We start from the raw sequence: 114,109 nt of genomic DNA, 5'->3' as shown, positions 1-114,109 counted from the left end.
ATCCCCGGCGGCGCGCGCATCCGGGCCCGGCTCCGGCCCGTTGGAGGGCGCACGCTGGCTGACTACCATTGGCCTTTTCTTGACGAGGGAACGCTCTTGGAAACCCTGTTCCGAAATGGTCGCCTGGCGCTCGCCGCCGTGCTCGTCCTGGCCCTGGCGCCCATGGCCCTGGCCGCCGCGGGCAGTCCGCAACTCCAGGCCTTCTTCCAGCAGGACCTGACCAGCGCTGACTACCAGCAGAAGGTCTACTCGCGCGTCGCGGGGAAGTGGCGGCAACCCGGGGCCAAGGGCACTCCCGGTCTGGGGAAGAAGACGGTGGTCCGGGCCGTGATTGGCCGGGACGGCAAGCTCCTCTCCGCCGACGTGTCCACGGAGTCTGGTTCGAAGACGTGGGATGCCGCCGCGCTGTCGGCCGTGAAGAAGGCGGCGCCCTTCCCGCCGCTGCCGGCGAACTTCCCCGGCGCCACGCTGGACGCCCACTTCCACGTGGCCTGGGCGGCCGGGCCCTGAGCGCGGTATATGGTGCGCCCATGGCGACTCCTCATATCTCCGCTGCCCCGGGTGACTTCGCTGACGTGGTCCTCATGCCCGGCGACCCGCTCCGCGCTCGTTACATCTCCGACCGCTTCCTGGAAGGTGCCCGCGAGGTCACCTCCGTGCGCAACATGCTCGGCTTCACCGGGACCTTCCGGGGCCGGCGCGTGTCGGTGATGGGGCACGGCATGGGTGTTCCCTCCATCTCCATCTACGCCACCGAGCTCATCAAGACGTATGGGGTGCGCGTGCTCATCCGCGTGGGCAGCTGCGGCGCGCTGAGCACCGACGTGAAGGTCCGGGAGGTCATCGTCGCGACGGGGGCCGGCACGGACTCCAACGTGAATCGGATGCGGCTGATGGGGCATGACTTCGCCGCGGTGGCGGACTTCACGCTCGCGCGCAGGGCCGTGGAGGCGGCGGAGCGGCGCAACAAGCCTGTGCGCGCCGGCCCCGTCTTCACCTCCGACCTCTTCTACCACCCGCAGGAGCAGCTCAACGCCACCCTGGCGCGGATGGGGGTCCTGGCCGTCGAGATGGAGGTCGCCGGCCTCTACGGCGTGGCCGCGGAGTCGGGCGCCCGCGCGCTGGGGTTGCTCACGGTGTCGGACCACATCATCACCGGGGAGAAGCTCACGCCGCAGGAGCGGCAGACGACGTTCGACGAGATGATTGAGCTCGCCCTGGACGTCGCACACGCCGAACCCACGCCGTAGCGCCTTGTTGGTGGGCAGGCGGGCAGGGGGCCTGTCCGCTCTGAAGGTACGAGAGGGCCGCTCTCGGAGCGCTTTCCAGCGCCGGGGGCGGCCAGAATTCCCGGACGGTGCTTTGTGCCCAGCGGGATTCCGGGCCATCCTCCGGCCCGGTGCGTTACCCAATCTGGCTCCTCCTCGTTTGCGCCGGCTGTGCCGCGCGTATCTCACCCCACGCTGGCACTGCGCCGGCCGCCGCCGTGCGTGCCCAGGACTCCGTCCCTGGGGCCGCCGCCGAGCCGCTACCCGAGGCTCCTCCGCTGGCGTCCGCTTCCGCCACCGAGCCGGTGGCCCCGGTGGCGGAGGCTGCTTCCGCGCCCACGTCCACCGCGGATGACTGTGCGTTGAGCGCGGAGGACCTGGAGTCCGAGGAGGAGGAGCTGGCCGAGGGCGAGGGCGACGACGGCGAGAAGGAGACGCCGGACGCCGTGGCCGCGGGCGCCGCTTCGACAGGGCCGCTCTACACGGCTGACATCTCCGATGAGGAGCTGGCGCGGCGGTGGAAGGACGAGATTGCCTCGCTGGGCTCCATGGCCGTGGGCTTCGCGCACAGCGGCCGGCTGGTGAACGCCAAGCAGTTCCCCCAGGGGGAGGACTGGATCGTCGTCACGCCCGCGGGCGCCTGGGCCACCGAGGAGACCGTCAACTACCTGGCCGACGCCATCCGCGACGTGCGCGCCCGCTTCCCGAACGCGCCTCCGCTGCGGGTCAATGGGATGAGCCACAAGGAGGGCGGCTACATGCGCCCTCACAAGAGCCACCAGAACGGCCGTGACGTGGACGTGGGCTTCTACTACCCGACGGTGGACCCCATCCGGACCCGCGCGCGCGAGCACGTCATCGACGTGCGCATGAACTGGGAGTTCATCCGCTCGGTGCTCGTGAAGACGGACGTGCAGATGATTCTCGTCGACCGTCGCGTGCGGAAGGTCATCTACGACCACGCCGTGCGCGCGGGCGAGGACAAGGCGTGGTTGGACTCGATTTTCAATGACGGCCCCACGGGCATCGTCCGGCATGCCCGCGGCCACCGCGACCACTTCCACATCCGCTTCCACAACCCGCGTGCCCAGGAGCTGGGCCGCCGGGTGCAGCCGTTCCTGGCGCTCCAGCCGGAGCACAACGTGACGACGCACCGCATCCGGAACGGTGACACGCTGGGCGGCATCGCGCTCAGGTACGGGTCGTCGGTGGCGATGATCAAGAAGGCCAACCGGATGAAGAACAACTTCCTGCGCGCGGGGAACCGGCTGTCCGTGCCCCTGCGCGGGCCCTGCACGCACTGCCCGGTGCCGCCGCCGCTCGTGCTGCCCACCCGGCGCCTGCCGCCGAACGTGGTGGCGCCGGCGATGGTTGCCGCCGCTCCCGTGGCGAAGGCGGAGAATGGGTGTGTTCGGACCGAGGGCGCCGTGGCGCGGGAGGCGGCCACCGTCGTTCCCGCGGTGGGCGCGGCCTCCGTCGAGGCGGCATCGACTGTGTTGTCCTCCGCTCCCGTGGCGGAGTCGGCTCCGGTGGTGACGTCGGCTGTGGGGAACTCCGTGGATGCGGCTGTGGTGAAGCCCGCGGCCGGTGGGGCTCTGGACGTGGCTGCGGTGAAGCCTGCTGGAGGGACATCCATCAATGTGGCTTCGACGGTGAATCCCGCGAACGCCGTCAACGTGGCGTCGACGGTGGTCCCCGCCGCGGCGGAAGGGGCCGCGGCGACGACGCCTGCCACCACGGAGACCGCGGTGGCGCAGCCCGCTTCCGCCAAGGTGGCTCCGGCGGAGCAGACCGCTGCGTCCAGCCCGGCTCCGGCCATGGAGCCCACCGTCGTACCGACGCGCGAGAAGGGCGAGGGCGCCGCGGGCATCACTCACGGCCGCTGACCTGTCCTCCACCGGCCATGCAGGCTTGGGCCCCGTGTCTCCCATGGGGTGACACGGGGCTCGTTCGTTCCGGAGTGTGGTAGGCACGGGCCGTCCATGGCGTTTTCACCGCACAAGGGCCGCTCGCTGGCCCACAAGGCCCGTCAGCGCTCCCCCGGCCACCACTACAACGCGAGCTTCATGTCCGCCGCCGACCGCGCGGAGACCCTGAGCTGGCTCGCGACGCTCCACCCGCTGTGGGAAGAGCGCTACTCCAAGCACTTCCCCCCGCCACCGGGGCAGTCCCAGCGGCGGCTGCTGCGGCCGGTGTACTGGCTCGGCAACTGGCAGTTCGCGTGTCTCGACTACTACCACCCGCCCAAGGGCATCCTGAACCGGTGCGTCCAGGCCGAGCCCTTTCCGGCGGTGCTCCAGCGCCAGGTGACGAAAATCGAGGAGCTGGCGCGGCGGATGTACCGCGGACCGGACATGCCTCCCCGCTGGCACCTCAACACCTGCCTGGTGAACTTCTACGGGAGCCGGTTGGAGGACGGGCGCTGGGTGGACACCGCCCGAGTGGGCGAGCACAAGGACTTCGAGCCGGGCCCCGTGGCCTCGCTGTCCTTCGGTGAGCGTGCCCTCATCCAGTTCGTCACGTCCTCCCGCCCAGGCGAACGTGACGCGGTGGTGCTGGAGCAGTGGCTGGATGACGGCTCGCTCCAGCTCTTCGGCGGCGCGCGCTGGAAGGACCAGACGTTCCACCGCGTGCAGCGGGTGGACACGCGCACGGGCAAGACGCTGGCCCCGGAGCTGCCGGACTTCCGCACCCGCCGCATCAACCTGACGTTCCGCTACGTGCCGGACGAGCACGTCATCCCGTTCGCCGCGCTCTCCCGCGAGGCGCGCGAGGACGTGCGGCCCTATATGGCGAAGCTCGCGCAGGGCAGCGCCTTCTTCCGCGAGGCCCTCGCGCGCGAGGCGCCGGGCACGCCGGCCTGACGCAGGGCCGCTCCGCGCCTACGAGCGGCGCTTGCCGTGCGAGCGCGCGTGCCGCCCCGGTGTCTGGTCTGGCGCGCGCTTCGACTGCCCGTGGTCCTTCTGCGGAGGGCCCGGGTCCTTCTGCGCGGCGAGGAAGGCCTCCCAGGCCTCCTTGAAGACGGGGTCCTCGCGCGGCACCTGGACGCGGGGAATCTCCGAGCGCATCAGGTGCTCGATGCGCGTGATGACCTGCCCCTCGCGCGTGGTGGCGAAGGTCGAGGCGACACCGCTGGCGGCGGCCCGAGCCGTGCGGCCGATGCGGTGCACGTAGTCCTCGGGTGCATGGGGCAGGTCGTAGTTGATGACGTGGCCCACGTCCTCCACGTCGAGCCCGCGCGCCGCGATGTCGGTGGCCACGAGGCAGCGGTAGGTGCCGTTCCGGAAGCCCTCCATGGCCTGCTTGCGCTGGTTCTGCGTGCGGTCCGCGTGCAGCACCGCGGTCCGGTGTCCCGCGCGCTGGAGCGCCCGCTGGACCTTGTCCACGCGCTCCTTCGCTCGGGTGAACACCAGCGCCGTCGCCGAGTCCTGGGCCAGCAGGGTGAGCAGCAGCGGCGTCTTCTCCTCGGGCCGGAGGAAGTACAGCCGTTGCTCGGCGCGCTCGGCGGGCGTGCCGCTGCGGGTGACCTCCAGGCGCACGGGCTTGTACAGCCGGCTCTTGGCGAAGCGGGTGACGTCGGGCCCGAGCGTCGCGGAGAACAGCAGCGTCTGCCGGCGGCGAGGCAGGTGGGCGACGATGCGTTCGAGCTGCGGCAGGAAGCCCATGTCGAGCATCCGGTCCGCTTCATCCAGCACGAGCGCTTCCAGGTGCGGGAAGCGGATGGCGGTGTTCTCCATCAGGTCCACCAGCCGTCCGGGCGTGGCGATGACGAAGGAAGGCAGCGTCTTCAGGGTATTGACCTGCGCGCCCATGTCCTCACCGCCAATGACGGTGGCGTGCGTGAGGCGGCGGGGCTCCGCGAAGAAGCGCACCGGCTCCGCGATTTGCTGGACCAGCTCACGCGTGGGGGCCAGCACCAGCGCGAGCGTGCCCTTCTTCCCCGCGAGCCGTTCCACCAGGGGGAGGACATACGCGGCCGTCTTGCCCGTTCCGGTGGCCGCGCAGCCGATGACATCCCTCCCGGCGAGCGCTGGAGGGATGGCCTGCTGCTGGATGGGCGTGGGCTGCGTGAAACGCGCGCGGCGCAGGGCGCCCAGCGTCTCCCGCGAGAGGCCCAGATTGTCGAAGGTGTCGCTCACGGCTTGGGGGTACCACGTCGCGAGGCCTCGTGGGAAAGGGCCTCACGGGGCAGGCACCGTGATTCCCGCCCGCCAGGAGGGCATGATGGCCGGATTGGAACACCTGATGCCCTTCACACCGCTGCCGGTGGTCCTGGATACCAACGTGGTCCTGGACCTTTTCGTGTTCGATGACCCCTACACACGCCCGCTGGCCGAGGCCCTGGCGGCGGGGACGCTGACGGCCTGGACGGACGCGGACACGCTGGCGGAGCTGGGCTACGTGCTGGCCTCGCGCAACTTTCAACCCGGCCTGGGGGCGCCCCATCGGACCGCTGCGTTCGAGCGCTACCGGGCCCAGGTCCACATGGCGCCGTCCGCCGAGTCCGTGCCCACGCCGTCATTGCCCCGCTGCCGGGACCGGGACGACCAGAAGTTCTTGAGCCTGGCCGCGCGAGCCGGAGCGGCGTGGCTGGTGAGCAAGGACAAGCGGGTGTTGTCCATGGCGGACCGTACGGGCCTGTCTTTCGCCATCCTCACGCCCCGGCAGGCCGTGGCTCGCCTACCACCCAGGGGGTAGATACACGCCGCCCGCTCCGGAACATCTTTCGCGTCGAGCTGCACATTCACTCGATTTCCAAGCGAGAGAACATGTTCCGGATTGCGATGGTCGCGGCGCTGGCCCTGTCCACCTTCGTTGGCTGTGGTGGCGATGACAACAATCCTGATGGCACGCCGCAGAAGGTGCAGTGTGATGCCTCGAACTGCGCGGGCTGCTGCTTCAACAATGTCTGTCAGACGGGGACGTCGACCTCCGCGTGCGGCAAGGCAGGGGCCACGTGTCGGGCGTGTGGCACCGCGCAGGTGTGCAAGGCGGACCAGACCTGCGGCGTGGACCCGGAGGGTGTCTGGCGCGTCCAGCCCGTCTCCGCCCAGATTGCCACCACCAACAATGGCTCGGCGTGGGACGCCGACAGCTCACCGCCGGACGTGTTCGTCGAGATGGCCTGCCCGGGAGGCACGTCCGTGTTCATCTCGGACGTGGTGCAGAGCTACACGCCAGCGTGGACCACGGGCGGGTGTACGGCGCGAGCGAGCCAGTTGATGGCGGAGCAGTGGGCCTTCCGCCTCTGGGACGAGGACCTGGCGTCCGACGACACCATCACCGAAGTCCTGGGCACGCGCTTCACCGAGCAGCACTTCGCCGCGGGCACCGTCACGTTCGGAGCCTCCGGCGGCATGACGTCGCTGACGGTGCAGCTCCAGAAGCAGCCCTGAGCACGGGGGCTGAAGCGCACACGGCGGAGCCGGACAGGGTTGCCGGGTCCGCCGTGTACGTTGATACGCTGAGGCGGCTCAGGCCCGAGGCGCCGGGCGGTAGCGCAGCACCTGGACCCGGGTCTCGGAGACGAGGAAGCTGGTGATGGCGGTCGGGCTCGCCTTGCCGTTCGTCTCGCCCCAGTCGATGACATGGATGCGCAGGGAGACGGTGCCCTCCATCATCATGTCTGTCTGGTCGTTCGTAAGAACGACATCGGCTTTCTCGCCCGCGTAGGTGACGAGCGTCTGACGGAAGGCGTACCAGGACTCACGGCTCCCGGAGAGCTCGGACTTGCCACGCAGGAACGCCGTGGGGCGGGCAAGTGAGCCCAGGAGGAAGTCGCCGCCGGTGAGCTGGTGTTTGAGCTTCTCTGCCGCGGGGAGGCTGGGGTCGCCGCAGCCCATGCACTCGCCCACGCAGGAGCAGTCGTAGCTGTCCTCGCGGGTCCCCGCGCGGCGCTTCTCACACTTGCTGATGCAGGCCTTGGTCTGTTGGGCCTCCTTCTTGTCCAGCTTCTCGATGCTCGCCAGCATCTGCGCCTGGCTGGCATCCGCCTCGAAGAAGGACGCGTCTCCCAGGTGGAGCAGCCCCGCGACGCGCACGATGCCGTCGCTCTCCATGGCGGACAGGGCCGTGCGCGCCGAGGCCGTCTGGGCCTTGAGCTGCGCCGGCTTGACGCGTGTCCACTTCGCGCGCGCCTCGGAGTCCTGGCCCTCGTAGTCGAGGCTCGCGCGGTCGAAGAGCTCGGCCACCTTCTTCGCGCGGTCCAGCGCCGACTTGTAGCTGTCCTTCACCGGAACCGTGGAGAGCAGTCCGACGGCGTAGGTATTTCCCCGCGGAGGCTCACCCTCCTCGTATGAGCGCTCCAGCGTGAGCAGCGTCTCCACCTCGTAGCGGGGCGCCCACTCCATCTTGGCGGCGCTTCCGCCGCGGGCAGCGGCCTGCTTCCGCTCGAGCGCGAAGGCGCGGACCTGCTCGAAGGCCGCGGCCTCGGCCTCCGGCTTGTAGGGGTCTTCCCCCTCCACGTACACGCGGAAGTCACTGAGGCAGGTGTCGTCGTAGGACGTCCCGGGATAGGTGGAGACGAGCGTGAGCCGCACGCCGTGGACCTTGTTCGGAACGGGCAGGCGGACTTCCTGCCAGCCGAGGACGTCCTTCAGCTCCATCTCCAGCGCGGTGCCCGTCGCCTGGGGGCCCGTCTCTCCCTGGACCAGCGGCTCCAGCTTCACCTTGCGAGGCCGGGCGTTGGCGCGGAAGAGCTTTTCGGACTTCTGGAAGCCATTGCGAAGGAACAGGCGGTAGGTCTTCGCGCGCGACAGCTCCGGTCCCCACCATTCAATGGCCTCGCCCTCGCCGCGGCCCTTGGCGCCTTCCACCCAGGCGGTGGCCGGGTCGTCATCCGCGATGTAGAGCGGCAGATAGTTCTGGGCGTGCTTGTTCCAGCCGTTCTCCAGGAAGGAGGAGGCCGTCACACGGCGGGGATGCAGCCGGTTCGCCGAGCCCGCATTGGGTTCGAGCATGACGGGCGGTGTCGCGGCGAGGAGGAGCGACAGGAGAATCATGGCGTGCGTTCCTTCGGGCTGTGTGACAGCGGAAAAGGTTGAAGGGGCTCGGCCCAGAGCACGAGCTGGGACAGGCCCGGCGGGTAGAGCCCCGAGTCTTCCTGCTCGCGGGACACGAGGTGGTAGACGACGCGCGCGTACCGGGCCCCCTTGGGGAGCGGCACCTGGCGTGTCTCTCCAGGCAGCAAGCGCGTGTCCTCCACCGCGCCCAGGTGGGGCAGGGGCTCGTGGGGCCATTCCCGGACCTCCAGGCTGCGGCCGAACGTGGCCACGGTGCGGGAGGTTTCGAAGAGGGGGCCCTCGGAGACTTCCACGCTCACCCAGCGCATGACGTCACCCGAGGGAAAGGCATGGCCCACCTCGTGTGTGGAGACGCGGAGTGACGCGCCCGCCTGTTCCACCCGGAGCGCGGCCTTGAGGGACTCGGTGCGCCGCGTGCCTCCGAAGCCGTGGTCTCCCTGGGGCATGTGGCAGGTCGTGCAATGGCGCGTGTCACCGCTCTGGGTCTGCCAGCGGCGCCACTCTCCCACTGTGTCCTGTTGAAGCTGCGTGGAGGAAAGCCGCACCCGCTGGCCCGCGCTCGTCAGCACGGGGAAGCCGAACTGATGACAGCCCGCGCAGGGCATTCCGGGCGTCTGGCCTTCGTTGCCCGTGGGGGCATGGCAGCCGGCGCAGGTGACACCGCGCTCCTCGGGAGGGCTGTCCTTGGGGAGCGGGCCCCGCTCCAGGTTCCGGGCGAGCGGCGCGTGACATTGCACACACCAGCCGGGCCGGTCCTCGGTCAACGCGACCTGGAAGACGTCATCCGTGCGGGCCGTGGCGTGCCCGCTGTGTCGCCAGGCGTCCACCTGGACGGCGTGGCATTCCGCGCAGCGCTGGACATTCCAGTCCGGCAGGTCATGCGGCGCGGGTCCCACGTCCATGCGCGCGGTGCCTTTGGGAAAACGCGCCGTGGGGGCTGTGGCCAGCAGCGAACAGGCGAAGAGGACGAGCACGGACACGGTGGCCCCGCACTGTAGGCGTGATTGGGAGGGGCGCGATACAACGCCTCACTCATGAAAGCCTATGAAATCCAAGCAGGGTTCGGGTTGGACAAGCTGGTGCAGGTCGAGCGGCCGGACCCGACGCCCGGCCCCATGCAGGTGCGGGTGCGCGTGAAGGCCACGAGCCTCAACTCCCGTGACTTGATGATGGTGGAGGGGCGTTACAACCCCCGGCAGAAGCTGCCACTCATTCCCAACTCGGACGCGGCGGGCGTCGTGGATGCGGTAGGCCCGGGTGTGACGCGGGTGAAGCCCGGTGACCGGGTGATGAGCCTCTTTTCCCAGGCCTGGAGCGCCGGAGAGCCCACGCGGGCGGCGCAGGTGAGCACGCTGGGGGGACCGTTGGACGGTGCCCTCGCGGACACGATGCTGCTGCACGAGGACGGCGCGGTGCCCACGCCCGCCCATCTCACCGATGAAGAGGCTGCGACGCTGCCGTGCGCGGCCGTGACGGCGTGGAGCGCGCTGGTCACCCATGGGGCGCTCAAGGCGGGTGACACCGTCTTGCTTCAGGGCACCGGTGGCGTGTCCATCTTCGCGTTGCAGATTGCGAAGCTGCTGGGCGCGCGAATCATCATCACCTCCAGCAGTGACGCCAAGCTGGCGCGAGCCCGGACGCTCGGCGCGCATGAAGGCATCAACTACGGGACGACGCCGGACTGGGACAAGGCTGCGCGCGCGCTGACGGGCGGCGTGGGCGTGGACCACGTGGTGGAAGTGGGTGGAGCGGGAACCTTCGAGAAGTCGCTGCGCGCGGTCCGGCCCGGCGGCACGGTGTCTGTGATTGGCGTGCTCAGCGGTGGCGCGGGGACGGTGCCGCTGACGCCCATCCTCATGCAGAACCTGCGGGTGCAGGGCATCTTCGTGGGCCACCGGCAGAGCTTCGACGCGCTCAACCGGGCCTTCGCGCTGCACGCCGTTCGCCCGGTGGTGGACCGCGTCTTCGAGTTCTCCGAGGCGCGCGCTGCTTTCGAGCACCTCAAGAGTGGGGCGCACTTCGGGAAGGTGGTCGTCCGGGTGGGGTGAGGCAGTCCCCATCGCCAGACGTGCGCAGCCGTGACGCCGCTTCGTCCGGGCACCGGCATGGTCCCGCCGGTGTCGTGCACGAGGTCATCGAAGTCGGGCCCCGGAGTTCGCTCCGGGAGCCCCGAATGACGGCTCAGGAACCCGCTTCGTGCGAGCCTGGGTCGGACGATGAGGCCGGGCGGGCCACGTAGGAGACCTGGGGCCCGCCAGTCCGCGGTGAACGCGGTCCTCCGCGGCCCTGGGACTGGCGCGGCTGTCGAGGGCCACCCTCGTTGCCGCCATTGCCCGGACGGGATTCCCGGACGGTGTTCTGTGCGGGAGCGCCTGGCATGGACCGAGTCTCGACGACGGGCTCCGGCCTGCCATTGCCGCGCCGCTCGTTCCGGTCGGCGCGAGGCCCTCCACCGCGAGGACCCCTCGGGTTCGTCGGTGAGGCGAAGGCGTCGCCGCGAGGCTCGGTCCGAGATGGACGGCCGTTGTCGAACGCACGCTGCTCATTGCCGGGCACGTTTGGATTGCCACCGCGCGAGTTGGCGCGGGGAGGCCGGCCATTGCGTTGTTCGTTCTGGCGGGGGCCACTCGAGGGCGCGCTGTTCGCGAGCGGCTCATTCGGCTGGGAGCCGCCCATGCCTCTGCCGTTCGCACGCGCGTCATTCTGGCGGGGGCCGTTCTGGAACCTGCCGTTCGCACGAGGCTCGTTCGTGCGCGGACCGCCATTCGAGCCACGAGGCTCATTCACGCGCGGGCCGCCCTGGGGGCCACCACTCGCACGCGGCTCGCTTGGGCGCCCAGGCGCACCGCTGCCCGTCCGCTGCCCAGTCTGCGGCGGCCGTGCGCCGTTGCCTCCGCCCCTCGGCGGGGGCCGGCCTCCTCCAAAACCCCGGTTGCGCCCGCCCCGAGGCGGAGGTGCCGCCACCGCGGGCTTGCCACGCTCACCGCCACCCTGCCTGAGCACCAGCGCCTCCAACTCCCGAAGCTCGGCCTCGGCGGCCTCTTCGGGCGTCATGTCGCGCTGGGGGGCGGCGACTTGCTCGACCGGCGTGGGCGGCGGCGGACGGAACCCGCCCCTGCGCTCGTCACCCTGGGGATGGAACCCCTGGTTCCGAGACCCTCCGCGACCGTGATGGCGAGGCCCGTCCCGGAAATTGCCCGACGGCACGAAGTCCGGGGTGAGCTCCCGGCGCACGTAGGCATTCCAGATTTCGCTCGTGTCGCCCGCGGCGCCATGCAGCCAGGGCGCGGTGCTCGCGAGGAAGTTGCGGACGTTGTCCAGGTCGCGCCGGAAATAGAACTCCGCGCGGTTGTTGCGAGCAGCCGCCACCGTCTGCGGGAAGTCGATGATGACCGGCCCCGCATAGCTCATGAGGATGTTGTACGGGGACAGGTCGCCGTGGATGAGGTCGGCGCACAGCATGTTGATGACCTGCCCTCGCAGGTCCACGTAGAGGGCGTGCGCATCCTCGGGGGTGGTGGGCGGGGCTTCCACCATGCGCGGGGCGGGGTGTCCCTCTGGGTCCAGCACCACCTCCATGAGGAGGATGCCCTCGTAGAACAGCACCGGCGTGGGCACGCGCACACCTTGGGCGTGCAGCTTGTAGAGCGAGTCAGACTCCGCGCTCTTCCAGGCGTCCTCGGCGGCGTTCTGGCCGAAGCGGCTGCCCTTCTCCATGGCGCGGCGCGTGCGCGAGTTGCGCACCTCGCGGCCTTCCCGGTAGCCCACGTTGTTGCGGAAGTTGCGCTCGTGGCGCTCCTTGTACAGCTTGGCCGCGACCACCTGGCCGGCATGCTGGACCAGCCATACCTCGGCCTCCTTGCCCGTCTTCAGCTGGCCGATGATGGCTTCGATGATGCCATCGGCCAGGAGGGTCTCTAGCGAGTCATTCATTCCGACGCGGGGTTCCAGTGGGGGCCGGGCAGGATTGGCGGCGCAGTAGCGAGCGTGCGGGCGGCCCTGTTCGCGGCGCACGGCGGCATGTGAACATCTCGCGGGCCCTTCTTGCTACCAACACGGTGCGGCAAGCAGTCAAGAAGGCTGGCGGACGGCCTGCTAGCAGTTTGCCTCCCGGGGTTCCAGGGTAGCCTGGGCTTTGAATGCGCTGGGTGGGTCATCTTGGACCATGTTTTGGGCTTGATTCCAGGCCCTCCCCGCGGTCCGCGTTCGCCAGGGGACGGAGGCCGCACCCCCTCATGGGTGGGTGGGGGCGCGTGCCGATGCTTGGACCCGAACGAGGGAGCGCTACGATGCGCGCCGTCCAGGGAGGGGTTCATCATGGCGACGAAGTCACGCAAGACGGCTGTTGCGAAGAAGTCATCCCGGCGTACCGCGACGGCGAAGAAGGCCACGCCGAAGAAGGCGGCTGGCAAGGCGCGCGGCGCGAAGAAGACCACCGCGAAGAAGACGACGACCACGAAGAAGACGACGGCGAAAAAGACCACGGCGAAGAAGGCGGCGGCGAAGAAGGCCCCCGCGAAGAAGACGACGGGGAAGAAGGCAGCGGCCAAGAAGACCCCCGCGAAGAAGGCCACCACGCGCAAGGCGGCGACGCGGCGGACCTCCAAGTCTCGGCGTGAGCGGCCCGTGACAGGGGCGCCCTTCGTCGAGCAGGTGGAGACGACGTCCGCGGGGCTCCAGCCCCTGGCGCCCGTCCACGCCGCGGTGGACGAGTTCACCAGCTCCGGCGACGAGGTGCTCGACATCTTCCAGCGGTACGACCGCGACCGGACCGGCACCATCGACCGTGCGGAGTTCGCGCGCCTGCTGGAGGCGCTGGGGCAGAACATCTCCGACGAGGAGCTGGAAATCGCCGTCGACATCGTCGACACGGACCGCACCGGGAAGATTTCCTGGAACGAGTTCAAGGCCTGGTGGAACAGCCGCTGACGGCTCGTTGCAACACCGACCTGGTCCGCGCGCGCGTCTGGCATGATGCGGTCCGAGCGGGCCTTCATTCTCGCGGCAGGGGGAAGGGTGGCTGACCTGGCGTCAAGCGCACATGCAGCGATTTTCGAGCACTCGCGGGATGGGGTGCTCGTGCTGGATGCTGGGCAGCGCATCGTGGAGGTCAACCGCGCCGCGGAACGCATCTTCGGGCCGCGTGCCAGACTCGTGGGGCAGCCGGTGGGGCTGCTCCTGCCCGGCTGGCGTCCTCCCGAGCCCCGCGCTCCCGCCGATGCCGCCCTGCGCGAGACGGAGCTGGCCGGGCATCGCCCAGGCGGCTCTGGCCCCGCGCACTACCTGCGGGTGGTGACGCTGCCCCTGTCCGGAGAAGGGGACGGGGGCTGGGTCTTGCAGCTCCATGACATGACGGCCCGCCTGGAGGTGGAGGCCTCGCTCCGGCAGCAGAAGGAGTTCTTCGAGGCGGTGGTCATCAACAGCCCGGTGGCCATCATCACCATCACCCGCCAGTTCCGCGTGCTGTCGTGGAACCCCGAGGCCACGCGCCTGTTCGGGTATTCGCCGGCGGAAGCGCTCGGCAAGCACATCTTCGAACTGGTCGCCACCGAGCCCACCGTCCTCCCGGAAGCGGAGCAGGCGTCGCGCGAGGTCGTGCAGCGCGGGCGGCTGCGCTCCGTCACCCGGCGGGTTCGCAAGGATGGCAGCGTGGTGGATGTGGAGCTGCGGGCGCTGCCGGTGTCGGTGGGCGGGCGGCAGCTCGGCTTCATCGCCATCTACCACGACATCACCGACCTCGAACGGGCACGCAAGGCGGCGGAGGCGGCCAATCAGGCCAAGAGCCTGTTCCTGGCCACCATGAGCCACGAAATCCGCACGCCGATGAACGCCATCATCGGCATGACGGGCCTGCTCCTGGACCGGGCGCTGACGGAAGAGCAGCGCGACTTCGTCGCCACCATCCGGCAGAGCAGCGAGGCGCTGCTGACGTTGCTCAACGACGTGCTGGACTTCTCCAAGATCGAGGCCGGTCGCTTCGAGGCGGAGCTGCGGCCCTTCGACCTGCGCCTGTGCGTGGAGTCCGTCCTGGACCTGATGGCCGTGCGCGCCAGCGAGAAGGGGCTGGACCTGGGGTGTGACCTCGCGCCGCAGCTGCCGCAGATGCTGGTGGGCGATGCGTCGCGCCTCCGCCAGGTGCTGCTCAACCTGGTGGGCAACGCGCTCAAGTTTACCGAGCACGGCGGCGCGGTGGTGAGCGTGGAGGGATTGGCCCTGGGCGGCGCGGAGGGCGCGGCGGACTGGGAGCTGACCTTCAGCGTGCAGGACACCGGCCCGGGGATTCCCGACGACCGGCGCACCGGGCTGTTCCAGCCGTTCAACCAGTTGGATGCCTCCGTGTCGCGGCGCTTTGGCGGCACGGGGCTGGGGTTGGCCATCTCCAAGCGGCTGGTGGAGGCCATGGGCGGCACCATCTGGGTGGAGAGTGAGGGCGTGCCCGGACAAGGCACCACCTTCCGCTTCACCCTGCGCGCCCAGGCCGCGCCACAGGCCTACGCGGTGCAGCCGCGCCAGGAGCAGGGGCTGTTGCAGGGCCGGCGCGTGCTCGTCGTGGATGACAACGCCCTGTTTCGAAGGTTGCTGGGCCGGCAGCTCCAGGCGTGGGGCCTGGTGCCCGTGGAGTCCGCGTCGGGGATGGAGGCGCTCGCCCAACTCGAGGCGGGGGCTTCATTCGACGCGGTGCTCATCGACCACCACATGCCGGGGCTGGATGGCACCGCGCTGGCCGAGCGCATCCGGCAGCGCGAGGAGACGCGGGCCCTTCCCCTGGTGCTGGTGTCGACGCCGGGCCGGCGGGGCAATCCCCCCGAGGGCCTGTTCGCGGCCGTTTTGTCGCGTCCGCTGAAGGACTCGCAGCTCTACGACGCGCTGGTGTCGTGCTTCTCGCAGCACCTTCCCCAGCTCCCGGAGCCCCGGCAGACGCGGCCCTCGCAAGCGGGGCCCTTTCCGGGAGAGCGGCCGGGGGACACGGTGCCGCTGGACATCCTCCTGGTGGAGGACAACGCCACCAATCAGAAGCTGGCGCTGCTCGTGCTGGAGCGGCTCGGCTACCGCGCTGACGTGGCGCTGAACGGCCGCCAGGCTCTACAGGCGTTGTCCCAGAAGCGCTACGACGCGGTCCTCATGGACCTGCAGATGCCGGAGATGGATGGCCTGGAAGCCACGCGCCGCATCCGCCAGGAACTGCCGCCCAAGGCGCAGCCCTGGGTCATCGCGATGACGGCCAACGCCATGGACTCCGACCGGGAGCAGTGCTTCGCGGCGGGCATGGATGACTTCCTGGGCAAGCCCATCCGCGTGGAGGCGCTGACGGCGGCGCTGCTGCGCTGCCAGCCCCGGCGTTCAGAGGTAGCACCGGAGCGGCGGGTCGCGAGCGGCGCGGTCGCGCTGACACCACTGCGAACGGTCATGGAAGGCCTGCCGGACGCGGCGCGCATCCCGGGCCTGGAGTCTGCCGCGCTCGCCCGGCTGTGGGCGGAGCTGGGGGCGCAGGCGGCGCAGATTCTCCCCGAGCTCATCGACACCGCGCTGCACAGCATGCCGGCGCTCCTGGAGGACGCGTACTCGGCCCTGGTGCGTGGGCACGCGGATGACCTGGGCCGGGCGGCGCATACGCTCAAGTCGAACGCGGCCTGGTTCGGTGCCAGCGCGCTGGAGTCGCAGGCCCGCGACATCGAATTGCAGGCGGACTCCGGGCTGCTGGAGGACATGCCCGAGCGGCTCGAGCGATGCCGGACGGAGCTGGAAGTGACGCGCCTATTGCTGGGCCGCCTGCGGGACAGCGTCCTGGCCCTGTCCGGCGCCTGACACGCGGAGAGCGGGGCGGCCCGGATTCCGCGGCGAAGGCGCACGTCGACGGTGCGCGACGCCCCATCCGAGCGCTATCTCTTCTGGCTCATTCGCGAATGCCACCGAGGAGATTCAAAGCGCATGGCCCGATACGACTTCGACCTGTTCACCATTGGCGGCGGCTCTGGCGGTGTGGCGGCCAGCCGCAGGGCCGGGGCACACGGGGCCCGGGTGGCGGTGTGTGAGGACCGCGACGTGGGCGGCACGTGTGTCCACCGCGGCTGCGTGCCCAAGAAGCTCCTGGTGTACGGCGCGCACTTCCGGGAGGAGTTCCAGGACGCGGAGGGCTACGGCTGGACGGTCCAGGAGCCGCGGTTCACCTGGAGCAAGCTGCTGGCCGCCAAGGACAAGGAGTTGGACCGGCTGCGTGGCGTGTATGCGCGCCTGTTGCGCGACTCGGGCGTGACGCTGATGGAAGGGCGCGGGCGCGTGGTGGACCCGCACACGGTGGAGGTGGCCGGAAAGCTGTACACGGCCGAGCGCATCCTGATTGCCACCGGCTCGCGGCCCTACCTTCCGCCCGACATCACCGGCATCGAGCACGCCATCACCTCCGATGAGGCGCTGTCCTTCCCCGAGCTGCCTCGGCGGCTGGTCGTCGTCGGGGCCGGGTACATCGGCGTGGAGCTGGCGGGCGTCTTCCACGGGCTGGGCTCCAAGGTGACGATGTTGATTCGCGGCGCCAGCGTGCTGGGCGGGTTCGATGACGACGTCCGCTCCTTCCTCACGGAGGAGATGCGCAAGAAGGGCATCGAGCTGATGACGGACACCTTCATCCGGGACATCGAAAAGCGCGCCGAGGGTGGGGTGAGCCTGCTGACGAGGGGGGGCGAGACGGTGGAGGCGGACGCGGTGCTGTTCGCCACCGGGCGCGTTCCCAACTCGGGGGGACTGGGGCTGGAGGAAGTGGGTGTGGTGCTGGACGCGCGCGGCGCGGTGGTGGTGGACGCGTGGTCCCGCACCTCGGTGGAGAGCATCTATGCGGTGGGCGACATCACCGACCGCATCAACCTCACGCCGGTGGCCATCTCGGAAGGGCGTGCCCTGGCGGAGACGCTCTTCAACGACAACCCGACGCAGATGGACCACACCAACGTACCGTCGGCTGTCTTCAGCCAGCCGCCCGTGGCCTCCGTGGGGATGACGGAGCAGGAGGCGCGGGAGCGCCATGGGAAGCTGGACATCTACGTCACCAGCTTCCGCCCCATGAAGCACACCCTGAGCGGGCGCAACGAGCGCACCATGATGAAGGTGGTCGTGGAGCGCGAGTCCAACCGCGTGCTCGGCTGTCACATGGTGGGGGCGGACGCGCCGGAAATCATCCAGGGTCTGGCGGTGGCGGTGAAGTGTGGCGTCACCAAGAAGCAGCTCGATGCCACCGTGGGCATCCACCCCACCGCGGCCGAGGAGTTCGTCACCCTGCGCGACAAGCGGCCGGACCCCGACGAGCGGCTGGCGGCGGAGCTGGGCCATGATGCGGCGGTGTCTACCCGGCGCTGAGGCCCGCCTCGGGGCGGGTCAGGGGGGCGCTCGTCCCGCCGTCCCTGGGCGGCTTTCGCACTGATTCGAGAGGTGACGACCCCATGAGTGATTCCTCGACGGAGGCTCCCTCCCCAGGCGGCGCGCGCATCCGGGGCATGGAGCAGGTGGACCGGTTGTCGGTGCCGCTGCCCCACGGCACCGAGGTGACGACGCGCGTGGAGCGCCTGGCCTCGGGAGGCCGCCGCATTCCGCAGGGCGTGGTGGGCCGTGTGGTCCGCGCGCATGACGGCGGCTTCGACGTGCAGATTGTCGGCGTGGGGGAGGTGTGGTTCGCGCGGGACGAGCTGGTGCCCCGGCGCCCGGGACAGGTGCAGTTCGCCCAGCGCCGCGAGGCGGCCTGGAGCGCGCTGACGCCGTGTGTGGTGCTGGAGACGCGCGTGGGCAGCCATGCATGGGGGCTCGCCGACGAGCGCTCGGACGTGGATGTGCGGGGCGTGTTCGCCTTGCCGCTCCCCTGGCGGTTCGGACTGGTCGACCCGCCCAGGGATTTGGTGAGCGCGGATGGCAGCACCACGTACTGGGAGGTCCACAAGGCGGTGGAGCAGGCGCTCCGCGCGGACCCGAACACGCTGGAGACGCTCTTCGTGCCGGGCGTGAAGGCGTTGGATCCGGTGGGCGAGTGGCTCCTGGCGGAGCGTGACGCCTTCGTGTCCAAGGCCCTGTTCGGCAGCTTCGGGCGTTACGCCATGAGCCAGCTCGACAAGCTCACGCGCAGCCAGCGACTGGCGGAGCATCGGGACCTGCTGCTCGAATGGCTGTGCGAGGAGCCCGCGCCGGATCTGGACGAGGTGGCGCGCCGGCTGTCGGCCGTGTCGCCCCGCGAGGCGCCGTCGGCGCAGGACGCGCTGCTGGCGGCGAAGACGTACGTGAAGCAGCTCTACCGCTCGCTCTGGGACCAGGGGCTGTTGGCGGCCAACGACTTCAAGGCGCTCACCACTTATGCGCGAAGCGGCGGTCAGCGTCCTCCTTCCGCGCGCGAGCTGCGCCCGAAGAACGCCTACAACCTGCTGCGGCTGGTGGCCACGGCGACAGGGTGGTTGCGCGAGGGCACGCCCGTCTTCGAGGCCACTGGCGCGCTGAAGGCGCGGCTGCTGGACATCAAGGCGGGCCGCGTGCCGCTGGAGGACGTGCTGCGGGACGCGGAGGCCCTTGCGCCGGACCTGGAGGCCGCGCACCGGGAGAGCCGTCTGCCGGAGCATCCGGACTACGAACGCGCGGACCGGTTGCTGCGGCGCGTGGGCGAGGAGCTGGCGCGGCGCTGGGTGCTGAAGGAGCCCGGGCCGCTGGGACGTGACGCGCCGGAGGCCCCGGCCATGGGGTGGAGGGATTCGGAATGAAGGGCACCTTGACGGAACATCAACGCGCGATGGCGGACCGGGTGCTGGACGAAGAGTCCCGGCACCGCGCGCATCTGGTCGTCTCCCTGTCCGGAGCGCACGCCTATGGCTTCCCCTCGCCGGACAGCGACCTGGACCTGAAGTCCATCCACGTCGCGCATACCGCGGCGTTGTTGACGCTCCAGCCCGTGCACGTCCCTACGGAGCGACTGGAGGTGCTGGAGGGCGTGGAGGTGGACTACTCGTCCAACGAACTGCTGCCGGTGCTCCAGGGCATCCTGCAAGGCAATGGGAACTACCTGGAGCGGGTGCTGGGGGCCATCCCCCTGCGCGTGTCTCCGGACCTGGAGTCGCTGCGTCCGCTGGTGCGCGCGGTGCTGTCGCGCAAGATGTACCGGCACTACAACGGCTTTGCCCAGGGACAGCTGCGCGAGTGGGAGAAGAGCGGCTTCCGTTCGGCGAAGCGGCTGCTCTACGTGCTGCGCACCACGTTGACGGGCACCCATGCGCTGCGGACCGGCGTGGTGGAGACGGACGTCACGGAGCTGCTGTCGCGGTACGGTTTCGCGGAGGCCCATGCCCTGGTGGAGCAGAAGCTGCGCGGGGAGAAGAGCGAGCTTCCGGAGGCCCTGAGCGAGCGGTGGCGCGGCGAGGTGTCGCGCGCGTTCGAGGTGCTCGAAGCCGCGCGGGCGGACTCGGTGCTGCCCGAGTCGCCGTCCGACGACGCCGTGGCCGCGCTGGAGGCGTGGATGCTGGACCTGCGGCGGAGGCGCTTCGACGGATAGCCGCTGGTTCAGGGGGCCAGCGCCGCCCGGATGAGGGGCTTCACCTCCGTGGAGAGGCGCATCGCGAAGCTGACGACGCCCGCGCCCGGGTCATCCCGCTGGAGGTGCATCCCGAGGACGGCGTAGTAGCCCGCCTCCCGGTCCACCCAGGGCGTCCATCCGAACGCCCCTGGCGAGCTGATGACGGCGCAGCCCTGCGCGGGCGTGGGGCACTCCAGCCACGCTGTCAGGCCGTAGCGGAGGTCCAGGCCCATGTCCGCCGCTGGCGAGTTGCCGACGACGACGTCAGGGAAGGGCTCGACGGCCTGTGCATCGAAGAGCTCCGGCGTGCCCACGACGCCGCCGGCATGCGTGCCCCGGTGGAAGACGAGCGCCAGCAGGGGCGCGTACTCATTCATGGACGCGCGCAGCCCGCCCGCCACCAGGGGATTGGTGGTGCCCAGCGGGTGATTGGGCGCGGTGAAGTAGGTGACGCCTGAAGGCAAGCCCAGCGGCTGGGCCAGCGTCTCGGTGAAGAGGGCGTTCCACGTCTTGCCCGTGCTCACCTCCGCCATGCGCGCGGCGACATGCAAGTGCGTGCTGCCGTAGTCGAAGCGCGCCCCGGGAGCCGCGACCTGTGAGGTCTGGGCGATGCTGGCGACACAGTCCGCCAGGGTGATGCCGGATTGGAACGCGCAGAGGTGCGAGGGCTGCAGTCCCGACGTGAAGGAGAGCAGGTGACGCAGGGTGATTCCCGCCTTGTTCCCCGTCCAGCCGAGCACCTGGCCCGTGGTGGAGTCCAACGAGAGACGGCCCTGGCGGATGAGCTCGAAGAGGAGGGTGCCGGACACCATCTTCGACGCGGAGGCCACGGCCACCCGCCGGTCCGGCGCGAAGTCCCCGACGATGTGTTCGTACACCTTGCGGTCCTGCGCGTCGTACACCGCGAGGCCCAGTCCCGGGACGGAGGCACCCGCCTCGGCGACGCGTGCCTCCAGCACGGCGGTCACCGTGGACCACGGCGAGCCGGCGTCCGGCTCCGGGGTTCCGGCATCGTCCAGAGGGCTCCCCGCGTCGGGCTGGGGAACTCCCGCGTCGGGGGCGGATGGAGACGCGCCTCCATCCGGGGTGGGCGCGTCTGATTCACCACAGGCAGCCAGGACGACTCCAAGGACGACCAGCAGCGTTCTCCGCATGCCCGTCATCTTCGCATCCGCTCTCTTCAACCCGCTACCCGGGCGGAGGTTGCGGCGAATTCAGCAGGTCCAAGCGCTGCTCGCGGTCCCAGACCACCTGGTGGCCCCGCTTGAAGTACCAGACGCGGTGCCAGGGAATCTCGCCGTCCGGAACGAAGGCCGCGAACGGCATCTCCTCGCGCGTCTCACCATGGGCGTCGTAGCCGATGGTGAACTCGCGGGGGTCGAACCGCGGGTCCCACTGGATGCGGTGGTAGACCTCGCGGCTGGTCGTGAAGCGTTCGTCGGACATGGCGGACTCGCGGGAAGCGGGGAGAGGAGACGCGCATGCCCTCATGACATGGGGGCATGTCGCGCCGCACCCGACGCCCCACCGCGGGGCTGCCTGACGTGTCGTCCCTAGGACGGATTCACCCCCGCCACCAGATAGAAGCGGAACTCGCCCGAGTTGACGCTGTAGGCCGCGTCCACGCCCACCAGGGGCAGCACGATGTTGCGCAGGTACAGCCGCAGGCCGGCGCCCACGCCCTGGGCCACCGTGGCGTTGCCCAGCCCGTCTTCCGCGTCGGGCAGGTAGCTGCGCACCACGCGCCCATTGACGTCCCGCAGCTCCCGGTCCCCGGGCAGCTTGCGCCACATCATCATCCCCGTGTCGGAGAAGGCGACGCCGCGGAAGGACAGCGGGTTCACCGTGAAGAGGGGGAAGTGGTACTCGGCGGTGAAGGACAGGCGCGTGTCGCCCCGGAACTGGCGGTAGACGAAGCCGCGCAGTGAATTGCCGCCCATCACGAACTCCTGATGGAAGGGCAGGTCCACCCCCGCCACGGCCTCGCCGCGCAGCACCAGGTTGTGTTCACCCACCAGCCGCAGGCCATGGCGGTACAGCAGGCCGAAGCGCTCGTAGCGGAAGTCACTGCCGACGCCGGGATTGGAGCGCTCGTAGGAAGCCTCCAGGTTGAGGCCCTCCATCACCGCGTGCAGGTTCTGCCGCGTGTCGATGCCCACCATCAGCCGCAGGGATGCATCCTGCTGCGACGGGCCCAGGGAGAACGCGGGCGTCGTCACCTCCTCGGAGGTGTCGGGGGACTTCGCGTCGATGGACATCAGCCGGTACTTGGCCGCCGCGCGGACGCGCTCGAACAGCAGGAAGCCCAGCTCTCCGGCGATGGACGCGGAGTTCATTCGCGTCCGTCGCACCACCTCTGGGCGCCGCTGGCCGGAGCCGGCCTGGTACTCGTCTACCCGGTCGCTGCGAAGCTGGCCTTCCAGGCTGAAGCGGAGCTGGGGCAGCCCGAAGAGGTTCGGGTCCAGGAAGCCCGCGAAGATGCCGCTCTCCGCCGTGCTCACCTGGGCCGCGGTCGCGAACTTCTTGCTGCGGCCCCAGAGGTTGTTCTCCGCGTACAGCACGCCGCCGCCGACGTTGTCGGATTGCAGCACGAAGGTGGGCGCCACCACCCAGGAGGCCTTGTCCTCCACCTCCAGAATCAGCCGCACCCGGCCCGGCCCGGAAGGCTCGTAGCTGACCTTCACCTCCTGGAAGAGGCCCGTGGCGACCAGCCGCCGCTCGACCTTGGCCAGGTCCTCGAGCGTGAGCGGGTCTCCTTCCCCCACGCGCGCATAGGCGCGCACCGTGTCCGGCTGGGTCTTCTCCGGGCCGCGGACCACCACTTCCTCGACGACCGGGTCTGACTCCGTGATTTGCGCCGGTGCCTGGGACGCCAGGAGGCTCAGCCCCAGCGCCGCGCATCGAACCCACACGCGTCTGCTCATCACTCGTTGCACGTCCGTGAAAGGGGCTGCCGGCCGCGCCCGCCAGGCGCAATCTACCTCCAGTTTCGTCCCGGGAGGTGCTCCTCGCGCCGTGCACGTCTGCTATGCCAGGGCGCATGTTCTCCTTCATCCGCCAGTTCCGGCGTCGGCGACTGCTTCGCCGCCCCTTTCCGGAGGCCTGGCTGGGCTACCTCGACGCGCGCGTGCCCTTCTTCCGCACCCTCTCCCCGGAGCTGCGGCAGTCCTTCCTGGACAAGCTCAAGGTGTTCGCGTGGGAGAAGGAGTTCATCGGCGCCGGCGGCCTGGAGGTCACCGACGAGATTCGCGTGGTGATATCCGCCACCGCGGTGCAGCTCGTGGTGCACCTGAGCCTGTCGTATTACGACCGGCTGCGGGAGGTCATCGTCTATCCCAGCGCCTTCCGAATCCCGGACCGCACGGGCGGGGTGCTGGGCGAGGCGAAGAACTGGGGCTCCGTCATCCTCTCGTGGGAGTCGGTGCTCGCGGGGCTGCGCAACCCGGGCGATGGTCACGACACCGCCACGCATGAGTTCGCCCACGTGTTGGACCGGGCCGACGGCGCCTTCGATGGCACGCCCAACCTGCGCGCGTATTCGCATTACCGGGCCTGGAGCGCGGTGATGAGCGAGCACTTCCACAAGCTTCAGCAGGGCCAGCGCCGGGAACGGCAGGTGCTGGATGACTACGGTGGGCTCAACGAGGCCGAGTTCTTCGCGGTGGCCACCGAATCGTTTTTCGAGAAACCCCGGCAAATGCAGGAGAAGACGCCGGAGCTCTATGAGGAGCTGAAGCGCTTCTACGGGTGGGATCCCGCGGCTGGCACCTGAACGTCCGAGCGTGAACGTCTCGGCTGTGCTACGCGGCGGCTAGGATGTTCATCTCCTGGAGTGGAATCCATGGCCTTAGCCACCGGTCTGTCCCCATCCATGTTCATCGACCTGGAACGGGAGGCCTGGCGGGCGCTGCGTGCCGCTACGCCTCTGCCGCTGAAGTCCGAGGACATTGATGGACTGCGGGGCCTGGGAGAGCACCTCGACCTGGACGAGGTGGTGGACGTCTACCTGCCCTTGTCCCGGTTGCTGAACCTGCAGGTGGCCGCGGCGCAGCGGCTGTGGGCGGAGCAGCAAGCCTTCCTGGGAGGTTCGGCGCAGAAGGTGCCGTACATCATCGCCATCGCCGGGAGCGTGGCGGTGGGCAAGAGCACGACGGCGCGCATCCTCCAGGCGCTGCTGAAGCGGTGGCCGGACCATCCGCGCGTGGAATTGGTGACGACGGACGGGTTCCTCTTCCCCAACGATGTCCTCACCGCGCGCGACTTGATGAAGCGCAAGGGCTTCCCGGAGAGCTACGACCGGCGCGCCCTGGTGCGCTTCCTGGCGGAGCTGAAGGCCGGACGGGCGGAGGTGGCGGCGCCGGTGTACTCGCACCTCGTCTACGACGTGGTGCCTGGCGAGGCGCAGGTGGTCCGCCAGCCCGACATCCTCATCCTGGAAGGGCTCAACGTCCTCCAGGCCGGGGCACAGGAGGGGAAGCAGATGCCGGCGACGTTCCTCTCCGACTTCTTCGACTTCTCCATCTACGTGGACGCGCACGAGCACGACATCCGCCGCTGGTACGTCAACCGTTTCCTCAAGCTCCAGCAGACGGCGTTCCGCGACGAGCGCAGCTACTTCCGCCGCTTCTCCGAGCTGAACCACGAGCAGGCGATTCAGCTCGCGGAGTCGGTGTGGGGCGAAATCAACGGGCCCAACCTGGCCCAGAACATCGCGCCCACCCGTTCTCGCGCGCGCCTCATCCTCCTCAAGGGCCCCGACCACAAGGTGAAGCGGGTGAGGCTGCGCAAGCTGTAGCCGCGCGTCAGAAGCGCAGGCGGTAGTGGAGCGCCTTGGGCCGCGTCAGGGCGTCGAAGCCCAGCGCGCTCAGCGTCACGCCGCGTCCGGAGTCCTTCACGCCGCTCCATGGCAGCGCGGGGTCCAGCGCGTCACAGCGGTTCATGTAGACGGTGCCCGCTTCCAGTTGCCGCGCCAGCCGGTCCGCGCGCTCCCGGTCGGACGTCCACACGCTCGCGGTGAGGCCCAGCCGCGAGGCATTCATCAGCGCCAGGGCCTCCTCATCCGAGTCCACCGGCGCGATGGGCAGCAGCGGCCCGAAGGACTCTTCGCGCATCAGCCGCGCCTGGGGGCTCACGTCGCGGAGCAGGGTGGGCTCGAAGAACCGGCCCCGTCCTTCCACTTGTACCGCGCGGCCACCCGTGACGAGCCGGGCGCCCAGGCTCGTGGCGTCCTGGACGAAGGACTGCAACTCGGCGGGGTGCCAGGGCTGGGCGATGGGGCCCATCGTCGTCTGCTCGGACTCCGGGTCGCCCAGCACGTAGGCGCGCACGAGTGGCTCAGCGGCGGCGATGAAGCGCTCGTACAGCGAGCGGTGCACGTACACCCGCTCCACGGCGCAGCAGCTCTGCCCCGCGTTGTACATGGCACCGTCGACGATGTTTTCCACCGCCTTGTCGAAGTCACAGTCCGGCGCGACGTAGGCCGGGTCGTTGCCTCCCAGCTCCAGGCCGATGTGGAGGAAGCGCTCGCGCGCGGCTGCCTGCATTCTGTGGCCGCCGAGCACCGAGCCCGTGAAGAGGACGTGGTCCACACGCGCGTCACCGACGAGCTGCTCCGTGCCTGGGTAGTCCAGGAAGATGGCCTGCACCGCGCCGTCGGGCGCGCCTGCTTCGGCGAAGGCGCGCGCGAAGTGGCCACCGCACAGGGGCGTGCGCGGCGAGTGCTTCACGATGACCGCGTTGCCTGCGAGCACGGCGGGCGCAATGGCATTCACCGCGGTGAGGAGTGGGTAGTTCCAGGCGGGCAGGTCCAGCACCACGCCCAGCGGCTCCTTCGCGATTCTCCGCTCGAAGCCGTCCTTGGGCGGCAGGACGATGTCCGCGAGGGATTCCTCGGCGATGGCGGCCATGTGGCGCAGGCGTCCCGCCATGCCGCCCACCTCACCCCGGGCCTGGGACAGCGGCTTGCCCATCTGCCGGGTGATGTCCCGTGCGATGGCGTCGGCGTTCTTCTCCATCGCCTCGCACGCGCGCAGCACCCGCTTCACGCGCTCCGCCACGCTCAGGGCGCGCAGCGCGCGCGACGCGGCGCGGGCTCGCTCCAGCACGGTGTCCAGCTTCGCGGGCGACGTGGGCTCGACCGAAGCGGCGACGTCACCGGTGAAGGGATTGTCGACGATGTGAGTGCACTGGCTCATGGCCTCACAGGAAAGCCATGGACGCGCATTGCGTCATGGGTCCACGAAGTCGCCGGCCGCCCCAGCCACCCCGGCGCGTGAGGTACGCGACAGATGGCGTCCGGGAAGTGTTGTCGGCCCATCGCCAGCCTCCGTGCTTCAGGCGTCGGGGTGACGGGGGCGTGCCGCAGCGCCATGCCCAGCGGCAGTCAAGGCTCGCTCTCGTTCCCCATCGCGAGGCCGTGACCCGGCGTCAGCGCGTCCCGCCCGCTGGCCGCACCATGTCGATGTGGGGAATGCCGTCCTCGTCATAGACGTCGCCCTGCGTCTGGAAGCCGAAGCCTTCGTAGAAGCGCTGGAGGTAGTGCTGGGCCCCGATGTGGACGGCGGCCTGTGGGTACAGGTTGTCCAGCCGGGCAAGGCCACGCGTCACCAGCTCGCGCCCCAGCCCCTGGCCCCGTGCGCGGGGCGACGTCACCACGCGGCCCAGGCTGCTCGCCTGGGGATACTTCGCACCGGGAGGCAGCACCCTCAAATACCCGGCGAGCAGCCGGGTACCCTGCGACTCCGTGTGGAGCAGCAGGTGTTCCGCGCTCCGGTCGAAACCGTCCACGTCCTGGTAGATGGAGCGCTGCTCCACCACGAAGACTTCCTGTCGCAGGGCGAGCACGTCGTACAGCTCATCGAGGGACAGCGCCTGGAAGGACTTCCATTGCCAGCATCGCATGAGGAGGGCGTCTAGCATGGGTTAGCGTGCGGGGCTTTCCTCGGCGGATGCCCGGCGCATGTCTCCCCCTTCATTGGTACGTTCGGCGCCGTGATGACGAACGACTCCGCGCCTGGACGCCGCTCACGCCGCGTGGTGGCCGTCACCGTGGCGACGCTGCTCGCCGCTGGACTCGCGGAGCTTGCCCACCTGCCTGCCGGGGCGTTGCTGGGGGCGATGGTGGTGTCCATCGCCGCGTCGCTGACGCTGTCCGTGCACGTCCCGGTGCCGCGCCGGGGGCTGCTGGTGGCGCATTCGGTGCTGGGGGGCGCGCTGTGTTCGTCCTTCTCTCCGGAGGCCTGGAGCGCGCTCGCGGACAGCTGGGCCGTGTCACTGGGCGCCGTGGTGGGCGTGGTGGCCGTGGCGCAGGGCGTGGCGTGGGTGTGCGCGAAGCTGGGCTACCTGGACTCGCGCACCGCCACCTTGGGGCTGATGCCGGGCGGCGCGTCCGCGATGGTGGCGCTGAGCGATGAGCTGGGCGCGGACGCCCGGCTGGTGACGCTCTTCCAGTTCATGCGCCTGTGCATCGTGATTCTCGTGGCCGTGGTGGTGGGGCGGTGGGTGGGGGATACGCCGGATGTGGCAGTGGCCCGCGCGGCGGACCTGCCGGGCTCGCCGCCACCGCTGTGGGCATGGCTGACGACGGCGGGAGTGTCCGCGGTGGGCAGTTTCCTGGGGCTGCGCTTGAAGCTGCCGGCTGGTGCCTTCCTGGGGCCTGTGTTGCTGGGCATCCCCCTCACGGCGCTGGGCCTGCCGGTGGGCGCGTGGCCCCCGGGCCTCCTCCCGTTGGGCCTGTGGGTGCTGGGCGTGCGCGTGGGCAGCCAGTTCGATGCCTCGGCGGTGCAGGATCTGAAGCGCGTCGCTCACGTCGCACTGGCGGCCTCGGTGGGGATGGTGGTGGGGTGTCTGCTGCTGGCGTGGGGCTGGTCCGCCGCCACGGGCGTGGACCTGCTCACCACCTACTTCGCGACGTCTCCAGGCGGCGCTGACTCCGTGCTGGCCATCGCGCTGGGCACGCGTGCCACTTTGTCCGTCGTGCTGGCGGTCCAGGTGGGACGGCTGCTCTTGATCTTCCTCGTCGCACCGACGTTCCTGCGCAGGCTGTCTTCCGCCCGGAGCGCGTGAGCACCCCGCTGGCCAGGCTGGCAGGCGTGCCTGCCCGAGCGGGCGGGGGCAGGTGTGCGCCCGGGAGGTCCGAGGGGAGGGCGGACGTCCGGCGCGGTCAGGGATGCGCGGTTAATATGTAGGCCGCGATGACTGCCCCGCACGATGCCCTGCCTGTTCCCAGCCTTGCTCCGAGCATGGAGGCGCTGGTCTCATTGCTCTCGCGCCGCAGCACGGTGGTGCTCACCGGGGCGGGGTGCAGCACCGAGTCAGGCATCCCCGACTATCGGGGGCCCGGGACGCGGGCGCGGGCGCGCAATCCCATTCAGCATCGCGAGTTCCTCACGCGCCCCGAGGCCCGGGCGCGCTACTGGGCGCGAAGCCTGAGGGGCTGGCCGCGCTTCTCCTCGGCCCGGCCCAACGCGGCGCACGCGGCGCTGGCGGAGCTGGAGCAGGCGGGCCATGTCCGAGGCCTCATCACCCAGAACGTGGACGGGCTGCACCATGCCGCTGGCAGCTCGCGGGTGATTGAGCTGCATGGCGCACTGGCCAAGGTCCGGTGCCTCGCGTGCGGCGCGCAGGAGGCGCGCGAGGCGTTGCAGGCGCGGCTGCTGTCGCTCAACCCTGGCTTCTCCCTCGAGGTGCTGGAGCTGCGTCCGGACGGTGACGCGGACCTGACCTCCGAGCAGCTGTCGTCCTTCCAGGTCCCTGCGTGCCTGGTGTGTGGTGGAACGCTCAAGCCAGACGTCGTCTTCTTCGGCGACAACGTGCCGGTTCCCACCGTGGCGTCGGCGTTCGCCCTGTTGGAGGAGGGCGACGCGCTGCTGGTGGTGGGCTCCTCGCTGGCCATCTTCTCCGGCTACCGCTTCCTGGTGCGCGCGTCCGAGCGCCGCATGCCCATCGCCATCCTCAACCTGGGGGAGTGCCGGGGCGTGGAGCTCGCGGACGTGCACCTGGAGGCGCGGGCAGGGGATGCGCTTCCCCGGCTCGCGGCGGCACTGGTCCGGAGCTGAAGGGCCGTACGGCAATCACCTCACGTCGTACACCTTGCGGACCGGGCTCCCTCCGCGCTCGATGTCGAGCTCGAGGTGCGAAGCGCCCCGTAGCAGCATGAAGGCCTCCAGGGCTCTGTCGGGCGCGTCGAGCGAGACGCCATTGATGCGCCGGAGCACGTCACCAGACTGGATGCCGAGCTGCTCGTAGAGGGAGCCTTTCTTGATGGAGAAGACCTTGAAGCCCTGGGGCTTGCCGTCTCGGAAGGACGGCACCACCCGGGCCTGGGCGAGCAGGCCGTCCATATTGGAAAGCGCGTCTTCGACAGCGCGGCGGGACACCTCATAGGTGTGCTCACCCACCGCGCGGACGCCCGTCTGCGCGGGCGCGGCGTTCGTCAGGAAGGGCGCGGGTGAGACGCCGCCGTGGCGGTCGGCGCGGATGAACTCCTCCCGGCCGTCCACCAGGAAGGTGATGCGCTCGCGCTCGATGGAGACGACGCGAGCGCCCTGCAGGTCGTCACCGGTCATCACGCTGCGGATGCGCTTCGCGTCGAGGTCCTCGACCGAGGCGAGCGACCACTGCGAGTCATGCGCCACCAGGGTGCCGAGCAGCTTCAGCCGCAGGGACGTGTTCATGGCCGTGCCGCCACCCGAGGGCGGCGCCGGCTCCGGCGATTGGTCGAGGGAAAGTCCTGTGAGTCTTGCCAGACGACTGCCTTCCAATGCCGCGCGAGGGCGTGAGGCAGCCTCTGTCGGCAAGGCTTTCTCATCCCGCATGTTTGAAATGCGTGGCGTGAATGCGAACTCCACGAGCAGGTTGGTCGTGCTCGCCAGGAGCAGCATGGCGAGTGCGATGACTGTCGTGGTGAGGAGCCAGAAGTGCTTCCGGAGTGGATGGGCCATGGCCGAGTGCCTTTGGGTTCAGGAGTGACACGCGGCCCTTGAGCAAGCACGAGGCCAGGGCCTGAGTGGGGCTGCGCTCACTCTGATGGCGTTGCCCGCACGGGATTCACCCAGCCCTCCCTGTCACGGAGGTGCGAGGTGTGGGTGACAGGCTGTCACGGCGCTCTTTGACAGAAGGGTCACGCGTTGCGCGGTGCGTCGACTCTTGTTTGGTGTTTGTGGAATTGAACAGAAATGACGGACCAATGTGTCCTGCCAGATTTGACAATTTCGATACCAGTGTTTGTCTGGGGATGAGGCAACTTCGTTTCATCACGGGCGAGAATCGTGAATATCCCCCGGCCCCAACGCAGCATCGGGTGACGAAAGGTATTGGCCGTGAAGACCCATTCCGTTCGCAGTGGCGACACCCTGAACGCGCTGGCCCGCAAGTACAACACGTCCGTCTCAGCGTTGGCCCAGGCCAACAACATCACGGACCCGAACAAGATTCGTGCGGGCCAGAAGCTGACCATTCCGGACACGTTCGAGAGCGCGCCCACGCGGGGAGGGGACACCACGGGTTCCGGCACGGCCAACCGTTCGGCGGGCGGCGACAACTTCACCCCCGCGGCGACGACGACGCGCGCCGCCAACGGTCAGGTTCGCGACGACGACGGCCGGCAGTTCCCCACGTCCCGTGACGGCACGCCGCTCTACAAGCAGGGCGACGCGCAGTGGGGCTCGCGGCGGCTGGGCACCGGTTCGAGCCTGTCAGCGGCGGGTTGTGCCATGACGGCCACCGCCATGGCCGTGAGCAAGATCACCGGGAAGACCATCAACCCAGGGGAGATGGACGCGTACCTGGACCGCAACAACGGCTACTCGGGCAACGCGCTCAAGTGGGGCTCGGCGGCGGCCATGGGCGGCCTGGGCGCCGCGAAGCAGGCGTGGAACCTGGACACCATCAACCGGCAGGTCGACGCGGGCCGGCCGGTGGTCGTGGGCGTGGACTACAAGGCGGGCAGCGGTGGTGGCTCGAACGGCACCGACCACTGGATCACCATCACCGGCCGTGGCACGCAGAACGGCAAGCCCGTCTACTACGCGAACGACCCGGCCACGGGGAAGGAGATCACCCTCAACGTCCAGGGCAACCGTCTGTCGGGCGGCCCCCAGGGCTACAAGACGACGGGTGAGCTGGTGACCTTCTCGGGCGGCAACCCGCGTCCGGGCAACACGAATGGCGGTGGTGGCACGGGCGGCGTGGGCTCCCAGCCGCCGCCGACCTCGGGCGGCTCGGTGAAGGGCATGAAGTTGCCCGCGGGTGACCTGGAGAAGGGCGCGCGCGGCCCAGCGGTGGAGCAGCTCCAGCAGGCGCTGGTGAAGGGCGGCTACATGACCCAGGCCGAGATGAACACGGGCCCGGGCGTCTTCGGTCCTCGCACGGAATCGGCGCTCAAGGAGTTCCAGGCCGCCAACAACGTGAAGAACACGGGCTACTACGGTCCGCTGACGCGCGCGGCGTTCTCCAAGCTTGGCGCCACCGTGGCCAGCGGTGCCGGCGCCACCAACGGCACGGGTGGAACGGGCGGTACGCAGGGCACGGGCAACGCGGGCCCCGCGAAGGGCAACAACGATCTGAGCGGCTTCTCGTCGAACAAGTACGACAACCTCATCAACGAGATGTCGCAGAAGTACAACGTGCCCGCGCGCCTCATCAAGGCGGTCATCCAGCAGGAGTCCACCTTCAACCCGAACGCGAAGTCGGGCGCGGGCGCGGTGGGCCTGATGCAGCTCATGCCGGCCACCGCGCGCGAGCTGGGCGTCACCAACCGTACGGACCCGCGCCAGAGCATCGAGGGTGGCACCAAGTACCTCTCGCAGCAGCTCAAGCGCTTCAACGGTGACGTGCGGCTGGCGCTCGCCGCCTACAACGCGGGCGCGGGCAACGTGAACAAGTATGGCGGCGTGCCTCCGTTCAAGGAGACGCAGGACTACGTGCGGAAGATCACCGGCTGGTACAACGGCGCCGGCCCCGCGTAGCTCACCACGACGTGCCGCGACTTCGGCCCGGCTCCCTATGTGGGCGCCGGGCCGTCGTCTTTCCGGCGCTCAGGGCGTGGGCCAGAAGGCGGGTGCGTAGACGTCCGGCACGGACATCACGCGCTGCTGCGTCTTCGGGTCCCAGACGGTGGCCGCCGCATAGCCTCCGTAGGAGGTGACCAGCAGGAGTCCCCGGTCGAACTGGAAGCCCAGGTACGCGTCCGGCTCCGTGAGGTCCTTCAAGGACAGGCGCTGGTCTCCATGGGCCCAGAGCAGGGGCTGTCCGAGCACGAGCATGGGGCCCTCCTGGCGTGCCCGGTAGTAGAGCGTGCCGTCCGGGCCGGGCAGCTCCATCCACCAGCCCGTTCCCTCGCTCCCCGACTCCTGCGCATTCAGTTCCTTCGCGACCGTCGGCGCGGCCTTGCTGCCAGGAATCCGGGTGGGCAGTGAGGCCGTCCATGTCGGCGTGAGGGTCGCCTCCGCTTCGAGCAGGCCGTGCTCGGAAGGCGCGTCCCCCTGGAAGCGGGCCGCCTTGAGCTCGATGCGCTTCCAGCCGCCGTCCTCCAGGCGATAGGCCATGGCCAGTCCCGGCGCGCCCTTGCCCTTCGGCACGGGGATGCTCTCGCCGTCGAAGGTGATGGGCCCCTTCGATTCAGAGGCCAGGACGACGAGCGCCACGGGTCGGCTCTGCGCGTCGAAGCCGACGCGCATCACAGCGGGCTCGTTGGGGTTTCCAGCGCTGTTTCCTCCGGGCAGCGACTTCAGGTCCAGCGGCTGCCCGGACTTCGCGGCGACGTCCACGCGCCAGGCACGCGGGACTTCCCCTTCGCCCGAGGGCCACGTGAAGAGGAGCCCCTGCTTGCCATCCGGACTCCATGACACCGAGGACCTGTCGCAATAGGCGTCGAAGCGAAAGACTCGGGTGGCCGTGCCCTTCAAGGGCTGGCGCATCCATTCGCAGTGTTCGGCGTCCTCGGTGGGTTTGAGGTAGCCGAGCTCCGTCTGTGCCTCGGCGGGGGGCGGAGCGGGCTTGGGCGGAGATGCGGGCACGGCCTCCGCGCGGGGCGCTGCCGCGGGGGCAGGGGGCGCGGCTGGCTTGTCCTCCTTGTTGGACTGACAGCCCAGGAGGGCGACGGCGGCGAGAAGGGCGGAAGGGGTGCGGAACCGATGCAAGGAATACCTCGGCGGTGCGGGCCTTCGATTGGGGGAGATTGTGCACCGCGCGGAAGCCACGGAACAGGACAGATGCCACGATAGGCTCCGCGCCATCATGCCGAGCCCCACCGAGTCCTCCTCGCATCCTCGCCGCTTCCATGCCGAGTCCCTGATCCACATCCATCGGCACTTGCTGGCGTCGCTCGGTGCGGGGCCCGTCACCATCGAGGTGCCAGACCCGGACCTGGGCAGGGGGTGTTACCCCGGCGAGCGTGTGGGCCCGTCTGGCGCGCTGCTCCATCGGCCCCTGCGCAGTTGGTGCGACCTGGCGGAGGGGCTCGCGTGCCGGCTGCTGACGCCCCGCGCGGTGGATGCGACGCACATCTCGCTGACCTTCGAGCGACTGGGGCCCGAGGCGCCCTGGCACGCGGGGGGCAAGGCGGACGAAGTGGTGTCACCGCAAGAACGCTACGGCGCGGCCTCCGCGTTCGCGCGCCTGCGCAAGCTGGAGGACGCGGGCTTCCTGTTGCCCTGGCTCGAAGCGCTTGGGCGCATCCGGTTGCCGGAGTCAGGCCGCGTGCTCGACCTGGGCGTCAATCGCGGGGATGAACTGGCGGCGTTCTCGTGGCTCGAGGAAAGCCCGGACGCGCGCTTCGTGGGGGTGGACCACAGCGCCAGCGCCATCGAAGAGGCGCGCGCTCGCTTCCCCGATGCCCGGCATCGCTTTGTCGTCGCCGACCTCAATGCGCTGCCGGAGGACCTGGGACGCTTCCACCTGGTGGTGTCCGTAGGCACGCTGCAGAGCCCCGGTGTGGACGACCATGCGCTGCTGCGCAAGCTCGTGCAGGAGCACCTGGAGCCGAGCTCGGCGCTGCTGCTGGGCTTTCCCAACTCCCGCTTCCGGGATGGCGAGGTCGTCTATGGCGCGCGGGTGCGGAACCTGCGCGAGCCTGACCTGTCGCTGCTGGTGAAGGACCTGTCCTTCTACCGCCGCTATCTGCACCAGCACGGCTTCCGCACGTTCCTGGGCGGCAAGTACGACCTGCTCCTCACGGCGGTGCGGGCCGCGGGCGATTGAACACGCGCGCGGTCCGCGTTGGCTCAGGCCGGCCGAGGCTGAACGGCTGGGCTGGGGACGTGGCCCGCGCGCACCACGAAGTCGCCAAAGCCTTCACCGGGCTGACGTTCGCGTGCGTAGCCTTCGAACAATGGCTCCAGCGCGGCGAGGATGGCGTCCTCGTCGATGTTCTCCTTGTAGAGATGACTGAGGCGCTGGCCTCGCGCATCTCCGCCCAGGTGCAGGTTGTAGCGGCCCGGCGCCTTGCCCACGAGTCCCACCTCCGCCAGGTATGGTCTCGCGCAGCCGTTGGGGCACCCGGTGATGCGGAGCAGCAGGTTGGCGTCCTGCAGGCCATGCGCCCGCAGCCGGTCCTCCAGCCGTCCCACGAAGGTGGGCAGGTAGCGCTCCGCCTCCGCCATGGCGAGCCCGCACGTCGGCAGCGCCACGCACGCCAGCGCGTTGCGGCGCACCGGGCTGGCGGTGCGGAAGCTGTCCAGCGCGTGCGCCGTCACCAGCGCGCCGATGGCGTCGCGAGCCTCGGGCGTCACACCCGCGATGACGAGGTTCTGGTTCGCCGTGAGCCGGAAGTCCCCCGTGTGGATGCGCGCGATCTCCCGCAGGCCCGTCAAGTGCGTGGCGCCGGGCCGGTCCGCCACGCGGCCGCTGTCCAGATGCAGCGTCAGATGCCACCGGCCGTCATGGCCCTCCGTCCACCCGAAGCGGTCTCCGTTGTGCTCGAACGCGAAGGGGCGCGCCGGCTGGAGCGGGAAGCCGAGCCGCTTCTCCAGCTCCGCCGTGAACCAGGGAACGCCGCGCTCCTCCAGGACGTACTTCAGGCGCGCGTGCTTGCGGTTGGTGCGGTCCCCGAAGTCGCGGTGAATCTTCACCACCTCCTCGGCGACGGCGAGCGTCTGCTCCGGAGGGATGAAGCCGACGACGTCCGCCAGCCGGGGATAGGTGGCCGCGTCACCATGCGTGGCGCCCATGCCGCCGCCCACGGAGACGTTGAAGCCCACGAGCGCGCCGCCCTCGATGATGGCGATGAAGCCCAGGTCCTGCGCGAAGACATCCACGTCGTTGAGGGGCGGCACCGCCACGGCGGTCTTGAACTTCCGGGGCAGGTACGTGGCGCCGTAGATGGGCTCGTCCTCACCGCCGGCCACCTTCTCCTTCCCCAGCCAGACTTCGTAGTAGGCGCGCGTCTTCGGCAGCAGGTGCTCGGAGATGCGCACCGCCCACTGGTACACCGTCTCGTGGACGCGCGAGTCCACCGGATTGGGGTTGCACAGCACGTTGCGGTTCACGTCGCCGCAGGCGGCCAGCGTGTCCATCATCGCTTCGTTGATGCGGGCGATGGTGGGCCGGAGGTCTTCCTTGATGACGCCGTGCAGCTGAAAGGCCTGCCGCGTGGTGATGCGCAGCGTGTGGTTGGCGTGCTCGCGTGCCAGCGCGTCCATCACCAGCCACTGGGCCGGTGTGCACACGCCTCCAGGCAGGCGGGTGCGGAGCATGAAGCTGTAGTCGGGCTCCAGCTTCTGCTGACGCCGCTCCTCGCGCACGTCGCGGTCGTCCTGCTGATAGCTGCCGTGGAACTTGATGAGGTTGGTGTCCGGCGTGGCGAGGCCGCCCGTCACCGGGTCCTCCAGGCTCTCCGCCAGACTGCCCCGGAGCAGGCGGCTCTGGGTCTTGATGTGCTCCACTTCGGAGAGTGGCTTGGGCTGGTGGCTCATGTCGTTGCTCGCAATCGGAATGGGTCAGTAGACGTCGCGCAGGTAGCGCCGCTGCTCGCGCAGGGATTCGAGCCAGGCGTGCGCGTCCTCGCGGCTCTTGCCGCCATGGGTGGAGACGATGTCCACCAGTGCCTCGTGGACATCCGGGGCCATGCGCTGGGCGTCGCCGCACACGTAGAGGTGGGCGCCGCCTTCGAGCCATTCGTAGACGTCACGTCCGGACTCACGCAGCCGGTGCTGCACGTAGACCTTCTGTGCGCGGTCCCGCGAGAAGGCGAGTGACAGCCGGTGCAGCGTCTGCTTCTTCAGGGCCTCCTGCCACTCCGTCTGGTAGAGGAACTGGGTGCGGAAGTGCTGCTCACCGAAGAAGAGCCAGTTGCGGCCCTTCGCACCGGTCTCCGCGCGCTCCTGGACGAAGGCCCGGAAGGGCGCCACGCCGGTGCCAGGGCCAATCATCAGCACGTCCTTGTCGCCGTCCTCCGGCAGCCGGAAGCGTTCGTTCGGCTCGATGAAGACGCGGACCGTGTCGGTGCCGGCCGTGCGCGTGGCCAGGTGGTACGACGCCGCGCCGAAGTGCCGCAGGTCGAGCGCCGTGTAGTCCACCACCGCCACCGTGAGGTGCGCCTCTTCACCCACGCGCTTGGGGCTGGAGGCAATCGAGTACAACCGGGGCGTCAGCCGGCGCAGGGACTGGACCAGCTCCGTGGCGTCCCAGGTGGCCTTGTAGGCGCGGAGTACGTCGATGACTTGATGCCCCGCCAGCAGCGCGCGGAAGGCCTCGGCGCGGCCCGGTTCGAGCACTTCGCGCAGCGCCGCGCTGCCGGACAGCCTGGCGTGCCGCTCCAGGAAGGGGCGGTTGAGCCTGGTGATTTCCAGCTCGTCACTCAGCCAACGCGCCAGCGGGAGCGTGCGGCCCTCTCGGGTGACCGCCGCTTCTCCGTCGAGGCGCAGCTCGGACAGGAAGGACGCCACCAGCTCCGGCGGATTGTGGGGCCACACGCCCAGCGCGTCGCCGGGGGCGTATTCCAGCCCGGAGCCCGCGAGCGCCAGCTCCAGGTGTCGCACGTCCTTGAGCGCGCCGCGTGCGGTGATGCGCTGATTGAGCAGCACCTCCGCCGTGTAGGGCGCTTCCTTGGTGAATGTGGGCGTGGCGTGCGGCTCCCGCAGCGGCACGACAGGGGCCGTCACCGTCGCCTGCGGAGCCAGTGCTTCGCGCGCCAGGGTGTAGGCCTGGTCGAGCCAACCCTTGGCCACGGGCTCGAAGTCCACGTCGCAATCGGCACGCGCCAACAACTGGCTGGCGCCCAGCTCCGCGAAGCGGGCGTCGAGCCGCCGGCCCACCTCGCAGAAGCGCGGGTAGCTGGAGTCTCCCAGCCCCAGCACGGCGTAGCGCAGCCCCTCCATGCGAGGCGCGCGCTTGCCGAGGATGAACTCACAGAATCCGCGTGCGTCGTCCGGCGGGTCGCCATCTCCCTGGGTGCTGATGACCACGCAGAGCAGCTTCTCCTTGGCCAGCTCCCGCACCGGATAGTCGCTGGCCCGGAACAGCCGCGTGGCGAGCCCGGCGGACTCCACCTGGTGCTTGAGGCGCTCGGCCAGGAGGCGGCTGTTCCCCGTCTGCGTCCCGTAGATGATGGTGAAGTGACCGGCGGGGGCCGCCACGGGTACGGGCGCCACGGGGACGACGGTGGCCTGGGGGGCGCGGACGGCCAGTCCCGCCGTGTAGCCGCTCAGCCAGTGCAGGGCGGAGGCGTCCATCTCCTCCACGAGCTTGAGCAGCAGGGCACTCTTGTTCTCACCCAGCAGCGCGTTGATGAACGGGGGCGCGTGGGTGGCAGGGGATGCGCTCATCGTGCGGCCTCCCGGAGGGAGATGATCCGGTCGAGGTGTTGCTCCAGGTCTTCAGTGGCTTCCAACTCCAGCCACGCGGCGCCGGCATCGCGGGCCTCCGCGCGCAGGGCCCGGTGTGTCTGGGGCGCGTCGGTGTGGACCAGGGCCACCAATCCCGCCGCCGCGAGCGCCAGCGCGACCTCCACATCACCGGGGGTGGTGGTGACGTGCCAGCCCAGGTCGAACAGCCGGCGCTCCAACTGGAATGCGCGTGAGCCCGCGTCCGGCGTGGTGGGGAGCAGGACGATGGCGCCGGGCTGCCCCAGCCGTCCCCGCCGCTCGGGCTGCGTGACGAGCGAGGAGGCCACGTCGCCCTTCGTCGACTCCTCCACGGGCCCCAGGACCATGCCCGCGGCCACCGTGTCGTGCGTGAGCGCGTCGATGACGATGAAGGCGCCCGTGCGGCGGTTGTCACGGTACGGGTCGGTCAGCAGCGGCCGACGGCACACCACCCGCACCCGGCCGATGTCGTTGAGCGACAGGGACTCGGCGGGCTGCTCGGACAGGTCCGCCAGTTCCTTGCGCCACAGCACCCGCTCGATGTGCGCGGGCGCGGTCCGCGAGGCCTGCTTCACCAGGTAGCGGCGCGAGCAGTCCAGCGGCTGTTCTCCGAACCACACGAGCATCGCGTCGAGCTGGTGGAGCGACAGCGGCGGCTGGTCCACGTGGGCCAGCACGTCGCCTCGGCTGGCGTCCACTTCGTCCGCGAGTCGCAGCGTGACGGACGCGGGGGACGCGGCCTCCTCCAGCGGTCCGTCGAAGGTGTCGATGCTCGCCACGCGCGTGCGCCGCCCGGAGGGATGGACCTGGATTTCATCCCCGACGCGGACGGTGCCGGAGGCAATCTGTCCCGCCAGCCCTCGGTAGTCCTGGTGGGGCCGGAGCACGTACTGCACGGGGAAGCGGAAGGGCGCGTCGTCCTGCCGGCGCTGGTGGGGCAGGGACTCCAGCCACGCGAGCAGGGTGCCGCCTTCATGCCAGGGCGTGCGGGCGCTGGGCCGGGTGATGTTGTCCCCGCGACTGGCGCTGACGGGGAAGAGCCGCACGCCCTCGAAGCCGAGCGCGTGGGCGAAGTCCACCAGCTCGGCGCCGATGCGCTCGAAGGTGCCGCGGTCGAAGTCCGTGAGGTCCATCTTGTTCACCGCCACGGCCAGGTAGGGGATGCCCAGCAGCGAGGCGATGTACGCGTGGCGGCGCGTCTGCGGCAGCACGCCCAGTCGCGCGTCCACCAGGATGACCGCCGCGTCCGCGGTGGAGGCGCCGGTGGCCATGTTGCGCGTGTACTGGATGTGGCCCGGCGTGTCCGCGACGATGACCTTGCGCCGCGCGGTGCTGAGGTAGCGGTAGGCAACGTCGATGGTGATGCCCTGCTCACGCTCGGCGCGCAGGCCGTCGGTGAAGAGGGAGAAGTCCAGTTCCTCTTCGTCCGCGCCGGCCGCGGCCTTCAGGCCCTGGACCAGCACCTCGGAGGGCACGGACACGGCGGCGGCGGTCCGCTTCGCGCTGGCCTTCCGCACGGCGGAAATCTGGTCCTCGAAGAGCCCGTCGCACTCGTAGAGGAGCCTGCCGATGAGGGTGGACTTCCCGTCATCCACGGAGCCGACCACGACGAGCCGGAGCAGCTCCCGGGAGGCATGCTGGTCGAGCAGTTGCTGCAAGCCGGTGTCCATTAGAAGTAGCCCTCGCGCTTCTTGAGCTCCATGGAGCCCTCTTCGTCGTGGTCGATGAGTCGGCCCTGCCGCTCGGACTGGCGGGCGTTCACCATCTCGTGGATGACGGTCTCCACCGTGGTGGCGGAGGATTCGATGGCGCCACTGAGCGGGTAGCAGCCCAGGGTCCGGAAGCGCACGCGCCGGAGTTCGGGCTTCTCCCCGGGCCGCAGCCGCATGCGCTCGTCATCCACCATGAGCAGCGTTCCGCCCCGGTCAATGACAGGACGCTCCGCCGCGAAGTAGAGCGGCACCACGGGGATGCGCTCGCGCAGCACGTAGTGCCACACGTCCAGCTCCGTCCAGTTGGACAGCGGGAAGACGCGCATGCTCTCGCCCGCGTCGACGCGGCCGTTGAAGAGGTTCCACAGCTCCGGCCGCTGGCGGCGAGGGTCCCACTGTCCGTGCCGGTCCCGGAAGGAGAACACCCGCTCCTTGGCGCGGGACTTCTCCTCGTCGCGCCGCGCGCCACCGAAGGCCGCGTCGAAGCCATGCGCCGCCAGCGCCTCCAGCAGCGCCTGCGTCTTCATCGCATGGGTGTACTTCTGGCTGCCGTGGTCGAAGGGGTTGATGCCCTCGGCCAGCGCGCGCTGGTTCCGGTGGATGATGAGGCGCAGTCCGTGGCGCGCCACGAAGGCGTCCCGGAACGCATACATGTCCCGGAACTTCCAGGTGGTGTCCACGTGGAGCAGCGGGAAGGGCAGGGGCGCGGGGTGGAAGGCCTTGCGCGCCAGGTGCAGCAGGACCTGGGAGTCCTTGCCGATGCTGTAGAGCATCACCGGGTTGGCGAACTCGGCCACCGTCTCCCGGAGGATGTGGATGCTCTCCGCTTCCAGCTCCGACAGGTGGGACGCCCGCGCGAACGTGTGCTCACTCATGACCGCCCTCCGCCACGCGCGCTGGCGCGTGTCCATGCTCCGAGGTTCCCTGCGCCACCAGCGAAGGCAGGCGCTCGCGCAGCGAGACGACCTCGCCCACGATGAGCAGCGACGGCGAGCCGAGCGCGTCACGCGTCGCCGCCTGGGCGATGTGGCTCAGCGGAGCCTCCACCACCCGTTGATGCTCCCACGTGCCCGCCTCCACCACGGCGGCCGGGGTGGACGCGGAGCGCCCCGCGCCGACCAGCGCGCGCACCGTCTCCTCCAGCCGGCTGCCCGCCATGTAGAGGACCAGCGTCTGGGCCTTCGCCAGGAAGTCCCAGGCCGGCGCGCTGCCGCCTCGGTATGCGGTGGCGAACGTCACCGCCCCGGAGACACCCCGGTGCGTGACGGGAATGGCCGCCGCCGCGGGCACGGCTGTCCCCGCGGTGAGGCCGGGCACGACTTCATACGGGATGCCCGCCTCTTCCAGCGCGAGCGCTTCCTCGCCGCCGCGGCCGAAGACGAAAGGGTCACCGCCCTTGAGCCGCACCACGCGGCGCCCCAGCAGCGCCTGGGCGATGAGGATGACGTGAATCTCCTCCTGGCTCACGGAGTCTCCGCCGCCCTCCTTGCCCACGTAGATGAGCCGGGCGTGGGGACGCGCATGCTCGAGCACGCCAGGGTGGACCAACCGGTCATGAACGACGGTGTCCGCCTCCCGGAGCACGCGCGCGGCGCGCAAGGTCAACAGCTCCGGGTCTCCCGGACCCGCGCCGACCAGGAACACTCGGCCTCTCGTCTGCTCTCTCATCGTGTCTCTCCAAGAATCTTCGAGTGCTCCAATTCCGTGCGGAGCCGAGCCCAGGCGGCCTTGCGCTCGCCTCGCTCCAGCAGCGCGCCGATGTCTCCCACCGCCACCTGCTTCAGCAGTCGCTGGCGCGCTTCGCCTCGGGGCAGGTGTTCGCGGAGCCAGCCGCTGAGTCGCGCCAGCCAGATGTGGTGTCGCGTCACCTGGGCGGTGAGCGTCTTGCGCAGGTGGCTGGCGAGCGCGGGGGCCCGGCCCGCCGAGGACACGGCGATGGTGATGGGGCCGCGCCTGCCGACGGAGGGCAGGGTGAAGTCACACAGCGCCGGTTCGTCCGCGGTGTTGACCCACAGGCCCAGGTCCCGGGCTTCGGCGGCCACCCGCCGGCCCACGGCCTCGTCATCCGTGGCCGCGAGCACCAGGTGATGGCCGCGCACGTCGCCGGCCTCGTAGGAACGGGGCTGCCATTCCAGGCGTCCATCGGCTGCGAGCCGCCGCAGCGTGGCGGTGGTCTCCGGTGCGATGACGCGCAGTCGCGCGCCGGCGTCGAGCACCGCGAGGGCACGGCCCTCCGCGATGGCGCCGCCGCCCACCAGCAGGACGGAGCGTCCTTCGAGTCGAAGGCACACGGGATAATCCAAGGCGTGTGAAGGCATGGCGCGTTTCATCGGACCGGGTGGAGGCCGCACTCGCGGTTCTCCGCGGACTCCCACCACCAGCGGCCCGCGCGCTCGTCCTCGTAGGGTTTCACCGCGCGCGTGCAGGGCGCACAGCCGATGGACGGGTAGCCACGGTCATGGAGCGCGTTGTAGGGCACGCTGTTCGCCCGGACGTAGGCCCAGATGTCCCGGCTGCTCCACGTGGCCAGCGGGTTGAGCTTGAGCAGCCCATGCGCGCTGTCCACCTCCAGCGTCGCCACGTCGGTGCGGGTGACGGACTGCTCACGGCGCAAGCCCGTCACCCACGCTTGTTGGCCCGCGAGCGCGCGCGACAGGGGCTCCACCTTGCGGATGGCGCAGCACGCCTTGCGTGCCTCCAGGCTCTGGCGGAAGGAGAAGTAGCCGTTCGTGGACTCCAGCGCCTCCACGCGCGCGCGCTCGGGGAAGTACGTCTCCACGGTGACGCCGTAGCGCTTACGCACCACCTCCATGAGCTCGTACGTCTCCGGGGGCAGGCGTCCGGTGTCGAGCGTGAAGAGGCGCAGGCTGGGCGCATGCTGGCGCGCCAGGTCGATGAGGACCATGTCCTCCACGCCGAAGCTGGAGGCGATGGCCGCGCGCGCGCCGAAGCGGCGCTCGGCCCAGGCGAGGAGGTCCTGCGCGGGGGCGTCCTTCACTTCAGTGGCTTCGGCGAGCAGGGCCGAGGCCTGGGGCTGCGGGGGCGACATGGTGACTCCAGGAAAAGAAAAGGCCCGCCTCTTTCGAGGGCGGGCCGCACGAGCAAGAAGGTTCGAGAAGGACGCGCTACACGCTTCTCGATGCTCGGCACCCGCCTGCAGGCGGACACACGGGACACGCACGGCACAGACAGAACGCGCTACCCGTGACACAGGCGTCATCACCCCCGGCGGGGAGCACGGGAGAGCAGGGGACACGGGCGTCGGCGGTGAAGGTCATGGGGGAGGCGCGGTGCAGGGCTGGGGGCGGAAACGAAAACGGCCCGGTTCCTGGGAGAGGAGACCGGGCCGGGAAGAGCGCGAGGAGGGAGGCTTGGAAGGGCGTCCCGTGTGCGCGTCAACAACCCAGGTCCGGCTGACGACAACAGGCACACGACGGACAGCAGCGGCTGGCAAACGGCGCGGCGGTCGGTGTGTGGGAGTGCGTCATCGCGAAGACCTACGCTAGCGGCTGTTTCAGGCGCGCGTCAACCCGTCCTCCTCGATGCGGTATGCGGGGCGGGGCCTGCCCGAGGGACGCCCGCTCGCCCGCACGCATGGGGAGCGGGACACGGCGCCGTCGGGTGAACGTCCGCGCGGACCTTGGAAGGAGGCGGGGAGGCGAGCCCTCGTTGCCCATGCGGCAGCGGGCATCACCTTTTGCGGCAAGCCGGATTCACCCGTCACCCATGGAGGCCATCGATGGCGAGCACCAACAAGGACGTCGAGATGCTCAACTCGTTCCTGCGCGGCGAAATCTCCGCCGTGGAGACCTATCGCAAGGCGATCGGGCACGTCTCGGACGCACTGGCTCGTGACGCGCTGGAGTATTGCCAGCACGACCATGAGCACCGGGTCGAGGAGATTCGCGAGCGCATCCTGAGGATGGGCGGTGAGCCCGTAGAGAGCTCGGGCATGTGGGGCACCTTCGCCAAGCTGGTCCAAGGCGGCGCGGACATCCTGGGCGAGAAGGCCGCCATCCAGGCGCTGGAGGAGGGCGAGGACCATGGCCTCGCCGACTACCAGCGCGACGCGGACCAGGTGCATGGCGAGAATCGACGCTTCGTGCGGATGGAGTTGATTCCCGCGCAGAAGCGGACGCATGAGCGGCTCAGCCGTCTCAAGCGCACCCTTCACTAGCGCGTGCCGCGCGGATGCGCGCCGGCCGGGTGTCTCGTTCCGGGCGCCCGGCCGGATTTTCTCAACCCGTGCGACACGACACCGGCTTGAATCCCCGGGCATCCGGTCCGTCTCAGGTCACGCGCGGCGCCCTGAACCCTCCCCTGATGGGGTGTTGGAGCTTGTGCGCAGGGCATGCGATACCTGGGGTAGCTCGTCGCGTTGAGGGAGGCGGAGCATGTCGCCGGACCGCGGTTCATCGGAACGGGAGCCACGCCCGGAGCAGGTCTCCGGCGAGGAAGCCCGGACCGTGCCCGCGACCTCCACCTCGCTGATGGACGCCAGCCATGCGGGGACGCTGAGCGCGGGTTGTGAAGCCCTCTTCCGCTCCACCGAGACGACGCTCCAGTGGGCCTGGCGGGTGTTGAAGTGCGCGAAGGCGGGGCCGGGCGCGGGCCCCCTGGCCACGTCCGCCCGTCAGTGCGCGCTCGAGTTCCTGGATCGCGTCCCGCCTCATGTGCGCCGCGGTGTGGCGGAGCTCCTGGGGTACAGCAACCTGTGGCAGGCGGTGTGTACGCGGCTGGGACGCCCGGTGGCGCGCTCCACCGAGGAGCTGCAGCATGAGCTGGGCGAGGACCTCCAGGTCCTGCTCCACGGCGCCCAGGCGCGGCTGGGGACCGCCGCCGCGCTGGAGCAGGGGCTCCTGGTCCACCTGGGGCGGCTGCGCGATTCTCGCCGGGGGGAGCCGGGCGCGCCGCTGGAGCTGCGCGCGGCCCTGGACGCCTTCACCCACTCCCTGTCCGAGCTGATGACCGCGGCCAGCGCCTACCGCCGCGCGTGGGAAGCGGCGGAGACGGAGCTGTCCGAGTCCGCGGCGTGGCTGGGCGCCGGAGACCCGGGCTTCTGCTCGTGGATGGCGGACCACCTGTCAGAGACAGTCTTCGCGTGGCGCAACGCCCACGCCTCCGTCCGCACGCTGCGCGAGCTGGGAGAGCTGTCCCAGCAGTCGTAGCCGGACGCCTGCCTCACGCATCCACGAGGATGCGGTGCCGGTACAGCTCCAGCAGGACGTCCTCGGACAGGTCCGCCTGCTTGTGCTCGCGCAGGTGCTTGCGCACGGCGTCCACGGGCTCGCGTCCGGTGAAGTCGACGAGCAGTCCATAGGCTTCACCGGGCAGGGCCACGGCGTCGTATTCGCTGTACGCGCCCAGGGCCACGCTGCCGTCCTGCATCCACTGGACGGTGGCATCGGGGTTGAGCTTGAGCGTGCGCGGCAGCTGGGGCGCCACGGCGGTGTGATGGAGCTTCTCCAGCGTCTTCAGCTCGATGGTGCCATCCAGGCCCAGCAGCTTCTCCACGCCGTCCGGGGGCAGCGCCTTCACCAGGCGGTAGCACTCCCGGAAGTAGTCGAGCTCGAGTCCCTCGTAGCCCTGCCACAGCGCCGCGTAGGTCTTGGCGGGCGGCGCGGTGTCATCGAGGTCCTCCACGGTGAGCGGTCCGGGCTGCGTCTCCGCGCGGTCCCTGCCGGACAGCACGTAGTCGGGGAGGAGCTGGAGCGCCGTCCAGCGTGACAGCTGGATTTCGGCCAGCGTCAGGTACGTCTTGAGGGACATCCAGAACTTGCGGCCGTCCGCGCCCGCCACGTACTTGCAGAAGAAGGTGGAGCAGACGGCTTCTCGGTAGGGCCAGATGGTGCAGCCGCCGCTGTCCGCGGAGAAGTAGCCGCAGCGCAGGGACGCGGCCCGGCCGAAGAACTGGTGGCCGTTCTTGTAGAGGAACTGGAACTTGGCGGGAGGCTTCACCCACTGCGGCGTGACGCCCACGCGGCTGGCGATTTTCGCCTCCATGCGGCGCCGGCCCTCGGCCAGCTCGGGGCGGTCATCGGACAGCAGCGCGCCCACCAGGTAGTTGGGCAGGCGCGGTGAGTACGTGCAGCACTTGGTGTCCGGCCGGAACATGCGGCTGACGCCGTCCACGGAGTCGACGGCGCCCTGCGCGGAGCCCTGGCTCATGGCGCAGTTCGAACAGGTGGCCTTGCTCTCCTCGGGAACGTCCTGCCGGAAGAAGTCAGGAAGGAGGTCGCGGTAGAGAAGGGGAAGGCTGTCGAGCATGCGTGGCATGGCGGCTCCGGGAAGGTGTCCACCGACGCGCCGGACTCACTGGCGCGGGCTTTCTTCCCGGAGCCTGACGAGCGGAACGACGCGTCGAGCGGCCTAGAAGTAGCAGATGGAGTCGAAGCCGCAGTAGCCCTGACGGTCTCCGCACTGACAGTCGTAGTCATCCGCACAGAACATCGCCGAGCAGAAGGGGCCACCTGAGCCGCCGGTGCCGCCGCCCGTTCGATAGGTGTACTCGCACACGGAGTTCACGCAGGCGGCCGTCTGCGCGTTGGGACACGCGTTCGCACACTCCCAGTCCTCGTCACAGAAGGACTGGAAGCAGATGGCCAGCGAGGACTCGGCGCTCGCGCTGTTCTCACAGAGCGCCTCGGGCCCGGAGCTGATGGGGTCAGCCGCCGCGACGGTCGCGAACGTCAGCAGCAGGGCGGCACTCCAGGCGAAGGGACGGCGGATGAAAGACATGGATGCTCCTGAGCCGACACCCCGGGCGGGAGTGCATGGGAATGTCAGGCTGTCAAAGAATACCAGGATGTGTCTGGGGTGACGGCAGGCGTTTTGGCTCGCTTGCATTCAATGTCAGACATTCTTGCCGGCCGACGTGGCACGTCGCGCGAAGATTCCGTCCCGACTGATGCACTGCGTATCACGCCCGCTGCGTGAGTTGCCCATGCGCTCCGTGAGGGGGCGCCGTCGCGAGTCGTGTTTCACCCGCGCAGGCAGGTCAAAAAGCATGGCTGTAAGTGAAATCGCGCGATGACCTGACGGTACAGGTGGCGTGTCCAGTAGGCTACGCAGCCAATGCCGTGGGTCATCCCCCCGTTGACCACTCGGAGGTGTGCCATGGACGGATCCGGTCCCCTCCCGTTTCCGGTTGAAGCCCAGGACGTTGGCGTCATCGGACGCGTGCATGCTGCGCTGACGCATCAGTTTCCGCACCTGCATCCAGTGGCGCGTCATGCCATCAGTGGGCTCGTGCGTTTCTGCGACGGGTGGCGGCGGCTGTTTCCGGCGCGGAGGCCGACCCAGGTGGTGCCCGCGCTGACGACGTGGGAGCAGTTCCTGACGACCGAGCCCCGCTCGCGCCGCATCATGGTGACGGTGCAGCCGTTGGGCGTGGACACGGACGGCGGGATGTGGGCACCGGTGCTGCTGGCGCGTGTGGCGCGCTGGTACCGCGACAGCCGCGGCGTGCGCCGGCAGAACCAGCCCCTGGACGTCTGGGTGGCGCGCCTGGGCCGTGAAGGCTCCGATGCACGCCAACGCGTCCAGGACGCGGACGTCCTCACCGCCGCCATCACGTGCGAGGACGGTGGGCTCCAGGTGGTGCGTTTGTCCCTGGACGACGCGGCGCTGACGCCTGACGCGGTGGCGGCGTTGCTGGCGCGCACGCCCAGCCGCTCGCTGGCCGAGGCACGCCGGGAGGGCTTGTTCCCGCAGGTGCTGGTGGACCGCGCCTCGCGAGGCGACAGCGCCTGGACGTCCCACCTGCTGACGTCGAGCGCCTGGTTCGGCGCGCGAGTGGACGCGGCGACGGGCGCCCTGGAGCTGAGCTTCGACCACCTGGTGATGGATGGCACCGCGATGGCCGAGCTCTCGCTGGCGGCCTCGGAGGGCTTGCCGCGCAGGGAGGGCCGCGCGGCGCCGGGCGAATGGCTCACCGGTCCCGAGGAGCCGTCGCCGCTGCTGCGAGTGGAGCTGCCGGAGGGGCTCGACTTCCGGAACCTCACCTGCGCGATGCTCCAGGCGGTGCAGCGGGCCGGCGAGGGCGTGTTCCCCGTCGACAATCCCACGCTGCTGGTGCCGGTGCTGCCCGCATCGCCGCACACCGTGGCTCGGAAGTGGCGGCGCATTGGTATCGCGGTGGTGCCCTCGCGGACGCGCACAGGGCCGATGACGCCCGCGCACGTCGCGCACCTGCTGGAGCAGACGCGGCGGGGCGGCGGCGTGCTGAAGGACATCTTCTCCACGTTGTACTCGCCGGCGCTGCCGTGGTGGATGCCCTCGCTCACCACGCACGGCTTCGCCTTCACGCCCTTGCTGCGGCAGGTGCCCGCCGCCCTGGGAGGCAATGCCCTGCTGTCCAAAATCACCTTGGAGGTCGACGATGATGAAGCGCTGGCGCGGCATTCCCCGCTCTTCTTCAACACGATGCGGCCGCTGTGTGCCGTGGGGGGCGGCGTGGCCCTCTGCGTGACGGAGGTCCTCCACGCGACGCCCTCGGGCGTGCGCAAGCGCTTCTTCGCGGCGCTCGCGGGCAGTGGTGCCCTGGGCACGCGCGAGAAGCTGCTGGCCTTCCGGGATGTGCTCGTCGCGGAGGCGGTCAGCAGGGCCCGGTCGCGACGCCCGGCACTCCCTTGAATGAACCTTCCTGGTCTTCCGTCACGAGAGCTCTCCATGGTCTCCCCCCACGACCCCGGACGCATCCGGCCGCGACCGCACCTCCAGTTCCCCTTCGACTCGAGCTTCCCGCGCATCTGGCACCGCAACGGCCCTGGCACCACGCACCTGTGGAACGGGCTCAACATGCTCTTCCCCCAGGGCGAGCGGTTCTTCGTGCGCAGCGTCAACCACTACATGCCGCAGCTGGCGGACACGCCCGCGCTGCACGCGCAGGTGAAGGCCTTCTTCGCGCAGGAAGGCAAGCACGCGCGCGAACACCAGGACTACATCGAGCTACTGGAGTCCCAGGGCTACGACATCCGCCGCTTCATGCGGCGGTACGAGTCATTCCTCTGGGGCGTCATCGACGCGAAGCTTCCGCCGTCGCTGCGGCTGTCCATCACCGCCGCGTTGGAGCACTACACGGCGCTGATGGGCGAGAACACGCTGACGCTGGGCGTGTTCGCGGACGGCCACCCGGCGATGCGCAACCTCATCGAGTGGCACGCCGCCGAGGAGATTGAGCACAAGGCGGTGGCCTTCGACGTGCTGCGGAAGGTGGCACCGGGCTATGGGCTGCGCGTGCTGGGCATGATGTTGGGCGTGTTGTCGCTCTTCGCCCTGTGGTTCGCCGCCACGGTGACGTTGCTGCGCCAGGAGCGTGGGCTGGGGTGGACGGGGCTGCTGCGCGAGCTGTGGCGCGCTCACCGGAAGGACCCGGTGCTGTTCCAGGTGCTGGGACGGGGCTTGCGGCAGTACCTGCGCCCCTCCTTCCACCCGCTGGACCATGACAACCTGGAGTTGGCCAGGGCCCACCTGGCGACACTGGAGGCGCCGCCTCCGGGGGTCCCGGAGCGCGAGGCGGCATAGCGGTGCGAGCGCACGCCTGGTGAGGGGGCATCCCGCGCGGGGCCCTGGAGGAGCGTGAAGGGTGCTTGCTCCTGCGATGCCCCGTCCGGCGCCCTGGGGAACCGGTACGTCTGTTGGCGGTGCTTCCCGCTTTGTCACGTGCGCCGCGCAGGCTCTGACGTGCGGGTGACACCTACTGTGGCTCCTGCCCGCGTGTCCGGCAGGCGTCCCGGCGCGAACTCTTCACGCGCCGGGCCGACACACGGTGATAAGGACGGCCCCGCTGTTACCCAGAGCCACGATCTCGACCCATGTCCAGCATGCACACCCTGCGTGGGGCTCCGGCCCTTTCTGACTTCAGGCTCGCCAAGCTCCTGGCCCAGTGCCGTGAGCGGGTGCCCTCCGTCTCATCCATCTATGCGGAGTTCGTGCACCTCATCGACGCTCCGGCGCCCCTCTCCGAGGCGGACCTGGCCACCCTGGGCCGCCTGCTCGACTACGGGCCCCGCGTGGCCACGGGCGCGCGCACCGGCAGCCTGCTGCTCGTGCTGCCTCGGCCGGGCACCATCTCCCCCTGGTCCTCCAAGGCCACGGACATTGCCCACAACTGCGGCCTGGGCGAACGGGTGCGGCGCATGGAGCGCGGCACTGCCTTCTTCGTCGCGGGCCCCGACGGGCAGGCGTTGCAGGACGCGGAGCTGGAGCGCCTGAAGCCGGTGCTGCATGACCGGATGACGCAGGCGGTGGTGGGGCGTCTCGAAGACGCGGCCATCCTGTTCGCCGGGCACACGCCCCGGCCCTTCACGACGGTGGACGTGCTGGGCGGAGGCCGCGCGGCATTGGTGACCGCCAACCGCGAGCTGGGCCTGGCCCTGGCCGACGACGAGATGGACTACCTGGTGGCGCGCTTCACCGAGCTGAAGCGCAACCCCACCGACGTCGAGCTGATGATGTTCGCGCAGGCCAACAGCGAGCACTGCCGGCACAAGATTTTCAACGCGAGCTGGACCATCGACGGCAAGCCACAGGAGCGCTCGCTCTTCCAGGCCATCAAGAACACCTACGTCCAGCACAAGGAAGGCGTGCTCGGCGCGTACAAGGATAACGCGGCCGTCATCGAAGGCTTCGAGGTGGACCGCTTCTTCCCGTCCCCCGAATCTGGTGAGTGGGGCTCCGTGCGCGAGCCGGCCCACATCATGATCAAGGTGGAGACGCACAACCACCCGACGGCCATCTCCCCGTACCCGGGCGCCGCCACCGGCGCGGGCGGCGAGATTCGCGATGAGGGGGCCACCGGCCGTGGCGCCCGGCCCAAGGCGGGCCTCACCGGCTTCAGTGTGAGCCACCTGCGCATCCCCGGCTTCGAGCAGCCCTGGGAGCAGCCCTACGGCAAGCCGGACCGCATCGTCTCCGCGCTGGACATCATGGTGGACGGCCCCCTGGGCGGCGCGGCCTTCAACAACGAGTTCGGCCGGCCGAACCTCACGGGCTACTTCCGCAGCTACGAGGTGCAGGTCCCCACGCCCGGTGGCGTGGAGGTGCGCGGCTACCACAAGCCCATCATGATTGCCGGTGGCCTGGGCAACATCCGCGCGTCGCACGTGCAGAAGGGGCGTCTGCAGCCGGGTGACAAGCTCATCGTCCTGGGTGGGCCCGCGATGCTCATCGGCCTGGGCGGTGGCGCGGCGTCCTCCATGGCGCAGGGCGCGAGCGCGGCGGACCTCGACTTCGCCTCCGTGCAGCGGGACAACGCGGAGATGGAGCGGCGCTGTCAGGAGGTCATCGACAGTTGCTGGGCGCTGGGCGACAAGAACCCCATCCGCTCCATCCACGATGTGGGCGCCGGCGGTCTGTCCAACGCGGTGCCGGAGCTGGCCCACGACAACGACCTGGGTGGACGCCTGGAGCTGCGCGCGGTGCCCAACGCAGAGCCGGGCATGTCGCCGGTGGAGATCTGGTGCAACGAGGCGCAGGAGCGCTACGTGCTGGGCGTGGCGCCGGAGGACCTGGCCCGCTTCGCCGCCCTGTGTGAGCGGGAGCGCGCGCCCTTCTCCGTGCTGGGGGACGCCACCGCCGAGCAGACCCTGAAGCTGGGGGACACGCAGTTCGGCAACGCGCCCATTGACCTGCCCATGGACGTGCTGTTCGGCAAGCCGCCGCGCATGCACCGTGACGTGACGTCGCGCCCGGTGTCGTTCGCGCCGCTGAAGCTGGATGGCTCGCTGGCGGTGCTGGCGGAGCGCGTACTGAGCCACCCCACCGTGGCGGACAAGAGCTTCCTCATCACCATTGGCGACCGCACCGTGTCCGGGCTCAGCAGCCGGGACCAGATGGTGGGCCCCTGGCAGGTGCCGGTGGCGGACTGCGCGGTGACGCTGTCCACCGTAACGAGCACCACGGGCGAGGCCATGGCCATGGGCGAGCGCACGCCGCTGGCCCTCATCGACGCGGCGGCCTCGGCGCGCATGGCGGTGGGCGAGGCGCTCACCAACATCGCCGCGGCCCGCATCGGCAAGCTGTCCGACGTGAAGCTGTCCGCCAACTGGATGGCCGCGGCGGGCAGCCCGGGCGAGGACGCCAGCCTCTACGCCGCCGTCCATGCGGTGGGCATGGAGCTGTGCCCCGCGTTGGGCCTCACCATCCCCGTGGGCAAGGACTCCATGTCCATGCGCACCGTCTGGGAGGAGGGCGGCGCCCGCAAGGCCGTGACGTCGCCGGTGTCGCTCATTATCTCCGCGTTCGCGCCGGTGCTGGACGTGCGCAAGTCCCTGACGCCGCAGCTGGTGGACGTGGCGGACGACACGCGGCTGCTCTTCATTGACCTGGCGCGCGGGAAGCAGCGGCTGGGCGGCTCCGTGGTGGCGCACGTCAACGGGCAGGTGGGGCCGGAGAGCCCGGACGTGGAGGACCCGGCGCTGCTGCGTGGCTTCTTCGCCGCGGTGCAGGCGCTCAGCGAAAGCGGTTCGCTGTTGGCGTACCACGACCGTTCCGACGGCGGTCTGTGGGCCACATTGTGCGAGATGGCCTTCGCGGGTCGCTGCGGACTGGATGTGGACCTGGCGCCGCTGGGCGGTGACGTGGCGGCGGCCCTCTTCAACGAGGAGCTGGGCGCGGTGGTGCAGGTGCGCGCCTCGGATGTGGCGCGCGTGCGCGAGGTGCTGGCACAGCACGGCCTGTCACGGGATGTCCACGAGCTGGGCCGCCCGGTGACGGCGCTTCAGGTGCGGGTGCGCCACGGCGGCGACACGTTGCTGGCGGAGGATACGTTGGCCCTGCGCCGCACGTGGTCCCGCGTCAGCTACGAGATGCAGAAGCTGCGCGACAATCCCACCTGTGCGGACCAGGAGTCCGCCGCGAGGACTGACGCGACGGACCCGGGCCTGTCGCCGAAGCTGACGTTCGACCCGGCCCAGGACGTGGCCGCGCCCTTCATCGCGAAGGGGGCCCGTCCTCGCGTGGCCGTGCTGCGCGAGCAGGGCGTCAACAGCCAGCAGGAGATGGCCGCGGCCTTCACGCGGGCGGGCTTCGCCGCGGTGGATGTCCACATGAGTGACATCCTGTCGGGGCGGGTGTCGCTCGAAGGCTTCAAGGGCGTGTTGGCGTGCGGCGGCTTCTCCTACGGCGACGTGCTGGGCGCGGGCGGCGGGTGGGCGAAGTCCATCCTCTTCAACCCGCGTGCGCGAGACGCCTTCGCCGCCTTCTTCGCGCGGCCGGACAGCTTCGGCCTGGGCGTGTGCAACGGCTGCCAGATGATGTCGCAGCTCAAGGACATCATCCCGGGCGCGGAGCACTTCCCCCGCTTCGTGCGCAATGCCTCCGAGCAGTACGAGGCGCGGCTGTCCCTGGTGGAGGTGTCGAAAACGCCGTCGCTCTTCTACCAGGGCATGGAAGGCAGTCGGATGCTCATCGTCACCTCGCACGGCGAGGGCCGCGCGGAGTTCCCCAGCGCGGAGGACGCCGCCCGCGTCAACGGGCTGGGGCTGGTGACGACGCGCTGGGTGGACAACCACGGACGGGTGGCGGAGACGTATCCCGCCAACCCCAATGGTTCGCCCCACGGCATCGCCGGCCTGACGACGCGGGATGGGCGCTTCACCATCACCATGCCGCATCCGGAGCGGGTGCATCGCTCCGTGCAGCACTCGTGGCGGCCTCGAGAGTGGGGCGACGACGGCCCCTGGATGCGCATGTTCCGCAACGCCCGCGTCTGGCTGGGCTGAGCGGTACGGCGCGCACTTCGAAGTACAGGGCCTCTCGAGTCCAGGGAGGCCATCCTTCCTCGCGTCAGGAAGTCATTCCTCCACGCTTTGGATTGTTGATCCAATTGCCAACTTCTCTCATGAAGTCCCAAACGTCGCCGTCTTGAGGGGAAACGTACCTGGCTGAGTCAGACGAGCCAAGCGCTTCGAAGATCGCGCTAATCCAGTTCTTCTTGGCGCGAGGGTCGCCTGGAAGCAGCTCTTTGAGCCACCCCTCCAGTTCACCTACGGGGACAACGAAAATGCCCATTTGGGCGAGCGGTTTGAAGAAAAGCTGAACCATGGAGGCTTTTCTCCTTTCGTCCAATGCACTGACACCGTGGGCTTTCAAACGTTCTTTGCTGGTCTTGCCGGCTTCCTGATCTTGGGAGAAGTACTTGCGAAACTCTCCCTTGGCGTTTCCCAAGGTGTTGATGGTAGCTGGATCGGCGTTGGCAGCGGCGAGCAGGTCCTTTAGAACGTTGTCATCCCCGATGATGTCCAAGTCGACAATAGCAGCTGCGGGAACCCCCATCCGGCGAAGTGGTCCGATGATTCGGTGGATGGTCTGCTTGCTATGTGCGTTCATGAAGAGACACCCATCCGCGCCTTGCGTCTCCCGAAGCAGGCGTTCGTTGATCTCTTGGTAGAAGGCTCGGTCGCTGTCTCCTTCGCAAACAACTGCACCTTCATGAAATAGGGCGCTGAGAGTTCCTGTCGAACGCAGGAGCGGATCGTGCATCATTTGTGTGAGTTCGCTGACCGGAAGGAGCCGTGCTGTGGGAACTCTGTGTTGATAGGTAAGTCTGACGATGTTGACGTCAGGCGAAGTCTGGATGCATCCCATCAGGAAATCCGCACTGTGGGTGGCGGCCACGATATGGGCGCCTCGCTCACGTGCAAGTCGATGTAGCTTCTGCCCTAGACGTCGAGCCAGAGGCGGATGCAAGAAGGCTTCGGGTTCGTCGACCAGCATGACTACGTATTCGTTGCTCATCACGGTGGAGAGCAGGCCGATAAAGGACTTCACTCCATCGCTGTAACTATCAATGGAGCGAGCTCGCGAGAAGTACTCAATGGAACTGGGCAAGAGGGGCATGAGTTCGTTGTCGCCGGGCTCCTCCGATGCCAGCTTGAGTTCTGTGTGTACGAAGCTGGTAACATCGATGACCAAATACTGACCAAGCGTTTCGTAGACCAACTGCCGTAGCGAATGTCGGGCGGACGGGTTTCTGAGAAGCTTGGTGAATGGGCTATCGTCGTTCCGACTGGTGGCTGGTAGTGATTTAGGCCTTACATGCTCCAGGCGCTGCCTTCCATCTAGTCTCAGGGTCATGGCGCCCAGTAGGTGGATATATGGGCGAGGATGGATGCGCCCATTCTTGATGGCCTCGGCGATGGCTGCCGTTACGCCAAGGGTGTGTACTGACTTTCGCATGTCTTTTATGAAGTCCATGCCCGAAAGTAGTAGGTTGCGAACGTGGTTTTCTGGCTCGTTGTTCTTGGTTGTTTGTTCGTCTTTGGGTGCTGCGTCGGTAGGTTTGGCTGTGAGAAAGTCGAACGCCGTGAAGAAAGAGTCAATGATGTGTTGGGAGTCGCCTAATAGCTTTCTTGTGACTTGAGGCTGCGGAGTCAGGACGAGCTTCCCTGCAACGAGCAGGTCCTTGGTTCGTGAGATGCCGTTGATGCCGACCGCGCGTTTAGTCGCATCTGGAGTGAGGGTGACACCAGGGTTCTCAAAGATTGCAGAGGGGAGCTCTTCCTTGATCCGGTTGGCAAGTATCTCCAAGAGCGCCTCATTCCGAGGCAGTTCGCACTCGACATCCGTAAGCATTCCCCCCCTGCCACTCCGGGCCGGTTCTCCCTTGTTGAGGAAATACTCGAGTTCTTGGAGTAGCCGACTCTTGCCTGAGTTGTTGGGGCCGACCAGCACCACAGCGGAACCGACAGGAACGGTCAGCGAGGATTCATGAGGCGTCGGGCCAAATCCAAGGATCAAGCTCTTGAGCATGTCAGCAGTCTAAGCTGCCGATTGCGATTCTTGTGCAAGGTTGCGAATGCTCGCATGTCCCGTGAATGAATGGGGCGCTGGCCGAAGCCTTCAATCGGGTGTCAGTTCTGCCTCGCCCTGGCGCCTGATCGCAGGCGCCAGGGCCCAATTTCGCCAGACCTCCGGGCCAACACTCTTCCACGGGCGAGGCATGCGAAGCCCCGCTCCGGGCGCTTGTGGAATCTGACCGCCGAAAATCGTAAGTGGAGGCTATGCCTTGACCAGCTCCAGCGGCTGGCCTTCGGGGACGTGCTTCATGGACACCGAGTTCATGCAGTAGCGCAGGCCGGTAGGCGGGGGGCCGTCGGGGAAGACGTGGCCCAGGTGCCCGTCGCAGCGCGCACAGCGGACCTCGGTGCGAATCATGCCGTGCGAGACGTCCTGGATTTCCGCCACGGCGTCGGGCGCCACCGGCTGCGTGAAGGACGGCCAGCCCGTGCCGGACTCGAACTTCGTGCCCGCCTTGAACAGGGGATTGCCGCAGCCCGCGCACACGTAGGTGCCGGGTGTCTTCGTGCCCAGGAAGCACCCGGAGCCAGGCCGCTCGGTGCCCTGGCGGCGGAGGACTTCATACTCCTGGGGGCTCAATCGCTTGCGCCATTCGTCATCGCTGAGGGTGAGCTTGTCGACCATGCCTTCCTGCTCCTTGTCCGGGCCCGGACCGGGGCCCACGCGCACATCAGATGCGCATCCTGCCCCAGCGTCGCGCCTGGTGGGCAGCAAGGTGTGAGGGGGCTCGCCCGGCTCCTCGCTCCAGGGCCAGGCGCAATCCGGGAGGCGACGGCGGGGCGCCGGGGTTCAACGGGAGTGGGAGGGGCGTCATGCAAAGCGAGGAGCGTGCAATGCGGATTGGCGAGCTGATGACCAAGAACCTGGAGACCATCGAAGCGGGCGAGCCCATCCGGGCCGCGGCGCTGAGGATGCGCACGTGCAACATCGGCTCCCTGCCGGTGCTGGAGGGTGGGCAGCTGGTGGGCATGCTGACGGACCGGGACATCGCGGTGCGGTCCGCGGCGCTGGGGCAGGACCCGAACACCACGCCCGTGCGCGAGGTGATGACGGCCACGGTCATCACCTGCGACGTGGACGCGACGCTCGAGGTGGCGGAGCAGGTGATGGAGGAGAAGATGGTGCGCCGCCTCGTGGTGGTGGACGGTGAGCGGCGGCCGGTGGGGCTCTTGAGCCTGGACGACCTGGCCACGGTGCCAGAGGAAGTCCTGCACGCGGGCGAGGTGCTGGAGCGGCTCCAGCAGGTCTGAAGCGACGGGGCGCGAGCGGTGGGCTTCACCGCTCGCGCCCTGGTGTCACCCTCTGGCGTCCGGGGCCGGACGGCACGACGCGACGAGCTCCGCCGCGGCGTCCTCCCACGGGACGTCCCGCTGCGCGCCGTCCCGCTGTCGCAGGCGGACGTTGCCCGCGGCCACCTCGCGTGCGCCCGCCACCACCAGCCATGGGACGCCCGCCGCGTGGGCATCCAGGACCTTGCGGGACAGGGATTCACCCCGCCGGTCCACGCTGGCGCGGCAGCCCGCCTCCTGGAGCTTCGCGGCGAAGCGCTCGGCGTAGTCGCCCGCGCCTTCACCCACGGCGGCCACCACCACCTGCTGCGGCGCCAGCCAGGGCGGCAGCGCGCCGCCGTGGTGTTCCAGCATGACGCCGATGAAGCGCTCCAGGCTGCCGAGCAGCGCGCGGTGAAGCATCACCGGACGGACGCGGGCCCCGGAGGTGTCGACGTAGTGGAGGTCGAAGCGCTCCGGCAGCACGAGGTCCAGTTGGATGGTTCCGCACTGCCACGCACGCCCCAGCCGGTCCTTCAGGACGAACTCCAGCTTGGGCCCGTAGAAGGCCCCCTCGCCCGGCTGCATGTGGCACTCGAGCCCCGCTTCCTTCGCCGCGAGGAGGAGCCAGGACTCGGCCTTGTCCCAGAGCTCATCGCGCCCCGCGCGCGACGCGGGCCGGCCGGAGAAGGCCACCTGGACGTCGTCGAAGCCGAAGCCCGCGTAGAAGTCCTTCAGCGAGCGCGCGAAGCGGACGACCTCCGGCACCACCTGCGGCTCGGCGCAGAAGATGTGGCCGTCATCCTGGGTGAACTGCCGCAGGCGGAACAGGCCGTGGAGCGCGCCGCCGGGCTCCGCGCGGTGCACCACGCCGAACTCGCCCAGGCGCAGCGGCAGGTCGCGGTAGCTGGGCGCCATGCGCTGCACCAGTTCGATGTGGCCGGGGCAGCTCACCGGCTTCACGCCCAGGTGTCGCGCGCCGTCCTCCACCAGGAACATGTTCTCCCGGAAGTTGTCCCAGTGGCCGCTGCGCTCCCACAAGGGCTGCGCGTAGAGCTGTGGGGTGCGGACTTCCTGGTAGCCCTCGCGGCGCATGCGCTGGCGGACGTGCTCCTCCAGCAGCCGGTACAGCACCAGTCCGCGCGGGTGCCAGAACACCATGCCGGGTGCCTCTTCCTGCAGGTGGAAGAGGTCCAGGCGTTGGCCCAGCGCGCGGTGGTCGTGTTCGTCGAGCATTGCTTCGTCTCCGATTCGGAAGGGTGAAACGCCATCCGGTCGGAGCGCTGAGCGAGCGCACGGTTGCCCCGGCCGGAGAAGGCGGGGCAGGGGACCGTGCGTTCGTCAGCTCACCACGTGACGCGCACGGTTCCACGCCCGCCGAAGCGAGTCGTGGTGCCGGTGGTCGTGGTGGTGATGACGAAGCTCACGGCGAAGAAGATGCGAGGGGCGCGGAGAATTGTCAACTCGGCCCCCTGCACGGACCCTGCGCTACTGGGAGGGCCCGTGCAGATGTTGCTACGCCAACAGCGACGCGAGCCCGATGAGGCCGGCGATGAGGAAGAACAGCGACTCACCGGCGATGAGGCCACCGCCCATGAGGGACATGGTGCTCATGTCCTCCGGAAGGGCCTCGCCTTCACCCGGGCTGCCACTCACCGCGGGCTCTCCACGCTTGGAGAACGTGTTCCAGACGGACGTCACGATGCCGCCCGCGCCGAACCACAGCGACACCGGGAACGCCACGAAGCCGCCGAACGACGACGCGTAGGGACTGGGGAGCAGGATGGCGTCCACCGTCCAGCCGACGGCGAAGCCCTGGCGGGAGCCCTTCACGTACCGCTGGTAGCGCGCGTTGCCTCGCACCACCTTGCGCAGCAGTTCGTAGATGAAGCCGATGGCCAGTCCGAGGAGCAGGGCATTCACGACGGCCTGCGACAGCGAGCCGAGGTCGCGGATGGCGCCCACCAGCTTGTACGTCATCGCGGAGCCCCACTGGCCCACCTCGGCGTTGGGGTTGTCCAACTGGTTGATGGTGAGCGCCGGGTAGGCCGTCATGAACACGCGCGCCAGGCCCACGCACAGCAGCGCGCCCATGATGACGCCCAGCACCTGATAGCGGAACTGGGTGACGCGGTTGGTGCCCAGCCGCCAGCCGGTGGAGCGGTCCTGCTGCATGTCGCAGCCCACCGAGGTGGAGATGAGCAGGATGGTGGCTGCCATCATGCCCACCAGCGGAACGCGCAGGCCCATCATGGACATCATCAGCACGGAGATGACGAAGGCGCTGGAGATGGGATTCTGGTCGGTGATTCCAAACGAGATGCCGTTGATGAGCACGAACAGCAGGGCCAGCAGCATGCCGAAGAGGAGCCAGCCGATGGGCTGATTCAGCACCTGCGTGCCCACCACCAGCGTCGCGCCGCCCCAGACACCCACCCAGGCGAGCAGCCGGGGGATGTTGACCTTCTTCCAGGACTCCTCTTCCCCTTCGTCCTTCACCGAGGCCCGTTCGCGGATGCGCTTCGCCGCCTGGACCGCCAGCAGCGACAGGTCCACCACGGCCGCGCCGCAAATCATCCCCAGGCCGATGACGAAGCCGATTTTACGGAACGGGTCCTGAGGGCCGAGCCACCCTATCTCACGGAGGGTGGGCACCAGCACCGCGCCGATGACGGCCATCACGATGGCGGGGACGGTGATGCGGCTGCCGACAATCATGCCCGCGCCCAGCGTCGCCGCGCTGGTGCCGATGGAGGCGACGAAGGCCACCTTCTCCGTCATCCACGCCGCCAGGGCGCCCAGCAGGGTGCCGCCGCCCAGCTTGGAGATGGACGCCTTGAGCAGGCGCTTGTCCGTGAGGGCGCGCAGGATGTTGGCCACCGCCAGCCCGGACGGATAGTCGAGCTGGAGCTTGTCCACGAGCAGCGGCGTGTAGAGCATGCCCACGCCCACGGCGAACATGCCCACGCAGCCGACGAAGAGCATGAGCTGCCAGGCCGCGGGCATCTCCATGCCCAGCCACACCATGGACTGGATGAGCACGGACATGGCGCACAGCGAGGCCACTGACGCGGCCATCGTCTGCATGTAGTTGGCGCCGTGCTTGCCCTCCGCGCCGTACCCGTAGGTGACGGCGCTGCCGAGGATGCCGGCCAACACCTGGCCGCCGACGAAGAAGCCCACGCTGAAGTTCATGTACGAGGCGGCGATGCCGCCCAGGGGCCCCAGGATGAACAGGGCCACCGCGCTCAGCAGCAGGTGGTACTTCCACGTCCCCACGGGGGGCAGCCAGTGGAAGCGACGTTGGGAGGGCTCCGCGAGGGCGCCACCCGAGGACGGGGGAGGGGGCTCCGGGGGGAGCGAGGGGGCTGACAATGACATTCGAAGGCAAGGGTACCGGCCTTCCACGCTCCTGTCACAACCTGGGCCGTCGGGTGAGGGGGGCGGGCCGCCCGCTCGCCCGAACGTTGGAGAAACGCCGCACCGCGCGTGACGCGTGGCAACATCGGCCGTCATGCGATTCACCCTGAACCGGGGCGTCAGTCTGGCTGTGCTTGCCTCGGCCCGGACGGAGGACGACCACCACGCGGACCTGGGCTGTAGCATCCAGGGGCCCACCGCGCGTCCTGTCCGCCGGGCCTTTCTCCCACTGAAGCGGCACGTCGCCGCGCTGGGGCGCGAGGGCGCGCTGCACGATGCGGAGGCGCTGGTGCGTTGGCTGGAAGACACCCCACGCTATGCCGCGCTGTGCGTGGGCAAGCAGCGGCGCATGGGCCGACGCGTGTTGCGTCCTGACGTGCTGTTCCCAGTGGCCACGCGACACCGCCCGCGCGTGCTGCACCTTCGCCAGGAGGAGCTGGGCCTGGATGTACCCGTGCGTGCGTCCGAGTGGCCCGCCGTGGCGGACTTCTTCGCGGCGCTCGCGCGCGGCGCCACGCGCGCGGAGCTTCGGGCCTTCGCGGCGCTGCCCGTGCTGGCGGAGTTGGTGGCGGACCTGGGGCAGGCGGGCTGGCTCGTGCGCCATGAAGCGCCCGTGGAGGTGCCCTCGCCCGGCGCGCTCTTCGTGGGGCACAACACGGTGCTGGTCGCGGGCCGCGAGGGACGCGTGCTGGTGGACCCGTACTTCCGGCCCGAGGGCGCGGTGGACGCGCCGGGCTATCCGCCGATGCAGCCCCGCGACGTGGGACGCGTGGACGCGGTGGTCATCACCCATTCACATGGGGACCACTTCCACCTGGGCTCGTTGCTGCAGTTGCCTCGCGACACGCGCATCTTCGTGCCGGCGGTGGCGCGTGAGAGCCTCTTCTCCACGGACTGCGCCCTGCGGCTGGCGCAGCTGGGCTTCACGCGCGTGGAGCCCTTGCGCTGGGGCGAGTCCCGGCAGGTGGGCGACGTCACCGTGCGCGCGCTGCCGTTCTACGGCGAGCAGCCCACGGATGGAGAAGGCCCGTACCCGGACCTCTTCAATGAGGGCAACGCATGGTTGGTGCGGGCGCCCGGCTTCTCCGCGGCGTTCTTCGCGGACTCGGGGCACGACGTGCGCGGAGACATGGCGGCGGTGTGCCGGCGCGTGCGCCGCGAGGCGCCAGTGGACGTGCTCTTCTGCGGCGTCCGCGGCTTCCGGCTGGCGCCCATCTTCTTTGGCTTCACCACGCTGGAGGCGTTCCTGGTCAACGTCCCCCGCGCCATGCTGAAGGCGCCGCAGCGGCTCATGGCCGGGCCAGAGGAGGCGCTGCGCTATGGCGCCTTGCTGGGCGCGCGTTACGTGGTGCCTTGTGCGGACGGCGGGGCGCCCTGGTACTGGCGCGAGGGCATGGGGCCTCGCTACGCGGGCTATCCCGGCGAGCCCGTGAGCGGCGCCAGTCACCTGGATGAGAACCCGGACGCGGACCCCTATCCGGAGCGGCTCGCGGAGGTCCGGCGGACGATGAAGGACGTTCCCAGGCCCCTGGTGCTGCGGCCGGGAGAGTCGCTGCGCTGGAAGGGCGCGAGGACGCCGGAGGTGGTGCGCCACCCTGGCTTCGTGTGGCCCTTCGGCGACGCGGCGTGACGCGTCCGCCGCGCGGGGACTCAGCGCGCGGCGAGCCGGGCCCTGCCTCGCACGAACTGCACCACGTACACCCCGGCGACCACCGTGAAGCACACGGTGGCCACCGTCAGGTACCTGCCGATGAGCTGGTGCTCGCCCCAGTTGTGGGGCATCCCCACCAGCTTGCTGGCGTCGCTCAGGCCCACGCCTTCCATCCTGCCGAAGGGGATGGCGTTGAAGTCCTTCTTCGACTTCCACCACGTGAGGAGGCCGTCCACGAGCGACAGCGCGCCGAGCCCCAGGAAGCCCCAGCGCAGGGCCTGCTTGTGGAGGTAGCTGCCCGCCGGGGCGTAGATGGTCAGCATCATCACCGTGCCCAGCACCATCATCCCGCCATCGCCGTTGAAGGTGATGAGCATGTCCACCGTCTGAGGCGACAGCAGCAGCGTGCCCACGGCTTGAAGCGCCAGCAGGCTCGCGCCGCAGGCCACCCACAGCCACTGACGGCGCCTCCACCCCCACCACGCCCACGCGCCCAGCGCCGCGGCGAGCATCAGCGCGAGGAGATAGGAGCGGCCGAAGATGGCCGTCTTCCACAGCGTGGGGAACGCGGACCGGCCGCAGAACCAGGCCGTCATGGCGTGGCCCAGCTCATGGAAGGGCATGGTGATGAGCCGGGCCGCGAAGGCGCTGAAGTTGCCGTTCAGCGCTACGTAGGACACCAGGAGCGCCACGGGGATGGCCCAGGTGCGCAGGCGGTGCTCGAACGCGGCCTCCTCGGCGTCGCCGTCCCAGGCGGGCGTCTCCGGTGGCAGCACGTCCGGGCGCAGGTCGGGCGTCGCCATCCAGGCGGGGTCGACGAGCGGCGGTGGTTCCCCGGGCGCCACTGCGGGGGCTTCCTCGCGCTGCCGCGCCGCCCGGGCCTCCGCCTTGGCGTAGATGATGCCGCAGCGGGGGCACTCCGGCCCGGCGGCGCGAGGTGACTGGCAGCGGGGGCAGGCCTGGGGGGACGAGGCTTCCACGGTGGTTCCACTCTAGGAGGCCGCCGTGTCCGGCGAAAATCGGGGGGATGGAGCGGGGTGGGCTTGACGGCCACGCCAGACTCACCCAAGAGCGCACCATGCCACCGCTGGACGCGAAGACACGGGGACGGACGTCGCGCGGGCGCCTGCGCGCGCTGGACGCGTTCCTGTGCCGCTTCGAGCGCCCGTTGCTCGAACGCCGTGACGGGCCCTGGGCACACGCGGTCTTCGTCGACGTGGGGTTCGGCGAGCACCCATGGACGACGCTGGAGAGTGCCCAGGCCTTTCGCGCGCTCAACCCGGAGCTCGCCGTGGTGGGCGTGGAGCTGGACGCGGCGCGCGCGCGGGCGGCGCAGGCGGACGCGGATGCCCGCACGTCCTTCCGCGAGGGCGGCTTCGCGCTGCCCCTTCGCCCCGACGAGCCCGCCCGGCTGGTGCGGGCCATGAACCTGCTCCGCCAGGGCCCCCCCGAGCGTGTCCCCGAGGTGCACCGCACCCTGACCCGCTACCTGCTGCCGTCGGGCCTGCTGGTGGAGGGGAGCGCGGACGCGACGGGTGCGGTGATGGCCGCGCACCTGCTGCGCCGCGGCGTTGGGGAGGGCGCGGAGCTGCCGCTGCGCGAAGCGCTCCTGTTCCACACCGACTTCAGCCTGGGCTTCGCGCCCATGCTCTTCCGGGACTGGCTGCCCCGGGACTTGCGCCGCCGGGTACGCCCGGGTGAGCCCATCCATGACTTCTTCTCCGCATGGAGCGCCGCCTGGCAGCAGGCGCGGACCCTGGGCCATACGCACCCACCCGATGCGTTTCGCGAAGCCGCGCTGGGGCTCTCCGCACGCATGGAGGGAGTGGCGACCGACCCGTGGCTCTTGTCCCAGGGTTACATTGTTTGGAGGCCCAAGGGGGGCGTCTGTTCTTGACGACTGAAGGAGAGGGCGCAGCCGAGGGAAGCCAAGTGGGGTGGCGTGCGGTTATCCTCCGCGTGACCAGGACTTGAAACGGCACCTCCTCTCCTCCGCGTGAGGCGTGCCGGGAACGCAGCGGGAGAACGACACCGTCATGTTGGAGCAGGCACCCCAGGTTCGAATGGAGGGCCGTCCGTCCGTGCTGCTCTTCTCCGCGGGCTTCTACGGCACGCTCGCGGCCGCGCGTTGCTTCGGACGCAATGGCATTGACGTCACGGTGGCGGACCCCGGCAAGCTGGGGCCCGCGAGCTGGTCTCGCTTCGTGGGCCGCCGCGTGCAGTGTCCTCCGGAGTCCCAGGCCGAGGCCTTCATCGAGTGGCTGATGGACCTGGGCCGCCGCGAGCCGATGCGGCACGTGCTCTATCCGACGAGCGATGAGCTGGCGTGGCTGGTGTCCGTCCACCGCGAGGCGCTGTCGGAGTACTTCCACCTCTACGACCCGGGCGTCGACGCCGTCTACGGCCTGCTCAACAAGCGCAAGCTCTTCGAGGTGGGCCAGGCGGTGGGCCTGAAGCTGCCGCGCACCTGGTTCCCCGAATCGGAAGCGGACCTGAACGTGGTGTCCCGCGAGGCGCGCTTCCCGGTCCTCATCAAGCCCACCACGCAGATTCTCTACTCCACCCACCGCAAGGGGCAGCCGGTGCAGGCGCCCGAGCAGCTCGCGGAGGAGTACCGCGCCTTCTCGCGAGACGGGTACGCGCCCATGCTGGTGCGCTTCGACCCCGCGGTGTCGCGCCCCATGGTGCAGGAGTTCCACCCGGAGGCGGCGGAGGGCATCTACAGCCTCTCCGGCTTCGTGGACGAGACGGGCGAGCTGTTCGAGGTGCGCGGCGCCATGAAGGTGCTCCAGCGTCCGCGGCGCCTGGGCGTGGGCGTGTGCTTCGAATCCGCCCCGGTGCGCGAGGAGCTGGCCGCGGGGCTCCAGCGTTTGTGCAAGCGCCTGGGCTACCACGGCGTCTTCGAGGTGGAGTTCATCCAGACGAAGGACGACTTCCTCCTCATCGACTTCAACCCCCGCTACTACGGGCAGATGGGCTTCGACATCGCCCGGGGCCTGCCGCTGCCGCTCCTGGCCTACCACGCCGCGCTGGGGGACCGGGACGCCCTGCGCCGCGAGCTGCAGGCCGCGCGTGACTGGCGCGGCAACGGCGAGGTGTTCTGCAACCGCATTGCGCTGGAGATGCTGCTCAACCTCCAGCGGCTGTCCGGTGCGCTGCCGGAGGACGAGGCCCGCCAGTGGCGGAGCTGGCTGGCATCACACCGGGACAGGGCGGTGGACCCGCTCATCGACTCGGATGACCTGATGCCCACCGCGGTGGAGGTGGCGCAGATTCTCTACGGCTCCGCGCGCCACCCCCGGGCCTTCATCCGGATGATGGTGCTCAACCGGTGAGCGCGGCGCGGCTGTCCGGCGCGTCGAACGTCACCAGGTCATCGAACGTCTCCGCGCGCCGCAGCAGCCGCTCCTTCCCGTCCTCCAGCGCGATGATGGCCGGCTGGGGATAGGAGAAGGACGTGGCGAAGGGCACGAAGTAGGCGCCCGCGTCCATGATGGCCAGCGTGTCTCCCACGCGCAGGTCGGGCAGCCGCTTCGCGTGGTAGAGCGTGTCGCCCGGCGTGCAGATGGGGCCCACCACCGTGTAGACCTTGTCGGCCGGCGCGTCCGGCCGGTTCACGTGGAAGAGCTGGTGGTACTCGTTGCGCACGCACTCGGCATGGTTGATGCCGGCGTCCAGCACCGCCCACGTCCTGTCTTCCCCCGCCTTGAGCGCGTGCACGCGGCCCAGCAAGAGCTGCGTGTCGCCCGTCATGGCGCGGCCCGGCTCCAGGAAGATGCGGGGACGCTGACGGCCGCGCCGCGCGTAGTGCGTCTCCACCATCTCCACCGCCAGCGCCACGTAGCGGTCGATGGACAGCGACGCCGCCGGGTCGGGCGCGGGCACGTCGCGGAAGAAGGTGAGGTTGAGGCGCCAGTCGCGCTCGGCGATGTGCTGGACGGTGGGCGTGTTGAGGCTGCCGCCCAAGTCGAGCACCTCCAAGTCCAGTCCCAGCTCCTGGTGCAGCGTGTCCGTGAAGTCGAGCACCGACTCCACGAAGGCCGTGAAGTCGCCCTCCGTGCGGATGGTTTCTCCGCGGTGCGCGTGCAGGCCCACCACGTCCAGGTGCTTCGAGCCGCGCGCCTGCTGGTAGGCCCGCAGCGCGGCGCCTCCCGCGATGGGCGTGCCGAACTGCGCGGACCAGCCGCTGTTCGTCGTCACCCGCACGGCGACGCGCGGGCGGCGGTCCAGCTCCGCGGCCAGCCGGGCGAAGACGGCAATCTCCTCCGCGTGGTTGGCGGCCAGCAACTGGATGCCCCGGGAGATGGCCTCGCGCACGGAGGCCTCCGACTTCACCGGGCCGTTGTAGACGATGCGCTCCGGGGGCACGCCCAGCTTCAGCGCCAGCCACATCTCGTAGGCGGAGATGACCTCCGCGCCCACGCCCAGGCCGTGCAGGAAGGACAGCACGCCGGGCACCGGGTTCGTCTTGTACGAGTAATAGACTTCGCAGCCGCCCGTGCGCCCCGGCGGCACCGCGAGGAAGCGCTCCGCGTTGCGGCGCAGCGCCGCCATGTGCACCACGTGCAGCGGCGAGCCCCAGCGCTCCACCAGTTGCGCCAGCGGGACACCCTCCAGGCTCAGGCCCTGGCCGGGCACGTCCCGCAGGCCCCAGTGCGAGGCGGGGATGTGGTTGCGCGCGGGGGCCATGGCCCGCTGGAGCACCGGGCGCAGCGTCTGCTTCACCTGGCGCCTGGCCGTCCCGAGAAGCCGGCTCTTGAGGCTCATGACGCGCGGCCCTGGTTGCGCAGGCGCAGCGGCAGACGGCGGGCGACCTCGAAGGGCAGCACCCGCAGGGCGGCCTGCATGAGGCGGTACTCCAGCATGCCGTTCGTCTTGCGGTACTTGCCGTGAATCATCTCGTTGGACTGGACCACCAGCGTGCCGTCCTTGCCCAGGTTGTGCATCAGCGACGGCCGGCCAGTGCGGTAGTGCAGGATGGGCCGGTTGACGTAGACGTGGCCGAACGCGCGGATGCCGCGCAGGTAGAAGTCCACGTCCTCGTAGACGGGGATGGTGGCGTCGAAGCCGCCCAGCGGGGCGAAGTGCTCGCGGCGCACCATGCACGCGGAGTTCACATACAGCGTGCCGCGAAAGAGGATGTGAGCCACCGTCCACGCGCTGTTGGGCGTGCTGGCGCCCACCTGGGCGGCCCACTCGAAGTACTCGCTCTTGTCCTTGAGCCAGTCCGCGTCGTCGCCGAAGGGCACCACCCAGCCCACCGCCACGCCCGCGTCCGGCCGCGCGTCCAGCGCGCTCACCATGGCGTGCAGCGCGCCCTCGGCGAGCATGTCGTCGTCATCCAGGAAGTGCAGGTAGCGCCCGCGGGCCAGCGTGGCGCCGTGGTTGCGCACCACGGCCGGGCGGCCCTTCGACGGCGGGTCGTTCACCAGGTAGCGGACCCGCTCGTCCTTCAGCCCTTCCACCGCCTCGCGCGCCGTGCCCTCGGGCGTGTCGTCCAGGACGAGGACCTCGACGTTCACCCCTTCCTGGCGGAGGACCGAGCGGATGGCCTCCACCACTTCCTTCTCCCGCTTGTGGGTGGGCATCACCACCGAGACGTCAATGACGGACATGGCGGACTTATACGCGTTGGCGGCCACGCCTGAGAAGCCGCGCGCCCGCGCGCCATCCCGTCACATCAGTAGCTCGCGAACTCCAGGTCGAAATCCACTCCATTCACCGCTTCTGGGTCGCACTCGACCTGTGCCCGGACCGCCGCCAGTAGGACAGGAATGTCCGGATTCTGTCGGTTCCCACTCGGACGCGAGGGAGATGTGGCGCTCACGACCACCCAGTCATGGCTGCCAGTGGCCGCACGGACCTGCCTGTCCGCTCGACCGAAATCCCAATGCGACAGGCGGTTCAGCGAAGGCTGTGTGCGGTGGCGGGCCATGGTCATCCTCCTGCCTCGACTCCGCGAGGCTGGCCGTTGGTTGTGCAGACGTCATGCCAGCCTGCCGGCTGGGCAGACGGGCGTGCCGCGGACGACGCTTTTCCCTCTGAGAAGCGGGGGCTCGCCCGGAAGTGGTGGCTTCGGGGCACCGGGTCAGACTTGACGCGGGACGACGGTCGCGACAGGAACAGGCCACGCATGGCGTTCCTCCTGGCACACGAAGTCGAGCAGCCCCGGGCCTGCAGCTACCTGCCGGAGCGGGAGGCCTCGCTCGAAAACCTCGTGCTGGAGGACGTCACGCCGGAGGAGTACGAGCACCTGCTGGTGCGGGGCTGGCGCCGCTTCGGCCTAGTGTACTTCCGGCCGGCCTGCGTGGGCTGCAATGCCTGCGTGTCATTGCGCATCCCCGTGGAGGGCTTCCGGCCCAACCGCAGCCAGCGTCGCGCGCGTGCCGCGTGCTCGCACCTGCGCGTGGAGGTGGGGCCGCCGCGTGTGGATGACGCGCGGCTGGCGCTGTATCGCCAGTGGCATTCGGAGCGCGAGACCAAGCGCGAATGGGAGCCGTCACCCATCACCGCGCGCGAGTACTCGCTCCAGTTCTCCTATCCGCACCCGTCCGCGCGCGAGGTGGCGTGGTACGACGACGGCGCGGAGGGCGGGCCCAGGCTGGTGGGCGTGGGTATCTGCGACGAGACGCCGCGCGCCTGGAGCGCCGTGTATTTCTTCTACGACCCCGCCTATGCGCACCTGTCGCTGGGCACGGCCAACGTGCTGCACCAGGTGGAGCTGGCGAAGGCGCGGGGCATCCCCCACGTCTACCTGGGCTACCGCGTGCTGGCCTGCGCATCCCTGCGCTACAAGGGCGCCTTCCGCCCGCACGAACTGCTGGAGGAGCGGCCCGCGCTGGACGCGGCGCCTCACTGGGTGGCGCCGCCCGAGGAGGCCTGAGGCAGGGCCTGGAGCGCCGCGCCGAAGTGCTGGAGCAGCCGGCGCGCGTATTCCTCCGGCGCCACGCGCGCGTACTGGCCATGGCCCGCGCCCTCGACGACCCAGAGTGACTTGGGTTCGCACGCGGCCTGGAAGAGGCTGGCCTGGAGCTTCGCGGGCGCGTCCGGGTCCACATCGCCGTTGACCAGCAGCAGCGGCCGGCCGCCCAGCCGGCACATCCCGTCAATGGGGCGCACCGCGTCCACCGTGACGCCCGCGCGGCGCAGGGCCCACAGCACCGGCTCCGCGCTCATCGCACCCCAGCGGCCATAGCCCGCGTAGATGTCCGCCTCCAGCGCGGGATACGCCCCCGCGGCGGCCACCGCCTTCACCCGCGCGTCCTCGCTGGCGACCAGGAGCGACGTGGTGCCGCCCATGGAGAAGCCGAAGAGGCCCAACCGTCCCGGGTCCACGTCCGGGCGCCGTGAGATGAAATCCAGCGCCGCCGTCACGTCGCGCCGCTCCCGGTCTCCCCACGTCACCGTGTCGCCGCCGCTCTCGCCGTGCGCGCGCAAATCAAAGAGCAACACACCGTAGCCCGCGCCCGCGAGCGTCCGAGCCTCGAAGAGCAGCTGCGCGCGGTTGTCCGCGAAGCCGTGTACCAGCACCACCGCGGCGCGGTTGCGGGAAGGCACGTACCAACCCTTGAGCGGCACCCCGTCGGACGTGGTGAAGGCCACGTCCTCCAGTGGCGACAACGCCGGCTCCGCCGGGGGACGTGTCACCGGAATGGGCGGCGGATGCAGCAGGCCCTGGCCGATGCGGTGACCGTTCACCACGAGATATCCCGCCGCGGCGAGCGACACGCAGAGGGGCGCCAGCGCCATGAGACAGCGGACTTGAGTGCGTGTTTTCACGGATATCTAGGATTGGCTTGGAATAAAGCGAACCCTAGCTGAGCCGAGGGGGTGGCGGAGCGAATGCAAGTTGGCTACACCGCGGGTGGGTCAGGTTGGAGCCGGGGGGAGTCCTGTCACTCCGAAGGTCCTGGACCGCGGTGTCTCGAAGCACGTGAGAGTGCGGGTGATGCTCGTAACGACACAGGGCGAGGCGCCTCCAGTAGCCGCTCGGAAGCGGGTGCTGTTCACGCTGGTGTTCCTGGGCTCGGGCGGCATCGAACGGTCCGTGTGCAACGTGCTGACGGGGCTGGACCCCGGCCGGTTCGACACGAAGATGTTCTTCCACCACCGGCCCCATCCGAAGAGCCAGAGCGACCGGATTCCGCAGCGCACCGAGGTGGTGTGGGGCACCGACGCCTTCGAGTACCGGCGGGGCATGCTGCCGCGCTTCTTCTGGCGGCTGGTGCGCGAGGCGCGCGACGTGGACGTCATCGTGGCGGGGCAGGAGGGCCGGGCGGCGCTGCTGGCGTGCCTGGCGGGGCAGCTGCTGCGCAAGCCCGTGGTGGGCATGATTCACTTCGACTGGGGCGCCTTCCACCTGGAGCAGCCCCGGCGGCAGCTCTGGGGGCTGCGGTGGCTCTACCCTCGGATGAGCCGCATCGTCGCGTGCGGCCACGACTCCGCGAAGGCCTTCCGGGACCTGGTGCCGGTGGGGCCCGAGCAGCTCCACGTCATCCCCAACTTCGTGGACGGCGACCGGGTGCGCGCCGCCGGTGAGCACCCGCTGCCCGCCTGGGCGGAGCCCGTCTTCCGCAAGCCCGTGGTCATCGCCGTGGGGCGGCTGGAGCACCAGAAGGCCTTCGACGTGCTCATCCGGAGCCACGCGCTGATGCGCCAGGCCGGGGTGGACCAGCACCTGCTCATCCTGGGGGAAGGCTCGCTGGAGGCGGAGCTGAAGGCGCTGGTGAAGTCCCTGGGCGTGGAGGACTCCGTCTTCCTGCCGGGCTTCGCGCCCAACCCCCATGCGCTGATGCGGCGGGCGGCGGCCTTCGCCCTGTCCTCGCGCTTCGAGGGGCTTCCCATGGTGCTGCTGGAGGCGCTGGCCCTGGGCTGCCCCGTGGTCAGTACCGACTGCCCCTCCGGCCCCGCGGAGGTGCTGGAGCACGGCAAGCACGGCGTCCTGGTGCCCATGGAGCAGCCCCAGGCGCTGGCGGACGCCCTGGCGCGAATCGTCCAGGACGACGTGCACCGGACCGACCTGTCCGCCCGGGCCCGGCGCCGCTCCGAGGAGCTGTCCGCCGACCGCGCCCTCAAGGCCTGGGAGTCCCTGCTCTCGTCGCTCTGACAGCGGGAGAGGGGCCCGGTCCCCCGCCTTCCGGACGGGGGGGGATGAAATGAGCCCTCTCGGGGGTTCCCCTGCACGGCTTCGGGACGTCCACCTTCGTCCCGGAGGCCCGGCCGGGCGGCACCTGGAGCAGGAATCCCTTGCCGGCTCCCGGCTGCTTCACGAGGATTCGCCCCCATCATGACGACGACGAACGAAACGCAGGGCCTGAACTTCCTCCAGGAAATCATCGAGGAAGACCAGCGGACGGGAAAGTACGCGGGCCGCGTGCACACCCGCTTCCCGCCCGAGCCCAACGGCTACCTCCACATCGGCCACGCCAAGTCCATCTGCCTCAACTTCGGGCTGGCGCAGCAATACGGAGGCAAGTGCAACCTGCGCTTCGACGACACCAACCCCGTCACCGAGGACACCGACTACGTCGAGGCCATCCAGCGTGACGTGAAGTGGCTGGGATTCGAGTGGGAGGACCGGAAGTTCTTCGCGTCCGACTACTTCCCGAAGCTCTACGACTTCGCCGTGCAGCTCATCAAGCAGGGCAAGGCGTACGTGTGCAGCCTGTCCCCGGAGGAGATTCGCGAGTACCGCGGCGACTTCACCACGCCGGGGCGCAACAGCCCGTACCGCGAGCGCTCCGTGGAGGAGAACCTGGACCTGTTCCACCGCATGCGCGCGGGCGAGTTCTCCGACGGCCAGCACACCCTGCGGGCGAAGATCGACATGGCGTCGCCCAACCCCGTGCTGCGCGACCCGCCCATCTACCGCATCCGTCACGCGCACCATCACCGCACCGGCGACGCGTGGCCCATCTACCCGCTCTACGACTTCGCGCACTGCCTGTCGGACGCGATTGAGGGCATCACCCACTCCATCTGCACGCTGGAGTTCGAGAACCGGCGCGTGCTGTACGACTGGATTGTCGACAGCCTCGTCAGCGGGGACCGGCCGTACCAGTACGAGTTCAACCGGCTGAACCTCAACTACACGGTGATGAGCAAGCGCAAGCTGCTCAAGCTGGTGACGGAGGGCTTCGTGGCCGGGTGGGATGACCCCCGGATGATGACGATTACCGGCCTGCGCCGCCGTGGCTTCACGCCGGCGTCCATCCGGGACTTCGCCACGCGCGTGGGCGTGGGCAAGGCGCAGCAGCTCATCGACATGAGCCTGTTGGAGCTGTGCATCCGCGAGGACCTCAACGAGACGGCCCCGCGCGCCATGGCGGTGATGCGCCCGCTGAAGGTGGTGCTGGAGAACTACCCGGAGGGGCAGACGGAGCTGCTGGAGGTGCAGAACCATCCGCAGAAGCCGGAGATGGGGACGCGCCAGGTGCCCTTCATGCGCGAGCTGTACATCGAGGCGGACGACTTCATGGAGGACCCGCCGAAGGGGTTCTTCCGGCTGGCGCCCGGCAAGGAGGTGCGGCTGCGCTCGGCGTACTTCATCAAGTGCGAGCAGGTCATCAAGGACGCCGCGGGCAACGTGGTGGAGTTGCGCTGCTCGTATGACCCGGCCACGCGCGGCGGCAACGCGCCGGATGGCCGCAAGGTGAAGGGCACGCTGCACTGGGTGCCCGGCAACGCGCCCATCGCGGAGGTCCGCCTCTATGACCGGCTCTTCTCCGTGGAGGCGCCGGACGCGGACGAGTCCAAGGACTTCACCACGTTCCTCAACCCGGCCAGCCTCCAGACGCTGCGCGACGCCCGCGTCGAGCCGATGCTGGTGGATGCCGCCGTGGAGTCGCGCTACCAGTTCGAGCGCACCGGGTACTTCTACGTGGACCCGAAGGACTCGAAGCCGGGCAAGCCCGTCTTCAACCGCACGGTGACGCTGAAGGACTCATGGACGAAGGAGCAGGCCAAGGGGAAGTAGTCCCTGGCGTGCTTCCGGGTGCCGCCCACGCTGGCGGCACCCGGTCCGGTGCTTTCTTCGGAAGGCTCGCGGCCTACCGCGTCGCGGCGGGCTGCTCGAGCTCCTTGAGCATCTTCACCGCGTTCTCGTTCTTGGGGTCCAGCTCCAGGGACTTGCGGTAGTTCGCGATGGCCTGTTCCTTGTCGCCGTGGGCGGCGTAGGCCTCGCCGAGGCTGTCGTAGCAGTTGGCCCCCTTGGGGAACGTCTCCACGTTGAGCTTGAACACCTCGATGGCATCCGCCGCGCGCCCGTCGCGCAAGAGGTGGTAGCCCACCGTGTTCAACTGCGATTCGCTGAAGTCGTACTGGGCTTCCTTCGTCTTCTTCAGCGCGCGGTAGTGGGCGATGGCCTCGGCGGTGGAGCCCTTGCCGAGAGACTCCATCATCACGGTGCCAATGGGCATCCGGGCCTGCCGGGGGGCGATGCCATGGAGGATGCTCAGCACGCCGCTTGCGATCTCCTGGAGGTCGCCGTGGGTCGCGTTGTCGAGGAGGATGATGACCTCCTTGCGCTCGGGCACGCGGACCAGCAGGGATGAGAAGCCGTTGATGCCGCCGCTGTGGAAGATGCCTGGGAGCTGCGTCTTGCCGTCATGCAGCTGCACGGGGGCAATGGCCCAGCCGAAGCCGTAGTGCTGAAGGCCCGGGGTGAGCATCTTCTGCTTGAGCCCCGCGGGCATCAGCGCGTCGCCGTAGAAGGCCCGGTCCCAGCGGTAGAGGTCCTCCACCGTCGAGTACAGCGCGCCGGCGGCATAGGGCTGGCCCATGTCGATGTAGGGCGCGTTGACGTACCCGCCCGGCCTGGGCGTGTAGCCGCTGGCGCGCTTGGGCAGCACCGTGGCGGTGACGTCATAGCCGGAGTCCTTCATGCCCAGCGGCCCGAAGATGCGCGCCTGCACGGCCTGCGCATACGTCTGGCCGGTGAGCTTCTCGATGAGGGCGCCCAGCAGGTAGTAGCCGCAGTTGTTGTACGCGTACTTCGTGCCGGGCTCGAACTCCAGGTCGCCACTGCAGGACTTCTTCACGAACTCCGCGACGCCATAGGGGTTGACCGAGTCGGCCCGGAACTGGGGGGCGGACGTGTAGCTGGGGATGCCGGAGGTGTGGTTCAGCAGGTGGGTGAGGGTGACGCGCCCGCCGGTGTCGCCCCGGTAGTCCGGCAGGTGCTTCGTGATGGGGTCATCGAGCTGGAGCTTTCCCTCGGCGACGAGCTGCAGGATGACGGTTGCCGTGAAGGACTTGGTGATGGAGCCGATGCGGAACTTCGTATCCGGCGCGTTGGGCACCTTCCACTCGAGGTTCGCGGAGCCGTAGCCCTTCTTGAGAAGGATGCCTCCCTCCGTGGCCACGAGCGCCGTTCCGTTGAACATGCCCTTCTGGTGGAACCCATGGATGTACCGGTCTACCTCCTGCTTCCGGTTCGCCGCCTCCGCCAGTGGTGCCACCAGCACCCATGCCACCAGTACGACTGTGAGGCGCGTGCTCAGCCATCTCATTCAGACCTCCTCTTCATTTCGCGCAGTACGTGCGGGGATGCGGGTGATTGCAGCTGTTTTCACGGGCCGCCCCGGTTTTCCCTTAGTCCAGAAGTCGGGTTTTCTGTCGGACGCTTGTTCATGAGAAGTGAAGTGGCGTCTTGCATAGACAGTCATTCATGCACGACAAGGGTTGCCGTCAATGGCTGTCGAAAAAGGAGCCCATGATATGGCAAAGCCTTCCCCCGATGGCGTGCATCGCTTCCTGGCCCCGGCGAACCAGATTGATTTTCCCGAGGACCCGACAGCACAGAAGAAGCTCAACGAGGCATGGAACTTCAACCTCACGGGCTTCACCGACCAGGGCATCACGGGTAACCCGTGGAACATGTCCAACTCCGCCAACAATACCTGGTATTTCAACCCCGCGCAGACGGACACGGCACAGGGGAGCTACGCCGCCATCCAGTGGAATGCGTTCCCCGGCCGTCTGGGTTTCTACTTCGGCGGGCAGGGTGGGACGAATGCCAAGGGGCTGGTACTGCCGGAGGAGGACCTGCTGGCCCTGGCGGACACGGGCCGGACGAAGGATGGAACGCCATTCTCGGACCTGCCGCAAATCACCAATCCCTGTTCCGGGGACGTGAGCCACTACGGCCCCTTCGGCCCTCGGGGCTGGCAGGACGAATACTGCGAATGGAGCGTCGAGCGCGACAGCCAGGGCAACATCCTCCGCATCGACTTCACGTGTGAGAATCCGGAGTACTGGAACACGCTGTGGGCGGTGGACCCGAACAAGGTGCTGGAGCTGTATCGCTCCACCCTGGGCAAGCGGCAGATCGCGCTGGAGGACCTGTATCTGATGGACCCGTCCACGGGACGGCCGGTGGAGGACCCGTCCACGGGACGCCCCGCGTACAACCCGCTCAACAGGTGGAACAGCGGGCCGGAGTCCACGGCGAGCCAGGGTGGCGCCATGCACCTGACGAGCACGCCCAACACGCTCCAGACGGAAATCGGGCTCGCGTCGGCCGCGACGGTGCCGCGTCCCGTGGGCAACTCCAATGCACAGACGCTCATCTGCTGCGCGCAGTATGGCCAGCCCGCCCGCAACAGCGACCCGCACATCGGGCTGTCCGTGAATCAGCTCGTCGCGCCGCCCAATCCGCAGCGGCCGTCGAACAAGGCCACCCTGGCCAATCCGCCCGGGCTCTACATCCAGATGCCAGACTTCTCTGGCTACCAGACGCCGGACCAGACGAGCGCGGCGGAGTTCTGGACCATCGTCCGAGGCACCTCGTCGCTGACGGACCCGGATGGCAGGCCCATGCCGGGCAACTACATCCTGCACGCCACCTTCCGGGTGCCGCCGAACAAGCGCTACACCGTCTCCGACATCACCATCAACGGCCAGAAGATTCGCTGGGCCGGGCAGGTGGCGCAGACCTTCCTCATGCAAATCACCGGCATGGGGCTGGCGCAGCCCTCCCGCGCGCCGGTACAGGACTGCGTGGGCGTGCCGTCCACGGAGCTGGCGCAGCCGCTACAGCTCTTCCATTCCAGCGTGTTCAGCGCCCTGGCCGGTACCCACGTGCCCAACTTGATGGGCGTGCCCATGAACCTGGCCAGCAACAGTACCCTGATTGCCCCGACGGTGAGGGCCGGAGACACGAATGTCCCCATGGTGCTGACCGCGCTGCTGCCCGACATCTCCGCGCTGCCGACTGTGGCCTTCGACGGGGGCGGCATCACCGTCCAGGTGCAGGACATGAAGTCGGTGGACTACGCGGTGCCCGGGAACACCTATCCCGGGCCGGTGGCGGCCATCCGCATCCTGGTCTCCGTGCAGGCGGACGCGGCGCCGGGCCCCCGGGGTGTCTTCGTCACCGGTGCGGGGCAGGCGAAGACACCGACGCCGTTCCCCGCGGCGCTGCACGTCACCTCCCGGTAGGCCCGCGAGCGTGCCCATGCCCGTGCTCCAGAATCGCGTTGGCGTCGCGTTGGCGTCGCTGTTGCTCGCCGCTGGCTGTGCCAGGGACAGGGCCTCCCGGGAAGCGCCTCCGGGGGGGACTGTTGCCCAGGCGGAGACGGGGGCTCCGGCTCCCGCCCGTGCAGCCCCCTCCGGCGCTCCACCGCAGTTCAACTGCGGCAGCCAGCAGATTCTGGAGCTCGGCCCGGAGGTGCCTCCGGACTTCAGCCAGGTGGTGGGCCAGGAAGACGCGAACTGCTTCGCCTGGCAGCAGTTCATCGCGTTGAACTGGCCCGAGTCCGGCATGGACGGGGGGACGGCTGGCTTTGGCACCCCCGGGGACCTGGAGCCCGTGCAATGGCAGACGTACATGAGCACCGGCCAGCTCTTCCTGCCGGACGGGGGCGCGCCTCCCGCCTGGGGCACGCAGGCACGCATCACGGATGCGTGTCTGGCGGAAGCGGGGCTCTCCGTGGCGCAGGCCCGGGAACGCCTGCCGTTGATGGTCGCGTCGAAGTTCGCGGAGAACTTCTTCCCGGGGAGCGCGAACCAGGCGTTCCCCTTCGACGGCTCGCCCGCGTGGCTGGGGGCGCCCGGTGACACCAACGTCTGGTACGACGTGAAGGTCAACCAGCCCGAATACGACTACATCGTCGACGCGGGTCTCTACAACGCGGCGAACCAGCTGGCCCTGGTGGATTCAGGCGTGCCCGTGGTCCTGCCACAAGGCGCGTACCAGCCAGCGCCCGGCTCGGTGGGCGCCATCGAGCTGAAGTCGGCGTGGATGGAAGTGGCCAATCCCTCCGACGCGCGCTGGAACACATACAAGCTGTCGCCGGCCGTCGTGGTGGACCCGTCGACGCAGCGGTGCCGGACGGCGACCGTGGCGCTGGTGGGGCTGCACATCATCCATGCCACCCAGTCCCAACCGTCCATCATCTGGGCCACGTTCGAGCACGAGGCGAATGCGCCGGACCAGGGCGCCGACGCGGGGACGGGCGCGTGGAACTTCTTCGATGCCGCCTGCTCGCCGCGCACGCTGACGGTGCCCGCCAACTGCGCGGCGGATGGGACGTCCACGGAGGTGACGGTGGGGTGCGAGCCCAACGTGCCGCCGCCGTACCACATTGGCGACGGCTGCCCGGGGCCCGTGCCCATCCAGGTGACGCGGCTGACGCCCATCGACCCGATGGCGAAGCGGGTGAATCAACTGGTCCAGCAGAACATCGCGACGCACTTCCCGGACTCGGTGTGGAAGCACTACGTGCTGGTGAACGTGCTCTGGTCCACCAATCCCAGCCCCAGCCCGACGAAGCCCGCGAAGGCGCCGCTGCCCTTCGCCGCGCCCACGCCCTCTGGTTCAGTGGCCATCGCCAACACGACCATGGAGACCTATATCCAGCGGACCGCGGACTTCGGCCAGGGGCCCCAGGCGAGCAACTGCATCGTCTGTCACCGGAACGCGACGCTCGCTGGCAAGACGGGCATCGCGTCGGATTTCAGCTTCGTCTTCGGACTGGCGCAGGGCCTGCCACCGTCCCAGGCACCGTCGCTGAAGTCCATGCGTCTGACGCCGAGCGAGAAGGCCGCGGTGGCCCATCCCCCGACGATGCGGCGAATCATTCAATAGCATCACGAGGGGGCGCCTCGCGCGTCATCTCCACCATGGTGGGGCGCCACCCCAGCTTCGCGAACAGGCGCTGCGCGGTCGTGTTCTGCGCGGCAGTGTGGAGGACGACGCGCGGCACCCCCAGGGCCGTCAGGCGCTTCATCATCTCCTCCGCGAGCAGGACGCCCACGCCCGCGCCACGGGCCTTCTCGTCCACCCAGATGTCATGGAAGCCGCCGCTGCGGTCCAGCAGGGCATTCCAGTCCATGCCTTCCACGCGGCCGTAGGCGTAGCCCACGACCTCGCCGTCCAGCTCCGCCACCAGGACGACCGCGTCGGGCTTCTTGGCCTCGCGGCCCAGCCACCAGCGGTAGCCCGACTCCACGTCGTCTGGGAGCATGAAGCGCGCGGCGTCGAAGGCGTGGTGTTTCCGGGCGAGCGCCGCGCCCATGCGCCCCAGGGCGGGCTCATCCGAGGGCTTGGCGGGACGGAGGGTGACAGGCATGGTGGCTCCTGGCGAAGGCATGGCCCCTTCCTATAACGGGCTTCTTCACCGAGCGACGGCCTCGTTGGAATGCGCGGCTTGGCGGCGTGGCCACGAGACAACATTGTTGACGAGGAAGGGCGCCCAGGAGTCGTTGGTGGACGGGAGGCACGCCAACGGGGAGGGCGCCTCGTTGCCTCCTTGCGTTGGACGCGACCCTCCCATGGACCACCTGGATGACAGGACGTGGATGTCGGCTCCGCTCGCCCGCGACGATGGCACGCGTCCCGGCGGGCATGCCTTCGCGGACGGCGAGGGCGGCATCCCGCTCGGCATCCTGGAGGCCGTCTTTCTCAACATGGGAGATGGCGTGACGGTGGTCGACCGGCACGGCCGGTTCGTCCTTCTCAACCCCATGGCCCAGCAGATTTTCGGCGCGCTGCCTCCGCCGGAGATGCCGGTGTCCCAGTGGTCGAAGTACTTCGGGCTCTACCTCCCCGACACCGTGACGCCCTATCCCGTCGAGACGCTGCCGCTCAGCCGTGCCCTGCTGCATGGCGAGGCGGTGGACCAGGCGGAGGTCTACGTACGCAACGCCCGCCACCCCAAGGGCCTCTGGCTGCAGGTGGGCGCGCGCGTGCTCACCGACTCGACGGGAGACGTATACGGCGCGGCGTCCGTGTTCCGGGACATCACCGCCATCAAGCAGACGGAGGCGGCGCTTCGTGCGGAGGAAGAGAAGTTCCGGAGCCTCTACAGGTACACGCCCGCGATGATGCACTCCATCGACGCGGAGGGCCGGCTGGTCAGCGTCAGCGAGTTCTGGCTGCGCACCCTGGGCTATTCGCGCGAGGAGGTCCTGGGCCGTCGCTCCGTGGACTTCTTCACGCCGGAGTCTCGCCGGTATGCGACCGAGCACGTCCTGCCCGTGTTCTTCGAGACGGGCGTCTGCAAGGACGTGCCGTACCAGATTGTGAAGAAGAACGGCGAGGTGCTCGACGTCCTCCTCTCCGGCATCTCGGAGCGGGACGCGTCGGGCCGGATGGTTCGGTCGCTGGCGGTGCTGACCGACGTGACGGAGCGCAAGCGCGCCGAGGATGCGCTCGCCGAGAGCGAGAAGCGGCTGCGCGCCATCCTGGACAATGCCAACGCCGTGTTCTTCATCCTCGACCGGCAGGAGCGCTACATCTTCGTGAACCGCGAGTGGGAGCGGCTCTTCCACCGCACGCTGCAGGAGGTCGCCGGGAAGTCCACGGCGGACATCTTCCCCGAGCCGCAGGCGGCGCGCTTCCACGAGACGAGTCAGGCCGTCTTCACCTCCGGGGAGCTCGTCCAGCGGGAGGAGTGCATCCCCCTGGAAGACGGCGTCCACACCCACCTCACGCAGAAGTTCCCGCTCATCGATTCGTCGGGCACGCTCTATGCGCTGTGCGGTATCTCCACCGATGTCACCGAGCTCAAGCAGATGGAGCTGGGGCAGCGCTTCCTGTCGGAGGCCAGCCAGGCGCTGGTGACGTCCCTCGACTCGGAGACCACGCTCCAGCGCGTGGCGGAGCTGTCCGTCCCCACCCTGGGGGAGCTGTGCGTCGTCTCCCTGTTGGGCAAGGACGCGGCGCTGCGCCCCGTGGCCGTCGCCGCCAGTTCGCCCGAAGGAGGCCGCACCGTTCGCGAGTTCCTCCAGGCCCATCCCCCCGTCTCCGGTCCGCGGGATGGCCCCTATGGGGTGCTGGAGACGGGACATTCCGAGTCGTCCCCGGATGCCCTGGGCCTGCTGGACCCGGATGGACTCCGAGACGAACGGTGGAGCGCGGTGAGGGCACTGAGCGCTCGGGCATCACTGAATGTCCCGCTGCGGGCGCGGGGCCCCATCCTGGGCGTGCTGTCCGTTGTCGCGGCGCATCCGGGGCGTCCGTATGGCCCACGCGAGCGCTCACTGGCCGAGGAGCTGGGGCAGCGCGCGGCCTTCGCCATCGAGAACGCCGAGCTCTATCGCAAGGCCCAGGAGTCCATCCGCGCTCGCGACGAGTTCCTGTCGATTGCCTCGCATGAGCTGAAGACGCCCGTCACCTCCATGAAGCTGCGTGTGCAGCAACTGACGCGGACCCTGTCTCGGCAGGAGTCCGGCCAGCTTCCCGTGGAGAAGGTGGCCGCTCTGCTGGATGTCTTCGGGGATCAGCTCCGGCGTCTGTCGCACCTGGTGGAGCACCTGCTGGACGTGTCGCGCGTCAACGAGCGCCAGGTGGACCTGCGGCGCGAGGACATGGACCTGGTGGCGGTGGCCCGGGACGTCACGGGCCACCTGCGGGGACAGATGGGCCGGGCGGGCTGCGTGTTCGAGCTGGTGGCGCCCACGCCGGTCCTGGGGCGATGGGACCGGCTCCGGATGGAGCAGGTGATGATCAACCTGCTGACCAACGCGATGAAGTACGGCGCCGGCAAGCCCATCCGCATGGAGGTGTCACGCGTCGGGGAGGGGGCCCGCATCCGCATCCAGGACCATGGCGTGGGCATTCCCCTGGAGGCGCAGCCGCGCATCTTCGACCGCTTCGAGCGCGCGGCGTCCCGCAACTACGGAGGCCTGGGGCTGGGGCTCTTCATCACCCGGCGGCTCGTGGAAGCGCACGGCGGGACGATTCGCGTCGAAAGCCAGCCGGGGAAGGGCGCCACCTTCGTCGTCGACCTTCCCCCGGAGGCTCGCTGAGCCGTGACTGGAGGAGGACGGAGGGGCAGACTTCGGCCACTGCATGCATCCGCTCGAAACCGAACTCGACATCGCCCGCCGCGTAGCCCGCCAGGCGGGAGCCATCCTCCTGGAGGTCTACGCCACGCCCTTCGCCGTCCATGACAAGGCGGGCGGCATGGGGCCCGTCACCGAGGCCGACGAGCGCGCCAACGCCTTCATCGTGGAAGCGCTGCGCGACGCATTCCCTTCCGACGGGGTCGTGGCCGAGGAGTCCGACAACACCTCCGGCGCGAGCCGCTTCGAGCGCTGCTGGTTCGTGGACCCCATGGACGGCACGCAGGAGTTCGTCAACCGCAACGGCGAGTTCGCCATCCATATCGGGCTCGCCATCGCGGGGAAGGCCACGCTGGGCGTCGTGTACCGGCCCGTTGGAGACACGCTGTACTGGGGCGTGGTGGGGCAGGGCGGCTTCGTGGAGGACGCGAAGGGGCGCCGCGCCCTGCGGGTGTCGGACACGGCGGAGCCGTCCGCGCTGCGGCTGGTGGTGTCCCGCTCCCACCGCTCGCGCCTGACGGACGCGGTGGCCCAGCGGCTGGGCATCACGCACGAGCAGGCGTGTGGCTCCGTGGGCCTCAAGTGCGGTCTGCTGGCGGAGGCCGCCTGCGACCTCTACCTGCACGTCAGCGACAAGAGCTATCGCTGGGACAACTGCGCGCCCGAAGCGGTGCTGCGCGCGGCGGGCGGCATCCTCACGGACCTGGGCGGGACGCCCTACGCCTATGACGGTTCGGAGCTCCAGAACCGCCGCGGCCTGCTGGCCTGCAACGCCGCCGCCTTCGAGCGCGTGGCGCCCGTGGTGGCCGGGTTCGCCCGCGAGGCCGGCATTCTTCGCTGAGGCCTCGCGGACGCCGCTCGCGTCAGGACGCCGTCGTCTCGCAGCGCTGGATGATGGTGCGCAGCTGGGACTGCACGCCGGAGAGCATGCTGCGCAGCCGCGCATGGCGGAGCGAGCCCGCGAGCGCGTTGGACAGGGCCTGGAGCACGGAGACCTCCGTCGGCGGCCACTTGCGCTCCGTCCGGCAGTCGTCGAAGCCCACGAAGCCCCACCACTCGCCGCCCACGGTGATGGGGCAGACCAGCAGCGACCGGATGTCCTGGGCCTCCAGCAGCTCCCGAGCGGGCGATGGGAAGGCACGGGGCGGTCCCTGGACGGCCTTGCCCGACGACAGCGGCGCGACCCAGGAGGGCATGACCTCCGCGTAGGGGACGTTCTGGAGCTCGGGGTTGTCCAGCTGCGCGGAGGCCGCGGACGCGGTCCACTCGTAGCGCTGGTTGCACAGCAGCTCGCCCGTGGGGCTGGTGGCGTTCTCGAAGATGTAGACGCGGTCGACGTCGAGCGCGACGCCTACCTGGCCCAGGGCCTCCGAGACTGTCGCGGTCTCGAAGCCGCGCTCCAGGAGTAGCTGCGATACGTTCATGATTGCTGCGAATGCCTTCGAGGCCATGGGGTCTGCTCCAGGTGGGGGCGCCTGTTGCGATGCAGGTCCGGGGGAACCTGGCGGGCAGCGTTGCATGCGGGAGCACCCGTGGGTCAAGGCACGGTGCGCGAGGCACCGCGAACTCGCACCGGGAGTCGTCAGCCCTGCTCCACGGCGCGTCGCAGCTCGCCGAAAAGGCGGCCCAGCGCGTCGAGTTGGTAGTGCGCGTTGAGCCCGCTGGGATTGGGCAGCACCCACAAGCGCGTGTCGCCCAGGCGCTCCGGTTGCGCGCCCAGCGCGGCCTTGGGACGGCCAAAGGCGATGCGGTAGGCGCTCACGCCCAGCACCGCGAGGAAGCGGGGCTGGTAGCGCGCCACCTTGGCTTCTAGCGCCTTCGCGCCCCGGGCCAGCTCGGCGGGGTTCAGCAGGTCCGCGGTGGCGGTGGCGCGGTCCACCACGTTGGTGATGCCGTAGCCCAGCGCGAGCAAGGACGCCTGCTCCGTGGGTTGGAAGGTGTGCGGGGTGATGCCCGCGGCATGCAGCGTGGGCCAGAAGCGATTGCCGGGCCGCGCGAAGTGATAGCCCACCACCGCGGAGTAGAGGCTGGGGTTGATGCCGCAGAAGAGCACGCGCAGCCGGGGCGCGATGACGTCCGGCATGGTGCGACCGGTGGCTGCGTCCAGCTCATCTCGCGAGGGGCGACGGAGCGGTGTCATGGGGGCGCATCTTCGCGAGCCTACCTGGGAAGGCAACCCCCCAGGGCCCCATGCACGGGGTGGGGTGTTGCCCGTGGGACGGAGCGGCGTGGGTGCTCGGATGGCTGGCGAATGCGCGCGGGGTGGGGCAGGCTCGGCCCTTTCGCGCCGATGCAACCCAGGAGACCCTTCGCGATGCCGCACATCGTCACCCTGACGCTCAACCCGACCATCGACGTGGCCACGTCCGTGCCGGAAGTCACGCCGGAGCACAAGCTGCGCTGTGGCCCCGTGCGCAGGGACCCGGGTGGGGGCGGCATCAACGTGGCGCGCGTGGTGCGTGAGCTGGGCGGTGAGGCCATCGCTGTCTACACGCGGGGCGGGGCCACCGGGAGCCAACTGGAGGAGCTCCTGGAGGAGAAGGGCCTGCTGCGCCGCTCCGTGCCGTTGCAGGACGCCACCCGGGAGAGCTTCACGGTGGCGGAAGGCACGGGCGCGCGTGAGTACCGCTTCATCCTGCCGGGGCCCACGCTGTCCGAGCGCGAGTGGCAGCGCTGCCTCGACGCGCTGGAGGACGTGGCCGTGGGCGCGGCCTTCATCGTCGCCAGCGGCAGCCTGGCGCCCGGCGTACCGGAGGACTTCTATGCCCGCGTGGCCCGGCTGGGGAAGCGCCTGGCCGTGCGCGTGGTGGTGGACACCAACGGTCCGCCGCTGCGGGCCGCGCTGGAAGAGGGCGTGTTCATGGCCAAGCCCAACCGCCGCGAGCTGAGGGACTTGAGCGGCGCGTCGGTGGAAGACTTCGCCACCCAGGCCGCCGCGGCGCGCGAGCTGGTGGCCCAGGGCCGCGCCGAAGTGCTGGCGGTGTCCATGGGCGCGGACGGCGCGCTGGTGACGACGCGCACCGCCCAGTTCCGGGCGACGCCGCCCCCGGTGCGGACGTACAGCTCGGTGGGGGCGGGGGACAGCTTTGTCGCGGGGATGACACTTGCGCTCGCGCGGGGGCAGTCCACTGAGGACGCGCTGCGCTGGGGCATCGCCTCCGGGACGGCCGCGCTGCTCACCCAGGGGACGGACCTGTGTTACCGGGCGGACGTGGAGCGGCTCTTCACCCAGGTGAAGGCGGAGCCGGTGTCGCGTCCGTAGGCCCCCCGCCCTCCGTGGGAAGGAGGGATTGTCCCTTCCATTCCCAAGAGTGGAGGCGGCGAGGCCGAATTCGGGGTGCGAGGTGGTGGCGGCGCGAGCATGTTGCCGGTGTACGAGCGGGCTGTCGGGGTGAGGGCCCGCGCTCCACGCTTCCGAGGTGACACGCATGAAGCATCCACTCCGCCATGCCTGGGGCCGGCTCCTTCTGGCCGGTGCCCTGACGACGGGACTGCTGGCCTGCCAGGGCCGACAAGGGCTGCGCAGCGAGGATTCGGAGAAGGTGACGGTGCTGCGGGGCGTGCGGGTCATCGACGGGCGCGGCGGTGCGCCGCTGGAGAACGCCGCCGTCGTCATCCAGGGCGCGACGCTTCAGCGCGTGGGGCCGGTGGATGAAGTGGAAGTGCCCGCCTCGGCCATGGTCATCGAGCTGCCGGGACGGACGGTGCTTCCTGGTCTCATCTCCAACCACTCCCACCTGGGAATGACGCGAGGCACGGATTCGGGCGGGCAGAACTACCAGCGCGACAACATCGCGCGGCAGCTCACGCAGTGGGAGTCCTACGGCGTGACGACGGTGACGTCGCTGGGCCTCAACACGCCGCTCGTCTACGGACTCCAGAAGGAGGTCGAGCAAGGCACGCTGCCAGGCGCCTCCATCCTCAGCGGGGACCAGGGCATCGGCGTGCCGGAAGGGGCGCCGCCGATGAAGGTCGTCGAGCATCAGCTCTATCGCCCCGCGACGCCCGACGAGGCGCGCCAGGACGTGCGCGAGACGGCGTCCCGCCACCCGGCGTTCGTGAAGGTCTGGGTGGATGACTTCGGCGGAACGGTGAAGAACAAGATGACGCCGGAGGTCTACACGGCGGTGATTGACGAGGCGCACCGGCAGGGACTGCGGGTCGCCGCGCACATTCATGACCTGGAGGACGCCAAGCGCCTGGTCGCGGCGGGGGTGGATGTGCTCGCGCACGGCGTTCGCGACAGGGAGGTGGACGCGGAGCTCGTGGACGCGATGAAGGCGCGGGGCACCTGGTACATCCCCACGTTGGGCCTCAATGAGTCGTTCTACATCTACGCCGAGGGACCGGCGTGGATGGCCGACCCCTTCTTCCGCCGCGCGCTGTCACCCGACCTGGCGCGCCAGTTGGATGACCCGGCGTGGCGCGCCAGCGTGCTGGAGGACGGGAAGACCGCGCCGGTGAACAAGCAGGCGCTGACCATCAACCTGAAGAACGTGAAGACGCTCCACGACGCGGGCGTCCGGATTGGCTTCGGCACGGACTCCGGCGCCACGCCCGTGCGCATCCCGGGTTTCGCCGAGCACCGCGAGCTGAAGCTGCTCACGGAGGCGGGCCTCACGCCGTTGCAGGCCATCCAGATGGCCACGGCGAACGCGGCGGAGTTGCTGGGGTTGAAGGACCGGGGCGTCATCGAAGCGGGGCGGCGGGCGGACCTGGTGGTGGTGCAGGGGAACCCTTCGACGAACATCGACGACCTCTCCCGCATCGAGTCGGTGTGGCACCGAGGCAAGCAGGTGCCGGGGCCCACCGCGGCCCCCACCCAGGAGTGAGGCGATGACGCGACTTCAGCGCCGGTTGCTTCGCGGCGCCCTGGCCACCACCTTCCTGCTGGGAGCTCCGGGCATGACACAGACGACACTCCAACCGTCCACGTCGAAGGTGCAGCAGGCGGCATCACCTGAGCGGCTGCTGTTCAAGGATGACGGGATGACGCCGAACAGCCGCTTGCCCACGCTCGTCTATCGCGGCGTGACGCTGGAAGGGGACAAGGCGAGCGCGCTGGAGAAGCTGTTCACCGCGAATGGCTGGCCGGCGCGCTGGCGGTACACCGTCTATGACTTCCACCACTACCACTCCAATGCGCACGAGGTGCTGGGCGTAGCTTCTGGCACCTCGCGGCTGAAGCTGGGCGGCGAGTCCGGGCAGGAGGTCACCGTCCAAGCCGGCGATGTGCTGGTGCTCCCCGCGGGCACGGGCCACCGCCGGTTGGAGGCCAGCGGGGACTTCCTGGTGGTGGGCGGCTACCCGGAGGGGACGGGCGACTACGATTTGCAGCGCCCGGAGAAGGCGACGCACGACGCCTCCGTCCAGCGGATTGCCCAGGTGCCCCTGCCCGGGGCGGACCCGGTGACGGGCAAGCAGGGCGTGTGGTCCTCGGCCTGGAAGCCGTAGCGCCTCAGCGGTGCTCCACGGCGACCGTGCCGCCCTTCATCACCCAGCGCACCTTGCGCAGGGTGGTGATGTCCTTCGTCGGGTCGCCCTCCACCGCCACCAGGTCCGCGAGCAGCCCCGCCTTCACCTGGCCCAGCTGGTCCTCGCGGTGGAGCATCGCCGCGTTGCTGGAGGTGGCGGCCTGGAGCGCCTGCGCGGGCGTCATGCCGTAGGCCACCATCAGCTCCAACTCACGCGCATTCTCCCCGTGGGGGAAGACGCCGGAGTCTCCACCCGCGCACATGGGGACGCCGGCGCTGAGGGCCGCGCGGAAGGTGGCGCGCTTCTGTTGGAGGTGGGCGGGCTCCGGGTCCACGCCGCGCTTGTAGCCGCGGTGTTCAAACATCGCTGCGCTGGCGGCCAGGGTGGGGCAGAGGTAGACGCCCCGCTGGGCCATGAGGCGGAACACCTCGGCGGTGCCTTCGTCCCCGTGCTCGATGCTCTCCGCGCCGGCCAGCACCGCGCGGCGGATGCCCTCCGGCGTGCTCGCATGGACGGACACCGGGCGGCCACTGCTTCGGGCGGTGTCGACGATGCGCTTCAGCTCCTCCAGGGAGAAGGTGGGGCGGGCTTCCTGGTTGGGGCCCCAGCGGTAGTCGCCGTACACCTTCACCCAGTCCGCGCCCTGGCCGATTTGTGCGCGCACCACCCGGGTGAGGGTCTCCACGCCGTCCGCCTCTTCCGCGCCCTGGGGGACGTGCCACTCCGAGGCGAAGCCCTTGGGGCCATAGCTGCCAGTGGCGACGATGGCGCGCGTGGCCACCAGCAGGCGCGGGCCGGGGATGATGCCCTGGTGGATGGCCTGCTTGAGGCCGACGTCCGCGTCGGCCGCGCCCTCGGTGCCCAGGTCCCTGGCGGTGGTGAAGCCCGCCGCCAGCGTGGCGCGGGCGTGGTTGGTGGCGCGGGCCACCCGCAGCGCCAGCGACTCCTTCAGCACCTGGTCGTTCCAGGACGCCTCGTTGTACGGATGGAGGAGCAGGTGGGAGTGGCCCTCGATGAGGCCGGGCAGCAGCGTGGTGCCGCTCAAGTCAACGGACGTGGTGCCCTGGGGGACCTTCACCTTGGCTTCCGGCCCCGCGGCGGCGATGCGGTCGCCCGTCACCAGGACGACCCATCCCGAGTGCGGCCTGGCGGTGACACCGTCGAAGACGCGGTCGGGACGCAACAGATAGGACGCTGGTGGGGCGGTGTGCGTCGGTTCGGCAGCGGTCGCCACGGTGGTGGCGAACAGCGAGACGAAGAGGAAGGCGCGCATAGGCAGGGGAGCGAGCAAGCTCGGGCGGCGGGAAGGCCTGGGTGTTAATTCGACGGGCATGGCTTTCCAAGACCGCTCGAACGCACTGCAGGCGCTAGAGGCCGAGTTCCAGGCGGAGAAGGCCTCCTCGCTTCGGAAATTGGAAGTGAAGCTGGAGGAGACGCTGCGGGAGCTGTCCGAGGTCGAACGTCAACTGCGGTCCCTCCGGACCGCCGACCGGCGCGCGCAGCTTGCCCGGCACCAGGCCCTGCGCAAGGAAGCCGAGCACCAGCGCTGGTGCTTCATGGTGCAGCGGGAGGCGTGCGGCTTCGTCAACCACGACGACCTCGACCGGTACTACCCACTCCCCCCGTCCTGGAGGGAGTGAGCGGGGCTCAGTTCGTGGTGCGCCAGGCGGCCACCGCGAACAGGAGCCAGCCGGCGAGGAAGCCCAGGCCCCCCAGCGGGGTGATGGCTCCCAGCACGCGCACGCCGGAGAGGGCGAGCGCGTAGAGGCTGCCAGAGAACAGGACGATGCCCACCAGCATCGCCCAGCCGGCGCCGTTGAGCAGGGACGAGGGGCGGAAGTGTCCCAGCAGGCCCACGGCCAGCAGGGCCAGCGCGTGGTACATGTGGTACCGCGCCCCCGTCTCGAAGATGACCTGGAGGTCCTGGGGCAGCCGGCTCTTCAGGGCATGCGCGCCGAAGGCCCCCGCGCTGACGGAGAGGAAAGCGTTCACGGCACCCAGGACGAGCCACCACCGCATCATCGTTCGCCTTTCATCGGAAGTCGGACTGGTGCACGCTACACCGCCGCAGCCGGAGCGTCCTGGCCGACATCAACACCTGGGGCGCTCACAACAGAATGACCTCACCCAACTTCATTCCTTCAACGAAGCCGCTTCCCTTCGAGCTGCACCCGTCGTCCATCCAGGGCCAGGGTGCCTTCGCCATCCGCCGCATCCGCAAGGGCACGCGCATCATCGAGTACCTCGGTGAGCGCATCACGCAGGCGGAGGCGGACGTCCGCTACGACGACGAATCGATGGCGCGGCACCACACGTTCCTGTTCAACCTCGACAAGAGGACGGTGCTGGACGCGGGGACGATTCACAACGAGGCGCGCTACATCAACCACTCGTGCGCGCCCAACTGTGAAGCCCTCATCGAAAAGGGCCACATCTACATCTACGCGCTCACCTCCATCGAGCCCGGTGAGGAGCTGGTGTACGACTACGGCTACGAGCGCACCGAGGACATGGGGCCCGAAGCCGAGGCGCTCTACGTCTGCCGCTGCGGCGCGCCCAATTGCCGGGGCACCATCCTGGCCCCGGCGAAGAAGGCGCCGGCCCGGAAGTCGTCGGCCAAGAAGGCGAAGACCTCGTCGACGTCGAGAAAGAAGTCTGTGTCGAAGTCCCGGGGCAACAAGGGCGCGGGGGTCAAGAAGGCGGCGGGGAAGAAGTCATCCGCCGGTACCCGCAAGTCCACCCAGCGGCGGGCGAAGTCGCCCAGCCGTAAGCGCGCGAGCTGAGCTGCGCGCAGGCTCCGGCGCCCTCCCAAGGAGGGCGCCGCAGTGCCGGCTGTGCGTGCCGTGATGGTGCTGGGCACGTATGGGGCTGCGCATTGACGGTGCGCTCGTGGCCTCTTGCGTTCTCTGCCGAAACATTTTCCGAGCTTCATGAACGGAGCCAATTGCATGCGGGCCGTCGTACTCGCTTTCGTTGTGGCGCTGATGTCATCTGGATGTGGGAGCGGCGCTCTGAGTGCCATCCGAGGGAAGGCTGCGCAGGACATGGCCTGTCCGGAGAAAGACCTGGCAGTCAATCCTGTCTATGATTACGCCGGGGCTCCGAACGAGTCGGGCGCGTACTATGCGGAAGGCTGTCAGAAGCTTCGGCGCTACGAGGTGGGCTGCAACGCCTTTGGGTATTGCCCTGATCCTCATGGGGTCGACATCCAGGAGCTCCTTCTTCGCCAAGCGGCCTTCGACCTGAAATGTGAGCAGGACTCGATATCAACCCAGCGGCTGAATCGTGACACGTTTGGCGCGAGAGGCTGTGACCAGCAGGCCAGCTACATCCTGCTGTGCGGTCGCCGCAGCTGCCGCGTGGTTCAGAATACCCAGAGCCAGTAAGACAGCCCTGAGGAGTCCTGGGGGGAGGGAGCGGTGGCTGCTCGACCCTTCATGCAAGAACGGGTGGACGCGCTGGTGAGGGTCGCCAATAGACTCCCCCCGTGAACGACGTCCTCCACTTCCTGCTCACCGCACCCGCCGAGCCCCAGGTCCTCGATTCCGTCGACGCCTGGTGGCGCCAGCACCTGGGGCTGTCCTCCCGCTTCTCCTCGCCCGCGGACCTGGCGCTGGCCGGGGGCTTCGTCGCCGACAGGTTGGGGTTCGCCTTCGCTTCTGGCTACCACGCCGCGCACCGGCGCCTGTTTCCGGAGCTCCCGGCGGAGCGGACCATCGCGCTCTGTGCCACGGAGCCGGGTGGCGCGCATCCCAATGCCATCGAGACGCGGCTGACGGATACCGGCGCGGGCCCACGCTTGTCAGGCACCAAGACGTTCGTCACCCTGGGCACGCGCGCGGAGCTGCTGCTGGTGGTGGCGTCGGAGGGGCAGGACGCCCAGGGCCGCAACCGCCTGCGCATGGTGGCGGTGGACGCGAAGCGGCCCGGTGTGCGGCTGAGCGCGCTCCCGGAGTTGCCCTTCATCCCCGAGGTTCCCCACGCGGAGCTGTCCCTGGAGGACGTGGCGGTCGCCTCGGGGGACGTGCTTCTGGGAGACGGTTACGCGCGCTACCTCAAGCCCTTCCGCACCGTGGAAGACTGCCACGTCCAGCTCGCGATGCTGGGCTGGCTGCTCCAGGTCGGGCGCCGCAGCGGCTGGCCGGACGACGTGCGCGAGGAGCTGTCCGCCCTGGCGGTGATGATGCGGGGCCTGTCCCAGTCGGACCCGACGGCGGCGTCCACGCACGTGGCCCTGGGCGGAGGGCTGGCGCTCACCAAGCGCGCGGTGCTGGAGCGGTGCGAACCCCTCTGGGCCGCCACGGATGCCATCACACGAGAGCGCTGGGCTCGGGACCGCGTGCTGCTGGGCGTCGCTGGCAAGGTGCGCGCGAAGCGGCTGGAGGCGGCCCGGCAGCGCATCCAAGAGGAAACGGGGCGAAGCGGCTGAAGGTTGGGGCGCACCCGCTGCCGGGGATTGCTCACGCGGCTCTGGCGGAGCGCTTCGATGCGGCCCGGCCGCGCGAGCCAGGCCGTGGGGCAGGGCGCGCTTGAAAGGCGAAGGGCCGGGCCTCCGCGAAGGAGGACCCGGCCCCGGTGCTCACCGCGACGCGGTGGCGGTGCTCAGTACCGGCCGCCGCCCACGGCGGAGACGATGGCGGAGAGGACGCGGTTCTCCACGCCCCACACGGCCTTGTTCAGGCCCTTGATGCCGGCGCCGCGCAGGTAGTCGGTGAAGTCGTGCAGCGCGGTGGAGCGCTGCATGCCCTCGCCCTTGGCCGCGTAGAGCAGCGGCGTGTTGGGGGCGCCCGTCAGGCCCAGGTCCGGCACGGCCTCGGACAGCTTCTGCGGGTCGATGCCCGTCGCGGCGGACATCATCGCCACCGTGAACTTGTGCACCGGCAGGTCGCGCACGTTCGGGACCTTCTTGTAGACCTTCGCCTTGGTCTTCTCGTCGCTGGCGAGCTGGTCCAGCGACACGTTCGCCATGGCGATGAGCTGCTCGTTCGTCACGTGCTTGCTGTCGAGGATGGCCCGGCTGAACAGGCTGGCCGCGGTGTCACCCTTGATGGTGATGTTGTTCGCGTCGGGGTTCGACTGGAGCCGCGAGACGATGGACTGCACCGCCTTGCCCACCTCGGTGTCCGGACCGCCGCGCCACGCACCGGGAATCGGCTGGGCCGCCGCGGCCGGACGGGCCCGGGCCGCGCCCTCGAAGGAGTTCACCTGCGTGTGACCCACGGCGGTGGCCCGGGCCACGTTGGCCGCCTGCTGAGCCGCCGGCTGGGCCCGCGCAGGCGCGGTGGTGGGGTTCGAGATGACGCGGGGGCGGCTGTCGATGCGGGACATGGCCTGGGGGGCTCCGGGAAAAATCAGCTTGTCGGTGATTATCGCAAGACAGCTGTAAAGGTTGCGTGGGGCGATATGTTCCACCGCAATGAAGGCCTTTCCCAAAGAGTTCGCTGACTGGCTGACCCCCCGGGGTCGCCGCATCCTCGACGGCAAGGAGCGTGACGTGGTGGGCGCGCTGCTCGACCCGGCGCGTCCCTTCGTGTCACTGCAAGGTGTCATCGACCCACGCCGTGCCGCCGCATGCCGCGATGCGTTGGACGCGGCGATGCGCGAGACGATGGTGCCCATGGAGGATCCGATTCCAGCGGACTCCATCTCCGGGCAGACGATGAACTACATGGAGCTGCTGCCCAAGACGGTGCGGGTGAGCACGGCGCTGCTGGAGAGCCGCCGCTCCCGCTCGTGGCGCGCGGCGGAGTCCGTGGGGCTGACGGACATGCTGCGCTCGGACACCTTCGCCGGGTTCGCCGCCGCGGTGACGGGCCGGGCGCTGCGGCGCAAGTGGGGCATCCAGGCGCTGTGCTACGGACCGGGGGACTACTCCGGGCCGCACAACGACCACCACCCGGAGGAGCCCGAGGCCCGGGACGGCTACGTGGACATGCACGTCAGCCTCACGCTGCCCGGCGTGGACCACCAGTACCTCATCTATGCCCAGGACGGGCACTTCACGCAGATGACCCCCGTCAGCACCGTGGGCGGCATCACCGTGTACCGGCTGCCCTTCTGGCACTACACGACGCCGCTGCTGGCCCGGAAGGGGAAGGAGGAGACCTCGCGCCGCTGGGTCCTGTTGGGCACCTTCCTGGATGCGGCCCCGGGGGCCCGGCCCGCGACCACCATTCTCCCCGCACAGCCTCCAGCGAAACGCCTGCCCGCCCGGTAGGCCGGTGACTTTCGGGAGTGGCGGCGGGGCCGGACGGCGTTAGCTTGGGGCGCCCTATGAGCCCCATCGACACCGACGCCCTGGCTGGAGACCTCCTCGAGTACATCGACGCCTCGCCCACGCCGTACCACGCGGTGCGCGAGTCGGCCCGCCGTCTGACGCAGGCGGGCTACCGCCAGTTGGACGAGCGCGAGCCCTGGACGCTGGAGCCGGGCGCGCGCGTGTTCATCACCCGCGGCGACACGAGCATCGCGGCCTTCCACCTCGGCACCCAGCCCGTGGACCGGGCGGGCTTCCGGCTGGTGGGCTCGCACACGGACTCGCCCAACCTGCGAGTGAAGCCGAACGCGGCGGTGACGAAGAACGGCTACCAGCAACTCGGCGTGGAGATTTACGGTGGGGTGCTGCTGCACACCTGGACGGACCGGGACTTGTCGCTCGCCGGCCGCGTCATGGTGATGGTGGAGGGCCGCCCCCAGCGGCACCTGGTGGACTTCCGCCGGCCGCTGCTGCGCGTGCCCAACCTGGCCATTCACCTCAACCGTGGGGTGAACTCGGACGGGCTCAAGCTGAACGCACAGGAGCACATGGTGCCGGTGCTGGGCCTGGAGCGCGCGGGCGTCGCGGAGCTGCAGGGGCTGCTGCTGGAGGAGTTGGCCAAGGGCGGCGTGAAGGCGCAGGCGGGGGACATCCTCGGCTACGACTTGTGCCTCTATGATTTGCAGCCGTCCATCCGCTCGGGCGCGCACGGCGAGTTCCTCCACGCGCCGCGCCTGGACAACCTGGCCAGCTGTCACGCCAGCCTGTCCGCGCTGCTCTCCAGCAGCGAGTCGCGTGAGGCCACCAGCGGCGTCATCCTGTTCGACCACGAAGAGGTGGGCAGCCGCAGCGCGCAGGGCGCCGCGTCACCCTTCCTGCGCACGCTGCTGGAGCGCCTGACGCTGGCGCACTCGGACGGCAAGCCGGACGCGTTCCACCGCGCCATCGCGCACTCGTTCCTGGTGAGCGCGGACATGGCGCACGCCATCCATCCCAACTATCCGTCCCTGCACGAGCCCAAGCACCAGCCGCACATGGGCGCGGGCCCGGTCATCAAGTCGAACGTGAATCAGTCCTACGCCACGGATGGCGAGTCGTGGGCCTTCTTCACGGCGCTGTGCCGCGAGGCCGGCGTGACGCCGCAGCACTTCGTCACCCGCACGGATTTGGGCTGTGGCAGCACCATTGGCCCCATCTCCGCGGGCCAGCTCGGCATCCGCACGGTGGACGTGGGCAACCCCATGCTGTCCATGCACTCCATCCGGGAGATGGCCTGCGCCACCGACGTGGCGCAGATGGTGGCCGTGCTCAGCCGCCTCTTCGCGTAGTCCCGCGGGTGCTCAGGAGACCGCGAGCGTCAGCCGGCGCTCGCGGGCTTCCGTCAGCGTGTGCGCGTCCATCAGCACCGCCGTCTTCTCCGGCGGGGACAGCGGCTCCACGTTGTCGCCCAGCAGCTTGCGCCGCGCGGAGGCCAGGGCCATGGGCACGGCGGCCGGCGAGGGCTGGGACTCCAGCAGCGCCAGGTGCAGCGCGTGCGCCTTGGCATCGGAGATGACGTGGTCCACCGCGTCCTTCACCGGCTCCAGCGCGTGCTCCTCGGCCACCTCTTGTGCCCGCTCCAACACGCGCGGCGGCTCCGTCTCCTCGGGGATGACGAGCAGCCCGCGCCGCTCCAGCCAGATGCCCAGCGACGCGCGGGACGTGAAGACGGAGAGGGGGATGGACAGCAGCAGGCCGGCCACGACGGGTGACAGCCACAGCAGCAGCCCGGGCGACAGGAAGAACGCCACCGCCGCCAGCACCACGCCCACGGTGGTGTGAACGGCATGCCGCCGGGCCGCCTCGGCCCAGGGCAGGTCGGCGTCGTCGCGTTGCTGGCTGGACCACGTCACCTTGTAGCCAAGCAGCGTGCCGAAGACGAAGTGCGACTGGAACAGCATCATCACCGGCGCCATCAGCGTGGCCAGCACGCTCTCCAGCGCCACGCTCAGCACCAGCCGAATCCGGCCGCCCATGCGCGCCGAGTCCTGGGAACTGGCCAGCGCCAGCAGGAGCCCGAAGCACTTGGGCGCGAACAGCATGGCCATGGACACGGAGAACAGCCGCACGGCGCCCGTGGTGTCGAACGCCAGCGCCTCCGGGCCCAGGTCCTCCAGCAGGTGCGGGTTGGAGAAGGACAGCCACCCGTCGTAGAGGCCGGCAATCAGCCCGGACATCAGGAACAGCAGCCACAGCGGGGACGCCGCGTAGGACATCACGCCCATCAGGAAGTGGCCCCGGCTGATGGGGTGCAGGCCGCCCGCGGCCACCAGGCTCAGGTGCTGGAGGTTGCCCTGGCACCAGCGGCGGTCTCTCTGCGCGTAGTCCAGCAGGCTGGGGGGCGGCTGCTCGAAGCTGCCGCCCAGCTCCGTCACCAGCCACACGGTGTAGCCGGCGCGGCGCATCAGCGCGGCCTCCACGAAGTCGTGGCTGAGGATGTGGCCACCGAAGGGCTGCTGGCCGGGGAGCACCGGCAGGCCGCAGTGCTGGATGAAGGCCTCCGTGCGGATGATGGCGTTGTGGCCCCAGTAGTTGGACTCGCCCAGTTGCCACGCCGCCGCGCCCGCGGCCACCACCGGGCCGTAGACGCGCCCGGCGAACTGCTGCAGCCGGGCGAAGAGGGTGCTGCGGCCCACGTTCAGCGGCGGCGCCTGGAGGATGCCCGCGCGCGGGTTGAGCTCCATCAGCCGCGCCATCGTCACCAGCGTGCGGCCGTCCATCAGGCTGTCGGCGTCCAGCACGATGGTGAAGTCGTAGTGGCGGCCCCAGCGCTCGCAGAAGTCCTGGAGGTTGCCGGCCTTCTTGCCGGTGTTGTCCGTGCGGCGCCGGTAGAAGATGCGTCCCTGGCCACCCACGCGGCGGCACAGGTCGGCCCAGGCGAGCTCCTCGGCGATCCACGCCTCCGGGCGGGTGGAGTCGCTGAGGATGTAGAAGTCGAAGGCGTCCAGCTGCCCGGTGGCCTCCACGGACTCGTAGGTGGCCTGCACGTTGGCGAAGACGGAGGCCGGGTCCTCGTTGTGGACCGGCATCACCACCGACGTGCGCGAGGTGAGCCGCGTGGCGGACTCCTCCGCCGTGGGCCAGCGCAGGCCGGGCAGCCGCTTGCTCACGGCGAGCTGGAGGAAACCCGCCACCGCCGTCCAGAAGGACAGCGCAATCCACCCGAAGCACAGGGCGAAGAGCACCAGCAGCACGCCTTCGGGGACGGTGGTGCCGCGCGCGCTCAGCAGGCGGTGCATCTCCCACGTGCCCGCGAGGGTGGACACGGCGGCAAGGCCCAGGACGAAGAGGCGCCGGATGCCGGCGCTCTCCGGTGAGAACGAATGAGCGTGCATGGCGGAATCTCCCGGAGCAGGAGCCTGCGTCAGCGGGAGACGGACATGTCCGGCTGTCCGGCGCGAAGCCAGCGGCGCAGGCGCTCACCCAGCGGCCACAGCACGAGCTGCTGCTCCGGCATCTGCGTGGCAACCTGCGCCGGCGTCGGCACCGGCACCGCGGCGCGCAGGGCGCGGTACAGCTCGCGCGGCACCGCGTCCCGGGTGAGCACGGAGGCGCCGAAGCGCGCGCCGTCGCTGAGGACGAAGGCGGCGCGGCCACGGGTCAGCAGCCGGCCCTCGCCCACCACGTCCATGTCCAGCACGCGCGTCAGCCACGTCTCCATGCGGGCACGGGCCAGGGCCACGGCGGCCTGCGGCTTCACGTTGGACGCGGTGACACCCTCCAGCGCCCAGGCGGCCAGCGCGGCCAGGTCCTCGGCGGCTTCGAAGCCGAAGCCCTGGAAGAAGGCGTCGAGCGCCACGCACGTCTCCGGGCGGACCCAGTCGGTCGGCACGGAGGGGCAGGTGTTCGGCGTCGTCACGGAATCCATAGATAGCTCCAGGTCTCGGTGAGGGTCTCGGAACCGCGCCGCAGGAACGCGCGCAGCTCGATGGGTTCACTGGTGCCCTCGGGCTCCAGCTCGAAGGTGGTGCGCCAACCCCCGGAAGGTTCGTGGCGCTGGATGGTGGAGCGCAGCACCTGGCCCTTGGCCGCGGTGATGACGGCTTCCACCGGCCCGTCCTCGGCGCGGGCGGTGCGAGAGAAGTCGAGGATGAACCGGCGCGTGGCCGGCGTGACGCCTTCGCCCACGGGCATGCCCGGGGTGATGGCGGAGGTGATGCGCGTCGAGGTGACGACGCCGCCGGTGTTCTCCCAGGGCGACCTGGCGCCCCAGTGCAGGCGGTAGGCCACGCGCAGCGGCGTGCCCGGGGTGAGCGGCGCGTCCGGCACCCAGAAGGCGACGATGTTGTCGTGCGTCTCGTCCGGCGTCGGAATCTCCACCAGCCGCACCGCGCCGGCGCCCCACTCGCCCACGGGCTCCACCCACGCGCTGGGGCGGCGCTCGTAGCGGGCCTCCAGGTCCTCGTAGTTGTGGAAGGCCGTATCGCGCTGGAGCAGGCCGAAGGCGCGCGGGTTCTCCGCGCGGAAGCTGGAGGTGCGCACCTGCCGCGGGTTCTGCAGCGGGCGCCACAGCTGCTCGCCGTCCCGGGTCCAGACGAGGAGGCCGTCCGAGTCGTGGACCTCCGGCCGGAAGTCGTCGAACTTCGCGCGGTCGTTCTCACCGAACAGGTACATGCTGGTGAGCGGCGCCACGCCCAGGTTGTCGATGGTGCGGCGCGAGAAGAGGGTGGCCTGCACCTCCATCACCGTGTTCGAGCCGGGGGTGATGGTGAAGCGGTACGCGCCGGTGATGCTCGGGCCGTCCATCAGCGCGTGCACCACCACCTGGCCCGCGCCAGAGGCCGGGCGCTCCAGCCAGAACTCTCGAAACTCCGGGAACTCTTCGGGGCTCGGCTGCGCGGTGTCGATGGCGATGCCACGCGCGGAGAGGCCGTAGAGGTTGCCCTGGCCCAGCGAGCGGAAGTAGCTGGCGCCCTGGAACACCGCGAGCTCGTCGAAGATGTCCGGGCGGTTGAGTGGGTGGTGGAAGCGCAGGCCCGCGAAGCCGTCCACGCCGCTGCGAGGCAGGGACGCCTTGTTGACGACCTTGCCGTAGCTGAAGAGGTCCTGGGAGAAGCGCAGCGGCTGCGAGCGGCCCGCCTCCACGACGTTCATCACCACCGGGGACTGGAACAGGAAGCCCGGGTGGAAGAACTGCACCTGGAAGGGCAGGCCCGCGTCGCGCCAGTGCGCGCGCTCCGGACGGAAGCGGATGTCGCGGTACTGGTCGTAGTTGAGCTGCGTGTACGCCTTCGGCAGTGACTTCGGCGGTGCCTGGTAGGGCCTGGCCGCCAGCGCCCGCGCGCGCTCCACCACCGTCTCCGTGGAGAAGGCCGTCGTGCCCTTCGTGGCCGCGGTCTGGGCCTTGGCCGGCGGAGCCGCCACGGCGGCGCCGCTCGACGCCACCGCCACGGCACACAGCCACGGCGCACCCAGCTTCAACGCTTTCTGCCGCAACGACGTCACGTCCGAGCGCCTCCGAAGGAGAGGTTTCGCCGAACGGCTCCGGTGTCCCGGACCTCGCCCGACCGCACGCTCCGCGTGGACTCGCGGTGCGGCGCGTCAGTGCCTCAGCAACCCGCGTACCAGCCCCGCACGCTCGAATCCGCCGTCATAAAAACGCTGGGATTCCAGTGGGTTGGGCGCGGCGTGTGACTGGAAAGTCACGGAAAGCACACTCTGCGCATGCCTCCTGTGGACGGTTCCCTGCCCTGCGGTCGGGGGCGGTGGGGAGGATAGGGGCAGGGGGTGGGGGGGCCTGTCCAAATCTTCCACAGGCTGACAATTCGCTATGCGTGCGCGAGCCGTTCCTGGATCAGGGAGAGGAGTTCCCTGCCAGCGAACGGTTTTTCCAGATGGGGGCTTGGCACCGACTCCAGGAAGGCGCGGGCCTGAGGCGTCACCGCGCCGCCGGTGAGGAAGATGACCCGCTGGGCCTGCTCGGGGTGGCGGGCCTGGAGGGCGGAGTAGAAGTCCATCCCGCTCATGCCCGGCATCATCAGGTCGCAGAAGACGACGTCGAAGCGCTCGCCGGCCTCGATGCGCTCCAAGGCCTCCTGGGCCCGGGTGAAGAGGGTGACGTCGTGGTGTGGACGCAGCGTACGCCCCAGGGCCGTGCAGACGAGCGGCTCGTCGTCCACCACCAGCACGCTGCCCCGCTTCTCCGTGGGGGCGGGCGGAGGAGCGGGCGGTGGGCGCTCCGTCCCGAGCCGCTGGGAGGGGGTCAGGAGCACCTGGAAGGTGGAGCCCTTGCCCGGCTCGCTCGTCGCATGGATTTCGCCACCCAGGGCCGTCACCAGGCTGTGGCAGATGGACAGGCCCAGTCCGGTGCCCACCCCGGGCTCCTTGGTGGTGAAGAAGGGGTCGAACAGGCGCGGCAGGTGTTCCTTGGCGATACCGGCGCCCGTGTCCGACACCTCCACGCAGACGAGGCCGTTGCCCGAAAGGCGGGTGACGACGCGGATTTCATGGCGCTCCGGCGTCCCGGAGGGAATGGCCTGGGCGGCGTTCACCAGCAGGTTGAGGAACACCTGTCCCAGCCGTGACTCGTTGCCGACCACGGTGGGGACCGCGTCGAGCTGCTTCACCAGGCGGGCGCGGTGACGAATCTCCGTGGTGGCCAGGTTCAGCGTGGACTCCAGCACCTGCCGGACGTCCACTTCCTCGCTCTCCGCTGAGTCCACCCGGCTGAACGTCTTCAAGTCCCGGACGATGCTTCGCACCCGGTCGGCGCCCTGCTGCGCCTCGGCGAGCGCGGCCTGGGCGCTGGCCACCGCCTCCGCCAGCCGGGGCTCCATGTTCCGGGTGCCGGTGGGCAGCACGCCGGTGAGCTCCTCGCGCGCGAAGGCCAGGTTGGCGGTGAGGTAGGCCAGGGGGTTGTTGATTTCGTGCGCCACGCCCGCGGCCAGTGTGCCGACGGAGGCCATGCGCTGCGCGAGCATCAGCCGCGCCTGCATCTGGTAGCGCTCCGTCAAGTCATGGGAGACGGAGACGATGGAGTCCTCGCCGTCGAAGGGCAGGGGAAAGGTGGTGGACTCCACGTGGAGCACGCTGCCGTCGCGTTTGACCAGCCGCCGCTCCTGGAGCGCCGCGCGGCCGGTGCGGATGGTTTCGTGCATGCGCGCGTTGGCGCTGGCGAAGTCCTCCGTCGGGATGATGTCGGAGAAGTGCTTGCCCAGCAGCTCGTTCACGCTCTCGTAGCCCAGGGCCGTGGCGACCTTGAGGTTGGCGTAGCGCACGCGCGCGTCGGTGTCGAAGACGGCCACCAGGTCCGGCAGGCTGCCGATGAGGGTGCGGAAGCTCACCTCCGAGCGGCGCAGGCTCTCCTCGGCGCGCTTGAGCGGGGTGATGTCCGGGAAGAAGGAGATGACGTGGGGCGTGCCGCCATAGGGCACCAGGCCCATGAAGAGCAGCGTGTGCCGCAGCTCGCCCTCGCGGGTGCGGTACTGCGCGTCCACGCCGCGCACCGTGCCGTGGCGCCGCAGCGTGTCCACGATTTGCGAGCGGTTCAGGGGCGCCTGCCACAGCGCCAGCTCCATCGTGGTGCGCCCGATGACCTCCTCGCGCGTGTAGCCGAAGAGTTCGAAGTAGGCTTCGTTGGCCGCCACCACGCGCCCCTCGGTGATGGTGGTGATGGCCGTGGGCACGGGGCTGACGGCCAGCAGCGTCTCCTTCAGGTCATCTCCGAAGGGCAGGCCCTTGCGGCCCTCGCGCCGGACGAAGCGGCGGTGGGCCAGCTCCACCCGCAGCGCCAGTTCCTCCTCGTCCACGGGCCACGCGAGCAAATCATCGGCGCCGGCTTCCAGGACGGGCCGCAGTCCGCCCAGCGCGCCCCGGTGGCCCAGGAGCAGCAACACGGATTCCTCACCGCCGGGCAGGCTGCGCAGCGCGCGCACCAGCGGGACGCGGGAGGGGTCCGTCCGGGCATCCACCATCACCAGCGTGCACGTTCCGCTGCGCCACGCTGCGGGCACCGCCGCCTCGCGCGTCACGGTGACCACCGTGTGTCCCTGCTCACGCAACCAGGACTCGACTGGCGCCAGGTCCGCCCCTCCCCCCTGGGTGACAATCAGGACCCGCATGGGACACCTCTTGATGACGAACGCTCATCGTTACACGACGTCTGCTGTTGTAAAAGCGGGGTGCCGTGCCGGTGTGGCGTGCAGGTGACGAAGCGCCCGGGCTGATACACTGGCTTCAGGACCGGGGTGGACCGGTGGAGACAGGGGGAACTCATGGAACGGCGGGGCTTTGACGACAAGACGGCCACCGAGCCGCAGAAGCCACCACCGTTGCCGGTGCAGGTGCCTCGGCGGAACTTCGAAGGGCTCTTTGTCCATGCGTTGAAGCCCACGGGCCCCTTCGCCCAGTCCTTGCGAGACATTGGCTACGACATGGAGGCGTCGCAGGAGTACTACCCGCTGGCGGTGTGGCGGGCGGCGCTGGGGGTGGCCCGTCGCCATGTCTGCGTGGGGCAGCCGCCCGAGGCGGCCAACCGCGTCCTGGGGCACCGCTATGTGGAGGGGTTCGCCCAGACGCTGGTGGGTCGCATCTTCGCCACCGCCGCGCCCCTGTTGGGGACGGAGCGGTGTCTGACGCGACTGCCCACGTATCTGCGGGCGGGGCGCGAGGACATGAAGATGCTGCTGGAGCCGGTGCAGGCGGGGGAATGGCGCATCCGCGTCGTGGACCCGGACCCGCTGCCGGACTTCGTCGCCGGCGTGGTGGAGGGCGTCCTGCTTCGCACCAAGGTGTTGCCCCAGGTGGAGGTGCTGGAGCGGCAGGCCGCGGGGTACGCCCTGCGGGTGCGCTGGACGGGCGCCTGAGCGGGCCTCCGGGCTCCGGGTGTCCGCCTCATCGCCAGCCAGGGAGGCGAGTTCCCACAGGTGCTCCCTCAGTTGTGATTGGCGGCGAAGTGTCCAGTCGTTAAACCTGCCACCCGTATGCACAAGACTCACCTCGTTGGCGCGCGCACGCACAACCTGAAGGACCTGTCGGTCGACCTCTCGGAAGGGGAGTTCGTCTGCGTCACTGGCGTCTCCGGCGCCGGGAAGTCGAGCTTGGCGCTCGACACCCTGTATGCCGAGGGGCAGCGGCGCTTCGTGGAGAGCTTCAGCCCGTACGCCCGGCAGTTCCTCGAGCGGCTGGAGCGGCCGCCCATGGATGCCCTGGAGCCCGTGGCCGCGGGCGTGGCCGTGGACCGGCGCGCGCCCGTGAAGAGCTCGCGCTCCACGGTGGCCACGCTGGCGGACGTGGAGCCGTACCTGTCCGCGCTCTTCACTCGCGAAGCCGTGCCCGTCTGCGGCACCTGCGGCGTGGAGGCGGTGCGGACGGACGCGCGCGTGGCGGCGGCCGCGGCCATACGCGAGCACCCGGACGCGCAGGCCATCCTCACCTTCCCGCTGCGCATCCCCGACACGGCGGCATTCCTGGACGCGCGGGCCCGGCTGCTGAAGGACGGCTACCACCGGCTGATGGTGCAGGGCGAGGTGAAGGAGCTGGAGTCGCTCCGTCCCGCCGAGGCGACCGACCCGGCTGGAATCGCGCGCGTGGTGGTGGACCGCGTGAAGCTGACGAACGCGCAGCTGTCGCGCGTGACGCAGGCCCTGGAGGACGCGTGGAACCGCGCGGACGGCGAGGCGCACCTCTTCGTCCCGGGGCAGAGCGTGCCCCAGCGGCTGCGGCGCGGGCTGGTGTGCCCCAAGTGCGCGCGGGAGTTCGAGGCCGCGCGGCCCGGTCTCTTCAGCTACCAGTCGCCGGTGGGCGCGTGCGCCGCGTGCCGTGGGTTCGGCCGCACCATTGGCATCGACTGGGGCAAGGTGATTCCCAACCCCGAGCTGAGCCTGTCGCAGGGGGCCATCCGCCCCTGGTCCGGCCAGTCCACCACGTGGGAGCGCGGCATGCTCCAGCGCTGGTGCAAGGCGCGGGGGATTCCGTGGGACAAGCCCTGGGGCCTGCTGACGCCCGAGCAGCGCGAGTCGGTGCTGGAGGGCGAGGGCGACTACGACGAGGGCCGCGCCTATCCGGGCGTGCGCGCGTGGTTCCGGTGGATGGAGGGCCGCACGTACAAGATGCACGTGCGCGTGCTGCTGGCGCGCTATCGCGCCTACACGTTGTGTGAGAGCTGCGGCGGCGGACGCCTCAACGCCCAGGCGCGTGCGTACCGCGTGGGCGGGCTGGATTTGCCGTCGTGGCACCACCTGGAGCTGACGGATGCGCTGGCGCGGCTGGACGCGCTGCGCACCACCACGGGGCAGGGGGAGCTGGCGCGGCGTGAGCTGGCCGGCCGCCTGCGCTACCTCCAGCGGGTGGGCCTGGGCTACCTCACGCTGGACCGCCCCGCGCGCACGCTGTCGGGCGGCGAGGCGCAGCGCGTGTCCCTGACGGCCGCGCTGGGCACGTCCCTCACCGGCGCGCTCTTCGTGCTGGATGAGCCCACCGTGGGCCTGCACCCGGGCGACGTGCCGCCGCTGACGGAGGCCATCGCGGAGCTGGCGGAGCGGGGCAACATCGCGCTCGTCATCGAGCATGACCCGCTGGTCATCCGCTCGGCGCACCGCGTGCTGGAGCTGGGGCCCGGGGCCGGGAAGCAGGGCGGGCGGCTGGTATTCGATGGCACGCCGGAGGCGCTGGCGAAGAAGCAGGACCTGCCCACGGGGCGGCTGCTGGCCGGCGTGGACGAGGTGCCGCGGACGCCGCGCACGCGCACCGGGGCGTTGGTGATTCGGGGGGCCCGCGAGCACAACCTGAAGGACCTCACGGTGGAGGTGCCCCTGGGCGTGCTGTGCGCGGTGACGGGGCCCAGCGGCTCGGGGAAGAGCACGTTGATGGACGAGGTGCTGTACCGGCACCTGGCGCGGCGGCTGGGCGTGAAGGACGTGGAGGCGCCCGGCGCGGTGGACGCGGTGGAGGGCATGGATGCGGTGAAGGCCATCACCCTGGTGGACCAGTCCCCGCTGGGGCGCACCTCGCGCGGCAACGCGGCCACGTACACCAAGGCGTGGGACCGGCTGCGCGAGCGCTTCGCCTCCGAGCCCGACGCGGAGGTGCGCGGCCTCACGGCGGCGCACTTCTCCTTCAACGTCGACAAGGGCCGCTGCGAGGCCTGCTCGGGCGAGGGCTACGAGACGGTGGAGATGCAGTTCCTCGCCGACGTGGCGCTGCTGTGCGCGGTGTGCCGCGGCCGGCGCTTCAAGGAAGAGGTGCTGGCCGTCCGCCACCAGGGCTTCAGCGTGGCCCAGGTGCTGGAGATGACGGTGGACGAGGTGCTCCAGCACTTCGGCGGCGACGCGGCGCTGAAGCGCACGCTGGGGCCGGTGGCGCGGCTGGGGCTGGGCTACCTGCCGCTGGGGCAGCCGTTGTCCACGCTGTCCGGGGGCGAAGCGCAGCGTTTGAAGCTGGCGCGAGCGCTGGCAAGTGAGGCGCAGGGGACGCTGTTCCTCATCGACGAGCCCAGCGCTGGCCTGCACGCGGAGGACGTGCGCCACGTCATCACCGCGCTGAATGCGCTCGTGGACTTCGGCGCGAGCGTGCTGGTGGTGGACCACGACGTGGCGGTGATGAAGGCCTCGGACTGGGTCATCGACCTGGGCCCGGTGGGCGGCCGTGACGGTGGCCGGCTGGTGGCGGAAGGGACGCCGGAGGACGTGGCTCGCGGCAAGGGCGCCACCGCCCAGGCACTGCGGGGCGAGCGCAAGCCGCTGGGCCGCGCGGTGAAGCTGCGCAAGCCGGGCAAGGGTGAGGTCCCCGCCATCGAGGTGGAGCACGCGCGCGAGCACAACCTCCACGACGTGTCGTGCCGCATCCCGCTGGGGAAGATGACCGTCGTCACCGGGCCGAGCGGCTCGGGCAAGAGCTCGCTCGTCTTCGACGTGGTGTTCGCGGAAGGCCAGCGCCGCTTCCTGGAGACGCTGAGCCCCTACGCGCGGCAGTTCCTGCCCTCCATGCCGCGTCCGGATGTGGAGCGCATCAGCTCGCTGCCGCCGTCGGTGGCGCTGGAGCAGCGGACCTCGCGAGCGGGAGCCACCAGCACCGTGGCCACCGTCACCGAGGTGGCCCACTACCTGCGCCTGCTGTTCGCCAAGCTGGGCGAGCCGCACTGCCCGAATGACGACTCGCCCATCACCTCCCTGTCGCCGGACGTGCTCTTCGCGCAGCTCACGGCGATGAAGGGCGAAGGCACGTTGCTGGCACCCGCGGTGCGCTCGCGCAAGGGCACCTACCTGGACATCTTCGCGGCGGCGGCGCGCGCGGGAATCTCGCGGGCCGTCGTCGACGGGAAGCTCGCGTCCACGGATGACCCGCCGCGCCTGGCGAAGACGCGTGAGCACGACATCGACCTCGTCATGTACGAGGGCAAGCTGTCGAAGCTGGACCGCGACGTCTTCGAGAAGGCGCTGGGCTGGGGCCAGGGCGCGGTGAAGGTGGACGCCGGCAAGGGCGAGACGCTGCTGTCCACCGAGCGCACCTGTCCCAAGTGTGGCACCGCCGTGCCGGAGCTGGATCCGCGCTGGTTCTCCTTCAACACGAAGCAGGGGCGCTGCGAGTCGTGCGAGGGCACCGGCATCCAGGGCGGCGCCGAGGCGATGGCCGAGGGCGAAGTCGCGCCGTGCCGCACGTGCGGTGGCAGCCGGCTGGCCCCCGTCCCCCGGGGCGTGCGGCTGGAGGGCGCGCGCTACCATGAGGTGGTGCAGCAGTCCGTGGCGTCCACGCTGACGCGGGTGCGCGGCTGGAAGTTCAAGGGGGACCGGGCGCTCCTGGGCGAGCCGTCCCGTCAGGAGCTGCTGCGCCGCATGGAGTTCCTGGAGCGCGTGGGCCTGGGCTACCTGTCCCTGGACCGCAACGCGGCCACGCTGTCAGGCGGGGAGATGCAGCGGCTGCGCCTGTCCGCGCAGCTGGGCGCGGGCCTCACCGGCGCCATGTACGTGCTGGACGAGCCCACCATCGGTCTGCACCCGCGCGACACGCACCGGCTGCTGGACAACCTGCGCGCCCTGGTGGCCACGGGCTCCACGGTGCTGGTGGTGGAGCATGACTCGGACACCATCCGCGCGGCGGACCACCTGCTGGACCTGGGGCCCACGGGCGGCCGGGGTGGCGGGCACATCCTGGCGGAGGGGCCGCCGGACGTGGTGCTGGAGAGTGATTCACCCACCGCGCGGGCCTTGAAGGAGTCGCAGGTGCGGCCTCCCTCGGGCCGGGGCGAGGCGAAGCAGTGGATTGAGCTCAAGGGCGCGCGGGCCAACAACCTGAAGCGCGTGGACCTGCGGCTGCCGGTGGGGCGGCTCAACGTGGTGTCCGGCGTGTCGGGCTCCGGGAAGAGCACGCTGATTCGCCAGGTGCTGTACCCGGCGCTGCGCGAGAAGCTGGACCGCGTCACGGCGAAGCCCGGCCCCTTCACCTCGCTGCACGGGGCGGAGGCGGTGAAGCGCGTGCTGTCGGTGGACCAGTCACCCATTGGCCGCACGCCGCGTTCGGTGCCGGCGACGTTCCTGGGCATCTGGGACGAGCTGCGCCGCGTGTTCGCGGCCACGCCCGAGGCGAAAATCAAGGGCTTCACGCCCACGCGCTTCTCCTTCAACTCGGCCAGTGGCGGCCGGTGCACCGCGTGCGACGGGCAGGGCGCCATCTCCCATGAGATGTCCTTCCTCCCGGACGTGGTGACGCCGTGCGAGGCCTGCAACGGCGCGCGCTTCGACGCGGCCACGCTGGAGGTGCGCTACCACGGGCTCACCATTGGCGACGTGCTGCGCCTGTCCGCCGACGAGGCCAAGGATGTCTTCAAGGCGCTGCCCCGCGTGGCCGCGCCGCTGGAGTGCCTGGCCGACCTGGGCGTGGGCTACCTCCAACTCGGCCAGGGTTCTAACACCCTGTCCGGCGGTGAGGCCCAGCGCTTGAAACTGGCGGCCGAGCTGACGGCCTCCGCCCGGCACGAGCCCACGCTGTACGTGCTGGACGAGCCCACCACCGGCCTGCACCTGGGCGACGTGGAGAAGCTCATCACCTTCATGGGCCGGCTGGTGGACCGCGGCGACACGTTGGTGGTCATCGAGCACCACCCGTCCGTGATTGGCGCCGCGGACCACGTGGTGGAGCTGGGGCCCGATGGGGGCGAGGCGGGAGGCCACATCGTCGCGGAGGGCACGCCCCGCGAGGTGGCGAAGCAGAAGACGCCCACCGGCCGGGTGCTCAAGTCGCTCTTTTCGGATGAGGACACACGCTCGCGTGCCGCGGCGCGGCGGGCGTGAAACGGGCGGGGGACTGGGGCATCCTGGGGAGCGGCATGAAAACCCTCCCCTTGTTGACCCTGGCCTCGGCGCTGGCTTTCACCCCGGCGCTCGCCGCGGCGCCGAAGCCTCCTCCCCCCGCGAAGTCCGAACCCACGAGCGAGAAGAAGCCCATGTCCTTCCATCACCTCTCCGCCAACCGGCTCGATGGCAAGCCGGAGAAGCTGTCCGGCTACCAGGGCAAGGTCGTCCTGGTGGTGAACACCGCGTCGGAATGTGGCTACACGCCGCAGTACGCGGGCTTGGAGAAGCTCCACCAGGAATACAAGGACAAGGGCCTGGTGGTGGTGGGCTTCCCGTCCAACGACTTTGGCGGCCAGGAGCCGGGCTCGTCGGAGGAGATCAAGAAGTTCTGTGAGCTCCGCTACAAGGTCACCTTCCCCATGTTCGAGAAGGTGAAGACGAAGGGGGACGGCCAGTCGCCCGTCTACGCGTTCCTGTCGCAGCACCACCCCGCGCCCAAGTGGAATTTCCACAAGTACGTGGTGGGCAAGGACGGCCAGGTGAAGGCCGGCTTCCCCAGCGCGGTGACGCCGGACAGCGCCGAGCTGAAGGCGGCCATCGACAGCGCGCTCGCGCAGCCGTAGCCCCCCAGAGGGCGCGTGGGGGCTGGCCCTCTGGTCCCCGCCCTGGAGGCATGCGGCCCTGGCTGGCGCCCTGGCATGGGCGCCGGTGGGGGCTCACCCTGAATGCCGACTCGGCTTGAAGGGAGGCCCCATGGACACCCGGGACACGGTGTGGCCGCCGCTGCCGCTGGAGGCGTGGCAGGACACCTACGCCACGTTGCACCGGTACACGCAGGTCGTCGGCAAGGTGAAGCTGGCGCTGACGCCGCCGCAGAACCACTGGTGGAACGTCGCGTTCCGCGTGACGGCGCGGGGCATGACGACAGGGCTCATCCCCTTCGGAAATGGCGCCTTCGAGGTGGACTTCGACTTCCTCTCGCACGAGCTGCACGTGCACGCCAACCGTGGGCCGTCCCGGGTGATGGCGCTGGAGCCTCGGCCCGTCGCGGAGTTCTACCGGGACTTCATGGCGACGCTGCGCTCCATGGGCATCGACGTGCGCATCTGGGAGCAGCCTGTCGAGATTCCCGACGACACCACGCCCTTCGGTGAGGACTGGCACCACGCCAGCTATGACGGTGAAGCCGTGGAGCACTGGTGGCGGGCGCTGCTGCAGGCCACGCTCGTCTTCGAGGACTTCCGCGCGCGCTTCACCGGCAAGTGCAGCCCGGTGCACTTCTTCTGGGGGAGCTTCGACCTGGCGGTGACGCGCTTCTCCGGCCGGCTCGCGCCAGCGCGCCCCGGCGCGGACCCCATCACCCAGGAGGCCTACTGCGAGGAGGTCAGCAGCGCGGGCTTCTGGCCCGGCATGCAGGCCACCGGCGGCGCGGCCTTCTACAGCTACGCGGCCCCGGAGCCGGAGGGCTTCGCGCGCGCCAGCGTGCGCCCGGCTCAGGCCCGGTACGACGCCAACATCAAGGAGTACCTGTTGGCGTACGACGACGTGCGGCGCGCGGAGGACCCGAAGGCGTACCTGCTCGACTTCCTCCAGAGCACCTACGAGGCCTGCGCGGACCTGGGCGGCTGGGAGCGGGAGCGCCTGGAGCGGCCGCTCATCGTCCCCGAGTCCCTGCGCGCGGCCCACGCCGTGGAGGAGGGGACGGTCGCCGAGCAGCCCGCGCCGTGAAGCCCGGCCTCGCGGAGGCGCGTCGCCGCGAGGCCGGTGCGCACGAAGGGCCCTCCTCACTTCGCCTTGGGTGGGAAGCGCTCCAGCACGTCCTTCACGGCTTCGTCCAGCCGCCGCTGCTGCTTCTCCGCGCTGGCGTTCTCGTCCAGCTCCGCCTGGGCCGTGCCGCGCCAGACGAGCTGCTTGGACTGCGGGTCGACGATGTCGAGGATGAGCGAGCCCTCCTCGTACTCACGCAGCGCCGTCTCCGGCATGGTGACGGCGCCGCCCGCGAAGAAGGGGTCCGTGAAGGGACCGCCCCAGGGATAGCCGTAGTAGGCGTCCACTGTCTCCGCCTTCAACGCGTTGTGGATGGCGCCGTGCCAGCCGATGAGGAAGTCCGGGTTGGCGGTGGACTCCACCTTCTGGTAGCCGCGCGCCTGCAGGTAGCGGTCCACTGTCTGCTCGACGCGCGCGCCGACGATGGGGTTGTAGACGCGGTCGTCCTTGCCCGTGGGCTGTGGGAGCCAGGCATAGGTGCGGTACCCCTCCAGCTTCTGCGTGGCGGTGGGGTCATAGTTGGTGTTCACGTCGATGCTGGAGCACGCGGCGACAGCGAGCGCCAGCAGCGGTGGGGCGATTCGGGTCAGCAGCCGCAAGGAAGCCTCCTCGGTGGCGGCGCGGTGCGCGCCGTTGCCTCCCTGACGGTAGCCACGGCATGACGAGGCCCCCTCGGGCTGGATGCCCGGTCCTCCCCGGCGGAGGTGCGAGTCCTCTGCCCCGCGGAGGGGGGCCCACCCGCTCAATGCGCACGGCGATATGAGGGCACGTCCGGTGCGTTCTCAGGGATGTCCTCCGTGAGCCGGGCCCCGGGCTCGGAGGTCATGCTCCATTCGTCTTCCCCGCAGGGGCATGCCGAGAACATCGTCATGCGCTCACGCCTTTCGACGTGGGTGACGGCGGGGCTCCTGTTGGGAGCCTGCGGTTGCGCCGTCACGCCCGAGACCCGCCAGCAGTTGGTGGAGACCACCAGCGGCAACGCCATCTACAAGCTGCCGCCGGACGCCCTGGTGACGACGGCACGACGCCTGCTCGTGGAGCAGAAGTACGAGCTGCTCCCCAGCTCGGACCCGCTCTACGTCCACACCACCTGGCGCATCCGGGGCAATACGGACCTGGGCGCCAACTGGTCCCGCATCTTCGTGCAGGTCCATCCGCTGTCGGATGGCCGCTCCGTGGTGCGGGCCTACCGGATGGACTACACCACCAACGGGCGCGCGCCCTCGCATCCGAGCATGGGCGCCGGTAATCGGGATGCGAAGCTGGGGGAAGGCGCGGCGGCGGCCTCCGTCGCGGGGGAGCCCCTGTCACCGACGAAGCCCGTCGTGCGCCGCGCCATGGATATCGAATGGGAGGTGCTGTCGCGTGTGGAGCCCCGGCTCGCCGCCCACCTCGAGGCCCGCGCGGAGTCGTACCTGGCCACCGGTAGGAAGGACCCGAGCGAGCCCACCGAGGAGTGAGCTCGGCGTCAGGCCCCAATCCCCCCGCGTCAGTGCATGCCGCTGTCGTATCCGCCGCGCCCCAACGAGTCCTTCCCGGGCTCCCGCTTCATCTTCTGGCGGCCCTCGCTGCGCGCCAGGGCGAGCGCGAGCCGGGCGCGCTTCTCCTGGGGCAGTGTCTTCGCCAGCGCCAGGTACAGCTCCTTGTCGAGCGCCGCGATGCGCTCGCGTGCCTCGAAGGCCCCCAGCGCCGCCGCGTCCACCTGCGCCAGGGCCTCACTGTCACCTCGTGACGCCCGGTGGAGGATGCGCGCCGCTTCACGCACCTGCTTGCGCAGCGGGCGGCGGCGCTCGTCGAAGCGCTGTAGCGTCTCCTCCAGCTTCAGCGCCTGCGCGTTGTCCAGGTCCAGGACGTCCGACAGCTCCAGCACCTGCCGCAGTCGCTGCCGCTGCTCCGCGCGCTCCAGCCGCTCCTCGACGCGGGCCTCGCGCCCGGTGGGCGCGGCCACCGCCACCCAGGGCAGCAGGGCCAGCATCATCACCGCCATCCGCGTTCGCACCCTCGTCCTCACAGCGTCTCTCCCACATCGATGTCGAATGCTTCGTCCCAGCCCTGGGAGTCCTCGAACAGCACCGCGTCCAGCGGCTCCAGTCCCGCCCAGGCCTCGATGGCGGCCATCGTCTCCGCGTCCAGTTCCTCGACGTCGGTGGCGGGCGCCGCCGTCGCCGTCACCGGCGCCTTCGGTCCCAGGCCTGGCAGCCGCCACGCGCCGGGCACTAGCAGCAGCAACGTCACCGCCGCGACGGTGGCCACCAGCGCGCCCAGCGTCTTCAAGCCCAGACCCTGGCGCCGGGCGCCGCGGCGCCACTCCGCCAGCGTGCGCCGGGGCAGCTCCTGGAGCTCCGTCTTCTCCTGGGGGGACAGCGCGGGCAGCGCCACCTGCGAGAGCAGCTCCTTGGATGCCGCGAGCGCCTGCCGGCACCCCTCGCAGCCCTCCAAATGTTGGATGAGCCCAAGCGCCTCGTCATCCTCCAACGCCCCCGCGGCGTGCAGGTCCAGCCGCTCTTCCTGGTCAGGGCACGCAGCCATCAGTGCTTCTCCTCGGGCGCGCCCACCCGCGCCTTGAGGCGCTTCATCGCATGGTGGAACTGCACCTTCGCATTGTTCTCCGTGATACCGAGCGTCTCGGCGATGTCCTTGAATGCCAGCCCGCCGTCCACGCGCAGCGTCAGCACCTCGCGCTGACGGCGGGGCAGGGTGAGCACCTCGGCGCGAACCTGCCGTTCGCGCTCGGCCCGCTCCAGCCGGTCCTGCGCGGACTCCGACGGGTCCTCCACCATGTCGTCCGGCCCGGAGGCCACCAGCACCGGGCGCCACCGCTGCCCCTGACGGGCGTGGTTCTTCGCCAGGTTGAGCGCGATGCGCACCAACCAGGCCCGGAAGGGCGCCGGTCCCGACAGCGTGAAGCGCGCGAAGACGCGGCGCGAGGCCTCCAACGCGCGCAGGAAGGCGCTCTGCACCAGGTCCGCCGCGTCCTCCGGGCGCGTCACGTAGCGGCGCACCAGCGAGAAGACGAGCGAGCGGTGCCGCGTCACCAGCACCTCGAAGGCCGCCGGCTCACCCTCCAGGAATGCGCGGCAGAGCGCCTCGTCCGGCGCACGCTCCAGGCCCGCCCGGGCCATGCGCGCCGGCAGGGACACCACCTGGCCGCCTGTCTCCCTGATGCTCACGTGGCTCCAACCCCGGACGGAGATAAAGGTTAATTTCGGCCGATTTCTGTCATCAATTTCTGGTTGTCCGTGAATTGCTAGATATTGAGCCAGGAAACATGCCTTCCCGAGTTGATGGCGAGCAGGCCGCGCGGGGACAATGGGTGGGCGGTTGTTACCTGGGACGGGGGCATGTTGACCCAAGGAACTGGCTCACGCATCAAGGGCGGCGTGCTCATCTCGCGGCTCAACATGCTGCGTCAGCACGTTGGGCAGGTCGGGGTGGACGCGGTGCTGCGGCGGCTGCCCGCGGAGGACCAGGCGCTGCTGAGGCAGATGCTGCTTCCCGTCGGCTGGTATCCCCTGGAGCTGAACCTGCGGTTGGACGCGGCCATCGCGGGGGTGATGTCGCCCGAGGACAAGGACCGGGCCTTCCTGGAGATGGGGCGCGCTTCCGCCCATGAGGCGCTGCATGGCCCGCAGCACGTCTTCGTCAAGGCAGGCGAGCCGCACTTCCTGCTGAGCCAGGCGCCGAAAATCTACCGCTTCTATTACGCGGTGGGCTCACGCACCTATGAGCAGACAGGCCCGTGCTCCGCGGTGCTGCGGACGTTCGGCGCGGAGAACGTCACCGAGCCGGACTGTCTCACCATCATCGGCTGGCACGAGCGCGCCATCGAGCTGTGTGGCGGCCGCGCCGTGCACGTCACCCACCCCATGTGCCGCGCCCGGGGCGCACCGCATTGCGAGTACCACTGCTCGTGGGAGTGAGCGCCCGTCAGGGGGCAGAGGGTGGGACCGCGTGCACGTCGTCCGGGTGCCGGTAGACGCGCGCCACCACACGCCATGGTCGAGGCTGATGCCGCGGTCCGCATCGCCCAGCCGTGCGGGCAACCCACCGTGAAGGCCTTCGGTTTGCCGCAGGCCCGCCGGACAGGCGTTCGGCGTTCGGGCTAAGGTCCGCGCCCGTGCGGGCTCCCAGGGACGAGCTGTCTTCGCGGCGGTTTCAACAACGATTGGCCCAGGCCATGGGCGTGACACGGGTGGCGCGTGTCACCGGCTTGGACCGGACCGGCGTGGAGGTGGCGTGCGCGGTGCGGCCGGGCGGTCACGTCCTCCAGGTCTGCAACGGCAAGGGCCTCTCCTACGACGACGCGGCCTGGGGCGCACTGCTGGAGACGGCGGAGTTGTGGGCGGCGGAGACGGTGGTGCCTGACGCCCTCGTGTGGGGCTCGCGAGCGGAGCTGGATGGCCACCTGGGCCCGCTGTGGGGCGCGGACGAACTGGGCTCGGCGGGGGCGCTGGTGGCGCCGCGCTTGTGGAGCCCGCACGTGCGCTGTGCCTGGCTCGAGGCGCGGGAGCTGTACTCCGGTGAGCCGGTGTGGGTGCCTGCGCAGGGTCTGCACGTGCCTCCCGCCGGGAGCCCCGCGTTGGGCCCGGTGGCGGTGGCGTGGACGAGCAACGGCTCCGGTGTGCATCCGGACGCGGGGCGGGCCCTGCTGCACGCGCTGCTGGAGGCCACGGAGCGGGACCAGCTCGCGCGGATGATGCCGGAGGGGTGGACGGAAGAGGTCGTCCAGCGGCGGCTGCTGCGAACGCCCGAACTGATCGAGCTTGCTCCCGCCGTGGAGGCCCTGGCTGGACCGCTGCGTGAGCGGGGCTTTGGTGTGTACCTCTTCGACGCCACGCCCGCCGCGCGCACGCCGGGCGCGGTGGGGCTGCCGGTAGGCGCGGCGGTGCTGGTGGACCTGGAAGAGGGCCCGGTGCCGCTCACCGCGGGTTATGCGTGCGCGTTGACGCGCGAGGCGGCCTTGCTGAAGGCCTTGCTGGAGGCGGCGCAGTCGCGGCTGACGGACATCCACGGCGCTCGCGAGGACGTGGCCGCCGCGGACCGGGAGGCGGCGCGAGGCTTCGCGGAGGCCTGTGCCCAGGTCCGTCCACGGCGGCGCGCCGCGGACATGCCGGACCTGGGCGCGAAGGCGAAGGGCGCCGCGGCGGGGCAGGTGCGTCAGGTGCTGGCGAAGCTCCAGCGAGCGGGCTTCAAGCGGGCGGCGGCGGTGACGATGTCGTCACCGGTCGAGGGCCTTCACGTGCAGAAGGTGGTGGTGCCGGGCATGCGCATCTCGGAGCTCCTATGAAGCAGCGCGCGGACAAGCTCGTCGTGTTCCTGGGGCCCTCGCTTCCAGCGGCGGAAGCGAAGCGACTGGCGCCCTGCACGGTGCTGCCCCCCGCGCGCCAGGGTGACGTGTGGCGCGCGCTGCGGCTGCGGCCCCGGGCCATCGCCCTGGTGGATGGCGTCTTCGAGGCACAGCCCTCGGTGTGGCACCACGAGCTGCTGGCGGCGCTGGAGGCGGGCGTGGCCGTCTTCGGAGGCGGCAGCATGGGCGCCCTGCGCGCGGCGGAGCTGGCGCCGCACGGCGTGGTGGGCGTGG

General features: G+C 69.8%; 94 protein-coding genes (1 of these 94 cut by a window edge). 51 read left to right on the top strand and 43 right to left on the bottom strand.

From position 1 onward, the window contains the following. Window positions 1-96: 96 nt before the first annotated feature. The 4 genes from BLU09_RS12905 (at window position 97) to BLU09_RS12890 (ending at window position 4,132) form a co-directional block, all read left to right on the top strand. Window positions 97-510 (top strand): energy transducer TonB, encoded by a 414-nt coding sequence (locus tag BLU09_RS12905; RefSeq protein ID WP_244171668.1) that lies wholly within the window; start codon window positions 97-99, stop codon window positions 508-510. A gap of 20 nt (window positions 511-530) precedes the next feature. Next, on the top strand, window positions 531-1,250 hold the full coding sequence (gene deoD / locus BLU09_RS12900) for a purine-nucleoside phosphorylase (protein WP_090489703.1): 720 nt from the start codon (window positions 531-533) through the stop codon (window positions 1,248-1,250). A gap of 236 nt (window positions 1,251-1,486) precedes the next feature. Further along, entirely contained in the window at window positions 1,487-3,154 is a 1,668-nt protein-coding gene (locus BLU09_RS12895; RefSeq protein ID WP_244171667.1) for a penicillin-insensitive murein endopeptidase, read from the top strand. Between the two features lie 96 nt (window positions 3,155-3,250). Next, window positions 3,251-4,132 carry an alpha-ketoglutarate-dependent dioxygenase AlkB gene (locus tag BLU09_RS12890; RefSeq protein ID WP_090489699.1) on the top strand — a complete coding sequence of 294 codons (882 nt, stop codon included), beginning with the start codon at window positions 3,251-3,253 and terminating at the stop codon, window positions 4,130-4,132. Window positions 4,133-4,150: 18 nt separating this feature from the next. On the opposite strand, the gene BLU09_RS12885 is transcribed toward BLU09_RS12890, so the two are convergent. Beyond that, the gene (locus BLU09_RS12885) at window positions 4,151-5,407 is read right to left on the bottom strand and encodes a DEAD/DEAH box helicase (RefSeq protein ID WP_090489697.1); all 1,257 of its coding nucleotides are present in this window, start codon (window positions 5,405-5,407) and stop codon (window positions 4,151-4,153) included. A gap of 82 nt (window positions 5,408-5,489) precedes the next feature. Between BLU09_RS12885 and BLU09_RS12880 the strand changes: the two genes are divergently transcribed. Continuing rightward, the gene (locus BLU09_RS12880; protein ID WP_244171666.1) at window positions 5,490-5,966 is read left to right on the top strand and encodes a putative toxin-antitoxin system toxin component, PIN family; all 477 of its coding nucleotides are present in this window, start codon (window positions 5,490-5,492) and stop codon (window positions 5,964-5,966) included. Window positions 5,967-6,037: 71 nt separating this feature from the next. Then, window positions 6,038-6,664: a hypothetical protein gene (locus BLU09_RS12875; protein ID WP_090489695.1), complete on the top strand. Its 627-nt coding sequence runs from the start codon at window positions 6,038-6,040 to the stop codon at window positions 6,662-6,664. Between the two features lie 78 nt (window positions 6,665-6,742). Here BLU09_RS12875 and BLU09_RS12870 read toward each other — a convergent pair whose 3' ends face one another. Both BLU09_RS12870 and BLU09_RS12865 read right to left on the bottom strand, forming a co-directional pair. Next, on the bottom strand, window positions 6,743-8,269 hold the full coding sequence (locus BLU09_RS12870; RefSeq protein WP_090489693.1) for an NADase-type glycan-binding domain-containing protein: 1,527 nt from the start codon (window positions 8,267-8,269) through the stop codon (window positions 6,743-6,745). After that, on the bottom strand, window positions 8,266-9,270 hold the full coding sequence (locus BLU09_RS12865; protein WP_090489691.1) for a multiheme c-type cytochrome: 1,005 nt from the start codon (window positions 9,268-9,270) through the stop codon (window positions 8,266-8,268). Before BLU09_RS12865 ends, BLU09_RS12870 begins: the two co-directional genes overlap by 4 nt. Window positions 9,271-9,324: 54 nt before the next feature. Here BLU09_RS12865 and BLU09_RS12860 point away from each other — a divergent pair, with 54 nt between their 5' ends. Beyond that, entirely contained in the window at window positions 9,325-10,338 is a 1,014-nt protein-coding gene (locus tag BLU09_RS12860) for a zinc-dependent alcohol dehydrogenase family protein (protein ID WP_090489690.1), read from the top strand. Between the two features lie 133 nt (window positions 10,339-10,471). Here the strand turns inward: BLU09_RS12860 and BLU09_RS12855 are convergent, their stop codons facing one another. Next, window positions 10,472-12,223: an RIO1 family regulatory kinase/ATPase domain-containing protein gene (locus tag BLU09_RS12855; RefSeq protein WP_090489688.1), complete on the bottom strand. Its 1,752-nt coding sequence runs from the start codon at window positions 12,221-12,223 to the stop codon at window positions 10,472-10,474. Window positions 12,224-12,529: 306 nt separating this feature from the next. Here BLU09_RS12855 and BLU09_RS12850 point away from each other — a divergent pair, with 306 nt between their 5' ends. From BLU09_RS12850 to BLU09_RS12830, 5 genes are all read left to right on the top strand, one after another. Further along, window positions 12,530-13,219, top strand: a complete 690-nt coding sequence (locus BLU09_RS12850; RefSeq protein WP_090489686.1) for an EF-hand domain-containing protein — start codon at window positions 12,530-12,532, stop codon at window positions 13,217-13,219. A gap of 42 nt (window positions 13,220-13,261) precedes the next feature. Continuing rightward, window positions 13,262-16,096 carry a response regulator gene (locus BLU09_RS12845; RefSeq protein WP_090489685.1) on the top strand — a complete coding sequence of 945 codons (2,835 nt, stop codon included), beginning with the start codon at window positions 13,262-13,264 and terminating at the stop codon, window positions 16,094-16,096. A 123-nt stretch (window positions 16,097-16,219) separates the two neighbouring features. Beyond that, entirely contained in the window at window positions 16,220-17,638 is a 1,419-nt protein-coding gene (gene gor / locus BLU09_RS12840; protein WP_090489683.1) for a glutathione-disulfide reductase, read from the top strand. Window positions 17,639-17,721: 83 nt separating this feature from the next. Then, window positions 17,722-19,017 (top strand): DNA polymerase beta superfamily protein, encoded by a 1,296-nt coding sequence (locus tag BLU09_RS12835; RefSeq protein WP_090489681.1) that lies wholly within the window; start codon window positions 17,722-17,724, stop codon window positions 19,015-19,017. Then, complete coding sequence (locus tag BLU09_RS12830; protein WP_167371074.1) at window positions 19,014-19,802, top strand: nucleotidyltransferase domain-containing protein; 789 nt, start codon at window positions 19,014-19,016, stop codon at window positions 19,800-19,802. Before BLU09_RS12835 ends, BLU09_RS12830 begins: the two co-directional genes overlap by 4 nt. A gap of 8 nt (window positions 19,803-19,810) precedes the next feature. Here BLU09_RS12830 and BLU09_RS12825 read toward each other — a convergent pair whose 3' ends face one another. The 3 genes from BLU09_RS12825 to BLU09_RS12815 all read right to left on the bottom strand — a co-directional run bounded on the left by BLU09_RS12825 (window position 19,811) and on the right by BLU09_RS12815 (window position 22,747). After that, complete coding sequence (locus BLU09_RS12825; protein WP_244171663.1) at window positions 19,811-20,977, bottom strand: serine hydrolase domain-containing protein; 1,167 nt, start codon at window positions 20,975-20,977, stop codon at window positions 19,811-19,813. A 34-nt stretch (window positions 20,978-21,011) separates the two neighbouring features. Next, window positions 21,012-21,269, bottom strand: a complete 258-nt coding sequence (locus tag BLU09_RS12820) for a DUF504 domain-containing protein (RefSeq protein ID WP_171410160.1) — start codon at window positions 21,267-21,269, stop codon at window positions 21,012-21,014. Between the two features lie 107 nt (window positions 21,270-21,376). Next, window positions 21,377-22,747 (bottom strand): BamA/TamA family outer membrane protein, encoded by a 1,371-nt coding sequence (locus BLU09_RS12815; RefSeq protein ID WP_244171662.1) that lies wholly within the window; start codon window positions 22,745-22,747, stop codon window positions 21,377-21,379. 116 nt (window positions 22,748-22,863) lie between these two features. Here BLU09_RS12815 and BLU09_RS12810 point away from each other — a divergent pair, with 116 nt between their 5' ends. Together BLU09_RS12810 and coaA are read left to right on the top strand one after the other, a co-directional pair. Then, a complete protein-coding gene (locus tag BLU09_RS12810; RefSeq protein WP_186817894.1) occupies window positions 22,864-23,595 on the top strand; it encodes a M90 family metallopeptidase in 732 nt (243 codons plus the stop codon). A gap of 69 nt (window positions 23,596-23,664) precedes the next feature. Then, window positions 23,665-24,618, top strand: a complete 954-nt coding sequence (gene coaA / locus BLU09_RS12805; protein WP_090489673.1) for a type I pantothenate kinase — start codon at window positions 23,665-23,667, stop codon at window positions 24,616-24,618. Between the two features lie 7 nt (window positions 24,619-24,625). Here coaA and BLU09_RS12800 read toward each other — a convergent pair whose 3' ends face one another. Beyond that, window positions 24,626-26,017, bottom strand: coding sequence for an aldehyde dehydrogenase family protein (locus tag BLU09_RS12800; RefSeq protein WP_090489671.1), 1,392 nt, complete (start codon window positions 26,015-26,017; stop codon window positions 24,626-24,628). Between the two features lie 232 nt (window positions 26,018-26,249). Further along, entirely contained in the window at window positions 26,250-26,723 is a 474-nt protein-coding gene (locus BLU09_RS12795) for a GNAT family N-acetyltransferase (protein ID WP_244171661.1), read from the bottom strand. Between the two features lie 93 nt (window positions 26,724-26,816). Here BLU09_RS12795 and BLU09_RS12790 point away from each other — a divergent pair, with 93 nt between their 5' ends. Both BLU09_RS12790 and BLU09_RS12785 read left to right on the top strand, forming a co-directional pair. Next, window positions 26,817-27,887, top strand: a complete 1,071-nt coding sequence (locus tag BLU09_RS12790; protein ID WP_244171696.1) for an AbrB family transcriptional regulator — start codon at window positions 26,817-26,819, stop codon at window positions 27,885-27,887. 128 nt (window positions 27,888-28,015) lie between these two features. Next, the gene (locus BLU09_RS12785; RefSeq protein WP_090489665.1) at window positions 28,016-28,879 is read left to right on the top strand and encodes an NAD-dependent protein deacetylase; all 864 of its coding nucleotides are present in this window, start codon (window positions 28,016-28,018) and stop codon (window positions 28,877-28,879) included. A 15-nt stretch (window positions 28,880-28,894) separates the two neighbouring features. Here the strand turns inward: BLU09_RS12785 and gspC are convergent, their stop codons facing one another. Continuing rightward, on the bottom strand, window positions 28,895-29,704 hold the full coding sequence (gene gspC / locus BLU09_RS12780) for a type II secretion system protein GspC (protein ID WP_244171695.1): 810 nt from the start codon (window positions 29,702-29,704) through the stop codon (window positions 28,895-28,897). A 438-nt stretch (window positions 29,705-30,142) separates the two neighbouring features. On the opposite strand from gspC, the gene BLU09_RS12775 reads away from it, so the two are divergent. Further along, window positions 30,143-31,789 carry a transglycosylase SLT domain-containing protein gene (locus tag BLU09_RS12775; protein ID WP_244171660.1) on the top strand — a complete coding sequence of 549 codons (1,647 nt, stop codon included), beginning with the start codon at window positions 30,143-30,145 and terminating at the stop codon, window positions 31,787-31,789. Between the two features lie 69 nt (window positions 31,790-31,858). Here BLU09_RS12775 and BLU09_RS12770 read toward each other — a convergent pair whose 3' ends face one another. Further along, entirely contained in the window at window positions 31,859-32,839 is a 981-nt protein-coding gene (locus tag BLU09_RS12770; protein WP_244171659.1) for a hypothetical protein, read from the bottom strand. A 220-nt stretch (window positions 32,840-33,059) separates the two neighbouring features. Here BLU09_RS12770 and BLU09_RS12765 point away from each other — a divergent pair, with 220 nt between their 5' ends. Then, a complete protein-coding gene (locus tag BLU09_RS12765) occupies window positions 33,060-34,022 on the top strand; it encodes a class I SAM-dependent methyltransferase (protein WP_186817893.1) in 963 nt (320 codons plus the stop codon). Between the two features lie 23 nt (window positions 34,023-34,045). Here the strand turns inward: BLU09_RS12765 and cysI are convergent, their stop codons facing one another. From cysI to BLU09_RS12730, 7 genes are read right to left on the bottom strand one after another with little or no spacing between them, the layout of a single operon-like run. Further along, complete coding sequence (gene cysI, locus BLU09_RS12760; RefSeq protein WP_090489656.1) at window positions 34,046-35,734, bottom strand: assimilatory sulfite reductase (NADPH) hemoprotein subunit; 1,689 nt, start codon at window positions 35,732-35,734, stop codon at window positions 34,046-34,048. Window positions 35,735-35,758: 24 nt separating this feature from the next. Then, window positions 35,759-37,585 carry an assimilatory sulfite reductase (NADPH) flavoprotein subunit gene (locus BLU09_RS12755; RefSeq protein WP_090489654.1) on the bottom strand — a complete coding sequence of 609 codons (1,827 nt, stop codon included), beginning with the start codon at window positions 37,583-37,585 and terminating at the stop codon, window positions 35,759-35,761. Further along, on the bottom strand, window positions 37,582-39,294 hold the full coding sequence (locus BLU09_RS12750; RefSeq protein ID WP_090489653.1) for a sulfate adenylyltransferase subunit 1: 1,713 nt from the start codon (window positions 39,292-39,294) through the stop codon (window positions 37,582-37,584). Before BLU09_RS12750 ends, BLU09_RS12755 begins: the two co-directional genes overlap by 4 nt. Beyond that, window positions 39,294-40,211, bottom strand: coding sequence for a sulfate adenylyltransferase subunit CysD (cysD, locus tag BLU09_RS12745; RefSeq protein WP_090489952.1), 918 nt, complete (start codon window positions 40,209-40,211; stop codon window positions 39,294-39,296). The genes BLU09_RS12750 and cysD overlap by 1 nt, the downstream gene beginning before the upstream one ends. Beyond that, a complete protein-coding gene (gene cobA, locus BLU09_RS12740) occupies window positions 40,204-41,004 on the bottom strand; it encodes a uroporphyrinogen-III C-methyltransferase (RefSeq protein ID WP_090489651.1) in 801 nt (266 codons plus the stop codon). The genes cysD and cobA overlap by 8 nt, the downstream gene beginning before the upstream one ends. Further along, window positions 41,001-41,666 (bottom strand): precorrin-2 dehydrogenase/sirohydrochlorin ferrochelatase family protein, encoded by a 666-nt coding sequence (locus tag BLU09_RS12735; RefSeq protein WP_090489649.1) that lies wholly within the window; start codon window positions 41,664-41,666, stop codon window positions 41,001-41,003. The genes cobA and BLU09_RS12735 overlap by 4 nt, the downstream gene beginning before the upstream one ends. Beyond that, a complete protein-coding gene (locus BLU09_RS12730) occupies window positions 41,663-42,385 on the bottom strand; it encodes a phosphoadenylyl-sulfate reductase (protein ID WP_090489647.1) in 723 nt (240 codons plus the stop codon). Before BLU09_RS12730 ends, BLU09_RS12735 begins: the two co-directional genes overlap by 4 nt. A 690-nt stretch (window positions 42,386-43,075) precedes the next feature. On the opposite strand from BLU09_RS12730, the gene BLU09_RS12725 reads away from it, so the two are divergent. Both BLU09_RS12725 and BLU09_RS12720 read left to right on the top strand, forming a co-directional pair. Continuing rightward, entirely contained in the window at window positions 43,076-43,513 is a 438-nt protein-coding gene (locus tag BLU09_RS12725) for a DUF2383 domain-containing protein (RefSeq protein ID WP_186817892.1), read from the top strand. A 217-nt stretch (window positions 43,514-43,730) separates the two neighbouring features. Beyond that, window positions 43,731-44,504 carry a hypothetical protein gene (locus BLU09_RS12720; protein ID WP_090489643.1) on the top strand — a complete coding sequence of 258 codons (774 nt, stop codon included), beginning with the start codon at window positions 43,731-43,733 and terminating at the stop codon, window positions 44,502-44,504. A 13-nt stretch (window positions 44,505-44,517) separates the two neighbouring features. Here the strand turns inward: BLU09_RS12720 and BLU09_RS12715 are convergent, their stop codons facing one another. Then, complete coding sequence (locus BLU09_RS12715; RefSeq protein WP_090489641.1) at window positions 44,518-45,612, bottom strand: hypothetical protein; 1,095 nt, start codon at window positions 45,610-45,612, stop codon at window positions 44,518-44,520. Window positions 45,613-45,705: 93 nt separating this feature from the next. Then, window positions 45,706-46,074 (bottom strand): hypothetical protein, encoded by a 369-nt coding sequence (locus BLU09_RS12710; protein WP_244171657.1) that lies wholly within the window; start codon window positions 46,072-46,074, stop codon window positions 45,706-45,708. A 510-nt stretch (window positions 46,075-46,584) separates the two neighbouring features. Between BLU09_RS12710 and BLU09_RS12705 the strand changes: the two genes are divergently transcribed. From BLU09_RS12705 to purL, 3 genes are all read left to right on the top strand, one after another. Beyond that, window positions 46,585-47,970 carry a hypothetical protein gene (locus BLU09_RS12705; RefSeq protein ID WP_244171656.1) on the top strand — a complete coding sequence of 462 codons (1,386 nt, stop codon included), beginning with the start codon at window positions 46,585-46,587 and terminating at the stop codon, window positions 47,968-47,970. Window positions 47,971-48,006: 36 nt separating this feature from the next. Further along, window positions 48,007-48,861 carry a metal-dependent hydrolase gene (locus BLU09_RS12700; protein WP_090489635.1) on the top strand — a complete coding sequence of 285 codons (855 nt, stop codon included), beginning with the start codon at window positions 48,007-48,009 and terminating at the stop codon, window positions 48,859-48,861. Window positions 48,862-49,151: 290 nt separating this feature from the next. Next, window positions 49,152-53,060: a phosphoribosylformylglycinamidine synthase gene (gene purL / locus BLU09_RS12695; protein ID WP_090489632.1), complete on the top strand. Its 3,909-nt coding sequence runs from the start codon at window positions 49,152-49,154 to the stop codon at window positions 53,058-53,060. Window positions 53,061-53,124: 64 nt separating this feature from the next. Here purL and BLU09_RS12690 read toward each other — a convergent pair whose 3' ends face one another. Together BLU09_RS12690 and msrB are read right to left on the bottom strand one after the other, a co-directional pair. Then, on the bottom strand, window positions 53,125-55,089 hold the full coding sequence (locus BLU09_RS12690) for an AAA family ATPase (protein WP_090489630.1): 1,965 nt from the start codon (window positions 55,087-55,089) through the stop codon (window positions 53,125-53,127). 249 nt (window positions 55,090-55,338) lie between these two features. Further along, window positions 55,339-55,761 carry a peptide-methionine (R)-S-oxide reductase MsrB gene (msrB, locus tag BLU09_RS12685; RefSeq protein WP_090489950.1) on the bottom strand — a complete coding sequence of 141 codons (423 nt, stop codon included), beginning with the start codon at window positions 55,759-55,761 and terminating at the stop codon, window positions 55,339-55,341. Window positions 55,762-55,949: 188 nt separating this feature from the next. Between msrB and BLU09_RS12680 the strand changes: the two genes are divergently transcribed. After that, window positions 55,950-56,387: a CBS domain-containing protein gene (locus BLU09_RS12680; protein WP_237079351.1), complete on the top strand. Its 438-nt coding sequence runs from the start codon at window positions 55,950-55,952 to the stop codon at window positions 56,385-56,387. Between the two features lie 45 nt (window positions 56,388-56,432). Here BLU09_RS12680 and thrS read toward each other — a convergent pair whose 3' ends face one another. Both thrS and BLU09_RS12670 read right to left on the bottom strand, forming a co-directional pair. After that, entirely contained in the window at window positions 56,433-57,641 is a 1,209-nt protein-coding gene (thrS, locus tag BLU09_RS12675; protein ID WP_090489626.1) for a threonine--tRNA ligase, read from the bottom strand. A 279-nt stretch (window positions 57,642-57,920) separates the two neighbouring features. Beyond that, a complete protein-coding gene (locus tag BLU09_RS12670) occupies window positions 57,921-59,684 on the bottom strand; it encodes an OPT/YSL family transporter (protein WP_186817891.1) in 1,764 nt (587 codons plus the stop codon). A 235-nt stretch (window positions 59,685-59,919) separates the two neighbouring features. Here BLU09_RS12670 and BLU09_RS12665 point away from each other — a divergent pair, with 235 nt between their 5' ends. Further along, window positions 59,920-61,455: an MBL fold metallo-hydrolase gene (locus BLU09_RS12665; protein WP_186817890.1), complete on the top strand. Its 1,536-nt coding sequence runs from the start codon at window positions 59,920-59,922 to the stop codon at window positions 61,453-61,455. Window positions 61,456-61,475: 20 nt separating this feature from the next. Here the strand turns inward: BLU09_RS12665 and BLU09_RS12660 are convergent, their stop codons facing one another. Further along, on the bottom strand, window positions 61,476-62,456 hold the full coding sequence (locus tag BLU09_RS12660) for a hypothetical protein (protein WP_090489619.1): 981 nt from the start codon (window positions 62,454-62,456) through the stop codon (window positions 61,476-61,478). A 98-nt stretch (window positions 62,457-62,554) separates the two neighbouring features. On the opposite strand from BLU09_RS12660, the gene BLU09_RS12655 reads away from it, so the two are divergent. Together BLU09_RS12655 and BLU09_RS12650 are read left to right on the top strand one after the other, a co-directional pair. Then, on the top strand, window positions 62,555-63,373 hold the full coding sequence (locus BLU09_RS12655) for a methylase (protein WP_090489948.1): 819 nt from the start codon (window positions 62,555-62,557) through the stop codon (window positions 63,371-63,373). Window positions 63,374-63,512: 139 nt separating this feature from the next. Next, a complete protein-coding gene (locus BLU09_RS12650; protein WP_090489946.1) occupies window positions 63,513-64,811 on the top strand; it encodes a carboxylate--amine ligase in 1,299 nt (432 codons plus the stop codon). On the opposite strand, the gene BLU09_RS12645 is transcribed toward BLU09_RS12650, so the two are convergent. Next, window positions 64,801-66,243, bottom strand: a complete 1,443-nt coding sequence (locus BLU09_RS12645; RefSeq protein ID WP_090489617.1) for a type III PLP-dependent enzyme domain-containing protein — start codon at window positions 66,241-66,243, stop codon at window positions 64,801-64,803. The two genes, BLU09_RS12650 and BLU09_RS12645, sit on opposite strands and share 11 nt — an antisense overlap. Continuing rightward, window positions 66,240-67,091, bottom strand: coding sequence for a glycosyltransferase family 2 protein (locus BLU09_RS12640; RefSeq protein WP_171443547.1), 852 nt, complete (start codon window positions 67,089-67,091; stop codon window positions 66,240-66,242). Before BLU09_RS12640 ends, BLU09_RS12645 begins: the two co-directional genes overlap by 4 nt. 518 nt (window positions 67,092-67,609) lie before the next feature. Between BLU09_RS12640 and BLU09_RS12630 the strand changes: the two genes are divergently transcribed. Further along, on the top strand, window positions 67,610-68,359 hold the full coding sequence (locus BLU09_RS12630; protein WP_090489615.1) for an arginyltransferase: 750 nt from the start codon (window positions 67,610-67,612) through the stop codon (window positions 68,357-68,359). Here the strand turns inward: BLU09_RS12630 and BLU09_RS12625 are convergent. After that, window positions 68,329-69,225 carry an alpha/beta hydrolase gene (locus tag BLU09_RS12625; protein WP_090489613.1) on the bottom strand — a complete coding sequence of 299 codons (897 nt, stop codon included), beginning with the start codon at window positions 69,223-69,225 and terminating at the stop codon, window positions 68,329-68,331. The genes BLU09_RS12630 and BLU09_RS12625 overlap by 31 nt on opposite strands. Window positions 69,226-69,424: 199 nt before the next feature. Between BLU09_RS12625 and BLU09_RS12620 the strand changes: the two genes are divergently transcribed. Both BLU09_RS12620 and BLU09_RS12615 read left to right on the top strand, forming a co-directional pair. Then, a complete protein-coding gene (locus BLU09_RS12620) occupies window positions 69,425-70,582 on the top strand; it encodes a glycosyltransferase (protein WP_090489611.1) in 1,158 nt (385 codons plus the stop codon). A gap of 180 nt (window positions 70,583-70,762) precedes the next feature. After that, window positions 70,763-72,451: a glutamine--tRNA ligase/YqeY domain fusion protein gene (locus BLU09_RS12615; protein WP_090489609.1), complete on the top strand. Its 1,689-nt coding sequence runs from the start codon at window positions 70,763-70,765 to the stop codon at window positions 72,449-72,451. 73 nt (window positions 72,452-72,524) lie between these two features. On the opposite strand, the gene BLU09_RS12610 is transcribed toward BLU09_RS12615, so the two are convergent. Beyond that, on the bottom strand, window positions 72,525-73,985 hold the full coding sequence (locus tag BLU09_RS12610) for a serine hydrolase domain-containing protein (protein ID WP_090489608.1): 1,461 nt from the start codon (window positions 73,983-73,985) through the stop codon (window positions 72,525-72,527). A 208-nt stretch (window positions 73,986-74,193) separates the two neighbouring features. On the opposite strand from BLU09_RS12610, the gene BLU09_RS12605 reads away from it, so the two are divergent. Then, window positions 74,194-75,915, top strand: coding sequence for a hypothetical protein (locus BLU09_RS12605; RefSeq protein WP_090489606.1), 1,722 nt, complete (start codon window positions 74,194-74,196; stop codon window positions 75,913-75,915). Window positions 75,916-75,931: 16 nt separating this feature from the next. Then, a complete protein-coding gene (locus BLU09_RS12600; protein ID WP_090489604.1) occupies window positions 75,932-77,563 on the top strand; it encodes a cytochrome c family protein in 1,632 nt (543 codons plus the stop codon). On the opposite strand, the gene BLU09_RS12595 is transcribed toward BLU09_RS12600, so the two are convergent. Further along, complete coding sequence (locus BLU09_RS12595) at window positions 77,553-78,047, bottom strand: GNAT family N-acetyltransferase (protein WP_090489601.1); 495 nt, start codon at window positions 78,045-78,047, stop codon at window positions 77,553-77,555. The two genes, BLU09_RS12600 and BLU09_RS12595, sit on opposite strands and share 11 nt — an antisense overlap. A gap of 19 nt (window positions 78,048-78,066) precedes the next feature. Between BLU09_RS12595 and BLU09_RS12590 the strand changes: the two genes are divergently transcribed. After that, window positions 78,067-80,727, top strand: coding sequence for a sensor histidine kinase (locus BLU09_RS12590; protein WP_090489942.1), 2,661 nt, complete (start codon window positions 78,067-78,069; stop codon window positions 80,725-80,727). Window positions 80,728-80,770: 43 nt separating this feature from the next. Beyond that, window positions 80,771-81,604, top strand: a complete 834-nt coding sequence (locus BLU09_RS12585; RefSeq protein ID WP_090489599.1) for a 3'(2'),5'-bisphosphate nucleotidase CysQ family protein — start codon at window positions 80,771-80,773, stop codon at window positions 81,602-81,604. A 22-nt stretch (window positions 81,605-81,626) separates the two neighbouring features. Here the strand turns inward: BLU09_RS12585 and BLU09_RS12580 are convergent, their stop codons facing one another. Both BLU09_RS12580 and mug read right to left on the bottom strand, forming a co-directional pair. After that, window positions 81,627-82,214 (bottom strand): GAF domain-containing protein, encoded by a 588-nt coding sequence (locus BLU09_RS12580; RefSeq protein WP_090489597.1) that lies wholly within the window; start codon window positions 82,212-82,214, stop codon window positions 81,627-81,629. Window positions 82,215-82,345: 131 nt separating this feature from the next. After that, window positions 82,346-82,846, bottom strand: coding sequence for a G/U mismatch-specific DNA glycosylase (gene mug, locus BLU09_RS12575; protein ID WP_090489940.1), 501 nt, complete (start codon window positions 82,844-82,846; stop codon window positions 82,346-82,348). 231 nt (window positions 82,847-83,077) lie between these two features. Between mug and BLU09_RS12570 the strand changes: the two genes are divergently transcribed. From BLU09_RS12570 to BLU09_RS12560, 3 genes are all read left to right on the top strand, one after another. Then, on the top strand, window positions 83,078-84,025 hold the full coding sequence (locus tag BLU09_RS12570) for a 1-phosphofructokinase family hexose kinase (protein ID WP_090489595.1): 948 nt from the start codon (window positions 83,078-83,080) through the stop codon (window positions 84,023-84,025). 166 nt (window positions 84,026-84,191) lie between these two features. After that, on the top strand, window positions 84,192-85,595 hold the full coding sequence (locus BLU09_RS12565) for an amidohydrolase family protein (RefSeq protein WP_090489593.1): 1,404 nt from the start codon (window positions 84,192-84,194) through the stop codon (window positions 85,593-85,595). A gap of 4 nt (window positions 85,596-85,599) precedes the next feature. Then, window positions 85,600-86,217, top strand: coding sequence for a cupin domain-containing protein (locus tag BLU09_RS12560; RefSeq protein WP_090489590.1), 618 nt, complete (start codon window positions 85,600-85,602; stop codon window positions 86,215-86,217). Between the two features lie 4 nt (window positions 86,218-86,221). Here BLU09_RS12560 and BLU09_RS12555 read toward each other — a convergent pair whose 3' ends face one another. Continuing rightward, window positions 86,222-87,511, bottom strand: a complete 1,290-nt coding sequence (locus tag BLU09_RS12555; protein WP_090489588.1) for a metal-dependent hydrolase family protein — start codon at window positions 87,509-87,511, stop codon at window positions 86,222-86,224. A gap of 58 nt (window positions 87,512-87,569) precedes the next feature. On the opposite strand from BLU09_RS12555, the gene BLU09_RS12550 reads away from it, so the two are divergent. Then, window positions 87,570-87,878 (top strand): hypothetical protein, encoded by a 309-nt coding sequence (locus BLU09_RS12550; RefSeq protein WP_186817889.1) that lies wholly within the window; start codon window positions 87,570-87,572, stop codon window positions 87,876-87,878. Window positions 87,879-87,885: 7 nt separating this feature from the next. On the opposite strand, the gene BLU09_RS12545 is transcribed toward BLU09_RS12550, so the two are convergent. Further along, window positions 87,886-88,260, bottom strand: coding sequence for a DUF423 domain-containing protein (locus tag BLU09_RS12545; RefSeq protein ID WP_090489585.1), 375 nt, complete (start codon window positions 88,258-88,260; stop codon window positions 87,886-87,888). A gap of 95 nt (window positions 88,261-88,355) precedes the next feature. Here BLU09_RS12545 and BLU09_RS12540 point away from each other — a divergent pair, with 95 nt between their 5' ends. From BLU09_RS12540 to BLU09_RS12530, 3 genes are all read left to right on the top strand, one after another. Next, a complete protein-coding gene (locus tag BLU09_RS12540) occupies window positions 88,356-89,021 on the top strand; it encodes an SET domain-containing protein (RefSeq protein WP_090489583.1) in 666 nt (221 codons plus the stop codon). A 261-nt stretch (window positions 89,022-89,282) separates the two neighbouring features. Further along, entirely contained in the window at window positions 89,283-89,624 is a 342-nt protein-coding gene (locus tag BLU09_RS12535; RefSeq protein WP_244171653.1) for a hypothetical protein, read from the top strand. A gap of 101 nt (window positions 89,625-89,725) precedes the next feature. Then, window positions 89,726-90,667: an acyl-CoA dehydrogenase family protein gene (locus BLU09_RS12530; RefSeq protein ID WP_090489579.1), complete on the top strand. Its 942-nt coding sequence runs from the start codon at window positions 89,726-89,728 to the stop codon at window positions 90,665-90,667. Window positions 90,668-90,840: 173 nt separating this feature from the next. Here BLU09_RS12530 and BLU09_RS12525 read toward each other — a convergent pair whose 3' ends face one another. Continuing rightward, window positions 90,841-91,566, bottom strand: coding sequence for a hypothetical protein (locus BLU09_RS12525; RefSeq protein ID WP_140789707.1), 726 nt, complete (start codon window positions 91,564-91,566; stop codon window positions 90,841-90,843). An 88-nt stretch (window positions 91,567-91,654) separates the two neighbouring features. Between BLU09_RS12525 and BLU09_RS12520 the strand changes: the two genes are divergently transcribed. After that, complete coding sequence (locus tag BLU09_RS12520; protein WP_090489936.1) at window positions 91,655-92,455, top strand: hypothetical protein; 801 nt, start codon at window positions 91,655-91,657, stop codon at window positions 92,453-92,455. Window positions 92,456-92,511: 56 nt separating this feature from the next. Further along, entirely contained in the window at window positions 92,512-93,822 is a 1,311-nt protein-coding gene (locus BLU09_RS12515) for a M18 family aminopeptidase (protein WP_186817888.1), read from the top strand. A 12-nt stretch (window positions 93,823-93,834) separates the two neighbouring features. Here the strand turns inward: BLU09_RS12515 and mdoH are convergent, their stop codons facing one another. From mdoH to BLU09_RS12495, 4 genes are all read right to left on the bottom strand, one after another. Further along, window positions 93,835-95,868, bottom strand: a complete 2,034-nt coding sequence (mdoH, locus tag BLU09_RS12510; protein ID WP_090489574.1) for a glucans biosynthesis glucosyltransferase MdoH — start codon at window positions 95,866-95,868, stop codon at window positions 93,835-93,837. Between the two features lie 29 nt (window positions 95,869-95,897). Continuing rightward, on the bottom strand, window positions 95,898-96,401 hold the full coding sequence (locus tag BLU09_RS12505) for a hypothetical protein (RefSeq protein WP_090489571.1): 504 nt from the start codon (window positions 96,399-96,401) through the stop codon (window positions 95,898-95,900). After that, entirely contained in the window at window positions 96,389-97,978 is a 1,590-nt protein-coding gene (locus tag BLU09_RS12500) for an OpgD/OpgG family glucan biosynthesis protein (protein WP_090489570.1), read from the bottom strand. The genes BLU09_RS12505 and BLU09_RS12500 overlap by 13 nt, the downstream gene beginning before the upstream one ends. 323 nt (window positions 97,979-98,301) lie before the next feature. Further along, on the bottom strand, window positions 98,302-100,593 hold the full coding sequence (locus BLU09_RS12495; RefSeq protein ID WP_090489568.1) for a PAS domain S-box protein: 2,292 nt from the start codon (window positions 100,591-100,593) through the stop codon (window positions 98,302-98,304). A 153-nt stretch (window positions 100,594-100,746) separates the two neighbouring features. On the opposite strand from BLU09_RS12495, the gene BLU09_RS12490 reads away from it, so the two are divergent. From BLU09_RS12490 to BLU09_RS12475, 4 genes are all read left to right on the top strand, one after another. Further along, window positions 100,747-101,337: a DUF2378 family protein gene (locus tag BLU09_RS12490; RefSeq protein ID WP_090489567.1), complete on the top strand. Its 591-nt coding sequence runs from the start codon at window positions 100,747-100,749 to the stop codon at window positions 101,335-101,337. A gap of 117 nt (window positions 101,338-101,454) precedes the next feature. Further along, on the top strand, window positions 101,455-106,758 hold the full coding sequence (gene uvrA, locus BLU09_RS12485; RefSeq protein WP_090489565.1) for an excinuclease ABC subunit UvrA: 5,304 nt from the start codon (window positions 101,455-101,457) through the stop codon (window positions 106,756-106,758). Between the two features lie 35 nt (window positions 106,759-106,793). Continuing rightward, window positions 106,794-107,384: a glutathione peroxidase gene (locus BLU09_RS12480; RefSeq protein ID WP_090489934.1), complete on the top strand. Its 591-nt coding sequence runs from the start codon at window positions 106,794-106,796 to the stop codon at window positions 107,382-107,384. 130 nt (window positions 107,385-107,514) lie between these two features. Then, window positions 107,515-108,489 (top strand): DUF5996 family protein, encoded by a 975-nt coding sequence (locus BLU09_RS12475; RefSeq protein ID WP_186817887.1) that lies wholly within the window; start codon window positions 107,515-107,517, stop codon window positions 108,487-108,489. Window positions 108,490-108,545: 56 nt separating this feature from the next. Here the strand turns inward: BLU09_RS12475 and BLU09_RS12470 are convergent, their stop codons facing one another. Beyond that, window positions 108,546-109,127, bottom strand: a complete 582-nt coding sequence (locus BLU09_RS12470) for a DUF4136 domain-containing protein (protein ID WP_090489561.1) — start codon at window positions 109,125-109,127, stop codon at window positions 108,546-108,548. Between the two features lie 225 nt (window positions 109,128-109,352). Here BLU09_RS12470 and BLU09_RS12465 point away from each other — a divergent pair, with 225 nt between their 5' ends. Then, window positions 109,353-109,988, top strand: a complete 636-nt coding sequence (locus BLU09_RS12465; protein WP_143043130.1) for a hypothetical protein — start codon at window positions 109,353-109,355, stop codon at window positions 109,986-109,988. Window positions 109,989-110,017: 29 nt separating this feature from the next. Here the strand turns inward: BLU09_RS12465 and BLU09_RS12460 are convergent, their stop codons facing one another. The 3 genes from BLU09_RS12460 to BLU09_RS12450 are packed head-to-tail and all read right to left on the bottom strand — an operon-like array spanning window position 110,018 to window position 111,698. Continuing rightward, on the bottom strand, window positions 110,018-110,539 hold the full coding sequence (locus BLU09_RS12460; protein ID WP_090489557.1) for a hypothetical protein: 522 nt from the start codon (window positions 110,537-110,539) through the stop codon (window positions 110,018-110,020). Beyond that, window positions 110,536-111,057, bottom strand: a complete 522-nt coding sequence (locus BLU09_RS12455) for a zf-HC2 domain-containing protein (RefSeq protein ID WP_090489555.1) — start codon at window positions 111,055-111,057, stop codon at window positions 110,536-110,538. The genes BLU09_RS12460 and BLU09_RS12455 overlap by 4 nt, the downstream gene beginning before the upstream one ends. Next, the gene (locus BLU09_RS12450; protein ID WP_090489553.1) at window positions 111,057-111,698 is read right to left on the bottom strand and encodes an RNA polymerase sigma factor; all 642 of its coding nucleotides are present in this window, start codon (window positions 111,696-111,698) and stop codon (window positions 111,057-111,059) included. Before BLU09_RS12450 ends, BLU09_RS12455 begins: the two co-directional genes overlap by 1 nt. Before the next feature lie 171 nt (window positions 111,699-111,869). On the opposite strand from BLU09_RS12450, the gene BLU09_RS12445 reads away from it, so the two are divergent. From BLU09_RS12445 to BLU09_RS12435, 3 genes are all read left to right on the top strand, one after another. Continuing rightward, entirely contained in the window at window positions 111,870-112,448 is a 579-nt protein-coding gene (locus BLU09_RS12445) for a TIGR02265 family protein (RefSeq protein WP_171443673.1), read from the top strand. A gap of 197 nt (window positions 112,449-112,645) precedes the next feature. After that, window positions 112,646-113,815, top strand: a complete 1,170-nt coding sequence (locus BLU09_RS12440; RefSeq protein WP_090489549.1) for a YcaO-like family protein — start codon at window positions 112,646-112,648, stop codon at window positions 113,813-113,815. Next, a protein-coding gene (locus tag BLU09_RS12435) for a TfuA-like protein (protein WP_090489547.1) crosses the window boundary here: on the top strand, window positions 113,812-114,109 show its 5' portion. The gene runs 866 nt beyond the window's last position; the window shows 298 of its 1,164 coding nt (coding positions 1-298); it begins with the start codon at window positions 113,812-113,814; the stop codon falls past the right edge of the window. Before BLU09_RS12440 ends, BLU09_RS12435 begins: the two co-directional genes overlap by 4 nt.

This window comes from Myxococcus virescens (assembly GCF_900101905.1).
In the GTDB taxonomy this organism is placed as follows: domain Bacteria; phylum Myxococcota; class Myxococcia; order Myxococcales; family Myxococcaceae; genus Myxococcus; species Myxococcus virescens.
This window is presented reverse-complemented; position numbering and strand designations above follow the sequence as displayed.

Excerpts from the sequence above, each read along its gene's own strand:
- BLU09_RS12590 (WP_090489942.1), top strand. The coding sequence starts at position 78,067 with ATGGCCCCTTCCTATAACGGGCTTCTTCACCGAGCGACGGCCTCGTTG.
- cysI (WP_090489656.1), bottom strand. The coding sequence starts at position 35,734 with ATGAGCCACCAGCCCAAGCCACTCTCCGAAGTGGAGCACATCAAGACC.
- BLU09_RS12565 (WP_090489593.1), top strand. The coding sequence starts at position 84,192 with ATGAAGCATCCACTCCGCCATGCCTGGGGCCGGCTCCTTCTGGCCGGT.
- BLU09_RS12540 (WP_090489583.1), top strand. The coding sequence starts at position 88,356 with ATGACCTCACCCAACTTCATTCCTTCAACGAAGCCGCTTCCCTTCGAG.
- BLU09_RS12880 (WP_244171666.1), top strand. The coding sequence starts at position 5,490 with ATGATGGCCGGATTGGAACACCTGATGCCCTTCACACCGCTGCCGGTG.
- deoD (WP_090489703.1), top strand. The coding sequence starts at position 531 with ATGGCGACTCCTCATATCTCCGCTGCCCCGGGTGACTTCGCTGACGTG.
- BLU09_RS12830 (WP_167371074.1), top strand. The coding sequence starts at position 19,014 with ATGAAGGGCACCTTGACGGAACATCAACGCGCGATGGCGGACCGGGTG.
- mdoH (WP_090489574.1), bottom strand. The coding sequence starts at position 95,868 with ATGCACGCTCATTCGTTCTCACCGGAGAGCGCCGGCATCCGGCGCCTC.
- mug (WP_090489940.1), bottom strand. The coding sequence starts at position 82,846 with ATGCCGGACGTCATCGCGCCCCGGCTGCGCGTGCTCTTCTGCGGCATC.
- BLU09_RS12690 (WP_090489630.1), bottom strand. The coding sequence starts at position 55,089 with ATGCTCAAGAGCTTGATCCTTGGATTTGGCCCGACGCCTCATGAATCC.
- BLU09_RS12755 (WP_090489654.1), bottom strand. The coding sequence starts at position 37,585 with ATGAGCGCATCCCCTGCCACCCACGCGCCCCCGTTCATCAACGCGCTG.
- thrS (WP_090489626.1), bottom strand. The coding sequence starts at position 57,641 with ATGCTCGACGAACACGACCACCGCGCGCTGGGCCAACGCCTGGACCTC.
- BLU09_RS12765 (WP_186817893.1), top strand. The coding sequence starts at position 33,060 with ATGCCGAGCCCCACCGAGTCCTCCTCGCATCCTCGCCGCTTCCATGCC.
- BLU09_RS12615 (WP_090489609.1), top strand. The coding sequence starts at position 70,763 with ATGACGACGACGAACGAAACGCAGGGCCTGAACTTCCTCCAGGAAATC.
- gspC (WP_244171695.1), bottom strand. The coding sequence starts at position 29,704 with ATGCTGCTCCTGGCGAGCACGACCAACCTGCTCGTGGAGTTCGCATTC.
- BLU09_RS12515 (WP_186817888.1), top strand. The coding sequence starts at position 92,512 with ATGAGCCCCATCGACACCGACGCCCTGGCTGGAGACCTCCTCGAGTAC.
- BLU09_RS12495 (WP_090489568.1), bottom strand. The coding sequence starts at position 100,593 with ATGCGGGTCCTGATTGTCACCCAGGGGGGAGGGGCGGACCTGGCGCCA.
- BLU09_RS12630 (WP_090489615.1), top strand. The coding sequence starts at position 67,610 with ATGGCGTTCCTCCTGGCACACGAAGTCGAGCAGCCCCGGGCCTGCAGC.
- BLU09_RS12750 (WP_090489653.1), bottom strand. The coding sequence starts at position 39,294 with ATGGACACCGGCTTGCAGCAACTGCTCGACCAGCATGCCTCCCGGGAG.
- BLU09_RS12725 (WP_186817892.1), top strand. The coding sequence starts at position 43,076 with ATGGCGAGCACCAACAAGGACGTCGAGATGCTCAACTCGTTCCTGCGC.
- BLU09_RS12700 (WP_090489635.1), top strand. The coding sequence starts at position 48,007 with ATGGTCTCCCCCCACGACCCCGGACGCATCCGGCCGCGACCGCACCTC.
- gor (WP_090489683.1), top strand. The coding sequence starts at position 16,220 with ATGGCCCGATACGACTTCGACCTGTTCACCATTGGCGGCGGCTCTGGC.
- BLU09_RS12555 (WP_090489588.1), bottom strand. The coding sequence starts at position 87,511 with ATGCGCGCCTTCCTCTTCGTCTCGCTGTTCGCCACCACCGTGGCGACC.
- BLU09_RS12525 (WP_140789707.1), bottom strand. The coding sequence starts at position 91,566 with ATGTCCCGCATCGACAGCCGCCCCCGCGTCATCTCGAACCCCACCACC.
- BLU09_RS12785 (WP_090489665.1), top strand. The coding sequence starts at position 28,016 with ATGACTGCCCCGCACGATGCCCTGCCTGTTCCCAGCCTTGCTCCGAGC.
- BLU09_RS12605 (WP_090489606.1), top strand. The coding sequence starts at position 74,194 with ATGGCAAAGCCTTCCCCCGATGGCGTGCATCGCTTCCTGGCCCCGGCG.
- BLU09_RS12550 (WP_186817889.1), top strand. The coding sequence starts at position 87,570 with ATGGCTTTCCAAGACCGCTCGAACGCACTGCAGGCGCTAGAGGCCGAG.
- BLU09_RS12480 (WP_090489934.1), top strand. The coding sequence starts at position 106,794 with ATGAAAACCCTCCCCTTGTTGACCCTGGCCTCGGCGCTGGCTTTCACC.
- BLU09_RS12790 (WP_244171696.1), top strand. The coding sequence starts at position 26,817 with ATGACGAACGACTCCGCGCCTGGACGCCGCTCACGCCGCGTGGTGGCC.
- BLU09_RS12585 (WP_090489599.1), top strand. The coding sequence starts at position 80,771 with ATGCATCCGCTCGAAACCGAACTCGACATCGCCCGCCGCGTAGCCCGC.
- coaA (WP_090489673.1), top strand. The coding sequence starts at position 23,665 with ATGGCCTTAGCCACCGGTCTGTCCCCATCCATGTTCATCGACCTGGAA.
- BLU09_RS12545 (WP_090489585.1), bottom strand. The coding sequence starts at position 88,260 with ATGATGCGGTGGTGGCTCGTCCTGGGTGCCGTGAACGCTTTCCTCTCC.
- BLU09_RS12650 (WP_090489946.1), top strand. The coding sequence starts at position 63,513 with ATGTTGGAGCAGGCACCCCAGGTTCGAATGGAGGGCCGTCCGTCCGTG.
- BLU09_RS12800 (WP_090489671.1), bottom strand. The coding sequence starts at position 26,017 with ATGAGCCAGTGCACTCACATCGTCGACAATCCCTTCACCGGTGACGTC.
- BLU09_RS12595 (WP_090489601.1), bottom strand. The coding sequence starts at position 78,047 with ATGCCTGTCACCCTCCGTCCCGCCAAGCCCTCGGATGAGCCCGCCCTG.
- BLU09_RS12875 (WP_090489695.1), top strand. The coding sequence starts at position 6,038 with ATGTTCCGGATTGCGATGGTCGCGGCGCTGGCCCTGTCCACCTTCGTT.
- purL (WP_090489632.1), top strand. The coding sequence starts at position 49,152 with ATGTCCAGCATGCACACCCTGCGTGGGGCTCCGGCCCTTTCTGACTTC.
- BLU09_RS12680 (WP_237079351.1), top strand. The coding sequence starts at position 55,950 with ATGCAAAGCGAGGAGCGTGCAATGCGGATTGGCGAGCTGATGACCAAG.
- BLU09_RS12810 (WP_186817894.1), top strand. The coding sequence starts at position 22,864 with ATGTTCTCCTTCATCCGCCAGTTCCGGCGTCGGCGACTGCTTCGCCGC.
- BLU09_RS12505 (WP_090489571.1), bottom strand. The coding sequence starts at position 96,401 with ATGGATTCCGTGACGACGCCGAACACCTGCCCCTCCGTGCCGACCGAC.
- BLU09_RS12560 (WP_090489590.1), top strand. The coding sequence starts at position 85,600 with ATGACGCGACTTCAGCGCCGGTTGCTTCGCGGCGCCCTGGCCACCACC.
- BLU09_RS12860 (WP_090489690.1), top strand. The coding sequence starts at position 9,325 with ATGAAAGCCTATGAAATCCAAGCAGGGTTCGGGTTGGACAAGCTGGTG.
- BLU09_RS12825 (WP_244171663.1), bottom strand. The coding sequence starts at position 20,977 with ATGCGGAGAACGCTGCTGGTCGTCCTTGGAGTCGTCCTGGCTGCCTGT.
- cobA (WP_090489651.1), bottom strand. The coding sequence starts at position 41,004 with ATGAGAGAGCAGACGAGAGGCCGAGTGTTCCTGGTCGGCGCGGGTCCG.
- uvrA (WP_090489565.1), top strand. The coding sequence starts at position 101,455 with ATGCACAAGACTCACCTCGTTGGCGCGCGCACGCACAACCTGAAGGAC.
- BLU09_RS12475 (WP_186817887.1), top strand. The coding sequence starts at position 107,515 with ATGGACACCCGGGACACGGTGTGGCCGCCGCTGCCGCTGGAGGCGTGG.
- BLU09_RS12655 (WP_090489948.1), top strand. The coding sequence starts at position 62,555 with ATGCCACCGCTGGACGCGAAGACACGGGGACGGACGTCGCGCGGGCGC.
- BLU09_RS12465 (WP_143043130.1), top strand. The coding sequence starts at position 109,353 with ATGCTCCATTCGTCTTCCCCGCAGGGGCATGCCGAGAACATCGTCATG.
- BLU09_RS12490 (WP_090489567.1), top strand. The coding sequence starts at position 100,747 with ATGGAACGGCGGGGCTTTGACGACAAGACGGCCACCGAGCCGCAGAAG.
- BLU09_RS12610 (WP_090489608.1), bottom strand. The coding sequence starts at position 73,985 with ATGAGATGGCTGAGCACGCGCCTCACAGTCGTACTGGTGGCATGGGTG.
- BLU09_RS12710 (WP_244171657.1), bottom strand. The coding sequence starts at position 46,074 with ATGTCTTTCATCCGCCGTCCCTTCGCCTGGAGTGCCGCCCTGCTGCTG.
- BLU09_RS12795 (WP_244171661.1), bottom strand. The coding sequence starts at position 26,723 with ATGCGATGCTGGCAATGGAAGTCCTTCCAGGCGCTGTCCCTCGATGAG.
- BLU09_RS12455 (WP_090489555.1), bottom strand. The coding sequence starts at position 111,057 with ATGGCTGCGTGCCCTGACCAGGAAGAGCGGCTGGACCTGCACGCCGCG.
- BLU09_RS12890 (WP_090489699.1), top strand. The coding sequence starts at position 3,251 with ATGGCGTTTTCACCGCACAAGGGCCGCTCGCTGGCCCACAAGGCCCGT.
- BLU09_RS12570 (WP_090489595.1), top strand. The coding sequence starts at position 83,078 with ATGCCGCACATCGTCACCCTGACGCTCAACCCGACCATCGACGTGGCC.
- BLU09_RS12520 (WP_090489936.1), top strand. The coding sequence starts at position 91,655 with ATGAAGGCCTTTCCCAAAGAGTTCGCTGACTGGCTGACCCCCCGGGGT.
- BLU09_RS12855 (WP_090489688.1), bottom strand. The coding sequence starts at position 12,223 with ATGAATGACTCGCTAGAGACCCTCCTGGCCGATGGCATCATCGAAGCC.
- BLU09_RS12625 (WP_090489613.1), bottom strand. The coding sequence starts at position 69,225 with ATGGCGCTGGCGCCCCTCTGCGTGTCGCTCGCCGCGGCGGGATATCTC.
- BLU09_RS12715 (WP_090489641.1), bottom strand. The coding sequence starts at position 45,612 with ATGCCACGCATGCTCGACAGCCTTCCCCTTCTCTACCGCGACCTCCTT.
- BLU09_RS12835 (WP_090489681.1), top strand. The coding sequence starts at position 17,722 with ATGAGTGATTCCTCGACGGAGGCTCCCTCCCCAGGCGGCGCGCGCATC.
- BLU09_RS12535 (WP_244171653.1), top strand. The coding sequence starts at position 89,283 with ATGGCCTGTCCGGAGAAAGACCTGGCAGTCAATCCTGTCTATGATTAC.
- BLU09_RS12735 (WP_090489649.1), bottom strand. The coding sequence starts at position 41,666 with ATGAAACGCGCCATGCCTTCACACGCCTTGGATTATCCCGTGTGCCTT.
- BLU09_RS12645 (WP_090489617.1), bottom strand. The coding sequence starts at position 66,243 with ATGAGCCTCAAGAGCCGGCTTCTCGGGACGGCCAGGCGCCAGGTGAAG.
- msrB (WP_090489950.1), bottom strand. The coding sequence starts at position 55,761 with ATGGTCGACAAGCTCACCCTCAGCGATGACGAATGGCGCAAGCGATTG.
- BLU09_RS12870 (WP_090489693.1), bottom strand. The coding sequence starts at position 8,269 with ATGATTCTCCTGTCGCTCCTCCTCGCCGCGACACCGCCCGTCATGCTC.
- BLU09_RS12580 (WP_090489597.1), bottom strand. The coding sequence starts at position 82,214 with ATGGCCTCGAAGGCATTCGCAGCAATCATGAACGTATCGCAGCTACTC.
- BLU09_RS12845 (WP_090489685.1), top strand. The coding sequence starts at position 13,262 with ATGATGCGGTCCGAGCGGGCCTTCATTCTCGCGGCAGGGGGAAGGGTG.
- BLU09_RS12730 (WP_090489647.1), bottom strand. The coding sequence starts at position 42,385 with ATGTCGCCCCCGCAGCCCCAGGCCTCGGCCCTGCTCGCCGAAGCCACT.
- BLU09_RS12445 (WP_171443673.1), top strand. The coding sequence starts at position 111,870 with ATGTTGACCCAAGGAACTGGCTCACGCATCAAGGGCGGCGTGCTCATC.
- BLU09_RS12600 (WP_090489604.1), top strand. The coding sequence starts at position 75,932 with ATGCCCGTGCTCCAGAATCGCGTTGGCGTCGCGTTGGCGTCGCTGTTG.
- BLU09_RS12720 (WP_090489643.1), top strand. The coding sequence starts at position 43,731 with ATGTCGCCGGACCGCGGTTCATCGGAACGGGAGCCACGCCCGGAGCAG.
- cysD (WP_090489952.1), bottom strand. The coding sequence starts at position 40,211 with ATGAGTGAGCACACGTTCGCGCGGGCGTCCCACCTGTCGGAGCTGGAA.
- BLU09_RS12620 (WP_090489611.1), top strand. The coding sequence starts at position 69,425 with ATGCTCGTAACGACACAGGGCGAGGCGCCTCCAGTAGCCGCTCGGAAG.
- BLU09_RS12815 (WP_244171662.1), bottom strand. The coding sequence starts at position 22,747 with ATGAGCAGACGCGTGTGGGTTCGATGCGCGGCGCTGGGGCTGAGCCTC.
- BLU09_RS12665 (WP_186817890.1), top strand. The coding sequence starts at position 59,920 with ATGCGATTCACCCTGAACCGGGGCGTCAGTCTGGCTGTGCTTGCCTCG.
- BLU09_RS12640 (WP_171443547.1), bottom strand. The coding sequence starts at position 67,091 with ATGTCCGTCATTGACGTCTCGGTGGTGATGCCCACCCACAAGCGGGAG.
- BLU09_RS12820 (WP_171410160.1), bottom strand. The coding sequence starts at position 21,269 with ATGTCCGACGAACGCTTCACGACCAGCCGCGAGGTCTACCACCGCATC.